Origin of the sequence: Streptomyces sp. NPDC017943, assembly GCF_044328425.1 — a bacterium.
Classification (GTDB): Bacteria; Actinomycetota; Actinomycetes; order Streptomycetales; family Streptomycetaceae; genus Streptomyces; species Streptomyces djakartensis_A.
The window spans coordinates 386,659-496,036 of the sequence record NZ_JBIRHH010000003.1; the positions used below are offsets into that span (position 1 = coordinate 386,659).

109 protein-coding genes and 1 pseudogene (1 of these 110 cut by a window edge) are annotated in these 109,378 nt (G+C 74.0%); 55 read left to right on the forward strand and 55 right to left on the reverse strand.

The features are described 5' to 3' along the window. Positions 1-105 precede the first annotated feature (105 nt). On the reverse strand, positions 106-1,089 hold the full coding sequence (locus tag ACH4C6_RS11100; protein ID WP_398108277.1) for an aldo/keto reductase: 984 nt from the start codon (positions 1,087-1,089) through the stop codon (positions 106-108). 101 nt (positions 1,090-1,190) lie between these two features. After that, complete coding sequence (locus tag ACH4C6_RS11105; RefSeq protein WP_398108278.1) at positions 1,191-2,402, reverse strand: FAD-dependent monooxygenase; 1,212 nt, start codon at positions 2,400-2,402, stop codon at positions 1,191-1,193. A gap of 339 nt (positions 2,403-2,741) precedes the next feature. Between ACH4C6_RS11105 and ACH4C6_RS11110 the strand changes: the two genes are divergently transcribed. After that, a complete protein-coding gene (locus ACH4C6_RS11110; protein ID WP_398108279.1) occupies positions 2,742-3,113 on the forward strand; it encodes a tyrosinase cofactor in 372 nt (123 codons plus the stop codon). Positions 3,114-3,145: 32 nt separating this feature from the next. Next, entirely contained in the window at positions 3,146-3,967 is an 822-nt protein-coding gene (locus ACH4C6_RS11115; protein WP_398108280.1) for a tyrosinase family protein, read from the forward strand. Here the strand turns inward: ACH4C6_RS11115 and ACH4C6_RS11120 are convergent, their stop codons facing one another. Continuing rightward, positions 3,968-4,681: a ribonuclease H gene (locus tag ACH4C6_RS11120; RefSeq protein ID WP_398108281.1), complete on the reverse strand. Its 714-nt coding sequence runs from the start codon at positions 4,679-4,681 to the stop codon at positions 3,968-3,970. Positions 4,682-4,807: 126 nt separating this feature from the next. On the opposite strand from ACH4C6_RS11120, the gene ACH4C6_RS11125 reads away from it, so the two are divergent. Further along, a complete protein-coding gene (locus ACH4C6_RS11125; protein ID WP_398108282.1) occupies positions 4,808-5,695 on the forward strand; it encodes an aminoglycoside phosphotransferase family protein in 888 nt (295 codons plus the stop codon). A gap of 52 nt (positions 5,696-5,747) precedes the next feature. Here ACH4C6_RS11125 and ACH4C6_RS11130 read toward each other — a convergent pair whose 3' ends face one another. Next, positions 5,748-6,230 (reverse strand): VOC family protein, encoded by a 483-nt coding sequence (locus ACH4C6_RS11130; protein WP_398108283.1) that lies wholly within the window; start codon positions 6,228-6,230, stop codon positions 5,748-5,750. A 205-nt stretch (positions 6,231-6,435) separates the two neighbouring features. On the opposite strand from ACH4C6_RS11130, the gene ACH4C6_RS11135 reads away from it, so the two are divergent. Then, entirely contained in the window at positions 6,436-7,077 is a 642-nt protein-coding gene (locus tag ACH4C6_RS11135; protein WP_398108284.1) for an ATP-dependent Clp protease proteolytic subunit, read from the forward strand. Next, positions 7,077-7,679 carry a ClpP family protease gene (locus ACH4C6_RS11140; protein ID WP_398108285.1) on the forward strand — a complete coding sequence of 201 codons (603 nt, stop codon included), beginning with the start codon at positions 7,077-7,079 and terminating at the stop codon, positions 7,677-7,679. Before ACH4C6_RS11135 ends, ACH4C6_RS11140 begins: the two co-directional genes overlap by 1 nt. 18 nt (positions 7,680-7,697) lie before the next feature. Here the strand turns inward: ACH4C6_RS11140 and ACH4C6_RS11145 are convergent, their stop codons facing one another. Further along, entirely contained in the window at positions 7,698-8,108 is a 411-nt protein-coding gene (locus tag ACH4C6_RS11145; RefSeq protein ID WP_398108286.1) for a helix-turn-helix domain-containing protein, read from the reverse strand. A 172-nt stretch (positions 8,109-8,280) separates the two neighbouring features. Here ACH4C6_RS11145 and ACH4C6_RS11150 point away from each other — a divergent pair, with 172 nt between their 5' ends. After that, positions 8,281-9,168, forward strand: a complete 888-nt coding sequence (locus ACH4C6_RS11150) for an RNA polymerase sigma factor SigF (protein ID WP_398108287.1) — start codon at positions 8,281-8,283, stop codon at positions 9,166-9,168. Between the two features lie 315 nt (positions 9,169-9,483). On the opposite strand, the gene ACH4C6_RS11155 is transcribed toward ACH4C6_RS11150, so the two are convergent. Next, on the reverse strand, positions 9,484-9,948 hold the full coding sequence (locus ACH4C6_RS11155; protein WP_398108288.1) for an ATP-binding protein: 465 nt from the start codon (positions 9,946-9,948) through the stop codon (positions 9,484-9,486). Between the two features lie 187 nt (positions 9,949-10,135). Here ACH4C6_RS11155 and ACH4C6_RS11160 point away from each other — a divergent pair, with 187 nt between their 5' ends. The 3 genes from ACH4C6_RS11160 to ACH4C6_RS11170 are packed head-to-tail and all read left to right on the forward strand — an operon-like array spanning position 10,136 to position 11,270. Then, positions 10,136-10,276: a hypothetical protein gene (locus ACH4C6_RS11160; RefSeq protein WP_398108289.1), complete on the forward strand. Its 141-nt coding sequence runs from the start codon at positions 10,136-10,138 to the stop codon at positions 10,274-10,276. Continuing rightward, positions 10,273-10,857: a PRC-barrel domain-containing protein gene (locus ACH4C6_RS11165; RefSeq protein ID WP_398108290.1), complete on the forward strand. Its 585-nt coding sequence runs from the start codon at positions 10,273-10,275 to the stop codon at positions 10,855-10,857. The genes ACH4C6_RS11160 and ACH4C6_RS11165 overlap by 4 nt, the downstream gene beginning before the upstream one ends. Then, entirely contained in the window at positions 10,854-11,270 is a 417-nt protein-coding gene (locus ACH4C6_RS11170) for a PRC-barrel domain-containing protein (RefSeq protein WP_398108291.1), read from the forward strand. The genes ACH4C6_RS11165 and ACH4C6_RS11170 overlap by 4 nt, the downstream gene beginning before the upstream one ends. A gap of 42 nt (positions 11,271-11,312) precedes the next feature. Here the strand turns inward: ACH4C6_RS11170 and ACH4C6_RS11175 are convergent, their stop codons facing one another. After that, positions 11,313-12,494 carry a DUF6777 domain-containing protein gene (locus tag ACH4C6_RS11175; RefSeq protein WP_398108292.1) on the reverse strand — a complete coding sequence of 394 codons (1,182 nt, stop codon included), beginning with the start codon at positions 12,492-12,494 and terminating at the stop codon, positions 11,313-11,315. Positions 12,495-12,678: 184 nt separating this feature from the next. Here ACH4C6_RS11175 and ACH4C6_RS11180 point away from each other — a divergent pair, with 184 nt between their 5' ends. Beyond that, positions 12,679-13,974 carry a streptophobe family protein gene (locus ACH4C6_RS11180; protein ID WP_398108293.1) on the forward strand — a complete coding sequence of 432 codons (1,296 nt, stop codon included), beginning with the start codon at positions 12,679-12,681 and terminating at the stop codon, positions 13,972-13,974. A gap of 10 nt (positions 13,975-13,984) precedes the next feature. Here ACH4C6_RS11180 and ACH4C6_RS11185 read toward each other — a convergent pair whose 3' ends face one another. The 4 genes from ACH4C6_RS11185 to ACH4C6_RS11200 are packed head-to-tail and all read right to left on the reverse strand — an operon-like array spanning position 13,985 to position 18,801. Next, positions 13,985-14,989 carry a serine/threonine-protein kinase gene (locus tag ACH4C6_RS11185; RefSeq protein ID WP_398108294.1) on the reverse strand — a complete coding sequence of 335 codons (1,005 nt, stop codon included), beginning with the start codon at positions 14,987-14,989 and terminating at the stop codon, positions 13,985-13,987. Beyond that, positions 14,986-15,993, reverse strand: a complete 1,008-nt coding sequence (locus ACH4C6_RS11190) for a hypothetical protein (protein WP_398108295.1) — start codon at positions 15,991-15,993, stop codon at positions 14,986-14,988. The genes ACH4C6_RS11185 and ACH4C6_RS11190 overlap by 4 nt, the downstream gene beginning before the upstream one ends. 9 nt (positions 15,994-16,002) lie before the next feature. Beyond that, a complete protein-coding gene (locus tag ACH4C6_RS11195) occupies positions 16,003-18,333 on the reverse strand; it encodes an FHA domain-containing protein (protein WP_398108296.1) in 2,331 nt (776 codons plus the stop codon). A gap of 57 nt (positions 18,334-18,390) precedes the next feature. Next, a complete protein-coding gene (locus tag ACH4C6_RS11200) occupies positions 18,391-18,801 on the reverse strand; it encodes a hypothetical protein (RefSeq protein ID WP_398108297.1) in 411 nt (136 codons plus the stop codon). A gap of 362 nt (positions 18,802-19,163) precedes the next feature. Between ACH4C6_RS11200 and ACH4C6_RS11205 the strand changes: the two genes are divergently transcribed. Then, positions 19,164-19,448 (forward strand): DUF1905 domain-containing protein, encoded by a 285-nt coding sequence (locus ACH4C6_RS11205; RefSeq protein ID WP_398108298.1) that lies wholly within the window; start codon positions 19,164-19,166, stop codon positions 19,446-19,448. 83 nt (positions 19,449-19,531) lie between these two features. On the opposite strand, the gene mgrA is transcribed toward ACH4C6_RS11205, so the two are convergent. Continuing rightward, complete coding sequence (gene mgrA / locus ACH4C6_RS11210) at positions 19,532-20,524, reverse strand: L-glyceraldehyde 3-phosphate reductase (RefSeq protein ID WP_398108299.1); 993 nt, start codon at positions 20,522-20,524, stop codon at positions 19,532-19,534. Positions 20,525-20,641: 117 nt separating this feature from the next. On the opposite strand from mgrA, the gene ACH4C6_RS11215 reads away from it, so the two are divergent. Then, a complete protein-coding gene (locus ACH4C6_RS11215; protein ID WP_398108300.1) occupies positions 20,642-21,559 on the forward strand; it encodes a LysR substrate-binding domain-containing protein in 918 nt (305 codons plus the stop codon). Positions 21,560-21,903: 344 nt separating this feature from the next. Beyond that, positions 21,904-22,419 carry a DUF664 domain-containing protein gene (locus tag ACH4C6_RS11220; RefSeq protein ID WP_398108301.1) on the forward strand — a complete coding sequence of 172 codons (516 nt, stop codon included), beginning with the start codon at positions 21,904-21,906 and terminating at the stop codon, positions 22,417-22,419. Here ACH4C6_RS11220 and ACH4C6_RS11225 read toward each other — a convergent pair. Further along, the gene (locus ACH4C6_RS11225) at positions 22,401-23,480 is read right to left on the reverse strand and encodes an adenosine deaminase (RefSeq protein WP_398108302.1); all 1,080 of its coding nucleotides are present in this window, start codon (positions 23,478-23,480) and stop codon (positions 22,401-22,403) included. The two genes, ACH4C6_RS11220 and ACH4C6_RS11225, sit on opposite strands and share 19 nt — an antisense overlap. 48 nt (positions 23,481-23,528) lie before the next feature. Beyond that, positions 23,529-23,921, reverse strand: coding sequence for a VOC family protein (locus ACH4C6_RS11230; RefSeq protein WP_398108705.1), 393 nt, complete (start codon positions 23,919-23,921; stop codon positions 23,529-23,531). A gap of 263 nt (positions 23,922-24,184) precedes the next feature. On the opposite strand from ACH4C6_RS11230, the gene ACH4C6_RS11235 reads away from it, so the two are divergent. Genes ACH4C6_RS11235 through ACH4C6_RS11245 form a run of 3 tightly spaced genes read left to right on the forward strand, consistent with a single transcriptional unit; the run spans position 24,185 to position 27,326 of the window. Next, entirely contained in the window at positions 24,185-25,849 is a 1,665-nt protein-coding gene (locus ACH4C6_RS11235) for a PP2C family protein-serine/threonine phosphatase (protein WP_398108303.1), read from the forward strand. 11 nt (positions 25,850-25,860) lie between these two features. Beyond that, the gene (locus tag ACH4C6_RS11240; RefSeq protein WP_398108304.1) at positions 25,861-26,934 is read left to right on the forward strand and encodes a B12-binding domain-containing protein; all 1,074 of its coding nucleotides are present in this window, start codon (positions 25,861-25,863) and stop codon (positions 26,932-26,934) included. Then, on the forward strand, positions 26,931-27,326 hold the full coding sequence (locus ACH4C6_RS11245) for an STAS domain-containing protein (RefSeq protein ID WP_398108305.1): 396 nt from the start codon (positions 26,931-26,933) through the stop codon (positions 27,324-27,326). The genes ACH4C6_RS11240 and ACH4C6_RS11245 overlap by 4 nt, the downstream gene beginning before the upstream one ends. 103 nt (positions 27,327-27,429) lie before the next feature. On the opposite strand, the gene ACH4C6_RS11250 is transcribed toward ACH4C6_RS11245, so the two are convergent. The 3 genes from ACH4C6_RS11250 to ACH4C6_RS11260 form a co-directional block, all read right to left on the reverse strand. Further along, positions 27,430-28,800 (reverse strand): phospholipase, encoded by a 1,371-nt coding sequence (locus ACH4C6_RS11250; protein WP_398108306.1) that lies wholly within the window; start codon positions 28,798-28,800, stop codon positions 27,430-27,432. 75 nt (positions 28,801-28,875) lie between these two features. Continuing rightward, positions 28,876-29,766, reverse strand: coding sequence for a glycoside hydrolase family 19 protein (locus tag ACH4C6_RS11255; protein WP_398108307.1), 891 nt, complete (start codon positions 29,764-29,766; stop codon positions 28,876-28,878). 167 nt (positions 29,767-29,933) lie between these two features. Next, positions 29,934-30,059: a hypothetical protein gene (locus tag ACH4C6_RS11260; protein WP_398108729.1), complete on the reverse strand. Its 126-nt coding sequence runs from the start codon at positions 30,057-30,059 to the stop codon at positions 29,934-29,936. 56 nt (positions 30,060-30,115) lie between these two features. Between ACH4C6_RS11260 and ACH4C6_RS11265 the strand changes: the two genes are divergently transcribed. Then, positions 30,116-31,165 carry an acyl-CoA dehydrogenase family protein gene (locus ACH4C6_RS11265; RefSeq protein WP_398108308.1) on the forward strand — a complete coding sequence of 350 codons (1,050 nt, stop codon included), beginning with the start codon at positions 30,116-30,118 and terminating at the stop codon, positions 31,163-31,165. Positions 31,166-31,273: 108 nt separating this feature from the next. Here ACH4C6_RS11265 and ACH4C6_RS11270 read toward each other — a convergent pair whose 3' ends face one another. After that, the gene (locus tag ACH4C6_RS11270; RefSeq protein WP_398108309.1) at positions 31,274-31,447 is read right to left on the reverse strand and encodes a hypothetical protein; all 174 of its coding nucleotides are present in this window, start codon (positions 31,445-31,447) and stop codon (positions 31,274-31,276) included. Between the two features lie 227 nt (positions 31,448-31,674). Here ACH4C6_RS11270 and ACH4C6_RS11275 point away from each other — a divergent pair, with 227 nt between their 5' ends. Next, a complete protein-coding gene (locus tag ACH4C6_RS11275; RefSeq protein ID WP_398108310.1) occupies positions 31,675-32,115 on the forward strand; it encodes an SPW repeat protein in 441 nt (146 codons plus the stop codon). Positions 32,116-32,196: 81 nt separating this feature from the next. Here ACH4C6_RS11275 and ACH4C6_RS11280 read toward each other — a convergent pair whose 3' ends face one another. After that, positions 32,197-32,988: a GNAT family N-acetyltransferase gene (locus ACH4C6_RS11280; protein WP_398108311.1), complete on the reverse strand. Its 792-nt coding sequence runs from the start codon at positions 32,986-32,988 to the stop codon at positions 32,197-32,199. Between the two features lie 158 nt (positions 32,989-33,146). On the opposite strand from ACH4C6_RS11280, the gene ACH4C6_RS11285 reads away from it, so the two are divergent. From ACH4C6_RS11285 to ACH4C6_RS11295, 3 genes are all read left to right on the forward strand, one after another. Beyond that, a complete protein-coding gene (locus ACH4C6_RS11285; protein WP_398108312.1) occupies positions 33,147-33,632 on the forward strand; it encodes a nucleoside deaminase in 486 nt (161 codons plus the stop codon). Between the two features lie 118 nt (positions 33,633-33,750). Beyond that, positions 33,751-38,055 carry an aminotransferase class I/II-fold pyridoxal phosphate-dependent enzyme gene (locus tag ACH4C6_RS11290; RefSeq protein WP_398108313.1) on the forward strand — a complete coding sequence of 1,435 codons (4,305 nt, stop codon included), beginning with the start codon at positions 33,751-33,753 and terminating at the stop codon, positions 38,053-38,055. Between the two features lie 6 nt (positions 38,056-38,061). Further along, the gene (locus tag ACH4C6_RS11295) at positions 38,062-38,796 is read left to right on the forward strand and encodes a class I SAM-dependent methyltransferase (protein ID WP_398108314.1); all 735 of its coding nucleotides are present in this window, start codon (positions 38,062-38,064) and stop codon (positions 38,794-38,796) included. Between the two features lie 70 nt (positions 38,797-38,866). On the opposite strand, the gene ACH4C6_RS11300 is transcribed toward ACH4C6_RS11295, so the two are convergent. Continuing rightward, entirely contained in the window at positions 38,867-39,529 is a 663-nt protein-coding gene (locus ACH4C6_RS11300) for a chaplin (RefSeq protein ID WP_398108315.1), read from the reverse strand. Between the two features lie 270 nt (positions 39,530-39,799). On the opposite strand from ACH4C6_RS11300, the gene ACH4C6_RS11305 reads away from it, so the two are divergent. Both ACH4C6_RS11305 and ACH4C6_RS11310 read left to right on the forward strand, forming a co-directional pair. Continuing rightward, on the forward strand, positions 39,800-41,368 hold the full coding sequence (locus ACH4C6_RS11305; protein ID WP_398108316.1) for an alpha/beta hydrolase: 1,569 nt from the start codon (positions 39,800-39,802) through the stop codon (positions 41,366-41,368). Between the two features lie 291 nt (positions 41,369-41,659). Further along, positions 41,660-43,069, forward strand: coding sequence for a PP2C family protein-serine/threonine phosphatase (locus tag ACH4C6_RS11310; protein ID WP_398108317.1), 1,410 nt, complete (start codon positions 41,660-41,662; stop codon positions 43,067-43,069). Positions 43,070-43,083: 14 nt separating this feature from the next. Here the strand turns inward: ACH4C6_RS11310 and ACH4C6_RS11315 are convergent, their stop codons facing one another. Then, positions 43,084-44,577: a hypothetical protein gene (locus ACH4C6_RS11315; RefSeq protein WP_398108318.1), complete on the reverse strand. Its 1,494-nt coding sequence runs from the start codon at positions 44,575-44,577 to the stop codon at positions 43,084-43,086. Positions 44,578-44,810: 233 nt separating this feature from the next. Between ACH4C6_RS11315 and ACH4C6_RS11320 the strand changes: the two genes are divergently transcribed. Next, positions 44,811-45,953: an aminoglycoside phosphotransferase family protein gene (locus tag ACH4C6_RS11320; RefSeq protein ID WP_398108319.1), complete on the forward strand. Its 1,143-nt coding sequence runs from the start codon at positions 44,811-44,813 to the stop codon at positions 45,951-45,953. An 86-nt stretch (positions 45,954-46,039) separates the two neighbouring features. Here the strand turns inward: ACH4C6_RS11320 and ACH4C6_RS11325 are convergent, their stop codons facing one another. The 3 genes from ACH4C6_RS11325 to ACH4C6_RS11335 all read right to left on the reverse strand — a co-directional run bounded on the left by ACH4C6_RS11325 (position 46,040) and on the right by ACH4C6_RS11335 (position 47,911). After that, positions 46,040-46,537 (reverse strand): hypothetical protein, encoded by a 498-nt coding sequence (locus ACH4C6_RS11325; RefSeq protein ID WP_333930152.1) that lies wholly within the window; start codon positions 46,535-46,537, stop codon positions 46,040-46,042. A 91-nt stretch (positions 46,538-46,628) separates the two neighbouring features. Continuing rightward, positions 46,629-47,531 (reverse strand): universal stress protein, encoded by a 903-nt coding sequence (locus ACH4C6_RS11330; protein WP_398108320.1) that lies wholly within the window; start codon positions 47,529-47,531, stop codon positions 46,629-46,631. Positions 47,532-47,668: 137 nt separating this feature from the next. Then, positions 47,669-47,911 carry a DUF397 domain-containing protein gene (locus tag ACH4C6_RS11335; RefSeq protein WP_369194108.1) on the reverse strand — a complete coding sequence of 81 codons (243 nt, stop codon included), beginning with the start codon at positions 47,909-47,911 and terminating at the stop codon, positions 47,669-47,671. A gap of 202 nt (positions 47,912-48,113) precedes the next feature. On the opposite strand from ACH4C6_RS11335, the gene ACH4C6_RS11340 reads away from it, so the two are divergent. Beyond that, positions 48,114-49,952, forward strand: coding sequence for a sulfatase (locus ACH4C6_RS11340; RefSeq protein WP_398108321.1), 1,839 nt, complete (start codon positions 48,114-48,116; stop codon positions 49,950-49,952). A 64-nt stretch (positions 49,953-50,016) separates the two neighbouring features. Here the strand turns inward: ACH4C6_RS11340 and ACH4C6_RS11345 are convergent, their stop codons facing one another. Next, complete coding sequence (locus ACH4C6_RS11345; protein WP_398108322.1) at positions 50,017-51,534, reverse strand: acyl-CoA synthetase; 1,518 nt, start codon at positions 51,532-51,534, stop codon at positions 50,017-50,019. A 194-nt stretch (positions 51,535-51,728) separates the two neighbouring features. Here ACH4C6_RS11345 and ACH4C6_RS11350 point away from each other — a divergent pair, with 194 nt between their 5' ends. Beyond that, positions 51,729-53,510 carry a serine hydrolase gene (locus tag ACH4C6_RS11350; protein ID WP_398108706.1) on the forward strand — a complete coding sequence of 594 codons (1,782 nt, stop codon included), beginning with the start codon at positions 51,729-51,731 and terminating at the stop codon, positions 53,508-53,510. A gap of 13 nt (positions 53,511-53,523) precedes the next feature. On the opposite strand, the gene ACH4C6_RS11355 is transcribed toward ACH4C6_RS11350, so the two are convergent. The 4 genes and pseudogenes from ACH4C6_RS11355 to ACH4C6_RS11370 all read right to left on the reverse strand — a co-directional run bounded on the left by ACH4C6_RS11355 (position 53,524) and on the right by ACH4C6_RS11370 (position 57,496). After that, positions 53,524-53,715, reverse strand: coding sequence for a DUF2795 domain-containing protein (locus ACH4C6_RS11355; protein WP_398108323.1), 192 nt, complete (start codon positions 53,713-53,715; stop codon positions 53,524-53,526). A gap of 93 nt (positions 53,716-53,808) precedes the next feature. Beyond that, positions 53,809-55,386 carry a phytoene desaturase family protein gene (locus ACH4C6_RS11360; protein ID WP_398108324.1) on the reverse strand — a complete coding sequence of 526 codons (1,578 nt, stop codon included), beginning with the start codon at positions 55,384-55,386 and terminating at the stop codon, positions 53,809-53,811. Positions 55,387-55,459: 73 nt separating this feature from the next. After that, positions 55,460-56,920: pseudogene (locus tag ACH4C6_RS11365) on the reverse strand (protein kinase); the annotation flags it as partial. A 201-nt stretch (positions 56,921-57,121) separates the two neighbouring features. Next, positions 57,122-57,496 (reverse strand): ferredoxin, encoded by a 375-nt coding sequence (locus ACH4C6_RS11370; RefSeq protein ID WP_398108325.1) that lies wholly within the window; start codon positions 57,494-57,496, stop codon positions 57,122-57,124. Between the two features lie 96 nt (positions 57,497-57,592). Between ACH4C6_RS11370 and ACH4C6_RS11375 the strand changes: the two genes are divergently transcribed. From ACH4C6_RS11375 to ACH4C6_RS11410, 8 genes are all read left to right on the forward strand, one after another. After that, the gene (locus tag ACH4C6_RS11375) at positions 57,593-57,958 is read left to right on the forward strand and encodes a DUF6479 family protein (RefSeq protein WP_398108326.1); all 366 of its coding nucleotides are present in this window, start codon (positions 57,593-57,595) and stop codon (positions 57,956-57,958) included. Between the two features lie 193 nt (positions 57,959-58,151). Continuing rightward, positions 58,152-58,658 carry a SigE family RNA polymerase sigma factor gene (locus ACH4C6_RS11380; protein ID WP_369194098.1) on the forward strand — a complete coding sequence of 169 codons (507 nt, stop codon included), beginning with the start codon at positions 58,152-58,154 and terminating at the stop codon, positions 58,656-58,658. Between the two features lie 11 nt (positions 58,659-58,669). Then, complete coding sequence (locus ACH4C6_RS11385; protein WP_398108327.1) at positions 58,670-59,191, forward strand: cellulase; 522 nt, start codon at positions 58,670-58,672, stop codon at positions 59,189-59,191. A 135-nt stretch (positions 59,192-59,326) separates the two neighbouring features. Next, complete coding sequence (locus tag ACH4C6_RS11390; protein WP_398108328.1) at positions 59,327-60,604, forward strand: glycosyltransferase; 1,278 nt, start codon at positions 59,327-59,329, stop codon at positions 60,602-60,604. Continuing rightward, entirely contained in the window at positions 60,601-61,863 is a 1,263-nt protein-coding gene (locus ACH4C6_RS11395; RefSeq protein ID WP_398108329.1) for a hypothetical protein, read from the forward strand. The genes ACH4C6_RS11390 and ACH4C6_RS11395 overlap by 4 nt, the downstream gene beginning before the upstream one ends. A gap of 109 nt (positions 61,864-61,972) precedes the next feature. Beyond that, positions 61,973-62,419, forward strand: a complete 447-nt coding sequence (locus ACH4C6_RS11400) for a hypothetical protein (protein WP_398108330.1) — start codon at positions 61,973-61,975, stop codon at positions 62,417-62,419. Between the two features lie 132 nt (positions 62,420-62,551). After that, complete coding sequence (locus tag ACH4C6_RS11405) at positions 62,552-63,037, forward strand: cation:proton antiporter regulatory subunit (RefSeq protein WP_398108331.1); 486 nt, start codon at positions 62,552-62,554, stop codon at positions 63,035-63,037. 6 nt (positions 63,038-63,043) lie between these two features. Further along, the gene (locus ACH4C6_RS11410; protein ID WP_398108332.1) at positions 63,044-64,291 is read left to right on the forward strand and encodes a cation:proton antiporter; all 1,248 of its coding nucleotides are present in this window, start codon (positions 63,044-63,046) and stop codon (positions 64,289-64,291) included. A 36-nt stretch (positions 64,292-64,327) separates the two neighbouring features. Here the strand turns inward: ACH4C6_RS11410 and ACH4C6_RS11415 are convergent, their stop codons facing one another. From ACH4C6_RS11415 to ACH4C6_RS11430, 4 genes are all read right to left on the reverse strand, one after another. Beyond that, positions 64,328-64,909 carry a hypothetical protein gene (locus tag ACH4C6_RS11415; RefSeq protein WP_398108333.1) on the reverse strand — a complete coding sequence of 194 codons (582 nt, stop codon included), beginning with the start codon at positions 64,907-64,909 and terminating at the stop codon, positions 64,328-64,330. Between the two features lie 81 nt (positions 64,910-64,990). Next, the gene (locus tag ACH4C6_RS11420) at positions 64,991-66,694 is read right to left on the reverse strand and encodes a RecQ family ATP-dependent DNA helicase (protein WP_398108334.1); all 1,704 of its coding nucleotides are present in this window, start codon (positions 66,692-66,694) and stop codon (positions 64,991-64,993) included. Positions 66,695-66,799: 105 nt separating this feature from the next. Next, positions 66,800-67,936 carry a winged helix DNA-binding domain-containing protein gene (locus tag ACH4C6_RS11425; protein ID WP_398108335.1) on the reverse strand — a complete coding sequence of 379 codons (1,137 nt, stop codon included), beginning with the start codon at positions 67,934-67,936 and terminating at the stop codon, positions 66,800-66,802. Positions 67,937-68,136: 200 nt separating this feature from the next. Beyond that, positions 68,137-69,387 (reverse strand): PP2C family protein-serine/threonine phosphatase, encoded by a 1,251-nt coding sequence (locus tag ACH4C6_RS11430; RefSeq protein WP_398108707.1) that lies wholly within the window; start codon positions 69,385-69,387, stop codon positions 68,137-68,139. 197 nt (positions 69,388-69,584) lie between these two features. Here ACH4C6_RS11430 and ACH4C6_RS11435 point away from each other — a divergent pair, with 197 nt between their 5' ends. Continuing rightward, complete coding sequence (locus tag ACH4C6_RS11435) at positions 69,585-69,935, forward strand: hypothetical protein (protein WP_398108708.1); 351 nt, start codon at positions 69,585-69,587, stop codon at positions 69,933-69,935. Between the two features lie 17 nt (positions 69,936-69,952). Here the strand turns inward: ACH4C6_RS11435 and ACH4C6_RS11440 are convergent, their stop codons facing one another. Then, entirely contained in the window at positions 69,953-71,047 is a 1,095-nt protein-coding gene (locus ACH4C6_RS11440; RefSeq protein WP_398108336.1) for a glutamate--cysteine ligase, read from the reverse strand. A 505-nt stretch (positions 71,048-71,552) separates the two neighbouring features. Here ACH4C6_RS11440 and ctaD point away from each other — a divergent pair. After that, positions 71,553-73,265 carry a cytochrome c oxidase subunit I gene (ctaD, locus tag ACH4C6_RS11445; protein WP_398108337.1) on the forward strand — a complete coding sequence of 571 codons (1,713 nt, stop codon included), beginning with the start codon at positions 71,553-71,555 and terminating at the stop codon, positions 73,263-73,265. After that, positions 73,262-73,642, forward strand: coding sequence for a hypothetical protein (locus tag ACH4C6_RS11450; protein ID WP_398108338.1), 381 nt, complete (start codon positions 73,262-73,264; stop codon positions 73,640-73,642). Before ctaD ends, ACH4C6_RS11450 begins: the two co-directional genes overlap by 4 nt. A 74-nt stretch (positions 73,643-73,716) precedes the next feature. Here ACH4C6_RS11450 and ACH4C6_RS11455 read toward each other — a convergent pair whose 3' ends face one another. Next, the gene (locus ACH4C6_RS11455; protein WP_398108339.1) at positions 73,717-74,250 is read right to left on the reverse strand and encodes a hypothetical protein; all 534 of its coding nucleotides are present in this window, start codon (positions 74,248-74,250) and stop codon (positions 73,717-73,719) included. A gap of 106 nt (positions 74,251-74,356) precedes the next feature. Continuing rightward, positions 74,357-75,265, reverse strand: coding sequence for a LysR family transcriptional regulator (locus ACH4C6_RS11460; protein ID WP_398108340.1), 909 nt, complete (start codon positions 75,263-75,265; stop codon positions 74,357-74,359). Between the two features lie 72 nt (positions 75,266-75,337). On the opposite strand from ACH4C6_RS11460, the gene ACH4C6_RS11465 reads away from it, so the two are divergent. Next, positions 75,338-76,600, forward strand: a complete 1,263-nt coding sequence (locus tag ACH4C6_RS11465) for a nuclear transport factor 2 family protein (protein WP_398108341.1) — start codon at positions 75,338-75,340, stop codon at positions 76,598-76,600. Between the two features lie 50 nt (positions 76,601-76,650). Here ACH4C6_RS11465 and ACH4C6_RS11470 read toward each other — a convergent pair whose 3' ends face one another. Both ACH4C6_RS11470 and ACH4C6_RS11475 read right to left on the reverse strand, forming a co-directional pair. Then, positions 76,651-77,496 (reverse strand): LLM class flavin-dependent oxidoreductase, encoded by an 846-nt coding sequence (locus tag ACH4C6_RS11470; protein ID WP_398108342.1) that lies wholly within the window; start codon positions 77,494-77,496, stop codon positions 76,651-76,653. A gap of 254 nt (positions 77,497-77,750) precedes the next feature. Further along, positions 77,751-78,674 (reverse strand): hypothetical protein, encoded by a 924-nt coding sequence (locus tag ACH4C6_RS11475; protein ID WP_398108343.1) that lies wholly within the window; start codon positions 78,672-78,674, stop codon positions 77,751-77,753. A 264-nt stretch (positions 78,675-78,938) separates the two neighbouring features. Between ACH4C6_RS11475 and dhaK the strand changes: the two genes are divergently transcribed. Genes dhaK through ACH4C6_RS11490 form a run of 3 tightly spaced genes read left to right on the forward strand, consistent with a single transcriptional unit; the run spans position 78,939 to position 80,983 of the window. Then, on the forward strand, positions 78,939-79,931 hold the full coding sequence (dhaK, locus tag ACH4C6_RS11480) for a dihydroxyacetone kinase subunit DhaK (protein WP_398108344.1): 993 nt from the start codon (positions 78,939-78,941) through the stop codon (positions 79,929-79,931). A gap of 49 nt (positions 79,932-79,980) precedes the next feature. Next, positions 79,981-80,580 carry a dihydroxyacetone kinase subunit DhaL gene (gene dhaL, locus ACH4C6_RS11485; protein WP_398108345.1) on the forward strand — a complete coding sequence of 200 codons (600 nt, stop codon included), beginning with the start codon at positions 79,981-79,983 and terminating at the stop codon, positions 80,578-80,580. Further along, positions 80,573-80,983, forward strand: coding sequence for a PTS fructose transporter subunit IIA (locus tag ACH4C6_RS11490; protein WP_398108346.1), 411 nt, complete (start codon positions 80,573-80,575; stop codon positions 80,981-80,983). Before dhaL ends, ACH4C6_RS11490 begins: the two co-directional genes overlap by 8 nt. 684 nt (positions 80,984-81,667) lie before the next feature. Here ACH4C6_RS11490 and ACH4C6_RS11495 read toward each other — a convergent pair. After that, positions 81,668-82,387: a glycoside hydrolase family 75 protein gene (locus tag ACH4C6_RS11495; RefSeq protein ID WP_398108347.1), complete on the reverse strand. Its 720-nt coding sequence runs from the start codon at positions 82,385-82,387 to the stop codon at positions 81,668-81,670. A gap of 421 nt (positions 82,388-82,808) precedes the next feature. Between ACH4C6_RS11495 and ACH4C6_RS11500 the strand changes: the two genes are divergently transcribed. Then, positions 82,809-83,795: a fibronectin type III domain-containing protein gene (locus tag ACH4C6_RS11500; protein ID WP_398108348.1), complete on the forward strand. Its 987-nt coding sequence runs from the start codon at positions 82,809-82,811 to the stop codon at positions 83,793-83,795. A 170-nt stretch (positions 83,796-83,965) separates the two neighbouring features. Continuing rightward, positions 83,966-84,508: a hypothetical protein gene (locus ACH4C6_RS11505; RefSeq protein WP_398108349.1), complete on the forward strand. Its 543-nt coding sequence runs from the start codon at positions 83,966-83,968 to the stop codon at positions 84,506-84,508. Positions 84,509-84,563: 55 nt separating this feature from the next. Here ACH4C6_RS11505 and ACH4C6_RS11510 read toward each other — a convergent pair whose 3' ends face one another. From ACH4C6_RS11510 to ACH4C6_RS11520, 3 genes are all read right to left on the reverse strand, one after another. Next, complete coding sequence (locus tag ACH4C6_RS11510) at positions 84,564-85,133, reverse strand: PadR family transcriptional regulator (RefSeq protein WP_398108350.1); 570 nt, start codon at positions 85,131-85,133, stop codon at positions 84,564-84,566. Between the two features lie 28 nt (positions 85,134-85,161). Further along, positions 85,162-87,177, reverse strand: coding sequence for an FAD-dependent oxidoreductase (locus tag ACH4C6_RS11515; RefSeq protein WP_398108351.1), 2,016 nt, complete (start codon positions 87,175-87,177; stop codon positions 85,162-85,164). Between the two features lie 212 nt (positions 87,178-87,389). Next, positions 87,390-87,758, reverse strand: a complete 369-nt coding sequence (locus ACH4C6_RS11520) for a hypothetical protein (protein ID WP_398108352.1) — start codon at positions 87,756-87,758, stop codon at positions 87,390-87,392. A gap of 227 nt (positions 87,759-87,985) precedes the next feature. On the opposite strand from ACH4C6_RS11520, the gene ACH4C6_RS11525 reads away from it, so the two are divergent. Further along, positions 87,986-90,097, forward strand: coding sequence for a SpoIIE family protein phosphatase (locus tag ACH4C6_RS11525; RefSeq protein WP_398108353.1), 2,112 nt, complete (start codon positions 87,986-87,988; stop codon positions 90,095-90,097). On the opposite strand, the gene ACH4C6_RS11530 is transcribed toward ACH4C6_RS11525, so the two are convergent. Next, positions 90,087-91,004, reverse strand: a complete 918-nt coding sequence (locus ACH4C6_RS11530; RefSeq protein ID WP_398108354.1) for a putative protein N(5)-glutamine methyltransferase — start codon at positions 91,002-91,004, stop codon at positions 90,087-90,089. The genes ACH4C6_RS11525 and ACH4C6_RS11530 overlap by 11 nt on opposite strands. 320 nt (positions 91,005-91,324) lie before the next feature. On the opposite strand from ACH4C6_RS11530, the gene ACH4C6_RS11535 reads away from it, so the two are divergent. The 7 genes from ACH4C6_RS11535 to ACH4C6_RS11565 all read left to right on the forward strand — a co-directional run bounded on the left by ACH4C6_RS11535 (position 91,325) and on the right by ACH4C6_RS11565 (position 97,455). After that, positions 91,325-91,756 (forward strand): MarR family winged helix-turn-helix transcriptional regulator, encoded by a 432-nt coding sequence (locus ACH4C6_RS11535; RefSeq protein WP_398108709.1) that lies wholly within the window; start codon positions 91,325-91,327, stop codon positions 91,754-91,756. Positions 91,757-91,875: 119 nt separating this feature from the next. Next, positions 91,876-92,481, forward strand: coding sequence for a sulfite oxidase-like oxidoreductase (locus ACH4C6_RS11540; protein WP_398108355.1), 606 nt, complete (start codon positions 91,876-91,878; stop codon positions 92,479-92,481). After that, on the forward strand, positions 92,474-93,229 hold the full coding sequence (locus ACH4C6_RS11545) for a ferredoxin reductase (RefSeq protein WP_398108356.1): 756 nt from the start codon (positions 92,474-92,476) through the stop codon (positions 93,227-93,229). Before ACH4C6_RS11540 ends, ACH4C6_RS11545 begins: the two co-directional genes overlap by 8 nt. A 178-nt stretch (positions 93,230-93,407) precedes the next feature. Then, positions 93,408-93,992, forward strand: coding sequence for a hypothetical protein (locus tag ACH4C6_RS11550; RefSeq protein ID WP_398108357.1), 585 nt, complete (start codon positions 93,408-93,410; stop codon positions 93,990-93,992). Between the two features lie 250 nt (positions 93,993-94,242). Then, positions 94,243-95,211: an acetylxylan esterase gene (locus ACH4C6_RS11555; protein ID WP_398108358.1), complete on the forward strand. Its 969-nt coding sequence runs from the start codon at positions 94,243-94,245 to the stop codon at positions 95,209-95,211. A 120-nt stretch (positions 95,212-95,331) separates the two neighbouring features. Next, a complete protein-coding gene (locus tag ACH4C6_RS11560; RefSeq protein ID WP_398108359.1) occupies positions 95,332-96,513 on the forward strand; it encodes a serine hydrolase domain-containing protein in 1,182 nt (393 codons plus the stop codon). A gap of 120 nt (positions 96,514-96,633) precedes the next feature. Continuing rightward, positions 96,634-97,455 carry an alpha/beta fold hydrolase gene (locus ACH4C6_RS11565; RefSeq protein ID WP_398108360.1) on the forward strand — a complete coding sequence of 274 codons (822 nt, stop codon included), beginning with the start codon at positions 96,634-96,636 and terminating at the stop codon, positions 97,453-97,455. On the opposite strand, the gene ACH4C6_RS11570 is transcribed toward ACH4C6_RS11565, so the two are convergent. Then, positions 97,421-98,200 (reverse strand): class I SAM-dependent methyltransferase, encoded by a 780-nt coding sequence (locus ACH4C6_RS11570; RefSeq protein WP_398108361.1) that lies wholly within the window; start codon positions 98,198-98,200, stop codon positions 97,421-97,423. The two genes, ACH4C6_RS11565 and ACH4C6_RS11570, sit on opposite strands and share 35 nt — an antisense overlap. Positions 98,201-98,204: 4 nt before the next feature. Then, positions 98,205-98,771: a PadR family transcriptional regulator gene (locus tag ACH4C6_RS11575; protein ID WP_398108362.1), complete on the reverse strand. Its 567-nt coding sequence runs from the start codon at positions 98,769-98,771 to the stop codon at positions 98,205-98,207. A gap of 70 nt (positions 98,772-98,841) precedes the next feature. Here ACH4C6_RS11575 and ACH4C6_RS11580 point away from each other — a divergent pair, with 70 nt between their 5' ends. From ACH4C6_RS11580 to ACH4C6_RS11590, 3 genes are all read left to right on the forward strand, one after another. Beyond that, complete coding sequence (locus ACH4C6_RS11580) at positions 98,842-99,240, forward strand: nuclear transport factor 2 family protein (RefSeq protein WP_398108363.1); 399 nt, start codon at positions 98,842-98,844, stop codon at positions 99,238-99,240. 71 nt (positions 99,241-99,311) lie between these two features. Next, entirely contained in the window at positions 99,312-100,139 is an 828-nt protein-coding gene (locus ACH4C6_RS11585; RefSeq protein ID WP_398108364.1) for a methyltransferase domain-containing protein, read from the forward strand. 321 nt (positions 100,140-100,460) lie between these two features. Further along, positions 100,461-101,633, forward strand: coding sequence for a D-alanyl-D-alanine carboxypeptidase family protein (locus tag ACH4C6_RS11590; protein WP_398108365.1), 1,173 nt, complete (start codon positions 100,461-100,463; stop codon positions 101,631-101,633). 63 nt (positions 101,634-101,696) lie between these two features. On the opposite strand, the gene ACH4C6_RS11595 is transcribed toward ACH4C6_RS11590, so the two are convergent. The 10 genes from ACH4C6_RS11595 to ACH4C6_RS11640 form a co-directional block, all read right to left on the reverse strand. Beyond that, positions 101,697-102,629, reverse strand: a complete 933-nt coding sequence (locus ACH4C6_RS11595; protein ID WP_398108366.1) for a glutaminase — start codon at positions 102,627-102,629, stop codon at positions 101,697-101,699. 36 nt (positions 102,630-102,665) lie between these two features. Further along, positions 102,666-104,075, reverse strand: coding sequence for an aspartate ammonia-lyase (gene aspA / locus ACH4C6_RS11600; RefSeq protein WP_398108367.1), 1,410 nt, complete (start codon positions 104,073-104,075; stop codon positions 102,666-102,668). 122 nt (positions 104,076-104,197) lie between these two features. Continuing rightward, positions 104,198-105,214 (reverse strand): asparaginase, encoded by a 1,017-nt coding sequence (locus ACH4C6_RS11605; protein WP_398108368.1) that lies wholly within the window; start codon positions 105,212-105,214, stop codon positions 104,198-104,200. Positions 105,215-105,246: 32 nt separating this feature from the next. Then, a complete protein-coding gene (locus tag ACH4C6_RS11610) occupies positions 105,247-105,414 on the reverse strand; it encodes a hypothetical protein (RefSeq protein WP_398108369.1) in 168 nt (55 codons plus the stop codon). Continuing rightward, the gene (locus ACH4C6_RS11615; RefSeq protein WP_398108710.1) at positions 105,411-106,091 is read right to left on the reverse strand and encodes a FadR/GntR family transcriptional regulator; all 681 of its coding nucleotides are present in this window, start codon (positions 106,089-106,091) and stop codon (positions 105,411-105,413) included. Before ACH4C6_RS11615 ends, ACH4C6_RS11610 begins: the two co-directional genes overlap by 4 nt. Positions 106,092-106,261: 170 nt before the next feature. Beyond that, a complete protein-coding gene (crcB, locus tag ACH4C6_RS11620) occupies positions 106,262-106,609 on the reverse strand; it encodes a fluoride efflux transporter CrcB (protein WP_398108370.1) in 348 nt (115 codons plus the stop codon). Beyond that, positions 106,606-106,986, reverse strand: coding sequence for a DUF190 domain-containing protein (locus tag ACH4C6_RS11625; RefSeq protein WP_398108371.1), 381 nt, complete (start codon positions 106,984-106,986; stop codon positions 106,606-106,608). Before ACH4C6_RS11625 ends, crcB (ACH4C6_RS11620) begins: the two co-directional genes overlap by 4 nt. Next, on the reverse strand, positions 106,983-107,465 hold the full coding sequence (crcB, locus tag ACH4C6_RS11630; protein ID WP_398108372.1) for a fluoride efflux transporter CrcB: 483 nt from the start codon (positions 107,463-107,465) through the stop codon (positions 106,983-106,985). The genes ACH4C6_RS11625 and crcB (ACH4C6_RS11630) overlap by 4 nt, the downstream gene beginning before the upstream one ends. A gap of 196 nt (positions 107,466-107,661) precedes the next feature. After that, the gene (locus tag ACH4C6_RS11635; protein WP_398108373.1) at positions 107,662-107,919 is read right to left on the reverse strand and encodes an ArsR/SmtB family transcription factor; all 258 of its coding nucleotides are present in this window, start codon (positions 107,917-107,919) and stop codon (positions 107,662-107,664) included. A 239-nt stretch (positions 107,920-108,158) separates the two neighbouring features. After that, positions 108,159-108,521 (reverse strand): hypothetical protein, encoded by a 363-nt coding sequence (locus ACH4C6_RS11640; RefSeq protein ID WP_398108374.1) that lies wholly within the window; start codon positions 108,519-108,521, stop codon positions 108,159-108,161. A 107-nt stretch (positions 108,522-108,628) separates the two neighbouring features. Here ACH4C6_RS11640 and sigJ point away from each other — a divergent pair, with 107 nt between their 5' ends. After that, positions 108,629-109,378 carry the 5' portion of an RNA polymerase sigma factor SigJ gene (gene sigJ / locus ACH4C6_RS11645; RefSeq protein ID WP_398108375.1) on the forward strand. 156 nt of this gene lie beyond the right edge of the window, so 750 of the gene's 906 nt are visible here — the first part of the coding sequence; it begins with the start codon at positions 108,629-108,631; its stop codon lies off the right edge, out of view.

A 109,378-nucleotide genomic window follows, 5' to 3' on the forward strand; every position in this document is an offset into this window, starting at 1 on the left:
CCCCGCGCCCCGCCCGGGGCGTGGCGCGCCCCGCCCCCGGGGCGGGGGCGGGGGGGGGGGGGGGGGGGGGGGCCCCCCCGGGGCCCCCCCCCCGCCCCGTCGGCGCTACCAGCGGTGTTCGACCTGGTCCTTGATGCGCCGGTCGTACAGGTCCCGGATCGCGTCCAGCGTCGCGGCGGGCAGTTCCGGCAGCCGGGCCGCGGCGGCGTTGGCACGGGCCTGCTCGGGTGAGCGGGCGCCGGGGATGACGCTCGTGACGCCGGGCTGCTCGACGATCCAGCGCAGGGCCAGCTGGGCCGGGGTGTACCCCTCGGGGGCGAGCGCGGAGAACTCGGCGGCGGCCTGGACACCGGTCGTGTAGTCGACGCCGGAGAAGGTCTCGCCCACGTCGAAGGCCTCGCCGTGCCGGTTGTAGGCGCGGTGGTCGTTCTCCGGGAAGACGGTCTCCTCGGTGTACTTGCCCGACAGCAGTCCGGAGGCCAGCGGGACCCGGGCGATGATGCCGACGCCCGCCGCACGGGCGGCGGGAAGCACCTCGCGCAGGGGTTTCATCCGGAACGGGTTGAGGATGATCTGCACGCTGGACACGTTCGGCCGCGCGATGGCGGTCAGCGCCTCGGCGCAGGTCTCCACGCTGACGCCGTAGGAGGCGATCCGCTCCTCCTCGACCAGGGTGTCGAGGGCGTCGAACACCTCGTCCGTGGAGTAGACGGGTGTCGGCGGGCAGTGCAGCTGCACCAGGTCGATCCGGTCGACGCCGAGGTTGCGGCGCGAACGGTCGTTCCAGGCGCGGAAGTTGTCGAGGACGTAGTTCTCGGGGATCTGCTCGACCCGGCGGCCCATCTTGGTGGCCACCATGACGTGCAGGTCCGGGCGTCCGCTGAGGAACGCGGCGATGGTCTGCTCGCTGCGGCCGTCGCCGTACACGTCGGCGGTGTCGAAGAAGGTCACCCCGGCCTCGGCCGCCGCCTCCAGCACGGCGAGGGCTTCCTTGTCGTCGACGTCTCCCCAGTCGGCACCCAGCTGCCATGTGCCGAGACCGATCACGGAGGCGTGCCGGCCCGACCTGTCGAATGTGCGCTCGTCCATGGGCGTCAGTCTGTCACCTGTCCCCGCCGGGCGCGGAGACGGAGTGGTCCGGACCGCCCACCCGGGCCGCCTCGCCCGGCCCGGGTCCGTGGGGCGGGGCGTCAGTCGCGGGTGGTGAGCGTCCGGGCGTGCACGGTGCGGGCCACCTTCGGCCCCAGCCAGCGCTTGAAGCGCCGCAGCGGCTCCAGCTGTCCGGCCGCCCGGTCGAGCCGGTAGTAGACCTGCGGGGGGACGTGCGGCAGCAGGGGCGAGTGGCGCTGGCCCAGCAGGGCGAACATGCGCTCCGGCGGCAGGTGGATGTAGCGCGGGAGGTTCTCGTACCACTGGGCGCTGTAGCGTGCGGCGCTCTGCACCGGGAGCAGGGCCGCCTTGCGTTCGGCTTCGTAGCGGGCCAGCGCCCGGGGCAGGGCGGTGTGCTCGCGCAGCGCGGTGGCCAGGGCGATCGCGTCCTCCAGGGCGAGGGTGGTGCCGGCGCCGATCGAGTAGTGGGTGGTGTGGGCGGCGTCGCCGAGCAGGACGAGGTTGCCGTGGTGCCAGGTGCGGTTGGTCAGGGTGCGGAAGGTCTGCCACGGGCTGCCGCCGGGCCGGCCGAGCAGGGGGTGGCCGTCCAGGACGGTGGCGAAGAGCCTCTCCAGCAGGGCCCGCCCGTCGGCCTCGCTCGCCCGGTCCAGGCCGAGGCCGGTCCAGGTCTCGGGAGCGCACTCGATGACGCAGGTGCTGCGGTCGGCGCCGTACCCGTACCCGTAGCACCAGATCCAGCCGTGCCCGGTGTCGACGAAGGCGAAGGTGAAGGCGTCGAAGACCTTGGTGGTGCCGAGCCAGACGTAGTGGTTGCGCCCGGCCGTGAGCCGGGTGCCGAAGTGCGCGGCATGCCGTTCGCGCAGCGTGCTGCGGACGCCGTCGGCCGCCACGACCAGGTCGGCGTCGGCGGGCAGGTCGGCGGCCGTGACCTCGCGGGCGTACTCCAGCCGGACGCCGAGTGCGCGGGCACGGGCCGCGAGGACCTCCAGCAGGCGGTGGCGGCCGATGCCGTGGCCCTCGTCGCCGCGGTGCCGGGTCGTCAGGTCGCCGACGTGGGCGACGCCGTCGCGCCAGCGGACGGAGCCGGCGTCCAGGGCCCGCGCCGACTCGGGGTCCTCCGCGTGGAGGCGGTCGAGCAGGCCGCGCCAGTAGGTCACGCCCCAGCCATAGGTGGAGCCCTCCGGGTCGCGTTCGTGGACGGTGATGTCGTGGGACGGGTCCTGCCGCTTGAGCAGGATCGAGAGATACAGGCCGGCGGGCCCGCCACCGACGCAGGCGACCTTCACACACACCCCTGGGATCACTGAGAGCTGTCGATTGCGGACGCAGGGTAGCAGCAGGGGGAGGCGGTGGCCGGGCGGCCGGATCGCGCCAGGTTGACGGCGTGACGCGCGCCACGCACCGCCCGGAAGGCGGGGAGAAACATCCGGCACGGCACCCGCAGCGGGTGGAATTTCCCCTTCCGCACACGGGGCCGCTCCCCTCCGCGGCAAGATCATCTTCGTCCAATCTTGCAGGACATAAGGGGAATTGCCCGGATCGCAGCCAACCGGCTCGGGGGGATTTCTCCCGCTCGCGCACCGCCCGGTAGGCATGCGGGGTCAGCAGCCGAACCGATCAAGGAGATCCGCATGCCGGAACTCAGCCGTCGCCGCGCGCTCACCGCCGCGGCCGCCCTCGCCACCGTCACGGCGGCGGCGACCCTGCCGGCCGCCGGGCCGGCGCAGGCCGCCGGGCACCACGCCGACCCCGGCGCCTTCGACGAGGTCTACAAGGGCCGCCGGATACAGGGCCGTCCGGGCGGCGGGTCCGGGCACCACCACCACGGCGCCGGCTACGCGGTGTTCGTGGACGGCGTGGAGCTGCACGTGATGCGCAACGCCGACGGCAGCTGGATCAGCGTCGTGAGCCACTACGCCCCGGTGCCGACGCCGCGCGCCGCCGCCCGGGCCGCGGTGGACGAACTGCAGGGCGCGCCGCTGCTGCCCTTCCCCGCCAACTGACCCACCCCCCACGGCACCTGGAGCACCCGCACATGGCAGTCCGCAAGAACCAGTCCGCCCTGACCCCCGACGAGAAGCGGCGTTTCGTCGCCGCGCTGATCGAGTTGAAGCGCAGCGGCCGCTACGACGAGTTCGTCACGACGCACAACGCGTTCATCGTCTCCGACACCGACAACGGCGAGCGGACGGGCCACCGTTCACCGTCGTTCCTGCCCTGGCACCGAAGATTCCTGCTGGAGTTCGAGCGGGCCCTGCAGTCGGTGGACGCGTCGGTGTCCCTGCCCTACTGGGACTGGACCGTCGACCGCACTCCGCGCGCCTCGCTGTGGGCGCCCGACTTCCTCGGGGGCACCGGCCGGGAGCGGGACGGCCGGGTGACGGACGGGCCGTTCTCCGCGTCGGGCGGCAACTGGCCGATCAACGTGCGCGTCGACGGCCGCACGTTCCTGCGGCGCACGCTCGGCGCCGGGGTGCGCGAGCTGCCGACCCGCGCCGAGGTCGAGTCGGTGCTGGCGATGCCCACCTACGACATGGCGCCCTGGAACAGCGGTTCGGACGGCTTCCGCAACCACCTGGAAGGGTGGCGCGGGGTCAACCTGCACAACCGGGTCCATGTGTGGGTCGGCGGCCACATGGCCACCGGGGCCTCCCCCAACGACCCGGTGTTCTGGCTGCACCACGCGTACATAGACAAGCTGTGGGCCGACTGGCAGCGCCGGCACCCCGGCTCCGGGTACCTGCCGGTCTCGGGTACGCCGAACGTCGTCGACCTGAACGAGACGATGCGGCCGTGGCACGACACGAGCCCGGCGGACCTGCTGGACCACACGCGGCACTACACCTTCGACGTCTGATCAGACGCCGGCGCCCGCCCGGCACTCCGGGTGGCCCCAGCCACTGTCGTTCCTGGCGATCTGCTCCCCGGCCGCGTACGGGCGGCCGCACTGGCAGCGGCCGGGGAACTTGGCCTTGAGGGTGCGCGAGGACCCGCTCTTCGCGGCGGATCCCTTCCCCGCGGAGGCCCTGCCCTGGCGGGACGAACCGCCCCGGGGGCGCGGCGCCCTGGCCGGGGTGTCCGGGGAGGGCGGCGGCTCGGGCGAGCCGAGGCCGCTGCCCGCCGGCTCCTGGACGGTGGCGGCCTGGCTGGCCGCGCGGTCGGCGAAGTCGTTGAGCCGGTCGCCGTCCACCTGGTGGGCGGGGACGTAGCGGAACTCGACCGAGCGGCCGTCGAGGAGCTCGTCGATGCGGACGACGAGTTCCTGGTTGGCGACGGGCTTGCCGGCGGCGGTCTTCCAGCCGTTGCGCTTCCAGCCGGGCAGCCAGGTCGTCACGGCCTTCATGGCGTACTGCGAGTCCATGCGGATCTCCAGCGGCACGGCCGGGTCGGTCGCCGCCAGGAGGCGTTCGAGCGCCGTCAGTTCGGCGACGTTGTTGGTCGCCCTGCCGAGCGGCCCCGCCTCCCACCGCTGCGGCGCCTCGGAGGCGTCGGCGACGACCCAGGCCCAGCCGGCGGGTCCGGGGTTTCCCTTCGAAGCGCCGTCGCACGCGGCCACCACACGTTCACGCATGGCCCGATCATGCCATGGCCGCGTGGACCGTCCCGACGGCCGGAGTTCCCGGCATCCTGCGCAGCGCCCGGGCGATCACGGAAATCCGTTCGACACGACGCGGCCCGGCCGCTGCAATGGTGCGCCATGGGCGCCCCACGCATGCACGAGGACGAACGGGACATCGACACCGCGCTCGTCGGCCGGCTGATCGCCCGGCGGTTCCCCCGGTGGGCAAAGCTGCCGCTGCGGCGCCTGTCGTCCTCCGGCACCGAGAACGCGATGTTCCGCCTCGGCACCGACAAGGTCGTGCGGCTCCCCCGGCATCCGCGGGCCGTCGGCGCGATCACGCACGAACTGCGCTGGCTGCCGCGGCTGGGCCCCGGACTGCCCGCCGCCTCGCCCGAACCCCTGGGCGAGGGGGAGCCGGACGAGGACTTCCCGTGGCCCTGGTCGGTCTACGGCTGGCTGGAGGGCCGCAACCCCGAGCCGGGGCGGCTGGAGCGGCCGGAGCTGCTCGCGGAGGACCTCGCGGCCTACGTCACGGCCCTGCGCCGCGTCGACGCCTCGGGCGGTCCGCCCGGCCGGGGTGTGCCGCTGGCGGCCCGGGACGCCGAGGTGCGCGCGGCACTGGACCGGCTGGCCGGCCGGGTCGACACCGGTGCGGTCGCGGCCCGGTGGGAGGAGGCCCTGGGCGCCCCGCCGCACACCGGGCCGCCGGTCTGGGCCCACGGCGACCTGATGGCCGGGAACCTGCTGGTCAGGGACGATCGGCTGAGCGCCGTGATCGACTTCGGCACGGTCGGGGTGGGTGATCCGGCCGTGGACCTCATCAGCGCCTGGTGCGTGCTGCCCGCCCGGGCCCGCGCCGTCTTCCGCGCGGCGGTGGGCGCCGGCGGGGCCGAGTGGGCGCGGGGCAGGGGCTGGGCCCTGTCGATCGCGGTGATCGCGCTGCCCTACTACTGGGACACCAACCCGCCGGTCGCCGCGAACTCCCGCCACGTGATCCGGGAGATCCTGGCCGAGCCGGCGTAGCGGCGCGGTGGCGGCTCCCCGTGCGGAGCCGGTCCCGCCCCGGGTCGCCGCGTCACTCGCCGGCGTACGCCCGGTCCAGCGCGGCGAGGTCGAACTTGCCCATCGCCATGAACGCCTGGGTGACCCGGGCCGCCTTCGCCGGGTCCGGGTCGGTGATCATCGCCTGGAGCCGGTCCGGGACGACCTGCCACGACACCCCGAAGCGGTCCTTGAGCCAGCCGCAGGGGCCCGGCTCGCCGCCGTCGGCGGTGAGCCTGCTCCAGTAGTGGTCGATCTCCTCCTGGTTCTCGCAGAAGATCATGAAGGAGACCGACTCGTTGAAGGTGAACTGCGGTCCGCCGTCGAGTGCGAGGAACCGCTGGCCGTTGGCCGTGAACTCGACGGTCATGACACCGCCGGCCGGCTGCGGCGCCCCCTCGGGGTAGCGGGCCACCTCGCCGATGGCGGAGTTCTTGAAGACCGACACGTAGAAGTGCGCGGCCTCCTCGGCGCGGCCGTCGAACCAGAGACACGTGGTGAAGCCGTCGGATGCCATGGGTTCCTCCCGGGGGCGTTCGTCGCTGTCACCCATGTCGACCGGTCCCGGCCGCGAAACTCATCGCCGGTTCCGGGCGGATCTGCCGGCAGCGGATCTGCCCAGGGCAGAGGAACGGCCTGCGAGCGGCCCGCGGCGCCGACAGTGGACCCGACGGCACGTCCGCGGCAGATCCGCGGCCCTCTCGCCACGACGAGGAGAACCGATGACTCCACTCACGACCCTCGCCCCGCGGGCGGAGGAGGGGGACACCCCTCCCACCCGCTTCGACGACCATCTGGCCGCCCAGTTGCTCACGCAGCGCATCGTGCTGCTCGGCACCCAGGTCGACGAGGTCTCCGCCAACCGGGTCTGCGCCCAGTTGCTGATCCTGTCCGCCGAGGACCCGCGCACCGACATCAGCCTGTACATCAACAGCCCCGGCGGTTCGGTGCACGCGGGGCTCGCCATCTACGACACGATGCGGCTCGTCCCGAACGACGTCGCCACCCTGGCGATGGGCTTCGCCGCCAGCATGGGCCAGTTCCTGCTGAGCGTCGGCACGCCGGGCAAGCGCTACGCCCTGCCCCACGCGCGGATCATGATGCACCAGCCCTCCGCGGGCATCGGGGGCACCACCGCCGACATCGAGATCCAGGCGGAGAACCTGGAGTTCACCAAGCGCACCATCGAGCGGATCACCGCCGAGCACACCGGCCAGAGCCCGGAGACCATCTCCCGGGACGGCGACCGGGACCGCTGGTTCACGGCCGAGGAGGCCAGGGAGTACGGCATGGTGGACCGGGTCGTCCACTCCCTCGCCGACGTCCGCCCGGCCACGACGCGACGCAGGATGGGGCTGCAGTGATGGGGAGCTACACCATTCCGAACGTCGTCGAGCGGACCCCGCAGGGCGAGCGGTCCTTCGACGTCTTCAGCCGGCTGCTCAACGAGCGGATCGTCTTTTTGGGGACCGAGATCGACGACGGCGTGGCCAACGTCGTCATCGCCCAGCTGCTGCACCTGGAGTCGTCGGCGCCGGAGAGCGAGATCTCGGTGTACATCAACTCCCCCGGCGGCTCGTTCACCTCGCTGATGGCCATCTACGACACCATGTCCTACGTGCGGGCGCCGATCTCCACGTGCTGTGTCGGGCAGGCGGCCTCCACCGCCGCCGTGCTGCTCGCCGGCGGCGACCCGGGCCGGCGGTTCGTGCTGGAGCACGCGCGCGTGCTGCTCGGCCAGCCGGCCTCGGGCGGGCAGCGCGGCATGGTCTCCGACCTGGCGCTCCAGGCCAAGGAGATGGTGCGGATCCGCGGCCAGGTGGAGGAGGTGCTGGCGCGCCACACCCACCACGACGTGGCCACGCTGCGGGCGGACATGGACCGCGACAAGGTGTTCACCGCTGCGGAGGCGGTGGCGTACGGGCTGGCCGACGAGGTGCTCAGCCGGCGCCTCGTGACGGTGTGAGGCACCGGCCGGCCCGGCTCAGGCGGCCAGGCACATCCCGTCGTGGGAGGCCGCCTGCGCCCCGCGGCGGCCGCCGCCCGCGTAGCGGGAAGTGACGCGCACCAGTTCGCCCTGGGCCCGGGCGAGCAGGTCCCCCAGGCCCATGCCGAGGGCCTGGGCGGCGGCCGCGAGGACCTCCGAGGAGGCCTCCTTGCGGCCGCGCTCCACCTCCGACAGGTACGGCATGGAGATGCGCGCCGCGTCGGCGACGTCCTTCAGCGTGCGCTCCTGTGCGAGCCGCTCCCGGCGCAGGACGTCCCCCACCAGGTCACGCCAGAGCGGCTCCTTCGCGGCGGGGGCCGGGGGCCCCTGGCGCGGCGGGGCCGCCGGGCGGCCGGCGGGCGGGCGCAGGGGGACGACGCGGGCGGTGTTCTGCGGTCGGTTGCTCACCGTCCCAGCCTAGGAATCCCGGCCGCCGGGGGAAGGCTCCGGCGTTCCGCCCTGAGGGGAATCAGCGGGAAACGGGATTCCGGAAAATTGGTGGGCATGGTGCACGCGTGAGCGGGTACCCGCAACCCGGGAGTACCCACGCACAGCACAGCCGCGACGTTCGGGAGAGGTAATGGAGACCGCCGTGATCCGGTCGAAGGCAGAGGTCGTCGCAGAGAACGCCGAGGTCGGCACGGGTGACGGGACACTGCCGGGTCTCGCGGACCCGCGGTCGGTCGCCCCGCGGGACGCCCGCGCGCTGTCCCGCCAGTTCTTCCGGCGCCTGACGGAGCTCGAAGAGGGCACGCACGAGTACCAGTACGCGCGCAACACCCTCATCGAGATGAACATGTCGCTCGTGCGGTTCGCTGCGGGCCGGTTCCGGGGCCGCGGCGACGACATGGAGGACATCGTCCAGACCGGCATGATCGGTCTGATCAAGGCGATCGACCGCTTCGAGCTGTCACGCGAGGTCGAGTTCACCTCCTTCGCGCTGCCGTACATCGTCGGCGAGATCAAGCGCTTCTTCCGGGACACGACGTGGGCGGTGCACGTCCCGCGGCGTCTGCAGGAGCTGCGCGTGGAGCTGGCCAAGGCGCGTGAGGAGCTGGCCAGCCGCCTGGACCGCGAGCCCACGGTCGCCGAGCTGGCCACCTTGATGAACATCTCCGAGAAGGAGGTCGTCGAGGGCCAGATCGCGGCGAACGGGTACAACTCGTCCTCGCTGGACGCCGCCCTCACCGGGGACGGCACGGAGGGCGGCGAGGCCGTCCTGGCCGACTTCCTCGGCGTCGAGGAGGAGGGCCTGCGCCTCGTCGAGGACTTCCACTCGCTCGCCCCGCTGATGGCGGAACTCAGCGAGCGCGACCGGCAGATCATCCACATGCGGTTCGTGGAGGAGGCCACGCAGGCGGAGATCGGTGAGCGGCTCGGCTGCTCGCAGATGCACGTCTCCCGGCTGATCAAGCGCATCATCACGCGGCTGCGCGAGGGGATGCTGGGCGAGCTGGGCTGCGCCTGACACGGAGACCGGACCAGCGGGTGCCGTCCCCCGAGCGGGAGGGGGCGGCACCCGCTGGTCATGTCCGCACGCCTCGGCCGCGCGAGCCCCGGATCCCGGCAACCGGCTTCGCCTGGGGGCCCGCGACCGGCGACCACCGGCACGTCCGCATTCGGCGGAGACCGGAGGGTCCGCAACCGACTGAGAGCCGCCCGGTGTCCGGGCGGCTCCGATGCATCTCCATGTTCGTGGTGTGCCGGGCCACCCGCAGTGGCTCGGTGACGTGACGTCCCCGCAGGGCCTCGCGCCGTCGGTGGATCCGCGTCCCCGCGGGGTTCACGCTCCGGTGGCGCCGGTCAGCGGCAGCACGGCACGCACCCGCTTGCCCACCGGCACCCGCTCCACGGTCACCTGCTCCGCGAGGGCGTGGACGATCTCCAAGCCGTGCCGGCCGATGCGCTCGGGGTTGCGGGGGAAGATGCGCGGCAGTGCGGAGCTGCTGTCGTAGACCGACACCGTCACCGCGTTGTCCGTGCCCGTGAGCTCCAGGATGTAGGGGCCGTTGCTGTGCCGGTCGGCGTTGGTGACCAGCTCGCTCACGACCAGCAGCACCGCCCCGTCGATCCGCTCGTCGACGCTTGCGCACCACTCGGTCCGCAGCTGCTCGAGGAAGAGCGCGGCGAAGGACCGCGCCTCGGCGATGCAGCCCTGCTCGCCTGTGTAGTGTGCGGCCCGCCGCAGCGGCTCCACGGGCACGTCGAAACCAGTCGGTATCACTGCCCCGTCCAGGTGGTCGATCATACGTTTCTTTCTGGGAAGCCGGACTGGCCGGACGCTCTGCAGAGTGCTCGTACCCCGAGTCGGCCTTCACAGTCCTCACGATTTCCGGCCCTTGTGAGACCCCGGGCATTGTCCCCCTTCGACGGGGCACCCGGAGGACACCGGGGCCGGTCGAGGGGCGACCGGACCGGATCGCCGGAGGTGCGCGGTGGCCTGGTGGACATGGCTGGTCGTGGTGATCGCGGCGCTCGCCGCCCTCGCCGTGGTGACGCTCGCGGTGCAGGCGGGCAGGCGGTCGGGCACGGTCATCGCGGTGCGCCGCCGGCCGGGCGGGAAGGGCGTGCGATGAACGAGCTGCTGGCCGCGCGGAGCCTGACGACCCTGCCCGTGGTCACCCTGGGCGGCGACGCGGTGGCCCAGATCAAGGACACCGTGTTCGACCCCGCGGCCGGCCGCATCACCGGCTTCACCCTGAGCGGACGCGGTCTGCTGTCGGGCCCGCTGAAGCAGAGCCTGCCCTGGTCGGCCGTGCACGCCCTCGGCCCGCACGCCGTCATGGTCCGCGACGCGCACGCCCTGCAGGACACGTCCGTCGTGGTGGCACGGCGCGAGGCCCAGCAGGGGCGGGTCCTGCACGCGAAGGTGCTGACCGACGAAGGGGCGGAGGTCGGCACCGTGCTCGACGTGGTGGTCGAGGGCGGTGGCAGCGGCCGGGTGGTGGGTTTCCGGATCGCCGCGGACAAGGCGCTGGTGCCGGGGTCCCGGCGCAAGAGGCAGCGGGTGTACGTGCCGCGCGGCGAGACGCTCGCCGTGTCCGGCCGGGCCCTGGTCATACCGGCGGACGCCACGCGGTACGTCGCCGACGACCTGCCGGCCTTCACCGCCCGGGTCGGCGCCTTCCGGCAGGAGCACCGGGGGGCACCGTCATGATGCTGTTCTCGCAGGCCCGGGGGCTGCCCGTGCTGACCCTGGAGGAGGCCGAGGAGATCGGCGTCCTGAAGTCGCTCACGGTCGACGCCGTGTCCGGCGTGGTGACGCACGTCCGGGTGGGCGGCAAGCACTCCCGCAAGGAGACCGTGCTGCCCTGGGGCGCCCTGCACGCGGTCGGCCCGGACGCCGTCCTGGTCCGCACGACCGCCGCCCCGGCCGCCACGCCGCCCCACCACGAACTCCAGGGCCTCAGGATCCTCACCGACACGGGCGACGCCCTCGGCACGGTGCAGGACGTCGCCTTCGAGCCGGAGACCGGCCGGGTGGAGTCGGTGGTCACCGCCCGGGGCGAGCTGCCGGCGGACCGCCTGCTCGGACTCGGCGACTACGCCCTGGTGGTCCGGGCCGGCTGACCCCTCTCCTCGAGCCCGGTGGCCCGGGCCCGAGGGCTGCCGTCAGGACGCGGGGGGCTGCTCGGTCGTACCGCCGCCGCTGTCCGAGCCGATTCCCGGGTCCGAGCCCGAGCCGCCGCTGTCCGGCGGGGACTGCTGCTCCGACGACGGGGGTGCCGGTCCGTCACTGCTGGGCGGCTCCGACGTCGTCCCGCCGTCCGAACTCGGCGGTTCGCCGGTCGACGGTCCGTCGGACGTCGTGTCGCCGGGTGACGAGGGCGTGGTCACGCCGGTGGACGGGGTGGGCTCGTCCGGCTTCTCGGTCTTGTGGTCCTTCTTGCCGGTGTCGCCCTGGTGCCGCTCGAACCACTGGCCGTCGGGTTCGCACATCACGAAGACGTCGACCGGCTTCGGTGCGGGCTTGACCACCACGAGCCTGGAGGGCGAGTAGCCCGGCCACGCCTCGCCGGTGGTCTTGGCGTTCTTCTGGGCAACCGGGAGATCGAGCGGGTTGCCGCAGGCGCAGCGCACCCGGGGCACTCCGCGGTCGTCGACGAGGACGGCCGTGCCGGCCTGCAGCACCGCCTGGTAGGTGGTGGGGGTGCCGCCGTTGTAGCCGTGGTTGGTGACGCGGGTGTCCATCCGCAGCTGCACGGGGGTGAGCGAGCGCAGGTAGGCGGGCACATCGGACGGCTCCTTGTGCACGACCGAGGCGAACGCCCGCTCCTTGTCCGGGTCCTGCTCGAAGAACGTGATCTGCTTCTCCACGTCGCAGGCGGCGACGTTGCGGGTGCCGCCGTACAGGCCGGGTGCGTCGCCCTTCACCCCCGGGAGGGTGTTCGGCCCCGCCGACTCGCTGGCCCGGGTGGGCGGTACGGGCGAGGCCGAGCTCTTCTCGTCCGCGGTGGAGTCGGTGAAGGGGTCCGGGCCGGTGTCCGCCGCGGGTTCGAGGAACACCTCGCCGCTGGAGGTGCTCGTGCCGGCGTCGGAGGCGCCCGTGCTGCCGCCGTCGGGCCGGGACAGCACGACGGCCAGGATCACGGCGGCCACGACGGCCGTGGCGACGATCGCGACACGGGGTACGGAACCCCACCACGGCCGGCGGGGCTGCGGGGGTTCGCCACCACCGCGCCCGGTGGGCGGTTCGGACGGCGGCCCGCCGCCCGGCGGAGGCTGGGAGGGGCCCGACAGGGGCCCCGAGGGAGGACCTGTGGGACGGCCGGACGACGGCGGATCGACGCTCACGATCTCTTCTTCCGCGTGATTGCCTGCGGCCTTCGCGCAGTCGGGGCACTCGGCCCGGCATGTGCTGGTGTGCCGCCTTTGCACTCTTCTTTCATTGTGTGCTCCAGTCCCACCGGTCCCGCAAGCCGACGCGGACGGACCTCTCCGGCGGGCGTCCGGGCGGGGCGCTGCTTAGCGTGACAGCGTGACTTCGCGCTCCCCCTCCGACCGGGCCGAGCCCTCCGCCGGCCGGGCGACCGCCCCCCACGGCTGGGTACACGCCCTCGTCACGGTCCTCGCCGGGCTGCTGGCGATGGCGGTGGTGGCCGCGCTCGGCCTGTGGGCCGCCGGGGCCACGGATCTGCCGGACGGCGCGTTCGTGCCGGTCGTCGCGGCGACCATGGTCACCGCCGTGGGCGGCACGGTGGAGCTCTCCGGCAGCGCCGGGGACCTCGCCGACACGCAGGCGGGCCTGACCGTGATCCCCCTGTCGGTCACGCTCGCCGGGGCGCTCGTCATCGCCTGGGGTTTCCTGCGGCCCCTGCGGCACCGCGCGGTCGCGGGCAGCGCCGAACTGGCCGGCTGGGCCGGGCGGGTGGCCGCCCTGTGGCTGCTCGCCCTGATCGGGCTGACGCTCGCCGCCCGCCACACCTTCGACATCTCCCTCGGCGACGAGCTCGGCGCACTGGGGGATCTGTTCGGCGCCTCACCCGAGGTCGGCTTCACCACGGACGTCCCCTTGTCGGTGTTCGTCGGCGTGGTGTGGCTCGCCGGTGTGCTGGTGCTGGCCCTGCTGGTCGCGCGCGGGGCCCCGCTGCCCGGCGGGCTGCTCCGCTTCCAGGCGTCGGTGCGCCCGGCCGCGTACGCGATGGTCGCCATGCTGCTGGCCTGGGTGGCCGCCGGTGTGGTGATCGCGCTGGTGGTCGCGGCCACGCGGGGGCACGCGGCCGAGACCTTCGCCGTGATCCTGCTCGGCATGCCGAACCTGATGTGGCTGGGGCTGACCATCGGCCTCGGTGCCACCTGGAACGGGCAGGTGGAGGGGCCGTTCGGGCTGCCCATGCCGCACGTGCTGGACGAGGTGCTGCGCACCCCGGACGTCGCGGAGCTGAATCTGCGCACGCTCTCCGAGCACGACGGCCGGGTGTGGTGGCTGCTGGTCGCCGACGTCGTGCTGCTGCTGGCCGCCGCGTTCGTGATGGCGGCGCGGTCGCCGGCCCGGGTCAGGGCCTGGCAGCACGCCGTGCACATGGCGGTCGCGCTCGCGCTGACGGTGTTCATGATCTGCCTCGTCGGGCGGATCTCGGCGCACTTCGGCCTGTCGGTCCTCGGCATCGGCGACCTCGGCGGCGGTCTGTCGGGACGGCTGTTCCTGCGGCCCCGGATGTGGGGGGCGGTGGGTCTGGCCGTGCTGTGGGGGTTGGTGGCCGGGTTCACCGGGGCGCTGCTGGCGCGGCACGTGCGGCGGCGGGGCGAGGCAGGGCCCGCGACCGAGGGCTGAGCCACCCCCGTTACAGCCCGCGTGTGCGCTCCACGAACACCGGCTCGGCCCAGCGCGGCGGCGGCTTGGGCAGCTCCTCCCCCGCACCCGGCACCTGCCGCTCGGCGCGGGTCGACGCCCGCACGGCTCCGACCGCGCCGCCGGTGGTGGCGGCCCGCAGCGCGGTCACGAACGCCAGGCAGGACGGGTAGCGGTCGTCCGGGCTCTTGGCGAGGGCCTTGGCGACGACGGGGTCGGCGCCCGCCGGGAGGTCCGGCCGGGCCTCGGTCAGCGGGGGCGGCTCGTCGTACTGGTGGGCCCACAGCAGCGCCATGTCGTCGTCGCGCAGGAAGGGCGGGTGGCCGGTGAGGATCTCGTAGACCACGCAGGCGAAGCCGTAGACGTCGCAGCGCGCGTCGACGGGCTTGCCGGAGATCTGCTCGGGGGCGACGTAGTCCAGGGTGCCCACGAACTGGCCGACCGTGGTGAAGCCGGTCAGGGACAGCGACTTCTTGGTCAGGCCGAAGTCCGTGAGGTAGACGTGCTCGGGGTGGTCGCTGTCGGTGCCGCGGGAGACCAGGATGTTGCCGGGCTTGACGTCCCGGTGCACCAGGCCGTGCTCGTGCGCGGCGTCCAGCGCGGAGGCGACCTGGGCGGCGACGCGGACGGCGGTGGCGGGCGGCATCGGGCCCTCGCGGTCCAGGAGGTGCCGCAGGTCGCTGCCGGCGACGTACCGCATCGCGATGTAGAGGACGCCGTCGGTCTCGCCCGCCTCGAAGACCGGGACGATGTGCGGATGGTCGATCGCGGCCGCGGCCCGGGACTCGTGCGTGAACCGGCGGCGGAAGGTGTCGTTGCGGGCGAGTTCCGGGGCGAGCAGCTTCAGGGCGACGGTGCGTTCCAGGCGCAGGTCGCGGGCCCGGTAGACGACGGCCATGCCGCCGCGCCCGATCTCCTGCTCGATCCGGTAGCCCGCGATCTGCTGTCCGAGCAGTTCGGAGGGCCGTCCCGAGAAGAGGCTGGTCTCGCGGTTCACCGCCCGTCACCTTCGGGCGGGACGACACGGGTGGGCGCGTACCCGACGGCCCGGGTGGGGGGCGCCGCGGCCGGCGGCTGCGTCTCCTCCGCCTCGTCGGTCTCCCGGTGCCCGCCCGGCGCCGCGGCCTCCTCGGCGTCCTCGGGGCGGACGACGCGGGTGGGCCCGGGCGGGCCGCCCGCCACGACCCGTGTGGGCTCGGGGGCGTCGGGGGACGCGGGCCGCTCCGGCCGCGGCGGCTCGGACCCGGCGGCCGGTTCGGGCGCGGGGTCCTGGGGGGTGACGACCCGGGTGGGGACCGGGGCCGTTGGCGGTGCGCCCCCCGGCGTCCCGGGCGCGACGACCCGGGTCGGTTCGGGGGCTTCCGGTGGCGGGTCGCTTCCACGCGGGGACGCCCCGGCAGGGCTGCGGGGCTCCTGCGGCGCCGGGGGCGGTTCGGGGGCGACCAGCCGGGTCGGCGGGTGGGCGGGCGCCGCCTGCGGCAGGGACGGGGCGGGGCCGCCCTGGGCCGGACGGTCGGCCCGGGGCGTGTCGTCCGTGGCGTAGGTGGTCAGCCGGGTGCCGTCGGCGTACACCCAGCGTCCGTGCGCGGAGTCGTACAGCCAGACGGACTCGCCGTCGACGACCACGCCGATGCGCGTGCCGCGGGTGCGGGCGCGGAAGGACTCCAGGTCGAGCCCGCCCGCGAGGTCCTCGACCGCCGACCGGTACCGCGCGAGGGCCTCCTGCGCGCGGCCCAGCAGCGGACGCGGGTCGGCGGTGCGGGTCAGTGGCCCGTCGGTGGTGGGCGGGTCCTGCGGTACGGCGACCAGGCGGCGCCCGTCGACCCAGGCCGACCAGCCGTTGGAGCACAGCACGTGCCCCCAGTCGCCCTGGCGTTCCAGCAGCTGCACCGGCAGCAGGGGGTCGAGGTCGACGGTGGGCCGGGACGGGTCGGGGGCCTCCCAGGCCGGCATCCCGTGCTGCGGGACGACGTGCGTGGGCCGGAATCCGGGGGTCGTCACGGGCGGTGCCTACTTCCGCATCACGGCGGGCTCGTGGCGGCGCAGCAGCCGGGACACCAGGAACCCGAAGACCACCGACAGCACGACGAGCATGGCCACGTCGAGCAGCCAGGTGCCGACCGCGTGCTCGAAGAGCGGGTCCTCGGTCAGCTCACCGGGCACGATCCGGGACAGCCCCACCGTGCCGGCCATCGCGGCCAGCGCCCAGCGCGCCGGCACCAGCCAGCCCAGTTGCTCGAGCCCCGGAGTGCCGGCCAGTTGCAGCAGGGCCCCGCAGAAGACGACCTGGACGATGGCGATGAGCACGAGCAGCGGCATCGTCACCTCTTCCTTGCGCACCAGCGCGGAGACCAGCAGACCGAGCATCATCGCCGTGAAGGCCAGCAGGGCGACGGCGACGGTGATCTCCACCAGGGGCGGCATCAGCACTCCCTCGCCGCCGGGCGCGTTGATGTCCACCCCGAGCAGGGCGACCAGGGTGAGCACCACCGCCTGGAGCACGGTGATGACGCCCAGGACGACGACCTTGGACATCAGGTACGCCGATCTGGACAGGCCCACCGCCCGTTCGCGCTGGTAGATCACCCGTTCCTTGACGAGTTCGCGCACAGCGTTCGCGGCCCCGGTGAGGACCGCCCCGACGCAGAGGATGAGCAGGGCGTTCATCGCCGTGTCGAGGGTCAGCTTGCCGCCGGCCAGGGCCCGTGCCATGGCGCCCATGACGAACGGCAGCGCGATCATGATGATCAGGAAGGTGCGGTCGGCCGCGAGCGCGGCCGCGTACCGGCGCACGAGGGTGCCGAGTTGGGCGCCGCGGCTGCGGGGGCGAGGTGGCGGGGCGATGACGACCGGGCCGGAGCGGTCCTGTCGCGGCTGCGCCGAGGCGTCGGTGACGTACCGGCCGTGCAGGGGCGACGCCAGGTACTCCCCCGCCCAGTCGCGTTCCCGGTCCCGCTCGAAGTGCTCGAACGCCTCCGGCCAATGCTCGAAGCCGAAGAACGGCAGGGCGTCCTCGGGCGGTCCGTAGTAGGCGATCTTCCCGCCGGGCGCGAGCACCAGGAGGCGGTCGCACACGTCGAGGCTGAGCACGCTGTGCGTGACGACGATGACGGTCCGGCCGTCGTCGGCAAGGCCGCGCAGCATGTGCATCACCGAGCGGTCCATGCCCGGGTCGAGGCCGGAGGTCGGCTCGTCGAGGAAGAGCAGCGAGGGCTTGGTCAGCAGTTCCAGGGCCACGCTGACGCGCTTGCGCTGGCCGCCGGAGAGGCTGTGCACGGGCTGGTCGGCGCGCTGCTCCAGACCGAGTTCGCGGATCACCTCGTCGACCCGGGCGCGCCGCTCGGCCTTGGCGGTGTCCTGCGGGAAGCGCAGCTCCGCGGCGTAGGACAGGGCCTTCCGTACCGTCAGTTGCGCGTGCAGGATGTCGTCCTGCGGGACGAGGCCGATGCGCTGGCGCAGTTCGGCGTAGTCGCGGTAGAGGTCGCGGCCGTCGTAGAGGACGGTGCCGTGGCCGGCGGGCCGCTGCCCGGTGAGGGCGTTGAGCAGGGTGGACTTGCCCGCGCCGCTCGGGCCGACGACGGCGAGCAGGCACTTCTCGCCCACGGGGAAGGAGACGTGGTCCAGCAGCGTCTTGCGGCCGCGGTCGACGGTGACGGCGAGGTCCTGCACGTCGAGGGAGACCTCGCCGGTGTCGACGTACTCCTGCAGTTCGTCGCCGACGAGGCAGAACGCCGAGTGGCCGATGCCGACGATGTCGCCCTGGCCGACCGGCGCCGTGGTGACGGGGCTGCCGTTGAGGTACGTGCCGTTGTGGCTGCCGAGGTCGGTGATCTCGTAGGTGCCGTCGGGCAGGGCGCGCAGCTCGGCGTGGCGGCGGGAGACCACGAGGTCGTCGATGACGAGGTCGTTGTCGCCGGCTCGGCCGATGCGGACGGTGCGGGACGGCAGGGGCCGCACCGTGGTGGGCGCCCGGTAGGTGCCGGTCATGGCCGGCATGGAGACCGCCGAGGGGCGTTCGGAGGCGGGTGCGGGGCGGCCGGTCAGCACGACGCTCGGTCCGTCGGCGGGGTTGCCGAAGCGGATGACGCTGCCGGGGCCGACGTCCCACGCGTGCACGCGGCGGCCTTCGGCGTAGGTGCCGTTGGTGCTGTCCTCGTCCTCGATGGTCCAGTGGCCGTCCTCGGGCCTGAGCACCGCGTGGTGCCAGGAGACCCGGTCGTCGTCGATGACGATGTCGCTGAGCGGATCGCGTCCCACGTGATAGTCGCGGCCCGGGATCATCACGGTGGAGCCCGTCTCCGTCCGCAGGACGAGTTCTGGTGCTACCGATGGCTGCGCCATGGTCAGATTCTACCGATGTGCCCGGGTATGCGCCTGGGCGGACGGGTGGCGGCGGGCTCAGGCCACGGGCACCCCCAGCAGGGGTGCGGCACGCTGCATCCGCAGGGCGTCGACGGACTCGGCGAGCAGTTCGTACTCGGTGGTGTCGTCACTGGTGGCGATGCGCACCAGCCGTCCGGCCGCCAACTCCTCGGCGACCCGCTCCTGCTGGGCGGGGTCGGCGCACCAGGCGCGCAGCAGCATGGGCACGTCGGGCACGGTGTCGGCGACCGGCACGAGCGCGCCCGGCGGTAAGTGCTCGGCCTCGGGCCGGGGGTCCAGGCGTTGCGCGATCCAGGAGGCGCGGTCGCGCAGCCACCACAGGGCGAGGGCGAGGGTGGGCGCCCGGTAGGTGCCCAGCGGCACACCGATGCGGCGGCCGTCGCACACCCCGTACGCGGTGACATGGCACAGGAACTCGTCGTGCACGTGACCCTCCCCCGTTGCCCGGCCCATCGGCCGTGCCTCGCGTGTCGTGCGGCTCGCGTGCGGTGCGTGAGGGCGCGGTCGCTCGATGTGAAAGCGCTCTCGCGTGTCAGTATGTTCACCGCTGAAACACTGTCACCATGACTTTTTGGCCACTCTCCTGGCATATTCACCGCCCGAGTTGGCCGAAATCCGGCAGGGCCCGCGCGGAGGGCAGGACCGCCGCGGTGATCCGGCCGCGGGACCCGGGCCCCGACCAGCGTGAAGGCCCTCCCGCGTGCCGGGGTGCGATGAGTTCCCCGGGCCCCCGCGGTCTGCACCCCCGAGAGCGCGAGACGAGAAGGCCGACCGCACCGGAGGATCCGATGGCCACCACCGCAGCCCTGGACGCCGAGTTCACCGCTGTCCTGCGCAAGAGCCCCGCCGAGGGCGGCTGGACGTACCTGGTCTGGCCCCGGTCCGTCGAGTACTTCGGCACCCGGGGCCTGGTCAAGGTCCGCGGCACGATCGACGGGCACCCGTTCCGCAGTTCCTTCATGGCGCTGGGCGACGGCACCCACAAGCTGCCCGTGCGGGCCGAGATCCGCCGGGCCCTCGGCAAGCAGGAGGGCGACACGGTGACCGTGCGCCTGGAGGAGCGCCTCGGCTGACGCCCGCGCGCCCGGACCGGCGCCCGCGCGGGTACGCGTGCGGCCCGGGGGCGGGAGACCGCCTCCGGGCCGCACGGTGGCCGCTACTGCTTGACGATCGCGTCGATCCGGGCCAGCTCGTCGGCGTCGAACTCCAGGCCGGCGATGGCGCCGACGCTGTCCTGGAGCTGCTCCGGGCTGCTCGCCCCGACCAGCGCCGAGGTGACCCGGCCACCCCGCAGCACCCAGGCCAGCGCCATCTGGGCCAGGGTCTGGCCCCGGGACTCGGCGGTGGCGTTCAGCTCGCGCAGCCGTCCGACCAGGTCCTCGGTGAGCGCGTCGGAATTCAGGAACGGGCTGTCGCTCGCCGCCCGGGAGCCCTCCGGGATGCCGTTCAGGTAGCGGCCGGTGAGCAGGCCCTGGTCCAGCGGGGAGTAGGCGATGGACCCGGCCTGCAGTTCGTCGAGGGCGTCCAGCAGCCCCTCGTCCTCGGGGCGGCGGTCGAGCATGGAGTAGCGCGGCTGGTGGATCAGCAGCGGCGTGCCCAGCTCGCCCAGGATGCGGGCGGCCTCGCGGGTCTGCTCGGCGGAGTAGTTGGAGACGCCCACGTAGAGCGCCTTGCCCTGCTGCACGGCCGAGTGCAGCGCGCCCATCGTCTCCTCGAGCGGGGTGTCGGGGTCGGGGCGGTGCGAATAGAAGATGTCGACGTGGTCCAGACCCATCCGCCGCAGGCTCTGGTCCAGCGAGGACAGCACGTACTTGCGCGAACCCCACTCGCCGTACGGGCCGGGCCACATCAGGTAGCCGGCCTTGGTGGAGATCACCAGCTCGTCGCGGTAGCGCGCGAAGTCCGACTTGAGGAAGGCGCCGAGCGCGGACTCGGCGGCACCGGGCGGCGGACCGTAGTTGTTGGCGAGGTCGAAGTGGGTGATGCCGAGGTCGAAGGCGCGGCGCAGGATGGCGCGCTGGGTCTCGGCGGGGCGGTCCGGGCCGAAGTTGTGCCACAGGCCGAGCGAGAGCGCGGGGAGCTTCAGACCGCTGCGTCCGGTGCGCCGGTAGGGCATGTCCGCGTAGCGGTCGGGGTGTGCGGTGTACAACGCGACTCCAGAGGGGTTGGCTCGGTCGGGGTGAAACCGGTGTCCACTCTGGCGTGACCTGCGCCCATGCGTCCAACAGAAGAATCCGATGGGATTCAGCGGTTACGCTTCTCAGTCATGGAACTGCGCCACTTGCAGCACTTCGTCGCGGTCGCCGAGGACCAGCACTTCACCCGGGCGGCGGAGCGCCTCCTGGTCTCCCAGTCGGGGCTGTCGGCGTCCATCCGCGCCCTGGAGCGGGAGCTGCAGACACCGCTGTTCGTGCGCACGACCCGCCGGGTGACGCTGACCCCGGCCGGGCGGGCGCTGCTCGGCGAGGCGGAGCGGATCCTGGCGCAGGTGCGCTCGGCGCACGAGGCGGTCGCGGCGGTGCAGGGCGTGCTGCGCGGGATGCTCGCCCTGGGCACGGAGCAGTGCGTCGCCGGGGTGAACGTGGCGGGCCTCCTGGCCGGCTTCCGGCGGCGTCACCCCGACGTGGAGATCTGCCTGCGGCAGGCCGGCTCGGGCGCGCTCGCGGAGGAGGTCGCGGCCGGGCGGCTGGACCTGGCGTTCGCCGTGCGCACCGCCCGGGAGGAGACCGACCAGTTGAGGGCGGTGCCGCTGTCGAGCGAGCCGATGACCGTGCTGTGCCATCCGAGCCACCGGCTCGCGGCGGCCGGGGAGCCGGTGGGCCCGGAGGATCTCGGCGGAGAGGTCTTCGTCGACTTCCACCCGGACTGGGGCCCCCGCCGCACCACGGACGCGGCCTTCGCCGCGGCGGGCGTGCGGCGCAGCGTCGCCCTGGAGGTCAACGACGTGCACAGCCTGCTGGACCTCGTGGACGAGGACCTGGGCATCGCCGTCGTGCCGCGCCACTTCCGGCACAAGCGCGCCTCGCTGACCGCCCTGCCCGTGCGGGGCTTCGGGGACGCCGGCTACGAGACGGTCGCCCTCCTGCCGCCCGCCCAGGCGACCAGCCCGGCCGCCCGGGCCCTGATGGCCCTGCTCGAGCCGGAGGGCCCGGCACCCTCCCAGGAGGGCGTCCAGCCCTCCTGACCGGCGTGCCGTGCGGGGGCGGACTCGTGCCCCCCTTCAAGAGGCGACGACGGCCAGGAGCCGGGCGGACGCCGAGCCCCACCCGACGGCCGCACCGCCGGGCGGTCGCGTCATGCCGTCCGGGCGATGTTGCGCGCGGGCGGTGGACGACGGCGGATACGTGCCCCCCCCCCGTCCATGACCCCGATCCGCGGTGCGGCGGACCTGCGAGTCCTGGCGGTCCGGGACGTCACCGGGGGACCCGTGGCGCGCATCCGCCCGCCCGCCCGGGCGGGTGGCCGCCGGCGTTCCGGGGAAGCCGGATTCCCGGCGCGGGTTTTCCGGCGATGGGCGAAGGTGGACGTATGCATGCCAAGGACATCCTCATCGAGGGCTACAGCCGCATCCGGGAAGAGGTCCACGCCACGCTCGAGGGCCTCGGGCCCGAGGAGCTGGCCGCCCGGCCCGCCCCGGGCACCAACTCCGTCGCCTGGCTGGTCTGGCACCTCACCCGCGTCCAGGACGACCACGTCGCCGACGCCTTCGGCCTGGAGCAGGTGTGGCTGTCCCAGAAGTGGGACAAGCGCTTCGGGCTGCGCCTGCCCCGCCACGACACGGGCTACGGCCACAGCCCCGAGCAGGTCGCCGAGGTGACCGTCGACTCGGCGGAACTGCTCACCGGCTACCACGACGCCGTGCACGAGCAGAGCCTCGACGCTCTGCGCGGCCTGACCGCCAAGGACCTGGAGCGCGTCGTCGACGAGCGCTGGGACCCGCCGGTCACCCTGGGCGTCCGGCTGGTCAGCGTCCTGTCCGACGACCTCCAGCACATCGGACAGGCCGCCTACCTGCGCGGACTGCTTCAGAGCGCGGCATCGTAGCCGGGCAGCACGACGTCGCGGAGCAGGGCGGTGCGCTCGTCGAACGGCAGGAAGGCGCTCTTGACGGCGTTGACGGTGACCGTCCGCAGGTCCTCGACGGTCCAGCCCGCCTCCTCCACCAGCAGGGACATCTCGCGGGTCATGGTCGTGCCCGACACCAGGCGGTTGTCGGTGTTGAGGGTGACGCGGAAGCCGAGGTCCTTCAGCGCGGTGATCGGGTGCTCCGCGATCGACGTGGCGGCACCGGTCTGCAAATTGGAGGTGGGGCACATCTCCAGGGCGATGCGCCGGTCGCGCACCCAGCCCGCGAGGCGGCCGAGCTTGCCGGACGCGAGGTCGGGGATGTCGTCGGTGATGCGCACGCCGTGGCCGATGCGCTGGGCGCCGCACACCTGGAGGGCCTGGTGGATGCTGGGCAGGCCGTGCGCCTCGCCGGCGTGGATGGTGAAGGGGACGCTCTCGCGGCGCAGGTGCTCGAAGGCCGCAAGGTGGTCGGCGGGCGGGAAGCCGTCCTCGGCGCCGGCGATGTCGAAGCCGACCACGCCCGCGTCGCGGAACGCCACGGCCAGGTCGGCGGCCTCGCGCACCCGGTCGAACATCCGCATGCCGCACAGCAGGGTGCCGACCCGTACGGGCGTGCCCGCGGCGGCGGCCTTGGCCATGCCCGCGGCCAGGCCCTCCTGGACGGTCTCCACGACCTCGGCCATGGTCAGCCCGCCCCGGGTGTTCAGCTCGGGCGCGTAGCGCACCTCGCCGTAGACCACGCCGTCGGCGGCGAGGTCCAGGACGTACTCCTCGGCGGTGCGCAGCAGGCCCTCGCGGGTCTGCATCACGGCGAGCGTGTGCTCGAAGGTGGCTATGTAGCGCACGAGGTCGCCGGAGTTGGCGGCCTCGTAGTACCAGGCGGCGAGCTCGTCCGGGTCGGTGGTGGGCAGCGTGTGGCCGACGGCGTCCGCGAGCTCCACGACGGTGGCGGGGCGCAGACCGCCGTCGAGGTGGTCGTGCAGCACGGCCTTGGGGAGACGGCGGATCACATCGGCGTCTACGCGCGTAGCAGTCATAGCGGGGTCTTTCCTTGATCGGGCGGTACGAGCGGGGAGCGGAGCGGGTCAGGCGGCGGGCTGGAGCAGGTCCCAGCGGTTGCCGTACAGGTCCTGGAAGACGGCGACCGTGCCGTACGGCTCGTGCCGGGGCTCCTCCAGGAAGGTCACACCGGCGGCGGTCATCCGGGCGTGGTCGCGGGCGAAGTCGTCGGTGTGCAGGAAGAAGCCGACCCGCCCTCCGGTCTGGTCCCCGACCCGGGCGGCCTGGGCCTGCCCCTTGGGCCGGGCCAGCAGCAGCCCGGTACCCGTCGCCGCTCCGCCGGGTTCGACGACGACCCATCGCGACCCGTCGGGCCGTGGCTCGTCCTCGGCGAGCCGGAAGCCGAGGGCGTCGGTGTAGAAGCGGATCGCCTCGTCGTAGTCGTCGACGACGAGGGTGACCAGGGCGATACGGCGCATCGGGACCTCTCGGAGCACGGGGTTGACCGGAGAGGTTATACGTAAAACCCTCTGGGTGACAACCATTGCCGCGCGGGCGCGCGGGGCGGGACGTCGCACCGTCCCCACCACGGTCGCGCACTCTGCGCAATGTGAGGGAGATCCGGTGCATATATGGCCCACTTCTGGGTGGGTTGCACTGTCGCCCCGGATGCGGGACGGTTGCGGTTGCATGTTTTCCAGACAGGAAGGTGGTGGGGTGCGCGTCATGCGTGCCTCCGCTTGTGACCGCTTCCCCCAGTTCCTCCGCCCGCTCACGCAGCGCCGACACCAGGGTCGGCAGCGCGTGGGGTGACGCCCCCTATCCCGTGCTGGTCGTCGACCGGCACGGCACCGTCGTGCAGCTGAACCAGGCCGCGCGGCTCCTCCTGCCGGACGCGGCGAGCGGTGACGACCTGCACGAGGCGGCGCCTTCCTGGCTCTTCGAGGCGCACCGGCGCCTGACCCTCGAACCGTCCGTCCCCGGCGCCGCCGCCCCCCTGAGCGGCCCGGTCAACGACCGGATCGTCCAGGCCCACCCGACCGCCGCGGTCGACGGGGACGTGGTGTGGTGGCTGGTCGACGACACCGACCGCCGGCTGGCCGAGCAGGCCGCGCACAACGCGCAGGCCCGCTCGGAGATCCTCTCCGAGGTCTCCTCGACCCTGCTGTCGACGCTGAACGTGCCGCGCTGCATGGAGGTGGCCGCGTCGATGGCCGCGGAACATCTCGCGGAGGCGGCCGTGCTCGTCGCCCCCGCACAGGGCCGCCGTCATCCGCTGACGTACGCGCCGCAGGGCGGGCCCGTGGTGCAGGTGACGCGGCAGATCGACACGCACAGCGTGCCGGGCCTGCCCGAGGCGCTGCAGGGGTTCCCGCCGGTGCCCGCGCGCTGGATCGACCCGTCGCTCCTCCCCGACTGGGTGATTCCCGACGCCTTCACCGGCCCGGTCGGCTCGGTGATAGTCACTCCCCTGCCCGGGCACGGGGTGCCCGCCGGGGCCCTGATCCTGCTGCGCTCCAGCACCGAGCAGGCGTTCACGGAGGGCGAGGAGGTCTTCGCCCGGCTGTTCGCCGCCCGGGCCGGTGCCGCCCTGTCGGCGGCGCGGCTCTACACCGAGCAGGCCACCCTCACCGCGACCCTGATGCACGAGCTGCTGCCGCCCACGCTCCAGCGGGTGCACGGCGTGCAGTACGCCGGCAGCTACCGGGCCGCCAAGGACCACGAGCGGGTCGGCGGGGACTTCTACGACGTCCACCCCGGTGCCGACCCCTCGCAGGAGACCCTGGTCGTGCTGGGTGACGTGGCGGGCAAGGGTCTGGACGCGGCGGTGCTGACCGGCAAGATCCGCAACACCCTGCACGCCCTGCTCCCGCTGGCCGGCGACCACCAGCGGGTGCTGGACCTGCTCAACGGGGCGCTGCTCAGCTCCCGGCACACCCGCTTCGCGACCATGGTGCTCGCCTCGGTGCGCCGCCGGGCGGGCCGGGCGCAGCTCCGGCTGACCAGCGCCGGCCATCTGCCCCCGCTCGTCGTGCGCACCGACGGCCGCGTGGAGGAGATCGCCTCCCGGGGCACGCTGATCGGCGCCCTGCCGACGGTCGCCGCGCACACGGTCGAGACGGTGCTGGAGCAGGGGGACGCCTGTCTGCTGTACACCGACGGCATCACCGAGGCGCGCGGCGGTCCGCTCGGCGACGAGCTGTTCGGCGAGGCCCGGCTGAAGCGCGTCCTGGGCGAGTGCGCCGGGCTGCCGGCCGAGGCCCTGGTGGAGCGCGTGCAGATGCTGGCCGCCGACTGGGTCGGTGGCGGACGCCACGACGACATGGCCGTCGTCGCGATCGGCGTCCCCAGGACCGGTGGGCTGTCGATCGTCAACGGCCGCCGGGGCGACGGGAAGGCCGGGTGAACGCTCCCGCGATGTCCGTGACACTGCAGAAACGGTTGTGGAGGGCCGTGGCCGAGGGCGACGAGTACGGCGCCGTCGACGTGCTGTCCGGTGCCCTGGCCGACGGTCTGGACGAGGAGACCCTGCTGCTGGACGTGATCGCGCCGGTGCAGGAGAAGGTCGGGGCCGAGTGGGCCGCCGACCGCATCACCGTCGCCCAGGAGCACGCCGCCACCGCCATCAACGAACGCGCGATGGCCGCGCTGGCCCACCGCGGCCAGGACGCGGTCGGACGCCCGCCGCACCGGGGCCGGGTGACCGTCGCCTGCATCGACGGGGAGTGGCACGCCTTCCCGGCCCGCCTCGTCTCCGAGACGCTGCGTCTGCGCGGCTGGCAGGTCGACTACCTCGGGGCGCAGACGCCGACCCCGCACCTGATCGCGCATCTGCACGGGACCAACCCGGACGCGGTGCTGCTGTCCAGTTCGATCCCCACGCACCTGCCGACCGCGCACGGCGCGATCACCGCGTGCCAGGCCGTCGGCGCGCCCGTCATGGCCGGCGGTCTCGCCTTCGGCCCCAAGGGGCGCTGGGCGCGGGCACTGGGCGCGGACGAGTGGGCGGCCGACGCGCGCGGCGCCGCCGCCGCCCTGGAGGCCGGACTCTCCCGGCCCCGGCCGGCGGCGCTCCGCCAGGCCGTCGACGACCTCCCGCACCTGGCCGACCAGGAGTACACGCTGGTCGTCCAGAACCGGGCCCGGCTGGTCCGGGGCACGCTGTCGGATCTGGAGGAGCGCTTCCCGGCGATGCGGTCCTACACGGACGAGCAGCGCGAGCGCACCGCCGAGGACGTCGCCCACATCGTGCAGTTCCTGGCGACGGCCCTGTACATGGACGACGCCGACCTCTTCACGGCGTTCCTGAGCTGGACCGCCGGCATCCTCGAAGCCCGGAACGTGCCCGCCCGGTCGCTGCTCGCCGGTCTGGACATCCTCGCCGGGCAGTTGCACGACTTCCCCCGGGCCCTCGCCCTGATCCGCGACGGCACCGGCGTGCTCGCCGACCGCCCCGCCCGTCCTGTCCCCGGCTCCGAGACTCCCGCATGACGAATCTGCCATCCGTTCCGTTCACCGTGGTCCCCGACCGCGTCGCCGACACGCTCACCGTGCGCGTGAGCGGCGAACTCGACTACGACACCAGCGGCGATCTCCTGGACGCCGTCGTCCCCCTGCTGTCCGCGGAGGCGGGACTGCGCGAGGTCCGCCTGGACTTCGGCGGCCTGACGTGGATCGACTCCTCCGGGTTGTCCGCCCTGCTCATGGTGCACCGGCACACCAGCGAGGCCCGGGCGGTCCTGCACCTCGACCACCGGCCCGACTTCCTGGAGCGCATGCTCCACCTCACCAACGTCCTGGACTTCCTGACGGAGCCCGTGGCCCCGGCGGGTGCGCTCGAGGACGGCCGGAGCGACGAGGTGACGGAGGCCGGGGCCACCTGACCGGCGGGCGCGGAGGTCCGCGGCCGACCGCGGCGGCCCGGCGCCCCGGCACGCGCACCGCGCCTCGGACGGGGCCCCGACGAGGGGCCCCGTCCGGCGTCCTCTACGGGTACGTGTAGGTGTTGAGGGTGTCGACGGCCGCGGCCGGGTTGCCGCGGTCGTAGTGGTCCACCGCGAGGAAGTTGGGCTTCTTGCGGGCCGCCGGGCGGCAGAAGCGCTGAGCGCGGTCGGTGAGTTTGGCGTTGTCCGTCGCCGCGGTGCCGGTGAGCGGCACGTCGCGGAAGTGGTTCATGACGAACAGCGGACGGAACGCCGCTTCGGTGCGGGTCAGCGGGATGTTGGTGTCGGCGCCGTACCAGCGGCTGTAGCAGGACCAGTCGGAGGAGCCGACGCCCGGCCCCATGGACCAGTAGTTCTCGACGGTCCATTCCTGCTGGTACATCACCCCGAAGCTGTCCCGGAACAGGCCGCCGGCCTGGTCGGCGGAGCGTGTGCGGTCGCTGAAGATGAGCAACCGGTCGTTGGCGGCGGCCAGTTGGGCCATCGTGTGCCACCCGTTCTGCCGGACGCCGGTGAGGTCGGGCCGGTACAGCACGTCGGACAGGCCGCGGACGCGGGCGAGTTCGGCGCGCAGGACGCCCGGGTCGACGCGGTCCTCCAGGAAGACGGTCACGAACTGGTCGGGATGCGCCTGGAGGAAGTCGACCATGCGCTGGAGGTCGACCCACAGGGCGACCGGCCGGCTGACGAGGGTGCAGCTGTTGTGGCAGAGGATGGCGCCGTCGCGGGTCTGGTGGATGTCCAGCATGAAGCCGCGGACCCCGTCGGCCAGTTGGCGTTCGATGCCCCGGGTCTGGTTGGGCACGAGGTTGACGAAGGGCGGGGCGAAGCCGCCGTCGACTCCGTTGGCGTAGGCGTTGTGCGCGGTGAGGAACGTGACCTGGTCCAGGGTGCGCCGGTCCTGCGGCGGCATGGGAGAGGTGGCGGGGTCGACGGGGGTCAGGTACCAGTCGGCGAGTTCGCCCGCTCCGCCGAGGGCGAGCCGGGCGGGGTGGGCGGAACCGGCGGGCTTGGGGGCGACGGTGAGGTGGCGTGCGGTGCCGGGCGCCCTGAGGGTGTACCGGTCGGCGCCTGCGGGGGTGACGTCCCAGGCCGCGTCGCCGCTCGTGCAGGCGACGGTGGCGGCGAGGTCGCCGCTGCGGCCGAGACAGCCGCCCGCCGCGTCGGTGTTCTCGAGCAGGTAGGAGGATCCGTCCGGCTTCAGCCGCCACTGCTGGCGGTCCTCGTTGCCCCGGGGTCTGTGCTGCTCGACGGCCCCGTTGCTGTCCGCCGCGTTGAGGCCGGTCGTGGCGCTCTGGACGTAGTAGGTGCCCGGCGCGGGGACGGTGGCGGCGGCAGCGGGCTGCGGGGCCGCGACCGCGGTCGCGAGCGCCGCGGTCGTGGCCAGCAGGAGGTGGGGGGTGCGTGGGCGCATGCGGGGATGCCCTTCGTCCGAGGGACTGGTCAGGAGCATGACACCCCGCATGACACCACGTCCGTGGGCCCGCCGTCAGCAGTAGAGGTTGCCTCCGGGGGTGGTCCCGAGGATCTGCGTGAAGCGCTGGTAGTTGTTCACGCGGCTCTGGACCTGCGCCGGGTTCTTGCCGTCGCACTCCAGGGAGCCGTTGATGCTGCGGATCGTCTGGCCGAAACCGGCGCCGTTCACCATGGCGTTGTGCGGGGTCATGCTGCCGGGTCCGGTCTGGGTGTTCCAGTACCACAGGGCCGTCTTCCAGGCGACGGCCGAGTCGTTCTGCACCAGCCAGGGGTTGTTGAGGAGGTCGATGCCGAGCGCGTCGCCCGCCGCCTTGTAGTTGAAGTTCCAGCTGAGCTGGATCGGGCCGCGCCCGTAGTAGGCGGCCTGCCCGGCCGGACAGCCGTAGGGCTGCCCCCAGTCGCAGTAGTGCGGGTAGTTGGCGGTGTTCTGCTCCACCACGTGCACCAGACCGCCGGTCTCGTGGCTGACGTTGGCGAGGAAGGCCGCGGCCTCCTGCTTCTTCACCGTGTCGCTGCCGGTGTTGGCGAAACCGGGGTAGGCGCTCAGGGCCGCGGTCAGGCCGCTGTAGCTGTAGAACGAGTTCCGGTTCGGGAACATCTGGTTGAACTGCGCCTCCGTCACGACGAATCGCGCGTTGGGCGTGCCGGTCCCGCCGTCGCAGGCGTACGGCTCCCAGTACCAGGTGCTGATGACCGGGTCGTAACCCGGGTTGGCGTGCTCGGCGACGTAGGCCTTGCCGTCGGTGTAGCGGACGATGTCACCGGCGTTGTACGCCTTGCCCGCCACCCAGTTGGGGTAGCTGGAGCAGGAGGCGGCTGCGGCGTTCGTGGCCGGGAGCAGCACCGGGGCGGTGCCGGCGAGGGCGAGGGCGGCCAGGACGGCGGAGACACGGCGTCTCGACACGGGATCAACTCCTTTGCGGGGCACGGCCGCACCCCGGTGGGGCAGGACGCAGCGTCGCCCGCACCGCACGCACCGGCGGACCGGACACGGCGTGGGGGCGGCCGTGGTGGGGGGCTGTGGAGCACACTCAACCGTGTTGGTCTGTACCAGTCAAGGGTCTGGACCAGTCAGGTATAGACCAGTTGGTGTGTCCGCTGGCCGGAGGGGGGAGCTCCGTCGAGGTCGAGCGCGTCCACGAGGGCGAGGGCGGCGCCCGGTCCGTCCGTCTCGGCCACGGCCCGGTTCAGCGCCACGTCCGGCACGGCCCCGGAGCGACACTCCGCGCCGCGCGGGCAGCACAATCTCCCGCATGACCACCACACCGCACCCCCTCGTCACCACCGCCCAGCGGCTCGCCCGGGACCTTCTGGTCCCGCAGGCCGAGCGGGTCGACCAGGAGGGTGTGCCCCCGGGCCACATCGAGGCGGTCAGGCGGTCGGGGCTGCTGGGGGTGGCCGCACCGGCGGAGTACGGCGGGGCGGGGGCGCCCGCCGCCGTGGCGCGCCGGACGGCCGAGGTCCTGGCCGGGGCGTGCTGCTCCACCTGGTTCGTGCAGACCCAGCACCACACGCCCGTGAAGATGCTCACCGGCCACGACGGCCCGGTCCGGGAGAGGCTGCTGCGTCCGCTGGCCACCGGCGAGCTGATGGCCGGCATCGCCTACGCGCACGTGCGCGCCTTCCCGCGGGTGCCGGTGCGGGCCGCCCCTGAGCGGGGCGGCTGGCGCTTCGACGGCAGGGTCCCCTGGTACACGGGGTGGGGGCTGAACGATGTGATGCTGCTGGCCGGGGTGACGGACTCGGCGGAGCTGGTGTTCGCCTTCGCCGACGCCCGGGAGCAGCCGGGTCTGGTCGCGTCCGCGCCGATGCGGCTCGCGGCCCTGACGGCCGCCCGTACGGTGTCCCTGGACCTGGACGGCCTGTGGGTGCCGCAGGAGTCCGTGGTCCGGCGGGTGCCGCAGGCGGAGTTCGCCGAGGAGGACCTGGCGCGGGCCGCGAACGCGGGCCCCGCCGTGTTCGGCGTGGCGGACGCGGCGCTGGAGCTGGTGGCGCGGGGCGCGGACGGCGAGGAACCGGCCCGGGCGCTGCGCGTCCGGCTCGACGAGGTCCGGCGGCAGGCGTACGCCCTGGCCGACGAGCCCGCCACCCGCGAGTGCGTCGCCCGGCGGCTGGCCGTGCGGACGCGGGCCTACGACGTGATGCGCGCGGCCACGGCCGCGGCCGTCGTGGCCGGCGGCGGGCGGGCCATGGCCCTGGACAACCGCGCGCAGCGCCTGGCCCGCGAGGGGATGTTCCTGCTGATCCAGGGACAGACGCCCGACGCACGCCGGACCCACCTGGGATCCCTGGCCACCGGCTAGAGACAGCCCGGCCTCCGGCCGGCGTGGGGCGCGGGGCTACGGCCGCGGGGGGCGCAGGGCGATGGTTGTCGCTCCGCGCCCCCCGCAGCGGGCCCGTGTCGGTCCCCGTCAGTCCTCGTCCGCGACGACCACGAGGAAGGCGTCCGACTCCAGGTCCATCACGACCGTGGCGGCCTCGCCCTCGGCGCGGCGGCGCGCCGCGTACTCCTCCGCCGGCCACGAACCACGGGGGGATCCCGCCGGGAACCGTTCCAACACCTTCGCACTGATGGCCGCAGTCACGTCCGCTGCCCTCCCCAGTCCCGCGCCGCCCACCGGGGCCGCGTCGTTCGGTCGCTGTCGTACACATCCGGTTGCCCCCGATCCGCCCGCACATGTACGGGCGTTCGAGCTTCACATCACCCGCCGCATCTACACATAAAGGAAAAATAAGAGCAGAATGACGCTTACATGGCGCTTCCCGCACTCCCCTCCAGACGCGGGCGCCCTGCACATGAAGGAGACGAGTCATGGCCAACGTCTCGCCCACCCGAGGTGACATCACCAGCCACCCCGACGCCTCCGAGATGCGGGACCGGTACGCCCGGGTCCTCGGCGGCCGCGATGTGGCGCTCGTCGACGGACCGGTGTTCCTGCTCGGTCTGTACTGCGCCGCGTCGCCGTGGATCGTCCACTACACGGCGAGCCAGCCGTCCGTCGCGGCCCACAACCTGATCATGGGGATCGCCATCGGACTGCTGGCGCTCGGCTTCACCCGTGCTCCCGAGCGCATGTACGGCCTGAGCTGGGCCATGTGCGCCCTCGGGGTGTGGATGATCGTCTCGCCCTGGATCGTCGGCAGCAGCCCGGACGCCGGTGTCGTGTGGAACAACATCATCATCGGTGCCTTGGCCGTGGTCCTGGGCCTGGTGTGCGCCGGTACGGCGGCGAAGGCCGCGCCGAGGCCGTAGCCCCCTGACGGCTGTGGCCCTCTGACGGCTGTAGCCCTCTGACGGACGACCGCGGGTGCGGCCGGGTGCCCCCGGGAGCGGTCAGCCGCGCCCCGTGTACCGGTACGGCGTCGTCGTGGTCAGCGGGACGAAGCCCAGGCGTTCCAGGATCGGCCGGCTCCCCTCGGAGGCGTCCACCTGCAGGTGGCGGTAACCGCGGGCGGCTGCGGCACGGGCGCGATGGGCCACCAGGGCCCGGTACACGCCCCGGCCGCGCCAGCCCTCGACCGTCCCACCGCCCCACAGCCCGGCGAAGTTCGTGCCGGGCACGAACTCCAGGCGGGCGGCGCTCACCGCTTCGTCACCGGCCATCGCCACGACGGCGACGACACTGCCGGGGTCCGCCGTGAGGCGGGCGAGCACCTGCCGGCGCAGCCAGGAGCCGTCCGAACCGAACGCCTTCTCGTGGACCTCCGCCATGAGGCCGACGCCCGCGGCGTCGGTGACCGGCACGATGCGCACGCCCTCGGGCGGCTCGGCGGCGCGGGCGGGACCGTCGCTCGCGCCGACCATCAACGTCTCCGCCGGGCCGGGCTCGAATCCGGCCGCGCGCAGCCGCTCCCCCAGGTCGGCGGGGCCGTCGTGCCCGTACAGCTTCCACTCGAAGTCGGCGCGCGGGCCGCCGAAGCGGTCGATCTGCGCGGCGATCGCCGCGTCCGCCGCGGCCGCGTCGAGGGCGGACCACACGACCCCGTTCCAGCTGTGCGCACCGCCGATATGGCGGACGACGTCCCCGGCCCGCTCGACGCGGGCGCCGGGGCCGTCCGGCCGCGCCCCGAGCCGTACGTCGCGGTCGAACTCGGCGAGCAGCGCCGCCCGGTGTCGGTGATCCATGGCCGAACTCCAGCACCGGCCGGCCGCCCCCGCAACGCCTTTTCCCGCGCGGCGGCCGCCCCGGCGCCGTGCGGGCTCCGCCGCGCCGTCGTTCCCCCGGCGGGGCCCACGCCGTAGGGTCCTGGCTGATCACACCCGCATGCGAGAGGGCCGCACCCATGGTCGTGAAGGACTCGGAACTGCCGTATCTGCGCCGCTGCGTGGAGCTCGCCGCCGAGGCGCTGGAGGCCGGGGACGAGCCCTTCGGCTCGGTGCTGGCCGGCGCGGACGGCACCGTGCTGGCGCAGGACCGCAACCGCGTGGCGGAGGGCGACCGCACCCGCCACCCCGAGTTCGCGCTGGCGCGCTGGTCGGCGCGGCACATGACCCCCGGGGAGCGGGCCGCGGCCACCGTCTACACGTCCGGTGAGCACTGCCCGATGTGTGCGGCCGCGCACGCCTGGGTCGGCCTGGGCCGGATCGTCTACGTCGCCTCGTCCGAACAACTTGCTTCCTGGCTCGCGGAGTTGGGCGTCCCCGCGCCACCGGTGCGGACACTCCCCGTTCACGATGTCGCACCCGGCGTAGTCGTCGACGGCCCGGTGCCGGAACTGGCGGGCGAGGTGCGGGAGTTGCACGTGCGGCTGCATCGCGGGCGCGGCTGAGCCGAGGGCCGGTCCGTCGGGCGGTGGCCGCCCGAGATGCAGGGCCACCGGGGCGAACCTACGATCGGATTCAACGAGATCAGGTGTACGCCTCGGTCTCCCCGACGGGGGGAGGCGCATGTCCTCGCTGCCGGCACACCGGCTGATGGCCGCCTACATCGGCCTGGTCACAGCCGCGACCATCCTCTACATGACCCTGCCGGTGGCGGCTCCGGCGCTGTGGGCCGTCATCGGGCTCGCGGGCGTCGCCGCCGTGGCGACCGGCACCCGCCTGCACCGCCCGGCCCACCCGTGGCCCTGGTGGGTGCTGGCCGGCGGACTGCTGACGTTCATCGCGGGCGACACCTACTACAACGTGATGGAGGAGTACTTCGACGCCTCCAACCCGTTCCCCTCCCCCTCCGACGCCCTCTACCTCCTCACCTACCTGCTCTTCGCGATCGGCCTGTCGGGGCTGGTGCGCCACCGGTGGGCCGACCGCGACCTGCCGAGCCTGCTGGACGCGCTGATCATCACCGCCGGTCTGGCGCTGCCCGTGTGGGTGTACCTGGTGCAGCCCCTGACCGTCGCGGAAGGGATGACCTGGCAGCAGCGCGCCATCAGCATCGCCTACCCCCTCGGTGACGTGCTGGTGCTGGCCCTGCTGGCCCGCCTGCTGGCCCCGAGCCCGGTGAGCGGCCCCAACCGGGCCGTGCAACTGCTGGTCGTCGGCACGGGCACGCTCCTGGTCTTCGACATCGCCTACGGCATCCTGCAACTGAAGGACGTCTGGGAGACCGGCACCCTGCTGGACCTGGGCTGGATCGCCTTCTACACCGCCTGGGGCCTGGCCGCGCTGCACCCCTCCATGGTCGAACTGACCGCTTCGATGCCGCAGCGCGAGTCCCTGCTGCCGCCACCGCGCCGGCTGGTCATGCTCGCCGTGGCGACCCTCATCCCACCGGGGATCCTGCTGCACGAGGGGCTGTCCCACGAGACACAGGACGCCGCCGTGATCGCGGCGTTCTCCGGTCTGCTCTTCCTGCTGGTGATCCTCCGCCTGGCGGGGATGGTGGTGGCCCACCGCAGATCCGTGAGCCGCGAACTCGCGCTGCGTTCGGCCGCCGCGTCCCTGGTCTCCGCGTTCCGGCCGGAGGAGGTCGACCGGACGTGCCGCACGACCGTCGACCGGCTGATGGGCGCGGACGTGGCGCACCGGACGATGCTGCTGCCCACCGAGCGGGCCGGGGACCTGGGCGCCCGCGGCGCCCGGCTGGTGAGCCCGGCCGCGCTCGACCCGCGGATCGCCGCCGGACTGGGCGGCCTGCCCTCGGTGCTGGTGTGCCCCATGATCCAGCCGGACCGGCCCGGCGCGACCGTCCCCGGCGTCCTGCTGGTGTCCGCGCCGGAACGGCAGCTGAACGAGACGTGGGGCTCGCTGGAGATCCTCGCCTCGCACGCCGGCCTGGCCCTGGAGCGCGTCACCCTGCGCCAGGAGGTGGTGCGCCGGGAGAACGAGGCGTACTTCCGCACCCTCGTGCGCAACGCCTCCGACGTCATCCTGATCGTCGAGGACGACGACACCATCCGGTACGCCAGCCCGTCGGCGCGCTCGGTGTTCGGCACCGAGGAACTGGTCGGGGTGTCGCTGCCGGGTCTCGTGGACCCGGCCGACCGGCGGCGGGCCCGGCGGGAGCTGGCAGCGCTGCGGGAGCACGGTTCGCGGGCGGGGCACGACCACTGGTGGGTGCGCCGCGGGGACGAGCGCGTCGAGGTGGAGGCCCGCTTCAGCGACTTCCGCGCCGAGCGGACCGTGTCCGGCCTGGTGGTGACCCTGCGGGACGTCACCGAGCAGCGGCGGCTGGAGCAGGAGCTGACGCAGCGGGCGTTCCACGACTCGCTGACCGGCCTGCCCAACCGGACCCTGCTGCTGGAGCGGATCGAGCGCGCCCTGCTGCGCGGCCGCCGCGAGGCGTCCCTGACCTGTCTGCTCTTCATCGACCTGGACGACTTCAAGCTGGTCAACGACACGATGGGGCACCGGGCGGGCGACCAGCTACTGATCTCGGTGGGCAACCGGCTGTCCCGGACGCTGCGGCGCACCGACACCGCGGCGCGGCTGGGCGGGGACGAGTTCGCGGTGCTCATGGAGGACGCCAAGCAGCCGCTGGACGCGGAACTGCTGGCGGCCCAGGTCATCCAGACGCTCGGCCGGCCGTTCGACCTGGCCGACGAGTCGGTGACGGTGTCGGCCAGCGTGGGCGTGGCCACCGCGCGGGACAGCACGGACGCGGAGGAGCTGCTGGGGCACGCCGATCTCGCGCTGTACGCGGCCAAGGCGGCGGGCAAGCGGCAGTGGCGCCGCTTCCGGCCGCTGCTGCGCAGCCGCATGGTCGAGCGGCACGACCTGCAGACGCAGCTGGCCAAGGCCGTGGCGGACAAGGCCTTCCACCTGCGCTACCAGCCGGTCGTGGACATCACCGCGGGCGAGGTCGTCGGATTCGAGGCACTGGTGCGCTGGCCCTACGCGCAGCGGCCCCAGATCGGCCCGGAGCAGTTCATCGGCCTCGCCGAGGAGACCGGTCACATCGCGCCGCTCGGCTCCTGGGTGCTGGAGAACGCCGTCAACGACATCATCGGCCTGCAGAAGCTGCCCGGGCCCGCCCGCCCGCCGTACGTGAGCGTGAACGTCTCCGCCCGCCAGTTCCGCGACGCGGGCTTCATCGAACAGGTCGGCCAGGCACTGAGCACGCCGGGGCTGGAACCGGGGTCGCTGCAACTGGAGCTGACGGAGACGGTGCTGCTGCAACGCGACGACCGGTTGCAGACGGTGCTGAACACCCTGAAGGAACTCGGGGTGCACATCGCCGTCGACGACTTCGGCACCGGCTTCTCCTCCCTGCGCTACCTGCGCGACTTCCCCATCGACGTGCTGAAGATCGACAAGTCGTTCATCGACGACATCGCCCGCGACGCCCAGCAGGTCGCCCTGGTCGAGGGGATCGTGCGGATCGCCGACACGCTGGGGCTCCAGGTCATCGCGGAGGGCATCGAGGACACCTCGCAGCGGGACCTGCTGGCGAGCATGGGGTGCCGCTTCGGGCAGGGCTTCCTGTTCGCCCGGCCCATGACGGTGCAGCAGAGCGCGCACGTGCTGCGCGAGCCGAGCGCCCGTCCCTTCGCACCGCCCCGGCCCCGGCGGCCGCGGATGGACGCGGCCCGCGGGCGCAGGGAGGCGCGCTGGGCGGATCTGGAGCACCTGCGGCGCACCAGCCCGATGAGCGACGCGGTCCTCGACGAGGTGCGCGGCCGGCACATCCGCAGCGGCGACCACTGGCTGATCGACTTCGCCTCCTGCAACTACCTGGGCTTCGACTGGGACCCGGAGGTCATGGGGTCCGTGGAGCCGGCGGTGCGCCGGTGGGGCACGCACCCCAGCTGGTCGCGGCTGCTGGGCAGTCCGCGCCTGTACCCGGACATCGAGGAGCGGCTCGCCGCGCTGCTGGGCGCGCCGGACACCCTGCTGCTGCCGACGCTGACCCTGGTGCACTCGTCGGTGATCCCGGCGCTGGCCGAGGACGGGCACATCTTCGTGGAGGCCACGGCGCACCGGACCGTCTACGACGGCTGCGTGGTGGCCCGGGCGCAGGGCGCCACCCTGCACCGCTTCCACGCCGAACGGCTGGACGAACTGCGCACCTCCCTGGCCGCGGTCCCGCCGGGCACGCCCCGCCTGGTGTGCCTGGACGGCGTCAACAGCATGAGCGGCAACATCCCCGACCTGCCCGCGCTGGCCGCGGTGTGCCGCGCCGAGGGGGCGACGCTGTACGTCGACGACGCCCACGGCTTCGGCGTGATCGGCGAACGGGGCCCGGGCGAGCCGTGTCCGTACGGCATGCGCGGCAACTGCGTGGTGCGGCACACCGGGGAGTCGTACGACGGGATCGTGCTGGTCGGCGGGTTCTCCAAGGCGTACTCGTCCCTGCTGGCGTTCCTCGCGCTGCCGTCGGAACTGAAGAACCGGCTCAAGACCGCGGCGGCGCCCTATCTGTACTCGGGGCCCTCCCCCACCGCGTCCCTGGCGACGGCCCTGTCGGGCCTGGACGTCAACGAGCGCCGCGGGGACGCCATCCGGGCCGACCTGTACCGCAAGACGGTGCGGGTGCTGGACCACCTCGACGGCATGGGGGTGAGCACCCTGAACGCGGACCGGCTGCCGATCGTGGAGGTGCCGCTGGCCAATCCGGCGGACCTGGACGCGGTCGCGGCGTTCCTGTGGGAGGAGGGGGTCTATGTGACGCTGGCGGCCTATCCGCTGGTGCCGCGCGACCGGGTGGGTTTCCGCGTCCAGCTCACGGCGCTCAACTCCGACGAGGACATCGATCATCTGAACGGGACCCTGACCCGGCTGTCCGAGCGTTTCCCGCTGCGGATGAAGGGCTGAACGGCCATGACGACGCACAACGACGACGTGGACTGGGACCGCTGGCCGGTCGCCGACTACCTGGCGGAGAACTACCGCGAGGTGCATCCGTCGGACGCGGCCGTCATCGCCCACCACAGCGCCTTCTACCGGCGTTTCGCGCCCGGGACGATCGGGCGTTCGGTGGAGTTCGGGGCGGGGCCCAACCTGTACCCGCTGATGCTGGCGTCGGCGGCGTGCCGGCGGATCGACGCGGTGGAGGCCGGGGCGAGCAACGTCGGCTACCTGACCAACCAGATATGCCACCGCCCGGACGCCAGCTGGCTGCCCTTCCACGCGCTGTGCCGGGAGCTCAATCCGGACGTCCCGGCGACCCTGGCGGGGGCGCTCGCCCCGGTGAACGTCGTCCACGCCGACGTCCGCACCCTGCGGCCGGGGACGTACGAGCTGGCCTCGATGCACTTCGTCGCCGAGGGCGCGACGGAGGACTTCGGCGAGTTCGCCGACTTCTGCCGCCTGTTCGTGCGGACCGTCCTGCCGGGCGGTCACCTCGTGGCCGCGTTCATGGAGAACATGCCGACGTACCGCATCGGCCCGGCCTCACGCTGGCCGGGCTGCCCGGTGAACCCGGACACCGTCACGGAGGTCTTCGCCCCGCTCACCCGCGACCTGGACGTGACCCGCATCGACGTGGACCCGACGCTGCCGGACTACGGCGACTCCGGGATGGTGCTGCTGACGGGGGTGGCGGACGCGGTGTGAGCGGGGACGCGGCCCGGCCCGGCGGAGGATCCGTGCCCGTCCGGCGCGGCCCGGTGGCGTGCGCCGGGGCTCAGCGCTCCGAGCCGGGGCGGAAGCGCCGGCGCAGCAGGACTCCGCCGGCGAGCAGCGCCGCACTCGCCGCGACGGTCTGGAGGGCGTGGTCCGTGCCCGTGTGGGCCAGGGCGGCCCGGGTGTGGGGGGCGGCGTGCGGGACCGGGGCGGGCGCGGGGAGCGTCCGGGGCCGGGTGGGCGGCTCGGGTTCCGGCTCGGGCTTCGGCGGGCGGGGGCGGTCGGGCCGCGCGGGCGGGCGGTCCGGAGTGTTCACGGACGTGTTCCCGGTGGCGGGGTTGCCGACGCCCACCACGTTCACCGAGTTGCCCGTGACGTTGACCGGCAGGTCGACGGGCAGGTGCACGCCGTTGCCGGAGATCACGCCCGGGGAGTCCTTGGCGGTGCTCCCGGCGACGGCGCCCTTCGGGCCGTGGTGTCCCTCGTCCACATTGGCGCAGGCGTTGCCCGCGGCCGGGTTGAGCAGCCCCACCACGTTCACGGTGTTGCCGCACGCGTTCACCGGGACGCGCACCGGGAGCTGGACGGTGTTGCCGGAGACCAGTCCGGGCGATCCGGCGGCGGCGCCGTCCGCCCCGGCGCCTGCGTACGCCGGTGCGGTCATGGCCATCGCGCCCGAGGCGGCGGCGACGGCGATCATGCCGTTTCGGGTGACCCGTTTCATGGGGTGCCTGCCTTCCAGACATCGTCGTGGCGGGCATTCACCCGCACCGGGTAGAACGCCCGCCGCCCGGTCCGAGTTATGGCTGATCGGTCTTTCACCCCATCGAGCGTCCTGCTTGTCGAACTAGCGGTAAAGCCCTTCGTATGCCGCTCGCCGGGCGCAGCCCCGGGCGGCCACGCGTGCGGAGGCGAGGGTTCCGGGGTGCGCTTATCGTGGGCGAGGGCGCCGTTTCCCGGTCCGCTGCGAAGCCCTGCGTCCCTGGAGGCATCCATGCTGCCCAAGCTGTCCACGCGCCCTCCGATACGGCGCTGCGCGGTCACGGCGGCGGCCGGTCTCGCCCTGCTGGGCATCGCACTGCCGGCCGTCGACGCGCCGTCGCCCGGCCTGGCCCGCTTCTACGATCAGAAGGTCGCCTGGTCGAGGTGCGCGGGCGTGGAGATGCCGAAGGATCTGCAGTGCGGCAAGGTCACCGTTCCGCTCGACTACGCGCACCCCGGCAAGGGCACCCTCGACCTCGCCGTCGCCCGCTACCGTGCCACGGGCGATTCCCGCGGCTCGGTGCTGCTGAACTTCGGCGGCCCGGGCGGTCAGGGCGTGGCCCAACTGGCCATGGGCGGCAAGGACTTCATGGGCCTGACGGACGGCTACGACGTGGTCTCCTTCGACCCCCGCGGGGTCGGCCGCTCCTCACCGGTCAGCTGCGGGAACGCCCCCGACGCCCTGGCGGCGGCGGACGAGGCCGCCGACGGGGGCGACGCCCGCGTCGTGCTCGAGGAACTGCGCTCCGCCGCGGCCGCGTGCGCCGAGCACTCCGGCCCGGTCCTGCCCCACATCGGCACGGTGAACGCGGCCCGCGACCTCGACGTCATGCGCGCCGCCCTCGGCGACGGCAAGCTGAACTACCTCGGCTTCTCCTACGGCAGCCGGCTCGGGGCCGTGTACGCGGCGGAGTTCCCCGGCAAGGTCGGCAGGATCGTGCTGGACGGCGTCGACACCCTGACCGAGCCGCTGGCCGAGCAGGGCGTGGTGAGCGCACAGGGGCAGCAGACCGCTCTGGAGAACTTCCTCACCTGGTGCACCGAGGACATCGCCTGCCCCTTCGGCCGCAACCCCAGGGAGGCCCGGGAACGGGTCGTGCAGGTGGTGAAGGCGCTGGACAGGGACCCGGTGCCGACGGACTTCGGCGAGGCGTTCTCCGGGCAGGACTTCGCCGGCGCCCTCGGGCAGGGCCTCTACAGCCGTGCGCTGTGGCCCTCGCTGCAACGGGCCCTGTCGCAGTTGCTGGAGGAGGGGGACACGCGGGGCCTGGAGGCCTTCCTGTCCGGAGGGTTCGCCACCACTCCGGGGCGGGCTCCGCACGCCGGACTGACCGACCCGCAGGACGTCCCCATGGACAACCTGCCGGCGGCGCTGATGGCGGTCAACTGCGCGGACGACCCCGACCGCCCGGCCGCCGCGCAGGTCACGCGTGATCTCGACCGGCTGCGCGCCCGCTACGAGGAGGCCTCGCCCGTCTTCGGCCGGTACCGGTTGACCCAGGTGCTGATGTGCTACGGCCGCCCCAAGGGCACCGACTACATCCGCGAGAAGGTGAAGGACGTCGACGGGCCGCGGATGCTGCTGGTCGGCACCCGGGGCGATCCGGCCACGCCGTATCGGTGGACGGTGGAGACGGCGAAGCGCCTCGGCTCCTCGGCCGTGGTGCTGGACAACCGGGGCGAGGGACACACCGGCTACGGCTCCTCCACGTGCGTGCAGCGCAAGGTCGACGCCTTCCTGCTCTACGGCACCCTGCCGCCGGACGGCAGCTCCTGCGGTTCCGACCACGACGCGGAGTGAGGGCGTCCGGGCAGCACCGAGCCGTCGAACACAGGGCCGTCGAACATGTGCCGCAGCACTGCGCGGGGGACCCGACGGATCGTCAAAACCCCTGTGTACGCTACGACTTGGGATCGCCGGGAGGACCCGGGGCGCCTACCTCCGAGTAACCCGGTGAGACGGTGGCATATGCCAGAAGCACCACCGTATCGTGTGGTGCCAAATCCCTTACAGGCCGTCCCGGGCTGTGCAACAGTCGTAACGGTCCCTCCGTCCGCCTTTGGTCGTACCGTCCCCGCATCGGAGTGCGTCATGCCGTCCCACCTCTCCGCGGACCGCCCCGCCGCCCAGCCGCCCGGCCGCGGCTCGGTCGACGCGCTGATATCGCAGACGCGGCGGCTCAAGGGCGATGTGGACGCGGTGCGCCGGGACGCGGCGGGGGACGAGCCCGACCACCCCCGGGGCCGCTGGCAGCGGGCGCTGTACGACCTGGCCCTGCACCAGCTCGACGACCTCGACGAGCACCTGGCCCAGTTGCGCGACGGCCCGCCGCCCACGGCGGCGGCGACCGAGCCGGCGCCGGAGGGCTCGCTGCTCAGCCGGGTCGGCAGCGCGGAGTGGAACCTGCTGACGGACGAGGCCAGTTGGTCGGAGGAGCTCTACCGGATCCTGGGCCGCGACCCCGCCGCCGCCCCGCTGACCCTCGACGAACTGCCGTCGGTCGTGCTCGACGAGGACCGGCCCGGACTGACGGCGATGGTCACCAACTGCCTCGTGGACGCCCGGCCCATCGACGGCGAGTTCCGCATCGCCCGCCGGGACGGGGACGTGCGCACCGTGCACATGATGGGCGAACCGGTGCTCGACACCGACGGGAGCACCGCGTCGATGTGGGCCGTGCTGCGCGACGTCAGTGAACTGCGCCGCAGTGAGCGGGCGGTGAGCGAGACCCGTGACTCGCTGCACCGCCGGCGGGAGGCCGCGCGCAGCGAGCAGCGGCTCGCGGCCGAGCTGCAGGAGGCCGCGCTGCCGCCCTGGCGTGGCTCCCTGCGGCTTCCGCACCGCGTCCCCGGCGTGCTCGACCTCGCCGCCCGCCGCCTGCCGGCGTCCACACGGACGCCGATCGGCGGCGACTGGTACGACGCGCTCGAACTGAGCGACGGGGACACGCTGCTGAGCGTCGGCGACCTCACCGGCCAGGGCGTGGCCGTCACGTCGAACATGACCATGCTGCTGGGCGCCGTGCGCGGCATGGCGATGGCCGGTGCCGGCCCCGCCCAGGTGATGGCCTGGCTGAACCAGTTACTCGACGCCACGGTGCAGCCCGCCCTCGGCAGCGCCGTCTGCTGCCGCTACCGGCCCGGCACGCGCACCCTGGTGTGGGCGCAGGCCGGGCACCCCGCCCCCCTGCTGTTCCGCGGCGGGACGGGGCGCGTGCTGGACGCCCCGGACGGCGTGCTGCTGGGCGCCACCTCCGGGCCCGTCTACGGGCAGGCCGAAGAGGTGCTGCAGGCGGGCGACCTGCTGCTCCTGCACACCGACGGGCTGGTGCCCGGCCACACCGGCGCGGCGGCCGCGCACCGACTCCTCGGCCTGGCTCCGCGCCTGACCGGCGACCGCACCGCGGAGGACTGCGTGCACACGGTCGTCGAGGAGTTCGGCACGCACGAGCGGGAGGACAACGCCTGCCTGCTCGCCGTCAGACTGACGGGCGAGGCCTAGGAACCGGCGACCGCTCAGGCCGGGGCGCGGCCGGTTCCCCTGCTCTTGGTCCTGGGCAGGGCCAGTTTGATCTCCTCCCGCAGTTCCTGGACCTTCGGGGACCCCGAGTACTGTGCGGTGAGCCGGTACATTTCGCGCAACCGGTCCCAGGTGCGGTGCGAGGAGTTGGACCCCATCGACACCAGGGCCAGCCGCGCGTAGCGGTCGGCCTGTTCCGGGTCGTCCGCGATGAAGCAGGCGGACGCCATCGACAGGTAGTCGAAGATCTTCGACCGCTGACGGCCGTCGACCCGCAGGGCCAGCGCCTTCTCGGCGTAGTGCTGGGCGTGCACGGCCGCGCCGGGCTCGAACTCGGCCAGCGTCCGGTAGGCCAGGGCCTGCATGCCGTACAGGTCCTCCTCCTTGAAGGTCTGCATCCAGTCCGGGGGCGGGGCGTCGGCCCGGTCGGAGACGAACAGGTCCTCCGCGCGGCCCAGGGTGCGGCGCATGGCCTGCCCCTTGCCGAGAGCGGCCTGCGCCCACGCCTCCACGGTGCAGAGCATCGCCCGGGTGCGCGGCAGCACCTCGTCGCCCGAGCCGGACGTGGCGAGCCTCATCAGGTGCAGGGCGTCGTCCGGCTTGCCCAGGTGCACCATCTGGCGGGCCGCGCGGGAGAGCGCCTCGCCCGCGCGGGGCCGGTCCCCGCCCTCCCGGGCGGCGTGCGCGGCGATGACGAAGTACTTCTGCGCCGTGGGCTCCAGGCCCACGTCGTGGGACATCCAGCCGGCGAGGACGGCGAGGTTGGCGGCGACGCCCCACAGGCGCCGCTGCAGATGGGGCGGGTGGCGGTAGGCGAGCATGCCGCCCACCTCGTTGAGCTGGCCCACCACCGCCTTGCGCTGGAGCCCGCCGCCACGGGCGGCGTCCCAGGCGCGGAACACCTCGACGGAGCGCTCCAGTTCCTCGATCTCCTGCGACCCGATGGGGGCGGCCTCGTAGCGGTCGAACCCGGCGGGGTCGGCGTGCAGGGAGTGGTCGGGGTGGGGGGTGTCGGCCGTCAGGGCAGGGTCGGTGTGCAGCCAGTCGTACATGGCGCTGCTGAGTGCGGATCCCGCGGCGAGCGCGGCGCCCGCGCCCACCAAGCCGCGTCGGTTGAGCATGAGGTCCATTCCCGTGAATTCGGTGAGGACCGCGGCGGTTCGCTCGGGCGCCCACGGCACACCGTCGGGAGAGTCCGCACTCCCGCCGCCCTGCCGTTTCCCCGCGCGCCCGTGCCTGACCAGACCGAGGTCCTCGATGGTCACGACACGGCCGAGACGCTCGGTGAACAGAGCCGCCAGCACCCGCGGCACCGGATCGCGCGGGATCTCCCCCGTGTCGATCCACCGCCGCACCCGGGAGGTGTCGGTCGCCAGCTGGGGATGGCCCATGGCCGCCGCCTGCCGGTTGACCAGCCTCGCGAGTTCGCCCTTGGACCAGCCGGCCAGGCCGAACAGGTCCGCGAGCCGGGTGTTGGGTTGTCCGCTCACGTCAAGCCCCCAGGTTCTCGACTGAGTTGACAGTAGCCCCGCCGGAGTTGCCGGGCGACTATTCGCCAGGGTTCGCCAGGGTGCGCCAGATGGTGTGCCACGGGCCATCCGGTGTCAGGTAGGAACGCGCCACCCCGACCCGGTCGCCCCAGGGGCATTCCCCAGGGTGATCCCGGGCTCCGGGCCGGGTGGTGCGCTGTCGTCGCAGGCACACGAAGGGATCTGTCTCGCCCATGTACGCAGCATCGTCCTCCGTGTCCGCACCGCCCCGGTCGCTCCACCCGCGTCCCGCGGACAGCGGCCCCTACCTCGCCCCCGCGCGGCCGGCGACCCCCGTGCTCGGCGCGGGCCGGGCCCGGCGCGGCGCGGTCCTCGGCACCCAACCGCTCAGCGGGAGACTCGACTTGTCCGGCTCTCAGGGGGCGCAGCTGCGCACGGCCATCGCGTCGGTGCACCGCATCTGCCCGGAGTTCAGCCCGGTGCAGGTGCTGCGCCGCAGCGGCCGGTCCGTGCTGCTGGTCGGCACGACCGGCCGCAGCTCCGCCGTCGCCAAGTGCTTACTGGACCACTCCCCCGCCTGGTCCGAGCGGATCCGCCACGAGATAGCGGCGTACCGCTCGTTCGTCCGGCACCGCCCTCCGGTGCGGGCGCCGAGGCTGGTCGCGGCGGACCCGGACAACTGCACCCTGGTGATCGAGCGGATGCCCGGGCGGGTGGCGGCCCTCCAGCGGCACCCGGTCGAGGCGCCGCCGCGCGCGGACATCAGAGCGGCTCTCGGCGCGATCTGCCGGCTGAACGCCTGGCGGCCGCCGGCGGGCACGTTCGACGCCCCGCTGGACTACGCGGCCCGTATCGCGCGCTACCACGAGCTGGGTCTGCTCACCGACCGCGACCTGGGCGATCTGCAGAAGCTGCTGCACGGTATCGCCCAGGCCTCCGGACGGCAGGGCATGGGCCAGTTCTGCCACGGCGACGCGCTGCTGTCGAACATCCTCCTGTCACCGGCCGGTCCCGTGCTGGTGGACTGGGAGCACGCGGGCTGGTACCTGCCGGGCTACGACCTGGCGACGCTGTGGTCGGTGCTCGGGGACGCACCGGTCGCCCGCCGTCAGATCAGCCAGATCGCGCAGTCGGCGGGCCCGGCGTCCCGGGACGCCTTCCTGGTGAACCTGATGCTGGTGCTGACCCGCGAGATCCGCAGCTGTGAGACGGCCGTGCAGCGCTCCCTGCACGAGACGGCCCCGGCGGCACCGGGGGCGGCGGCCCACCCGGGTGCTGCGCCGTCCGGCGAGGAGCAGAGGCTGTTGCTGCGGCGGCTGCACGACGACTGCCAGCTGGCCCGCCGGGCCGTGCGCGCGGCGGTCGGCACGCGCTGACGGGAACGGAAGGGCCGCTGTGCGCCGGTCGGCGCGGCAGCGGCCCTTCTCGTGTGTGCGGGGGCTCGTTCAGCCCTGCTGGACGTTCAGCCCTGCTGGAACAGCTCCGCCGGCAGCGGCTTGAGCAGCGCGTACAGGTCGTCCGTGATGGGGCGGTCCCAGGCGGCGATGGTCACCAGGACGTTGTCGCTGCGGTCGAACTGCACACAGGAGATCCGGCTCTCGGAGAGCTTCACGCGCCGGACGATCAGGAGGTTGTCGCCCTGCATCACCGGGACGTCCTCGGTGTCGACGACCGTGACCTCCTCGTCGTTCTCCAGCGCGAGCAGCAGCTGGGCCACCTCGAAGGGGACCTCGCCCTCGGGAACCTCGCGGGCCGGTGATCCCTCGGGCAGATTGCCGATGATCATCGCGGGGCCGCGGCCACCGAACAGGTCGTAGCGCAGGAAGACGCCCTGGCAGGTGCCGTCGGGCGCGGGGAGCAGTCCCGCGCCCAGGTTGCCGGGCCAGTCGCCCGGGTCCATGGCCAGGACGTCGAAGTCGGGCCCGGCGGGCGTGGCGCTGCGGCGGCGGAGGAACGACATGTCGCCCATGGTACGTGTCCGGGCCTGCGATGCGCCGGGCGGGCGGCGGACGGATGAGCCCCGGCCGCCGCCGCACGCGGCCGCGCCGCGCTCAGTCCTCGGCGGGGGCGGGCGGCACCACCGCGACGGGGCTCGCCGCGTGCAGCAGGACGGCCTGGGTGACCGAGCCCATCATGCGGGCCGGTGCCGTCAGCCGCCGCCGGTGCCGGCCCACGACGACGACGTCGGCGTCCGCGGAGGCGTCGACCAGGTGACCGGCCGCGTCACCGGCCGCGGCGACCGTCTCGACCTCGACCTCGGGATGCCGCTCGCGGTACGGGGCGAGGAAGCCGTCGGCCAGGACGCGGGCCTCGTCCTCGATGCGGTTCTGCTCGACGATCGGCGGGGGCAGTTCCCCGGGCATCATCCAGGGCTGCGCCGGCCACGGGTATGCGGCGACGGCCCGGAGGCGGGCGCCGCGCCGGGCGGCCTCCGTGAAGGCGAACTCAAGCGTGGCCTCGTCGGGGCCGTCCACCTTCAGTCCGACGACCACGCGCGAGTAAGGGCCGGACCCCGCGTCGCCGGGCGCCTCGCGTCCGGGCCGGGGCACCACGACGACCGGGCATGCGGCGTCACGGGCGACGGCCATGCTGGTGGAGCCGAGCAGCAGGCTGGCGAAGCCGCCGCGGCCCCGGGAGCCGAGCACCAGCAGCTGCGCCTCGGCGCCCAGTTCGGGCAGGACGACACCGATGGCGCCCTCCAGGCCGGTGTAGCGCGTGTCCGGCGGGCCGGGGCGTCCTTCGAGGTGGGCGCGGACGCGGTCGAGGACGGGGTCGTCCTGCGGATCCGCCGGGCCCGCGGTGAGGACGTCGGGCTGGGCCCAGTGCGCGTACTGGCGGACATGGGCCACGCGCAGGGGCGCCGCACGCCGGCGTGCGGCGTCGACGGCCCAGTCGAGGGCGCGCAGGCTGTCGTCCGAACCGTCGACCGCCGCGACGACCGGCAGGGTGCTCATGGGTTCCTCACCTTCCGGGATACGACCGTCCCTCCCGGTGCCGGCCCGACGTGCGCGGCGGCTCCGGGAGGATGCCTCAGGTCTCGTGTCCGCGATCGCCGCGGGAACACCCCCGGACCGGCCGCCGCCGGCGCCGGCTAGGTGAGGTCGAACTCGCCCTCCCGGGCTCCCGAGACGAACGCGCCCCATTCGTCGGGCGTGAAGATCAGGGAGGGGCTCTCGGGCCGGGCGCTGTTGCGCATGGCGATGAAGCCTTCGACGAAGGCGATCTGCACATCTCCCCGGCCGCGGCTGCTGGACTGCCAGTGTGCGTTGCTGAGGTCCAGGTCCGGCTTGTCCCAGCCCGTGAACGGGCGCTGCTGGGTGGTGGTCTCGGGCACGTCCGTGCTCCTCCCCATTTCGTCGTCCGCGGCCAGCCTAGCGACCGGGCCCCACCGCCGACAGGGCACGTGAGGGGGACCTTTCCGCGGTGGCGATTGAACTGGAGGTGACGTCCGGACGTACTGGTGGGGGCAGGCCCGCGCGAGGGCTCTGTTCGCCATGCCTTTGCACCTCTGCACGACCGCACGGAAGGACCACCGGGTGTCGCCTTTCACTCGCTCCCGCCCTCAGCCGGACCCGGCCGCGAGCGGAACGGAACCGGACGACGACGGCACCGGGCCGGCACCCGGCCGGATCCCGGCCCCGGCCCCGTCTCCGGCCCCGGGGGAGGACGCTCCCCGCGAGGAGGGGAGCGGTGGTGCGGCGGACTCCGGAGCCGCCGGGGACGGGCGGCGGCCCGGATGGCTCGGCCGGCGTCATCCCCGGGCGGCTCGGTGGACCTCGCTCGCGATCACCGTCCTGGCCGGCGTGCTCGTGCTGTTCGCGTTGCTCGTGCCCAACCGGATCGAGCGGCTGGAGTTCGCGTCGTTCGTCCGGATCCCCGCCGAGGGCGTGCTGCTGGCCGGGCTGCTGCTCGCGCTGCCGCCGAGGCCGCGGCGGATCACGGCCGTCGTGACGGGGGTGCTGCTGGGGCTGCTGACCGTCCTGAAGTTCCTGGACATGGGGTTCTACCAGGTCCTGGCACGGCCGTTCGACCTGGTCCTGGACTGGATCCTGCTCGACGACGCGACGGACTTCCTGCGGGAGTCGTTCGGCCGTACCGGCCAGGTCCTGGCGGTGACCGCCGTGCTCGTGCTGTTCGTCGCGCTGCTGGTGCTGACGACGCTGGCGGTGGTGCGGCTGACGAACCTGATGGTCCGGCACCGGCAGACCGCCGGCCGGACCGTGCTCGTCCTGGGCACGGCGTGGATGACCTGCATGACGCTGGGCCTGCAGATCGGCACCGTGCCGATCGCCACGAAGGGCAACGCGGACTTCGTCGGCAACCGTGTCGAACAGGTCCGGGCGGGGCTGCGGGACGCGCGGGTGTTCCGTCAGCAGGCCGCCGTGGACGCCTTCGCCGAGACCCCGCCGGACCGGTTGCTGACGGGACTGCGGGGCAAGGACGTCCTGTTCACCTTCATCGAGAGCTACGGCCGGGTGGCGATCGACGATCCGGCGATGGCCGCGCAGACCGGCGCCGTCCTCGAGGAGGGCACGGCCGGGCTGAAGTCCGCCGGGTTCGCCTCGCGCAGCGGCTGGCTGCGCTCGCCGGTGACCGGCGCGGGCAGCTGGCTCGCCCACTCGACGTTCCTGTCCGGACTGTGGATCAAGAACCAGCAGCGCTACCGCAGTCTGACCACCAGCGACCGCATGACGCTGACCAAGTACTTCGGCAGGACGGGCGCCTGGCGGACCGTCGGCATCGTGCCGGGCGTGCGGCGGGCCTGGCCGGAGGGGAAGTTCTTCGGCCTGGACCACATCTACGACTCCGAGCACCTCGGCTACCACGGCCCCTACTTCAGCTGGACGCCGGTGCCCGACCAGTTCAGCATGGAGGCCTTCCAGCGCCTGGAGCACGGGAAGAAGGACCGTGAGCCGATCATGGCGGAGATCATCCTGGCCTCCAGTCACAACCCCTGGTCCCCCGTGGCGCACATGATCGACTGGGAGGACCTCGGCGACGGCTCGGTGTTCCACCGGATCAAGAAGGAGGGCACCGACCCGAAGGAGGTCTGGAAGGACCCGGAGAAGGTGCGGGCCGAGTACCGCAAGGCCATCGCGTACTCGATCCGCAGCCTGACCGAGTGGATGCGGCGCTACGGCGACGAGGACACGGTCCTGGTCTTCCTCGGCGACCACCAGCCGGTGCCGACCGTCCTCGCCGGGGACACCGGCAGGGACGTGCCGATCAGCATCGTCGCCAAGGACAGCAAGGTCCTGGACCGCGTGGCCGACTGGGGGTGGACCGACGGCCTCAAGCCGGCGAAGAACGCGCCCCGCTGGGGCATGGACCGGTTCCGCGACCGCTTCATGACGGCGTACGGCCCCCAGCCTTGACCGAGCCGTCCGGCCGACGGCCCGACCGGACGGCCCGCGGTCGGCCGACGCGCGGCCGGCCGCTCTAGCGCTTGCCGAGGGTGTCCCGGAGCAGGCGTTTGAGGATCTTTCCGCTGGCGTTGCGCGGGAGTTCGTCGACGAACACCACCCGTTTCGGCGCCTTGTAGGGGGTGAGCCGCTCGCGGACGTGGTCGATGAGTTCCCCCTCGGTGACCTGTCCGTGCGGGACGACGACGGCTGTGACGGCCTCGATCCACCGCTCGTCGGGCAGGCCGACGACCGCGGCCTCGGCGACCTGCGGATGGGTGTACAGGGCGTCCTCGACCTGGCGGGACGCGATGACGACACCACCGGAGTTGATGACGTCCTTCACCCGGTCGACGATGGTGAAGTAGCCGTGGGCGTCGCGCACCGCGAGGTCGCCGGAGCGGAACCAGCCGTCGCGGAAGGCCTCGGCGGTCTCCTCGGGCTTGTCCCAGTAGCCCTCGCACAGTTGCGGGGAGCGGTAGACGATCTCACCGGGCGTGCCGTCGGGCACGTCCTTGCCGTCCTCGTCGACCACCCTGGCATCGACGAACAGCACGGGCCGCCCGCACGAGTCCATGCGGCCCTTGTGCTCGTCGGGTGCGAGGACGGTGGCCAGTGGGCCGATCTCGCTCTGCCCGAAGCAGTTGTAGAAGGCCAGGCCCGGCAGGCGCTCCCGCAGCCGTTCGAGCACCGGCACCGGCATGATCGACGCGCCGTAGTAGGCCTTGCGCAGGCCGCTCAGGTCGCGGGTGGCGAAGTCGGGGCGGCGGGACAGGGCGATCCACACGGTGGGCGGGGCGAACACGCTGTCCACCCGGTCCGTCTCGATCAGGTCGAACAGCCGGTCGCCGTCCGGTGCGTCGAGGATGATGTTCGTCGCGCCGACGGCCAGGTACGGCAGCAGGAAGACGTGCATCTGGGCCGAGTGGTACAGCGGCAGCGCGTGCGCGGGGCGGTCGCCCGCACGGAGGTCGAGCGCGGTGATGGCGCTCAGGTACTCGTGCACCAGGGCCCGGTGCGTCATCATCGCGCCCTTGGGCAGGGCCGTCGTGCCGGACGTGTACAGCAGTTGCACGAGGTCCTCGCCGCGCGGCTCGGGACCGTCGTACACGGGTGCCCCCTCCAGCCGGGCGAGCAGCGAGCCGTCGGCGTCGCGCAGGGGCAGTGCCGGTGGCCCGCCGGGGAGCCGGGCGGCCAGGTCCGGGTCGGTGAGGACGAGCGAACTGCCCGACTGGGAGACGATGTAGGCCAGATCGTCGCCGGTGAGGTTCTGGTTGACCGGGACGTGCACGAGGCCGGCGCGGGCGCAGGCCAGGAAGGCGATCAGGTAGGCGTCGGAGTTGTGCCCGTAGGCGCCGACCCGGTCGCCCGGGGACAGTCCGAGGCCGAGCAGCACGCTCGCCGCGCGGGAGACGGCGGTGTCCAGTTCCCGGTAGGTCCAGGTGCGCTCGCCGTACTCCACGGCGACGCGGGCGGGAGTGCGCCGGGCGCTGCGCCGCAGGAGTCCGTCGACCGTGCTGTCATGTCCGGGCGGGGTCGTCGCGGGCGTCGTCATGACCCGATCCTCGGTTCGGCCCGGCAGCGGGTCAAGCAGGTGCACCGGCGGCCCGCCACCTCTCCCCCGTCTGATCGCTCGTCAGCGAGCCCCGCGCCGAGGGGGCGTGCCCGGCGCCGTCCTCCGGTTCGCGGGTGGGTGCGGCGGACATACTCCGGGGGACACGCGTGACGGTCGAGGCGAAGGGATGCGCGGTGACCCACGAGGCGGCAAGCGGCGGACCGACCCGGCGTCAACTAACCCGTGCAGGGCTGGCTTTGGGCGGGGCCCTCGCCCTGGCGCCCCTGCCCGCCGGACCGGCGGCGGCCGCGCCCGCGGCGCGGGACCGGCGTCCCACCCTGCGGCACGGCTCGGCCGCCCGCGCGGGGCTGCTCCCCTCCCATCTGCGCCGGCTCGTCACCGACGCCGAGGCGTTCCTCGGCCCTTCCCCCGTGCACCCCTGGTACGCCGGCGCCGTGCTGCTCGCCGGGCGCGGCGGCACGGTCGCCCTGCACCGGCCCCTCGGCATGGCGGTGCGCTACCGGGCCTACGACGAGAAGACCGACACGGGCGTGGAGTTCCCACCCGGCGAGCAGATCCCCATGGCCGCGGACACCGTCTTCGACCTGGCGTCGGTGTCGAAGCTGTTCACCTCGATCCTGGCCGTGCAGCAGATCGAGCGGGGCGCGCTGGGGCTGGAGGCGAAGGTCGCCTCGTATCTGCCGGACTTCGGGCGGGCGGGCAAGCAGGACATCACCGTCCGGCAACTGCTGACGCACACCTCTGGGTTCCGCGCGTGGATCCCGCTGTACGGCGCGCCGACGCACGAGGCGAGACTCGAACTCGTCTGGAACGAGGCGCCGGTCGCCGCACCGGGCACGGCGTACCTCTACTCGGACCTGAACCTCATCTCGCTGCAACTGGTGCTGGAGCGGATCACGGGCCGCTCCCTGGACACCCTGCTGCGCGAGGAGGTCACCGCGCCGCTCGGACTGCGCCGCACGCGCTACAACCCGCCCGCCTCGTGGCGGCCGCGGATCGCGGCCACCGAGGACGCCCGCAAGCCCTGGTCGGGGCTGGACCGGGGTCTGGTGTGGGGCGAGGTGCACGACGAGAACGCCTACGCGCTGGGCGGGGTCGCGGGTCACGCGGGTGTGTTCTCCGACGCGTGGGACCTCGCGGTGCTCGGCCGGACCCTGCTCAACGGCGGTGTGTACGGGCGCCGCCGGATCCTGTCGCCGGAGTCGGTGGAGCTGATGTTCACCGACTTCAACACCGCGTTCCCCGGTGACGAGCACGGCCTCGGCTTCGAGCTCTACCAGCACTGGTACATGGGCGCGATGGCCACCCCGCGCACGGCCGGGCACACCGGTTTCACCGGCACCTCGCTGGTGCTCGACCCGACGACGGACTCGTTCCTGGTGGTGCTCGGCAACTCCGTGCATCCGGTGCGCAGTTGGCGTTCGGGGTCGGCTCCGCGGGTGGCCGCCGCGAACCATCTGGCACGGGCGGTGCCGGTCCGGCCGGCCCGGGGCCGGACGGCCTGGTTCTCCGGTACGGCGGTCTCCGCGACGGCGACGCTCGCCCTGCCGGCGCTCGACACCTCGCGCGGCCGGGCGCGCCTGCGCTGCGCGCTGTGGTGGGACACGGAGCCGGCCTCCGACGTGCTGGCCCTGGAGGCGTCCACCGACGGCGGTGCCGGCTGGCAGCCGGTGCCCTTCACCACCTCGCGCCCGGGCGAGGAGCCGCGACCGCACCCGGCGGGCACGGTCACGGGCTTCTCGGGCCGGGTCTGGCACCGGCTGACCGCCGAGGTGCCCGCGGCCCGCGGCCTCGTCCTGCGCTGGCGGTACACGACGGACCGGCTCTACGTGGGACGCGGCTGCTACGTGGACGGGCAGCGGGTGGAGTCGGCCGGCGGCGTCCTGTTCGACGAGGCGCGTCCGGCGGACACGGCACGCGTCGAAGCGGTGGGCTGGACGCCCTCGGCCGACTGACGCGGCCGTCCGCTCACTGGTTGAAGACGGCCTTCTGCACCTCGTTGGGGCCGTCGAAGCGGTCTTCCTTCAGGCCGTCGAGGGTGCTGACGACCTTGTCGTCGGCGTGGTTGCTGCGGGCGCGGTCCACCAGGTGCTGCTTGTCCGTGGGGTAGTCCATGCCCTTGAGGGCCTTCTGCAGGTCGGTCGGGCTGAGCTCGGCCATGAGGGGCCTCCCGGGGGTGGTGCGACCGTTCGAGACGGCCGGATGGTCCGTTTCCTTGCGTTTTGTCGGAGTGCCCCGGGACGGCGGAGCGATTCATCCCGTCCGCGTTTCGAGGACCGCCATCGCGGCGTTGTGCCCCGGCACCCCGCTGACGCCGCCGCCGCGCACCGCGCCCGCCCCGCACAGCAGCACGTTGGCGTGCCGGGTCTCCACGCCCCAGCGGCCCGTGCCGTCCTGGGCGAAGGGCCAGCTCAGCTCGCGGTGGAAGATGTTCCCGCCGGGCAGACCCAGGTCGCGTTCCAGGTCGAGGGGTGTGCGGGCCTCGATGCAGGGCCGGCCGTCGGCGTCGGTGGCCAGGCAGTCCGCGAGGGGCTCGGCGAGATGGGCGTCGAGCTGGGCGAGGGTCGACGCCAGCAGTTCCTCGCGCACCGCGTCGTTGTCCCGCGCGAACAACCGGGCCGGGGTGTGCAGGCCGAAGAGGGTGAGCGTCTGGCAGCCGCGCTCGGCCAGACCGGGGCCGAGGATGGTCGGGTCGGTCAGGGAGTGGCAGTAGATCTCGGAGGGCGGGGCGGCGGGCAGCTCGCCGGCGGCCGCCTGGGCGTGCGCGGCGGCGAGCTCCTCGTAGCCCTCGGCGATGTGGAAGGTCCCGGCGAACGCCTCGCGCGGGTCGACGGAGGTGTCGCGCAGCCGCGGCAGGCGTTCGAGGAGCATGTTGACCTTGAACTGGGCGCCTTCCGCGGGTTCCGGGGGCGTGTCGCCGGTGAGCGCGGCGAGGGCCTGCGGGGAGGCGTTGACCAGGACGTGCCGGGCTGCGACGGCGCCCTCGCCGTCAGCCGTGCGGTAGGCCACCTCGGCCGTGCGGCCGTCCGTGGCGATGCTCAGCACCTCGTGACCGGTGGCGAGGACGGCGCCGGCGGCGCGGGCGGCGTCCGCGAGGGCGTCGGTGAGCGCGCCCATGCCGCCGACGGGCACGTCCCAGTCACCGGTGCCACCGCCGATCACGTGGTAGAGGAAGCAGCGGTTCTGCTTCAGGGAGGGGTCGTGGGCGTCGGCGAAGGTGCCGATGAGGGCGTCGGTCAGGACGACTCCGCGCACCAGGTCGTCCCGGAAGTGCTGCTCGACGGCGACGCCGACGGGCTCCTCGAACAGCGTCCGCCAGGCCCGGTCGTCGTCGAGGACGCGGCGCAGCTCCTCGCGGGTGGGCAGCGGCTCGGTCAGGGTGGGGAAGATCCGCCGCGCCGCGCGGCCGGTCATGCCGTAGAACTCCTGCCAGGAACGGTACTCGCGGTCGGAGCCGGTGAGCCGGGCGAAGGCCTCCCGGGTGCGACGCTCACCGCCCCCGACCAGGAGGCCGGTGGCCCTGCCGTCGCGTTCGGCGGGGGTGTACGAGGAGACGGTGCGGGTGCGGACCCGGAAGTCCAGGCCGAGGTCCCGGACGATCTTCCGGGGCAGCAGGCTGACCAGGTAGGAGTACCGGGACAGCCGGGCGTCGACCCCGGCGAAGGGCCGGGTGGACACCGCCGCCCCGCCGGTGTGGTCCAGCCGTTCCAGAACCAGCACGGAGCGGCCCGCGCGGGCCAGGTAGGCGGCGGCGACCAGGCCGTTGTGGCCGCCGCCGACGATGACGGCGTCGTAGGTCCGGTGGGCGCGGGGTGCCTCGGGTGCGGTCATGGTTCTTCGTAACACGGGGTGATCGTCGTCGGCCAGACGGCCGCCGGACCGGTCACTGACCGGCCGGCGTCCGCCGGTCCCGCAGGGCCGCCACCCTGCGGTACAGGCCGGCCGCCTCGTCGGCGCGGCCCAGGCGTTCCAGGCAGTGCGCCTCGTCCCTGCGGGCGGCCAGGGTCTCGGGGTGGTCCGGCCCGAGCAGGCTCTCCCGGGCGGAGGCCACACGCCGGTACGCGGTGAGCGCGTCCGCCCAGCGGCCCAGCCGGCCCCGGGCCACGGCCGCCTCGCGGTGGCTGAGCAGGGTGTCCGGGTGGTCGGGGCCGAGGACGTGTTCGCGTTCGGCGGCGACGGCCCGGTGCACCTCCTCGGCCTCCGCCCAGCGGCCGAGCCGGCCGAGGCTCAGGCCCGCCTCGTGCCGGGCGGCCAGGGCGGTCAGGGCCTCCGGGGACGGGGTGGGCCGCTCCTCGGGGACCGGGTCACCGGTGCCGGTGGCGGGGCCGGGCGCGGGGCGGGCGATCCACTCGCCGGACAGCGCGGCCGCCGGGTCGGACCGCGGGGTGCGCGACACGGCGCCGGCCGCCCTGCGTCCGCCGGTCATGCCGTGGGCCCAGGACGGCATCCGGCCCGCCGGCGCCGGTCCACCGGGAGCCGGGAAGGGTACGGCGGTGCCGGACGCGGGGACCGGGGCGGCGCGGTGGGCGGTGATCCGCCACGCCAGTTCCCGTGCGTCGCCCGGTCTGTCCTCGGGGTTCTTGGCCAGGAGGTCCAGGATCACCCGCTCCAGGAACACCGGCAGCCCGGGCCGGAGTTCACGCGGCGGACGGGGCGGGGTGTCGCGGTGGCCGACGAGGATCGCCCAGGCGTCCTCGAGGTCGAACGGCGGTACACCGGTGGCGAGTTCGTACAGCACGCAGCCGAACGAGTAGAGGTCGCTGCGCTCGTCGACGTCGGTGCCGCCGATCTGCTCGGGGGACATGTAGAGCGGGGTGCCCATGGCGATGCCGGTGCCGGTCAGCCGGGAGGTGAAGCCGATGTCGTGGCCGAGGCGGGCGATGCCGAAGTCGCAGATCTTCACCGTGCCGTCGCCGAGCCGCACGATGTTGGCGGGCTTCAGATCACGGTGGACGATGGCCTGTTCGTGGCAGTACGCCAGGGCGGCGGCGACCTGTGCGGCGATCTCCACGATGTCGGCCACCGGCAGCGGGTGGTTGCGGTGGCCCGCGAGCAGCTCGCTGAGGTTGTGGCCCTCCAGCAGCTCCATCACCAGGTACAGGACGCCCTCGGACTCCCCGAAGTCGTGCACCACGGTGATGCCCCGGTGCTGCAGCGCGGCGGCCACCCGGGCCTCGCGGCGGAACCGCTCCCGCACGACGCGGGTGAAGGCGCGGTCGTGGTTGGCGCCCAGCGGCTTCAGGCACTTGACCGCGACGTGCCGGCCCAGCGACTCGTCGCGGGCCCGCCACACCTCTCCCATGGCGCCGCGCCCGATCAGCTCCAACTGCCGGTACCGGCCCTGGATGAGCCTGCTCTCCCCCATGTCGCGCGACGCTCCCCCCGGTAGCCGTTCGCCCGCCCCCTGGCTCCTTCAGTATGGCGGCCCGCCGTCCGCGTGTGTACGGGGCGGGCCGGGGGTGCGCGCCGAACCCGGCCGCGGACCGCGGGATGCGCCGGGCGCGGACTGCGGGATGTGCCGGGCGCGAGTCTGCCGGTGCGGCCGCCGCCCGCCCCTGGCGTGCGGTCAGGCGAGCGTGGCGAGGAACTCCGTGCAGGCCCGCGCGCAGGCGCGGCAGGTTGCCGCCGAGTCCTCGGCGCCCGGCTGCCGGTCGAAGACGTGCGCGGCCTCCAGGCACACCGTCCGGCACCACTCGACCTGGACCCGGATGGTGTTCTCGTCCACCTGGTTCTGCTCGGACAGCACACGGCAGGTCGCGTCGCAGACCTCCGCGCACATGATGCCCTTGCGCCGTACGAGTTCCTGGTTCTCGGTGCCGTCGGGATCCACGAGGCTCGCGCGCAGCGCGCAGGCCCGAGCGCACTCGGTGCACGCCTGAGCGCAGGCGAACCGGTCCTCCAGGAACCGGAACAGCTCCTGCTGGGATGTCGTCGAAGTCACGCAGCGCGGGTAGCCGCGCCCGGCGCCGGTCAAACCCGGTACGGAGGCACGGGGTGAGCCTGGTTCGCGGCGCGCAGCAGGGGGTACCCGCGTGCCATGGATAGCGCATGGATGGAGATGGCCGCGGGGCATGGCGCCCTGGGCATCGGGCTGGTCGTGGCGGGTGTGGTGGTCGTGGCCCTGCTGCTGGGGGCCTTCGTCCTCGGCTTCCGCGGCAAGCGCAGGGAACTGCCCACACCGCGCCCGGAGGAGCAGCCGCGTCTGCCCGAGGGCGGTCCGGTCCGGGAGACGCAGGAGCGCCGGGAGCCCGACGAGATGCCGCGCAGCGACGAGCGCCTGACGCCGCACGAACTGAAGACGAACGGCCGGCAGAGCGACCGGACGAGTGCCGCGCAGGAGCGCCCGCGCTGGAACGAGGGCGGCAGCGGAGGGTTCGGCAGCGGCGGCCCCGGAGCCCGCTGAGCCGCACCCCTTCCCGCGACCGGCGTCCGGTCGGGGAACCGACGAAGGGCCCGTGCCTGGAGCACGGGCCCTTTCGCATGCCCGGCACCCTCCGGCCGCAGTGGCGTGGATCACAGCCTCGGGGTGCAGCGCGGCGGAGGGTCCAGCGTCTTTCCACAGGTGTAGGAGGCCACACAGACGCGGGACGGTGAGGATGGAGCAGGTTCGGGCGGACGGCTTCGACGAGTTCGCGGCCGCCCGTTGGTCGGCGCTGCTCCATGTCGCGCGTCTGCTCACGGGGGGCGATCGGCAGCGGGCCGAGGACTTGGTGCAGGAGGCCCTGGTGAAGCTCTGGTTCGCCTGGCCGAAGGTCGCCGAGCAGGCTCCGGAGGCCTATGTGCGCACGGTGCTCGTGCGGCTCGCGGCGCGCTCGGCCAGGCGCCGCTGGTGGGGCGAGCGCCCGGTGGACCAACTGCCCGACCGGGCCGACCCCGGCGACATGTCGTCGGCCGTCGCGGAACGCTCGCGGCTGGAGGCGGCGCTGGCCCGGCTGTCACCGAAGCAGCGGGCCGCGGTGGTGCTGCGCTACTACGAGGACCTGCCCGAGGCACAGGTCGCCCAGGCGCTGGGCTGCCCGGTGGGCACCGCGCGGTCCCACGCCTCCCGCGGAGTCGCCCGGCTCCGCCTGCTTCTGTCCGACGCCGTCCGGCCCGTGGGGTGAGAGGAGTGGAGATGGACGACTTCGAGCGGGACCTGTCACGCCTGATGCGCGACACCCGGCAGCACGCCCCCTACGAGCCCGAGCACCGGCAGCGGCTGCACGCCGGCATCCGGGCCCGCCGCCGGTCCAGGATGCTGTGGAAGGCGGGCGGTTCGGCCGTCGCGGTGGCCGGGCTCAGCGTGGGGCTCGCCCTGCTGCCCCAGATGGGCAGCCGCGCCCAGCCCGCCGAACCCCGGCCGCAGCGCACGACCAGCCCGGCTCCCACCGTCGAGCCGTCGCCCACGACCGGCGCGCCCGGACCGAGCGTCACCCCGACCCGGCCCGAGTCCACCGCCCCCGCGACGACGGCGGGCAGCGACGCCCCGCAGGCCGGCACGACCATGCCGGTAGACCCCACCCCGACCCGTACGGTCGCCGAGAGCCACGCCGCGTCGGGCCCACCGGACACCGCCCCGCCCTCCTCGCCTTCCGGCACCGTCCCGCCGTCCGTCCCGGAGTCGCGCACCCCCTCCGCCTCGTCCTCCGTCGAGTAGCCGCCCGCGCGGCCCGTCCCGACGGGGCGCCCCGCCCCGAACCGTCATCCCGCCACCCGCCACGGGCGCCTTCGGCCTGCCCGGAAACCGGCGCGCCCGCCGCGGCCCCGCGCCAGAAAGCGACCGTGAGACCCCATGAGAACCGCACGACGGCCTGCCCCGGCCGCCCGCCCGGCCCCCGAGCCGTCCGCGCTGCCGCGCCGGGCGCCCCTGCGCGCGCACCACCCCGAGCCGGTGCTCGACGTGGTCGTACCCGTGCACAACGAGGAGCACGACCTGGAACGGTGCGTCCGGCGGCTGCACGCGCACTTGGGCGAGACGTTCCCCTACCCGTTCCGCATCACCGTCGCCGACAACGCCAGTACCGACGCCACGCCCCGCATCGCCGCGCGGCTGGCCGCCGAGCTGCCCGGCACCCGCTGGATCCGGCTGGCCGAGAAGGGGCGCGGCCGTGCGCTGCACACCGCCTGGTCGCGGTCGGGTGCGCCGGTGCTGGCTTACCTCGACGTGGATCTGTCCACCGACCTCGCCGCCCTGCTGCCACTGGTGGCGCCGCTCATCTCCGGGCACTCCGACATCGCCATCGGCACGCGGCTGGCGCGCGGCGCCCACGTGGTGCGCGGGCCGAAGCGGGAGATCATCTCCCGCTGCTACAACGGCCTGCTGCGCGGCACGCTCGCGGTGGGCTTCTCCGACGCGCAGTGCGGGTTCAAGGCGGTGCGGCGCGACGTCGCCGAGCGGCTGCTGCCGCTGGTCCGGGACCGCGAGTGGTTCTTCGACACCGAGCTGCTGGTCATCGCCGAACGCGCGGGGCTGCGGATCCACGAGGTGCCGGTGGACTGGGTGGACGATCCCGACAGCCGGGTGCACATCGTGTCCACGGCGCTGGCCGACCTGCGGGGCATGGCCCGGCTCGGCCGGGCGCTGGCCTGCGGCCGGCTGCCGCTGACCGCGCTCCGCCGCAACGGCGGCGACCTCGCCGGGAGGCTGCCGGCGGACCTGGCCCGGCAGGCCGTGCGCTTCGCCGCCGTCGGCCTGGCCAGCACCCTGTGCCACCTGCTGCTCTACACGGCCCTGCGGCCGGCGGCGGGCGCGCAGACCGCCAACTCCCTCGCCCTGCTCGTCAGTGCGGTCGCCAACACGGCCGCGAACCGGCGGCTCACGTTCGGCGTGCGGGGCCGCGGCGGCGCGCTGCGCCACCACCTCAAGGGCCTCGGGGCGTTCGTCGTCGCCCTGGTCCTCACCGGAGGCTCCCTGGCCGTCCTGCACCGTGCAGCGCCCGGGTCGGGCCACCGCGTCGAACTCCTGACGCTGATCGCCGCCAACCTGGCCGCGACCCTGCTGCGCTTCCTCCTCCTCCGGGCCTGGGTCTTCCCCACCCGGCCCGCCCGCCGTACGACAGGACCCGCATGACCACCGCCGAGCTGCACCGGCCGCCGTCCGGTGGTGGAGCGCCCGAAGTCCCGGACATCGGTGGCAGGTTCCGCTCACGGCTGCGGGCCGCAGCGGTCCGCCACGGCCCCGTGCTGCTGACGTACGGCGTGCTGAAGCTGGCCGGATTCGCCGTCTTCCTGTGTCTGCTGGACTCCACGGGGGACTTCCGCAGGAAGAATCCGCGCTTCGGCGGTGGTGAACACGCCTGGGACGTCCTGGCCAGCTGGGACGGCTGGTGGTACCAGCAGATCGCCCTGCACGGCTACGACCCTGCCCTGAAGCCCATTCCGGGCGCGACCGGCCTGATCACGCTGGAGGGGAACTCGGCGGCGTTCTTCCCGCTGTACCCGGCACTGATGCGGCTCGTCTCGGAGGTCACCGGCCTCGGTCCGTACGGCGCCGGCATGACCGTCTCCGTGGTCGCCTCCTTCGTCGCCGCGCTCGGCATCCACGCGGTCGCGTGCCGGTTGGGCGGGCACCGGGCCGGTCTGGTCGCGGCCGGGCTGTGGGCGGTCTGGCCCGGATCGGGGACCGAGTGGTCGGGCTACTCGGAGTCCCTCTACACGGCGCTGGCCGCGTGGTCCTGCCACGCCGTCATGACCCGCCGCTGGCTCACCGCCGGCCTGCTGACCTGCGCCGCCGGGCTGTGCCGGCCCACCGCCGCCGCGCTGGTCGCCGCGCTCGCCGTCGCCGTCGTGCTGTCCCTGCGGCGGCGCGAGGACGGGATCCGCCGCCCGCTGGCCGCGCTGGCCGTCGCCCCGCTGGGCCTGCTGGGCTACCTGGGCTGGGTCAATTACCGCATGGGGGACGTCAACGGCTACTCCGAACTCCAGGAAGGCGCCTGGGCCCACACGTTCGACTGGGGCGCCCATACGGTCGACGTGCTGACCTCCGTGCCCGTCGGGCGCTTCGACTACCTCTTCGCGATGCCCTTCGAGGACGTCATCGGTGTGTGCGTGGTGCTCACGGTGCCGGTGCTGACGGTCCTGCTGCTGCGTCTGCGGCCGCCCGCGGTCCTGGTGGTGTACACGGTGCTGTCGTACCTGATGGTGATGTCGACCCAGCAGTACTTCGGGAACGTCTCGCGCTACCTCCTGCCGCTCTTCCCGCTGTTCGTCCCCCCGGCGCTCGCGATGCGCCGGCTCGGACGGCCGTCCCTGGCCGCGGTCCTCGGCACCGCCGCCCTGGCCTCCGGTTCCTACGCGGGATACGTGCTGTTCGAGCTGGGCGTGCCGTGACCCGGCGCGGAAGCGGGCGCGCGGGCGGGCGCAACGGCGTGACCTGGCGGCATACTGATCCCGCGCCGTGCCACGACCGGGCAGATCGGCGCGGAGGGGATGAGGTGACGTGACCGCGGAAGGAACGGGTGGGCGGGGGACGTCCGGCGAGCCGGACGGCCTCCCGGCGCTCACCGACGAGGTATGGCTGAGCTTCCTCGGGGACAGCGAGTCGGCCATACGGGCCACCGCGCCGAGGGAGCCCTCCGCGCGGGAGCGGGCGGAGGGCGTGCGGCCCGAACCGCCGCAGTCCGTGGGCGAACTGTGGCAGCCGGACGACCCGCGGGTCCGCGTGGCCTGGCGGGACCTGGACCACCGCGCGAGGGTGCGGCGCGCCGCACGGTTCGCGGCGACCGCGGCCGCCGTGGCCCTGGCCCTCGGGGCCTGGTCGCAGCTGTCCACGGGCGCGGGCACGGACGGCCGGCGGGAGGAGGGCACCGTGCAGCAGGTGGGCGCCGAGCTCTCCACGGCCACTCCGCTGCCCTCCGGTACGCCCGCCTCGGACGCACCCCGATAGCACGCGCAGGACGGGTGCGGTCCGGCCCCGCCGCTTAGGATGACCTCACCGGCCGGATCCGGGCGTCCTCCCGGGCACGGCCCCCGCCGGCGAGCCGACCGGGACGCGCACGCCGACCCGAAGGGGACAGCCATGAGCGCGCCACGCCTCAGCAGTACGCCGTTGCCGGGCATAGGCGTGCGCTACGACCTGACGACCCGGGACAGCCGCCGCCTGTCGGTGGTCGCCCACCGCGACGGCCACCGCACCCTCAGCGCCTATCGGGAGGACGACCCGGACGCCTGCGACCTGTCGGTGCGGCTGACGGCCGACGAGGCGGCCACCCTCATCGACGCGCTGATGCCGGCCCACCACACACCCAACCTGCTCTCCACCACCGACCTCGGACTCGTCGCCGAGCGAATAGAACTGCCCGGTGCCTCGCACTGGAACGGGCGGCTGCTGGGCGAGTCCCGGATCCGCACCGACACCGGCGCGTCCGTCGTGGCGGTGCTGCGCCGGGCGGACGCCGTCCCCTCCCCCGCCCCGGACTTCCGGCTGGCCGGCGGCGACATCCTCATCGTCATCGGCACCCGCGAGGGTGTGGAGGCGGCCGCCGCGATCCTCGGGCGGGAGTGACCCGCCGTGCACGACTCCGCGGTGTTCCTGATCGAGTTCGGGTGCCTCATCCTCGGGCTCGGACTGCTCGGCCGGATCGCCGGGCGCTTCCGCTTCTCACCGATCCCGCTGTACCTGCTGGCCGGGCTGGCCTTCGGCAAGGGCGGTCTGCTGCCGCTGGGCGCGAGCGAGGACTTCGTGGCCATCGGCGCGGAGATCGGCGTCATCCTGCTGCTGCTCATGCTGGGCCTGGAGTACACGGCGGCCGACCTCGTCACCAATCTGCGCACCCACTACGCGGCCGGGCTGGCCGACGCCGTCCTCAACGCCCTGCCGGGGGCCGTGCTGGCCCTGCTGCTGGGCTGGGGCCCGGTCGCCGCCGTGGTCCTGGCCGGGGTCACCTGGGTGTCGTCCTCCGGCGTCATCGCCAAGGTCCTCGGGGACCTGGGCCGGCTCGGCAACCGCGAGACGCCGGCCATCCTGAGCATCCTCGTCCTGGAGGACCTCTCCATGGCGGTCTACCTGCCCATCGTCACGGCCCTGCTGGCCGGGGTGGGCCTGGCCGCCGGCGGTGTGACCCTCGCCATCGCCCTGGGGGTGGCGTCCCTGGTGCTCGTCCTGGCGGTGCGCTTCGGCCGCCACGTGTCCCGCTTCGTCTCCAGCGACGACCCCGAGAAACTGCTGCTGGTCGTCCTGGGGGTGACGCTGGTGGTGTCCGGGGTGGCCCAGCAGTTGCAGGTGTCGGCCGCGGTGGGCGCCTTCCTGGTGGGCATCGCGCTGTCCGGGGAGGTGGCCGAGGGGGCGACGAGCCTGCTCGCGCCGTTGCGGGACCTGTTCGCCGCGGTGTTCTTCGTCTTCTTCGGTCTGCACACCGACCCGGCCAGCATCCCGCCGGTGCTGCTGCCGGCCCTCGCCCTGGCGGCGGTCACGGCGGCGACGAAGATCGCCACCGGTTACTGGGCGGCGCGCCGGGCCGGGGTCGGCCGCAAGGGGCGCTGGCGGGCCGGCGGCACGCTCGTCGCCCGCGGGGAGTTCTCCATCGTCATCGCCGGTCTCGCCGTCACCTCGGGCATCGAGCCCTCCCTCGGCCCGCTCGCCACGGCGTACGTGCTCATCCTGGTCCTGCTCGGTCCGCTGACCGCGCGCTGGACCGAGCCTCTGGCCACCCGTCTGACCGACCGCCGGGGCCGCCGGAGGCGGACCGGGCGGACACCGCCGGCTCCCCCCGGGGACCACGAGACGATCGAGGGGCGGGACGCGGTCGGGCGGGCCTGACGCGAGCCCGGCGGCCACGGTGCGGGACGGGATCGTTCAGCCCGTCTTCCAGCCCCGGCGGGTGTCGACGCGCTCCCACTCCGCGTCCCACATCGCCGAGCGCCGCCGGTCCAGGGCCAGGCGGGTCAGCCACAGCGTGCCGAGGACCGTGCCGCCCACGAACGCCCCCGCCAGCACACCGCCCATCGACGCGTGCAGCCACGCCTCGCCGCCGGACACGGGCGGGCCGGTGAGGTCGCCGGCCCGGTTCACCCAGACGGCAACCGTGGAGCCGGCCTCGGCCCGGGGCGGCACGCGGGCCTGCTCCTGGTGGAGGGACCCGTCCGGTGCGGTCCAGCGCACCTTGCCCCACACGCGGTTGTCGTTCGCGGCACGGGCCGCGGACGGGCCCGGCGCGTCCTGCACGAGGACCGCCCGCACCTCGTGGCTCTCCGCCCGCTGCCGTTCGACGGCCCGGTCGACGGCGGCCGCCGCCGCCAGCCCCGCGAGCAGTCCGCCGAGCAGGGCCAGCAGCCACCCGGCGAGCACGACCCAGGCCTCGACGACGTCGACGCGCCGTCGGAGCGGGTTGTGTCGCCACCGCCACCACCGCACGGTCGTGCGCCCGGACGCCTCCATGGCCGACACCCCCTCGTGAGCACCGGCAGCACCCTTCCAGTGTGCTCCCGGAAGTGCCGCGAGGCCCTGTCGAGGGGGCCTTCAATCGGACCAGCGGTCCTCTCCGGGGCGGCGCAGCACCGTCAGCAGGCCCTCTTGGCCGGCCACCGCCTCCAGGGCCAGGGTGCGGTACCCGGCCTGCGCGAAGAAGACGGTGATGCGGTCCTGGTCCTCGCTGAGCACGGTGCCGTCCCCCCACTGCTCGTGCCGCACCTCGGTGCCGACGGGGTAGACGGCCGCGGCCGGGTGCTCGGGCCGCTCGCCGGGCCCCTGCCCGTCCCGGTCCCCGTCGCAGAGGTCGCAGTTGCCGCAGGGCGCCTCGTGCTCCTCCCCGAAGTAGCCGAGCAGGAACTGCCGCCGGCAGCCGGTCGTCTCGGCGTAGGCCCGGGCCATCTCGACGCGGGTGCGGTCCGTGCGGCGGTGCGCCTGCGCCGTGCGCGCAGCCTCCTCCGCCGCCTCCTCGGGGGTCACCCCGCCGGCCGGGCGGATCTCGCCGTCCTCGCCGGTGTCGACGGCCTCCGCCTCCTGGAGGAGGTTCACCGCGGCGGTGACCCGGTTCCTGGACAGTCCGGTGTCCTCGCGCAGTTCGTCGAGGCCGGCGGGGTCGTCGCCGTGCTCGTGGACGGCCCGGGCGACGTCGGACAGGGTGTCGCGGCCGGGGGTGCGGCCCGCGAACCAGGTCTGCATGCCGGTGTCCTCGGACCGGTAGTGCAGCACGGCCAGGGCCGGGTCCCCGTCCCTGCCGCAGCGGCCGATCTCCTGGTAGTACGCGTCCAGCGAGCCGGGCAGCGACGCGTGCAGGACGAACCGCACGTCCTCCTTGTCGATGCCCATGCCGAACGCCGAGGTCGCCACCACCACGTCCGCCTCGCCGGAGAGGAACGCGTCGTGGATGCGCTCGCGTTCGGCCGCGCGCATCCCGGCGTGGTAGGCCTCCGTGGTCAGTCCGAGGGAGCCGAGTTCGCGGGCGAAGTGCTCGCTGTCCTTGCGGGTGCCGGCGTAGACGATGCCGGGCTTGGGCTCCGCCGCGGCGCGTTCGACGACGGTCCGGCGCCGTTCCTCGTCGTCCAGGAAACGGCGGACCTCCAGCCGGATGTTGGGCCGGTCGAAGCCGGTGACCATCAGCCGCGGCCGGCGCATCCCGAGCCGTTCGGCTATCTCCTTGCGCACCGGTGAGGCGGCGGTGGCGGTCAGGGCCAGGACGGGCGGCCGGCCCACCCGGCGCACGGCCTGCTCCAGGCGCAGGTAGTCGGGGCGGAAGTCGTGGCCCCAGGACGACACGCACTGCGCCTCGTCCACGACGAACAGGGCCGGTTCCACCGCGGCGAGCCGTTCCAGCACGTCGTCCTTGGCCAGTTGCTCGGGCGACAGGTACAGCAGCCGGGCCTCGCCCCGCTCCACCGCCTCCCAGGCCTCCCGTGTCCCGGTGGCGCCCAGGTCGGAGTTGATCGCGACGGCGCCCGGCGCACCCTCGCCCTGCGGCAGCCCCGCGATCTGGTCGCGTTGCAGGGCGAGCAGCGGTGACACGACCACGACCGGCCCGGGCAGCAGGACCGCGGGGACCTGGTACACGGCGGACTTGCCGGATCCGGTCGGCATGACGACGAGGGTGTCCTCGCCGTCGAGCACCCATTCCATGGCGGTGGCCTGCTCGGGCAGGAGCGTGTCCCAGCCGAACACGTCGGCCGCGGCCTCCCGCAGGCTCGCGGCCCGGTCCCGTGGCGTCCCCGACCCCTTCCGTCCCATGCCGGCTCCTCGCTGTCTCCGTGCGGACGGCGCTGCGTCGCGTCCGCGGCGCAGCCCTGGGTACCCGCCGGATCGCGTGCGTATCAGGGGTGTGCGGCGGCGGCCTCAGCGCGGGGCCGCGGCGATCCGCACCCGCCCGCGCCCCTCGCCGGGGTCGCCGGAGCCGGCGCGGTCGGCGCAATCCGCGGGGCCGCCGCACAGGAAGGAGGCCAGGGCGCTTCCCTCCTCCCCCACGGCGTCGCGTTCGGCACGGGAGAGGCCGCGCAGCGGGGTGACGTGGACGGTGTCCGCCTCGACGGTCCAGGTCGCGGCGACCCGACCGTCGACGAGGACCAGGCGGGCACCGGCGACCGACAGGCCGCGGTGCGCGTCGTCGATGACGCGGCTGCGGTCGTCGTAGCCGAGGACCGCGTTGTCGAACGCGGGCAGGAACCGCACGGGGGCCGGGGTATCGGGGTCGGGACGCGGCGCGCCGGGAAGGTCGAGGAGTTCCCGGCCGCGCTCGTCTCGGAAGGAGAGCAGTTCACCGCGCAGGGCGCGCGGCAGTCCGGCCAGGCCGCACCAGGCGCGCAGGTCGGCGGAGGCGGCGGGGCCGTACGCGGCGAGGTACCTGCGCACGAGCGCCTGCCCGACGGGGTCGGAGCCGTCCGCGGCCGGTGGGTCGATCGCGCGTCCCAGCCAGGAGGACATCAGGCCGTAGCGTGCGCCGCCCTTGGTCCGCCACAGGCCGCGCGGCGGGAGCTGCACGGTCGGCAGGAGACCGGCGACCAGCATCTCGCCCAGGGGCCGCGGGCCCGCCTGCGGCCAGCGGCCGGCGACGGCCCGGGCCAGTTCGGGCATGGTGCGGGGTTCGCCGTCGGACATGACCTTCTCGCCCGCCGCGGCGAGTTCGCCGAGGTCCACGCCGTCCAGCTCGCGGCGGTAGACGCCCAGGACCCGTTGGCGCAGCATGGCGTCGTGGCGGGCGCGCCAGGCCAGGGCGTCGTCGGCGGTGACCAGGTGGACGGTGCGGCGCATCAGGTGGGTGCGCACCACCCGCCGTGCGGTGAGCAGCGCGGACAGGTCGTCCGGGTCGAACGCCCGCAGCCGCGACCAGAGTCCGGTGAACGGCTCCTGCGGTTCCTGCGCCTGGAGCCCGCCCAGGTGGGCGACGGCGTCGAGCACGGGCAGGCCGGTGCGGTCCAGGAGCAACTGGCGTGCCAGGGTGGCGCGGTTGAGCGCCCGTGCGTCGAGAACGGTCATCTCGGAACCTCGGTCTTCGCGTCGTTCGCCGGCCCGTCGTCCGACGGGCCGGCGGCTTCGCGGCCACTCTGGCAGGCGACGAGGTCAGGTCGTGACCGCAACCGCCGGGTCCACGGTCCGGCGGCACGGGTGCGGCCCGGCCTCGGTCTGCGCGCGGTGCCGGGCCCGCGCGTCCTCGCGTCTGTGCGGCGGTCCTGCCGTCACGGCCCCGGCCCGGACGGCGAGCCGCTGCTGGTCCGCGATGACAGTCCGGTCAGCCCGGCCGCCGTGCCGACCGGCTCCAGGTGCGGTCCGATCCATTCGCACAGCAGGACGGTGGCGTCGTCCTCCAGCCGGCCGTGGTGGTACTCCAGGACGGCCTGCACCAGGCGGCGCAGCGTCTCGGGGACGGGCAGGCCGTCGGCGTGGTGGCGGACGAGGAAGTCCGTGAAGCGCGCCAGTCCGAACTCCCGTCCGCCCGAGCTGCGGGCCTCGGTGATGCCGTCCGTGTACAGGACGATGCGGTCCCCCGGCTGGAGGTGCTCCTCGCACACGGTGGTGCGCAGGCCCAGTCCGGTGCCCATGGGGTGGGCCGGGGGGCAGCGCAGATGGCTGGACCAGCGGCTGTCCCGGATGATGATCGGCGGGTGGTGGCCCCTGTTCACCCACCGCAGGACGCCGGTGCGGGTGTCGAGCGTGGCCAGGATGCCGGTGACGTAGCGCCGGTGGTCGTACTGCTCCAGCAGGGCGGCTTCGACGGCCTCGGCCTTGGCGGCCAGACCGGCCCCCTGACGCCTGGCGCTGCGGCACGCGCCCAGCGCGAGGGCGCCGGAGAGCCCGGCGGCGGTGTCGTGCCCCATGGCGTCGAAGATCGTCAGGTGGACCAGGGGGCCGTCGACGGCGTACTCGAAGACGTCGCCGCTGATGTCGTAGGCCGGTTCCAGGACGGCGGAGATGGTCACCCTGCCGTCCGCGTAGGTGCGCGGCGGCAGGAGGTTCCACTGCATCTCCGCGGCCAGGCTCATGGGCCGGCTGCGCGCGGTCCGGGCCAGCGCGTCGCTGGTGCTCCGCTTGCTGACGATGATCAGTGCGACGAGGCCCGCCAGCGCCTCCATGTCCGCGTGGGCGGCCGCGTCGGCGCGCTCGGCGCTCACCCGCAGCAGTCCGATGCGCTCCGTCCCGTCCAGCAGCGGCACCCACCACTCGAAGGCGTCGCCGCCCGGGGGCGAGGCGGGCAGGACGTCGCCGTACTGGAAGGCCCGTCCGGCGACCGTGCCCTCGACGGGCAGCTCCCGTTCGGCGTCGTCGTCGACCCCACCGGCACCGGGCAGCAGGCGCAGCGTCCGGCGCTGGAGGTCGGCGAGGTAGATCAGCACCCGGCCGAAGGAGGCAGCGCGTGCGCACTCGGTGGCCTTGTCCGGCAGCAGCTCGACCGGCATGAGATGGCTCGCGGCCAGCAGATCGGCGAGCATCCGCCGTCCGCCCTCCCCGCTGTGTTCCCTCACCGTCCCGCCTCCTTCGTTCCCCGGCCGCACCGGACGGACAGGCTCCTGCCGCGCACCGGACGGGCCCCCTCAGGGCCGCGGCGCTCCGCCGCGGAGGCGTCGGTGACCGGCCCTTGGGTACTTCGAGGGTGAACCACCCCCCGCCGCACGTGGAAACGGAGGCCGTGTTGCTGTCCTACTCCCTCACCCGCGGAGTTCTCGTCGTCACTGTCCACCGCGACCCCGGCGTCGGCGGGCGGGCCGAGCTGCTCAGCCGGATCAGCGGCCTCGCCGAGGCGTACCGCCCGGCTCCCCTGGTCGTCGTCCTGGAGGAACCGGCCTCGCCCGCCGCGGTCGGGGTGCTGCTGCGGGTGCACCGCCTGTGCGGCCGGCTGGGCGTGCTGATGTCGGTGGCGTCGCACAGCGCTCCCACCCGCCGGGCCCTGGAGGCGGCAGCCGACCCGGCGGGCACGCGCCTGGTCGTCCACGCCCGTACGGACGTCGCCGTCGCCGCCGCGTACGCCGCGGCCGCCTGAGAGGGGGGTCACCGGCGTCACGGCATCGTGCTCTGGGCGCTGACCAGGTCGGTGACGGCCCGCAGGCCCCCGTGCGCGAGGGCCGCGCGCTGCCGGTCGGCCCCGGTGCCGTCCTGAAGCAGCCGGTGGACCAGGGACGTGACCTGACGGGCGTCGCCCGAGGCGTCGAGGGCGAGGCTCACGTGCCGCAGGAGCTGGTACAGCACGTCGCCCGCGCGGTGCAGGGTGCCGCCGGGGTCGACCAGGGTGTCGCCCAGGCCGTGCCGGGCGGCGTGCCACATCGCGCCCTGGAGCAGTTCCTGGTCGCAGTCGGGGGCGGGCACGCCGGCGTTCGCCTCCGCCAGAGCCGTCTCCACCAGGGCCCGGATGATCGCGGCGAGCATGACCGCCTCGTCGGCACGCAGCTGGACGTCCGGGCAGCGGACCTCGACGGTCGGGTAGCGGGAGGAGAGGCGGGCCTGCCAGTAGAGCTGGCCGACGTCGGTGATCAGGCCGGCCTCCAGCAGCCGCTCCACGCGCCGGTCGTGGTCGTCGACGTCACGGAAGGCCGGGGGCATCCCGCTGACCGGCCACCGGCTGAAGATCACCGTGCGCCAGCTGGCGAAGCCGGTGTCGTGACCGTCCCACAGCGGGGAGTTGGCGGCCATGGCCGTCAGCGTCGGCAGCCAGTGGCGGATCCGGTTGAGGACCTGCACGCCCGCTTCCCGGTCCGGCACGCCGACGTGCACGTGCGTGCCGTTGACCAGCTGCTCGGCGACCAGCTGCGGCGCCTGGGCGACCATCGCGCGGTAGCGGGCCTGGTCGGTGACCGCGATGGGGCGGCCGTGCCGCACCGGGGGTGTTCCGCACACCCCGATCCGGCAGCCGTGTTCCTCGGCCGCTCCGCCCACGGCGTGCCGCAGGCGCAGCAGATGGCCACCGACCTCCTCCAGGGTGGTGCAGACCGGGGTGGCCACCTCCACCTGAGCCTGCAGCAGCTCGTACTGCACCTCCTGGTCGGCCACCAGGCGGCCCACGCCGGCCGCGGCGCGCACCTTGTCCGCCTGGGGCACCGGCAGACCCGTGACCGGGTCGAGCAGCAGGTACTCCTCTTCCACGCCGATCGTCGTCATCGACCACCCTCTGTTCCGCCCGCCCGGCGGGCCGGGGCACCGTACGCCCGGCCTGCGCTCGGTGCGCGGCGAGGACCGCTCTCGCGGGTCACCGAGTGCCGCGGCCCGCACGCGGCAAACCAGGCCGGGGAGGGGGAAACCAGCTTCTCCCGGGAAGGGCGCGTCCGCGAGGTGTGGACGGCGGAGCACGGGTACCCGCGCGCGGCATCCGGCGCCCGCGGGGGCGGTGCCGGCGTCGCACCGGCCCGCCGAAGGGAACGGCCCATGCCGAGGACCGCTCACGCCGAGGACGGCTCATGCCGAGGACCGCCCCTGCCGAGGACCGTCGAGGGGCAGTCGGTCCCGCGCGAACGGCGTCGATCGCACCGCCCCATCGAATGGATCATTCCGCCATTCAGCCCAGGAAAGCATGATGTCGGGCAATGGCGACGAATGAGAGCGATTAGGTTCCTCGGGTCGGATGACCCGTCACCCGTCACGCATTGTTGCTGCCGATAGAGGACTGATGGCGACACACACTGAACCGGTTGCGCCCGTACCCGCGGCGGAGCGCCGCGGCAGGGGGAAGGTGATCGTCTCCTGGCTGACGACCACCGACCACAAGAAGATCGGACATCTGTACCTGATCACCTCGTTCCTGTTCTTCCTGATCGGGGGAGCACTGGCGATGGCGATCCGGGCCGAACTGGCGCGGCCGGGCCTGCAGATCCTGTCCAACGAGCAGTACAACCAGTCGTTCACGATGCACGGCACGATCATGCTGCTGCTGTTCGCGACGCCGACATTCGCCGGGTTCGCCAACGCGATCATGCCGTTGCAGATCGGGTCCCCGGACGTCGCCTTCCCCCGGCTGAACATGTTCTCGTACTGGCTGTTCGCCTTCGGCGGGATCATCGTGATCAGCAGTTTCCTCACCCCGCAGGGCGCGGCCGACTTCGGGTGGACCGCCTACACCCCGCTCAGTGGCGGCGAGCGCACCCCCTATATCGGCGGAGACCTGTGGATCATGGGCCTGGCCCTCGCCGGTTTCGGCACGATCCTCGGCTCGGTCAACTTCGTCACCACGATCATCTGCATGCGCGCCCCCGGCATGACGATGTTCCGCATGCCGATCTTCACCTGGAACGTGCTGCTCACCTCGGTGCTGGTGCTGCTGGCGTTCCCGGTGCTGGCCGCGGCGCTGTTCGCCCTGGAGGCCGACCGCCGGTTCGGGGCGCAGGTCTTCAACCCGGAGAACGGCGGGGCGGTGCTCTGGCAGCACCTGTTCTGGTTCTTCGGCCACCCCGAGGTGTACATCCTCGCCCTGCCGTTCTTCGGCGTGATCACGGAGATCATCCCCGTCTTCGCGCGCAAGCCGATCTTCGGTTACACCGGGCTGGTCGGCGCCACCATCGCCATCGCGGGCCTCTCCGTGACCGTGTGGGCCCACCACATGTTCGCCACCGGCGCGGTGCTGCTGCCGTTCTTCGCCTTCATGACGTACCTGATCGCCGTGCCGACGGGTGTGAAGTTCTTCAACTGGATCGGCACCATGTGGAAGGGCTCCCTGTCCTTCGAGCCGCCCATGCTCTGGGCGGCCGGCTTCCTGGTGACCTTCCTCTTCGGCGGCCTGACCGGCGTCATCCTGGGGTCGCCGCCGCTGGACTGGCACGTCACCGACAGCTACTTCGTCATCGCCCACTTCCACTACGTGCTCTTCGGCACCATCGTGTTCGCCATGTTCGGCGGCTTCAGCTTCTGGTGGCCGAAGATGACCGGCACGATGCTGGACGAACGCCTGGAGAAGATCCACTTCTGGACGCTGTTCGTCGGCTTCCACATGACGTTCCTGGTGCAGCACTGGCTGGGCGCCGAGGGCATGCCCCGCCGGTACGCCGACTACCTCGCCGCCGACGGGTTCACCGCCCTCAACACCATCTCCTCGATCGGCGCCTTCCTGCTCGGCATGTCGACCTTCCCCTTCCTCTACAACGTGTGGAAGACGGCCCAGAAGGGCGAGAAGGTCGAGGTCGACGACCCGTGGGGCTACGGCCGTTCCCTGGAGTGGGCGACCTCCTGCCCGCCGCCGCGGCACAACTTCGTCACCCTGCCGAAGATCCGCTCCGAGTCCCCCGCCTTCGACCTGCACCACCCCGACGTCGCCGTACTGGACCAGGCGGAGAACACCGGACGGCGCGACGCCGTGGAGGCCGAGGGCCACAAGGGCGACCGGCCGTGAGACGCGGCGGGCACGGAGCGCCGGCCGGTGCGACGGGCAGCGGCAGCGGTCTGGCGGAGGAGGCCGAGGGGTATCTCCTCGCCCATACGCACCGCGATCAGGCCCGGCGTGAGGCCGAGGAACTGTGCGCGCGGCTGCCGTGGCTGACCGCGGCCGAGGCCGAGGACCTCACCGTCCATTTCGTCCGGCAGCGGCTCGACGTCAGCCGCCGCCTGCTGCGCGGCACGGTCCGGCGGGCGGCGGAACTGCGCGAGGAGTACGAGGCCCGTTACGCCGAACTGCGGCGCGCTCTGCTCCGGCGCCATGCGGCCGGGGCGTGTGCCGTCCTGGCCTGTGCCGCCACGCTGAGCACCGTGGTCCGCGACCTCACCGGCTGACGACCGGGGACGAACGGGAGCGGGTCGCCTCGATCGCGAGGCGACCCGCTCCTGTTCGTCGCGCGCGGAACGGCTTATCGGGCGTGGGCGTCCCTGCGGGGCAGCGGCCCGACGTCGGCCCGGCGGCCCCGGCGCAGGGCGGCGTGCCGCTGCCCCGGGCCGGGGCCGTTCCGTGCGGCGAGCGCGTCGGCGACGGCGCCGGTGACGAAGGCGTAGACGGCCTTGTGCAGGACGTCCACGACGAGTTCCTTGCGGGGCCAGGTCTGGGGCGGGGCTCCGACGCCGGTCGCGTTCTCGAGGATCTGGTCGTTGGTGAGGCGCACGACCGTGAACTCGGCCGAGGCGACCGGGCCGCGCAGCCCGGCCTGGGCCATCACCGAGCGCAGCACACCGAGTAGGGCGGCCTGGCCGAAGTGCATGGCCCAGTTGACGGGCAGCGGCTGGGTGCCGGGGCGTTCGGGCAGCCCTGTCAGCCGCTGCAGGACCCGGGCGGGCACGTGGGAGTCGGGCCGGCCGGTCACCGCCTGCTCCGCCTTCTCCCCGAGGGTCATCACGACGCCGCCGACGCTACCGGCGACCAGCCCTTGCCACAGTGCGCGCCTGATCATGCGGCGCCGGGTACCCCGGTGCCGCGGGCTTCATCCCGGTTCCCCGCGGCTTCGGCCGGGTGCTGCGGCTTCGGCCGGATGCTGCGACTTCGGCCGGGGCGGCGGCTCACGACTGGGCGGTAGGTCGGGGGCCTTCGGTGAAGGTCTGTGCCAGCAGGTCGGCCAGGGCCTCGGCAGAGGGGTGCGGGGCGCGGCGGGGAGTGAGGGCGTAGATGCCGCGGGTCGGCGCGTCGACGAGGGGCACCGCGGTGACGTCCGCGCGCAGTGCGCCCGTCAGCACACCGGGGACGAGGGCCACGGCGTGGCCCGCGGCGACCAGGGCCAGTTTGCCGAACAGGTCGGCGGCGGCGAGGTCGATGCGCGCGGTGACTCCGGACCGGGCGGCGTGCCGACCGAGCAGCGCAGCCGAACCGTCGTTGTCCTCGGCCCAGACCTCGTCGGCCAGTTGCTCGATGCGCACCGGCCCCCGCCCGGCGAGCGGGTGGTCCGCGGGCAGCACGACCGTCATCTCGTCCAGGCCGAGGAACCGGTGCCCGGCCCGCGGGTCGGTGGGCAGTCCGGGGGGCGCGTCGGTGACGACCGCGAGGTCGAGCGTGCCGGCGAGCACCCGCTCGTGCAGCTCCTGGCTCAGCTCGGGCAGCAGGCTCCAGCGCAGGGTCTCCCGCGTCCGCAGCAGGCGGCGCAGCGCGACCGGCACCAGCCCCGCGGCCAGGGACGGGGTGGCCCCCACTGCGAGGGGTCGGCCGGGCGCCCCGTCCCGGCACTCCCGTACCGCGCGGACGGCCCGGTCCGCCTCGTGCAGCGTGGCCAGCGCGTGGTGGCGGAACACCTCGCCCGCGGGTGTCGGGCGCACCCCGCGCGCCTGCCGCTCCACCAGCGGCACGCTCAACTCCCGCTCCAGCCCGGCGATCTGCCGGGAGACGGCCGACTGGGTGTAGCCGAGCTCGGCCGCCGCCGCCGACAGCGACCCCAGCCGGCACACCGTCACGAACGTCCGCCACGCAGTCAGTGCCATGCCGGGAGTATGCCGGTCCGGCGGGGGCGGCGCGGTGCCGGCCACCCGCCGGGACAGCTCTGCTCTGTGCGCATGGCTGCCCTGCGGGATCTGCGCTTGTGGCAGGTCGGGCCGGGGCAGCAGGCTGTGCGCATGACAGCGCACTCGATCGCCGTACTCGGCCTGGGCCGCATGGGCTCCGCCGTCGCGGCACGACTGACCGACCGGGGCCACGACGTCATCGGCTGGACTCGCTCCGACCGCCCGGCGGGCGCCACCCGTACGGTGCGGGATCCGGGCGAGGCCGTGGCGAAGGCCGATGTCGTGGTCCTGGCCCTGTTCGACGGCCGGGCCTGCGAGGAGGTCGTCGACCGGGTGCACCGCGCGTTGCGCCCCGGCACGATCGTGGTCAACACCGCCACCGTCGCCCCCGCCGAGGCGGCCGCGCTGGCCGGGCGGCTGGGCACCGCCTACGTCCACGCGCCCGTCCTGGGCTCGGTGCCCGCGGTCGCCGCCGGGACCCTGCACCTGCTCGTCGGGGCCGACCCGGACACGCTCGCGGAGGTCCGCCCCGTCCTGGATGCGCTGGGCACCGTGCGACCGTGCGGCGACGCCCCGGCCGCCGCCGCTCTGAAGCTGATCGCCAACAGCAGCCTGGCGGGGGCCGTGCTCAGCCTGCGCGAGGCGCTGCGGCAGGCCGACGCGCTGGGTCTGCCCCGCGGGCAGGTCCTGGACGTGCTGGAACTGGGGCACCTGAGCGCGTTCGTCTCCCGCAAGCGGTCGTTCCTCACCGGTGAGCGGGGGCCGGAGCCGGGCGCGGCCCAGTTCACCGTCGGGGCGCTGGCCAAGGACATGGCGTTGCTCGCCGACGCGTCGGGCGTCCCGCTGCGCAGTGCGGCGGACCTGGCCGGCACGTCCGCCGACCCGCAGTCCGACGTCGCGGTCACCGTCACGGTCCCGGGCCCGGACGACGCCGTGCTGGAACCGCTGCGCGCCTACGTACGCGGCCATGCCACGGGCGATCCGGGGCACTTCCGCGACGCGTTCCTGCCTAACGCGCACATCTCCGGGATCCGGGAGGGCGGGTTCGTCTCGTGGGGCCTGGAGGAGTACTGCGCCCTGTTCCCCGGCACGCCGGCCCCCGACGAGCCGACGCGCCGGCGCCGCGTCGACGCCGTCGACGTCCACGGCAGCGTGGCGACGGCGTCGATGACGCTGTGGCACGGGCCGGACACCTTCACGGACGTCTTCCTGCTGGTGCGGACCGGCGAGGAGTGGCGGATCGCCGACAAGGCCTATCACCGGCACCAGCACCAGCACCAGCACCAGCACCAGCACCAGCACCAGCACGGCTGAACGGCCGGTGACAGGCCTGCCTCACGGCGTGCCGTGGACCGTCCGTCCGGTCACAGGGCGTCGGCCAGGCGGTCGACCTGGTCCGGGTCGGTGCCGTAGCAGTAGAGCATCACCTCGTCGGCACCGAGGCCGGCGAAAGCGGTGACGGCTTCCCGGACACCGCCGGGCGTGGTGAGCAGCCCGGCGACCATGTGGTCCGCCCTGCCGGTGAAGGCGTAGTAGGCGTGCATCGCGGCCCGGGCCTCGTCGACGACGTGGTCGGGACCGAGCGCGACGTTGACCTGTGCGACCAGGCGGGGCTCGCCGTCGCGGCCGTACTCCCGCCAGAAGGCGCGGGCGGTGTCGAACAGACCGCCCGCCCAGGTCGGCGGTGCGGCGGCGAGGAAGCCGTCGCCCCAGCGGGCGACGCGTTCGATCGCGGCGGGCCGGAAGCCGCCGAAGAGGATCTCGGGGCCGCCGGGCCGGGCGGGCAGCGGGCCGATCGGGCCCGCGCCGTCGCCGTGGGCCTGCCCCGACCACAGCCGCCGCATGACCTCCATCTGCCCGTCCAGACGCCGGCCCCGGGTGGTCAAGGGGACGCCGGCGACCTGGTGGTCGTCGTCCCGGCCGCCGACGCCCAGGCCCAGGACGAGGCGGCCGCCGGTCATCCGGTCCAGCGTGGCCGCCTGCTTGGCGAGCAGGGCGGTGTCGCGCAGCGGGGCGAGCAGCACCTCGGTCTGCACGCGGATGCGGGAGGTGGCACCGGCGAGGACCGCGAGCGCGACGAGGGGCTCGGGGTTGTCGTAGACGAGCCGGTCGAGCAGGCCGAGGGTGCTGAAGGGCCCGGCCTCGGCGCGCCGGGCCCAGGAGAGCAGGGCCGCGGGGTCGCCGATGGGCAGACCGATACCGACGTTCATGGAGAAGACCTCCGACAGGAAGGGTCGACAAGGACAGCTGCCGCCCCTCCGGCACCTCAGCGAGGTGGGACGCTCCCGCCCTGCGGCGTGCTTCCGGGGAACGTCTCGTCGAAGTGCCCCCACCCTAGGGGCGCTTGCGGCCGGCGCCAACCGGATTTCGCGAGGATGCGCCGCAGGGCCGTCGGCCCGGCTCGTCCCGCCGGGTGGGGGCCCGGCGGGACGAGCCCTCGCCTGCCCCGCCGGGGCGGGCCGGGTCAGAAGCCGCCGTCGACCCGGTCCTGCCGCATGAGCCGCTCCAGCTCCGCGTCCGACAGCGGGCGCAGCGTGTCCAGGAGCCGGCGCAGACCGGGTTCGCCGAGGGTCTGGCTGGAGACCTCGGCCTCCCTGCCGCGGTACCTGCGGACGAGGGTGATCTCCGGCCGGCCGCCGGGGATCGGGCGGATCCTGCGGATGCCGCCCTGCGCGTCCGCGGTGCAGGTCGAGCCCTCCTCCGGCAGTTCGGGGCACCGCGCCCGGGGCGCCCACGGGGAGCGCACGGTGAGCGTGACCAGTGACAACCCGTCCTCCCGGACACCGCGGTACTCGACACCGAACGCCGGGCCGACCCGGACGCGCTCCACCCTCATCCCGGGTGGCGCGGCACCCAGGTACTGCACGTCCTCGTACTCCCGGTAGCGGGCGACCTCCGCCTCGTGCTGCCGCTGCCGGGCCTGCGCCGGTCCGGCGAAACCGCCGTAGGCCACACCGGCCGCCAGCGCGGCCACGGCCCCGGCCCGCACCCACCGGTCCGGCACGAAGAACGCGGCGGCCACGGCGTAGGGGAGCCCCGTCAGCGCTACCCGGGTGCCGGCACCGCCCAGGTCGACCCCGGCGTGGTACGCGGCCAGCCCCGCCAGGACTCCGGGCGTGCCGAGGAGGAAGACCGCGGCCGCCCAGCCGAGGCGGCCCCGGGCCGTACGGCACAGCGGGACCACGGCCCCCGCCGGGACGGCCGCCGCGGCCAGCAGTGCCACCGCCGCGGGCACCCCCACCGCGAGGACCACGGCTGCGGCTCCGCCGCCGCCGCCCCAGGCCGCCGCCGCCAGCGCGAGGCCCAGGGCCGGTACGGCCGCCACCGCCACCCCCCAGACCAGGAGAAGGTGCAGCGCCGCCGTCGCTCCCCTGTCACCGCTCGTCATACGGCGGATGCTGTCAGCCGGCCTTCCGTTCCACATGAGTTGCCGTACTCAGTCCTGGCGGAATCGGCGGCACACGTGACCGTCGCCGCCGTACGGTCGATACTTGCCCGGAGCTGACGCCCTGTCGGTGAAGCCGGTGCCGCCCGCGCCGGCGGAATGCCTCGTCCACCCGCGGACCGGGCAGGCCGAGAACTGGCCCGCCCCACGCTGAACTGCGAAAATGTTGGCCGGAGACATGTTCACCGGTCCCACCAGGAGGTTCCCGTGAAGATGCTGATCAACGTCCCGGAGACCGTGGTCGCGGACGCGCTGCGCGGTATGGCGGCTGCTCACCCGGAGCTGACCGTGGACGTGGAGAACCGGGTGATCGTGCGGCGGGACGCCCCGGTCGCCGGGAAGGTGGGGCTGGTCTCGGGCGGAGGTTCGGGCCACGAGCCGCTGCACGGCGGGTTCGTCGGCCCCGGCATGCTGTCCGCGGCCTGTCCGGGCGAGGTCTTCACCTCCCCCGTGCCGGACCAGATGGTGCGCGCGGCGGCCGCCGTGGACAGCGGGGCCGGTGTGCTGTTCATCGTGAAGAACTACACCGGTGACGTGCTCAACTTCGACATGGCCGCCGAGATGGCCGAGGACGAGGGCATCCAGGTCGCGAAGGTGCTGGTCAACGACGATGTGGCGGTGACCGACAGTCTCTACACGGCCGGCCGGCGCGGCACGGGCGCGACCCTGTTCGTGGAGAAGATCGCGGGAGCCGCCGCCGACGAGGGCATGCCGCTGGAACGCGTCGAGGCGATCGCCCGGCAGGTCAACGAGAACTCCCGCAGCTTCGGTGTCGCGCTGAGCGCGTGCAGCACCCCGGCCAAGGGCAGTCCGACCTTCGATCTGCCGCCCGGTGAGCTGGAGTTGGGCATCGGCATCCACGGCGAGCCCGGGCGGGAGCGGCGGGCGATGATGACGTCCGGCGAGATCGCCGAGGCGGCCGTCGACGCGGTCGTGGAGGACCTGCGGCCGCGCAATCCGGTGCTGGTGCTGGTCAACGGCATGGGCGCGACGCCGTTGCTGGAGCTGTACGGCTTCAACGCCGAGGTGCAGCGGGTGCTGGCCGTGCGCGGGGTGCCGGTGGCCCGCGTCCTGGTGGGCAACTACGTCACGTCCCTGGACATGGCGGGCGCCTCGCTCACCCTGTGCCAGGTCGACGAGGAGATGCTGCGGCTGTGGGACGCGCCGGTGAAGACGCCGGGGCTGCGCTGGGGCATGTGACGCGCGAGGCGCAGCGGACCACCAGGTACCTACCAGGCAAGGAGAGCCCGTGCTCGACGCCGATTTCTTCCGCCGTTGGATGACGGCGACCGCCGCGTCCGTCGACCGTGAGGCGGAACGGCTGACCGCCCTCGACTCCCCCATCGGGGACGCCGACCACGGCAGCAACCTGCAGCGCGGCTTCGCCGCCGTGATCGCCGCGCTGCGGGAGGAGTCCCCGGACACCCCCGGCGCGGTCCTGACCCTGGCGGGCCGCCGGCTCATCTCCACGGTCGGCGGTGCCTCGGGGCCCCTGTACGGGACGCTGCTGCGCCGCACGGGGAAGGCTCTCGGCGACGCTTCCGAGGTGAGCGCGGAGCAGTTGGGGCAGGCGCTGCGGGCCGGGGTGGACGCGGTGATGACGCTCGGGGGCGCCGCACCGGGCGACAAGACCATGATCGACGCCCTGGTCCCGGCGGTGGACGCGCTCGGGGAGTCGTTCGCGGCGGCCCGCACCGCCGCCGAGGAGGGCGCCGTCGCCACGACGCCCTTGCAGGCCCGCAAGGGCCGGGCGAGCTACGTGGGCGAGCGCAGCATCGGGCACCAGGATCCGGGTGCCACCTCGGCCGCGCTGCTGATCGCGGGACTGGTGGAGGCCGGCGGTGAGTGACGAGCGGCTGGTCGGGATCGTGCTGGTGTCGCACAGTGCGGAGGTGGCCGCGTCGGTCGCCGCGCTGGCCAAGGGCCTCGCGGGCGGTGGCCCGGTGGTGCCGGTCGCCCCGGCGGGCGGCACGGAGGGCGGGGGGCTCGGCACCAGCGCCGAGCTGATCGCCGCGGCGGCGGCGTCGGTCGACCGGGGCGCGGGGGTCGCCGTGCTCACCGACCTGGGCAGCGCGGTGCTGACCGTCAAGGCGCTGCTGGCCGAGGGCGACGAACTCCCGGAGGGCACGCGCCTGGTGGACGCACCGTTCGTGGAGGGCGCCGTGGCCGCGGTCGTCACGGCGGCGACCGGGGCGGACCTGGCGGCCGTGGAGGCGGCGGCCGCCGAGGCGTACTCCTACCGGAAGGTGTAGCGGCGGGGTACTCCTGCGGAGGCCGAGCGGCGACGGGCTGCGGGCTCGCCCACGCGCGAGCCGGCAGCCCGCCGCCGAGGCGCCCGCGCGGGACCGCACGTCGGGCGCGGGTAGCGCGGCCCGGCCGCCGCACGCGCGGCCTGGCGCCGGAAGCACCCACGCGCGAGCACACCACCGGCCCACGAGGTACCGGACGCGCCGCAGCCGCCGCACGCGGGCCGCCGCCCGCCCGACGTGGGCGCCAGCCACCGGCCCCGGCCAACGCCAACAAGGCCGGACCCCGGAAGCACCACGCGAACACAGTCGCAGCCCGCCGACGAGGCACCCGCAGCCGCCGCCCGCCCGACGCGGGCGCCCACCACCGGCCCCGGCCAACGCCAACAAGGCCGGACCCCGGAAGCACCCAGGCGCGAGCTCACGGCCCGCCGACGAAGTACCCGCTCCCAACGCCCACGAGCCGACGCACGCCCGACGCGGACGCCACTCACCCGCCCGGCCGACGCCAACAAGGTCGGGCCCGCCGGAGGCCCTCCGGCGGGGTGCCCGCACTCGCCGCGGCGCGCCCTGCGGATGCGGCCGGAGCGACGCACGTCGCCCGCGGTCGCCCGGCCGCGTGCGCGACCGGCACCGACGCGGTCGGGTGCTGGGTGCCCGGTTCGGGCGGCCGGCTCAGCCGACGGCCGGTCAACCCGTCGGCGTGCTCGCGCCGGGCGTCGTGCCGACGAGCCGCCGGGCCGCCCGCTCCCCCGCCTTCACGGCCGCCGCGTGATCCTCGATCGGGGACGCCTTCGTGTTCTTGAACACGATGTACGTCACACCCGACGGCACGCCCCCGCCGTGCGGGTCGGGGCGGATGCCGAGCGCCTCGGCGGTCGCGTAGGACGCCTCGCCGATGATGTTCTGCGGGCCCGTGTCGCCGACGACCGCGTACTGCACGCGGTCGCGGTGGACGACGGCCACGACCGAGCCGCCGCCGATCCCGTGGGCGCGGTAGTCCCAGATGCGGCTCGGTGCCGGCACCACGATGAAGGGGAGGCGTTCGGCGCTCAGCGGGCGGCCGTCGGACTGTGCGAACGCCGTGCTGGCGGCGAAGTAGGGGTCGGTGGCCCGGTTGCAGCGCGGCCCGGGGCGGCCGTCGCAGTCGATGTCCATGTCGGCCTTCCAGTGCACGACGTCGCGGGTCCCGCAGACGGGGATGTCCGCCGGTCGGCCGTTGTCGCTGCGGTAGCGGCCCGTGGAGATCTGGTCGCAGTGGCGCACCGCGGCGAGCAGGTCGGCTGCCCGGACGGTGCCCTCACGCCACACCACCGGCTGGGCGCGGTGCGGGGGCGGCCCGGTGGGCACGGCCGACGGGGCGAGCAGGGCGGCACTGGCCGCGGCCAGTGTGAGGGACCGGGCACGCACGATGGGTGAGCCTCTCCTCGGGGACCTGACGGGCACTCAGCCCAATCTGTCCCCGGTCAGGTGGCCGGGCCACCGCTGGGGGGCCGGACGGTGCACATGTCCGTGAGCCGCGACGGGGGCCGGGAGGCCGGGTCCGCGGAGGACCAGGCCCTCCCGGCCGCCCACGCCGGCGCGGGATCTGCGACGACAGCGGTCCGCGCGACGGGCTCGAACTCCGGTTTGCGGGACCGCAGTTCGAGCACCTGACTCCTCAGCATACGGGCCGGCGCCGGACGACCGGCAGCGGAATGCGGTGCCCTCACGGTGCCCCCGGCACGCAGATTCGGGACCCGTCGACCGGGCCCGCCCTCTTGATGTGATCGCGTCAGCGGCGGCATATTGGTCCGGACCATTACCGAGTGCCGCCCCGGGAGGCAGCGACGTGCGAGTTCCCTCCGCTCTGCCCGCTTCCCCGCGTTGGCTCGCGTGCTGCGCGGTCCTCGCCCTGCTCACCGCGTGCGGCGGGCCCGGTGCCGGCCAGGAGGACGGCGGCTCGCCGCCCGGCGCACCGACGGGCGTCACCGCGCAGGCGGGGACCGCCACCAGCGTGCACGTCATGTGGAACACCACCGCCCGGGCCGAGCGCTACGAGGTGTATCGCGGCACCACGAAGGTCGAGGAAGTGCCTGGTGCCAAGCACATGGTGGACGTCACCAGGCTGCGGCCCTCCACGTCGTACGTCTTCACCGTGCGGGCGCGGGACGCCGAGGGGCGCCTGGGCCCGAGCAGCCGTGCCGTACGGGCACGGACACCGGCGGCCGTCGCGGACGACCGCTCGGCGCCGAGCCGCCCGGCGGCGCCCCGGGGCCGGGTGGCCGGCAGCCGTGCAGTGCAGCTGACCTGGTCCGCGGCGAAGGACGACCGGAAGGTGGTGTCGTACGACATCCATCAGAGCGGTACGAAGATCCACAGTGTGGGCGGGAACCAGACGGCCGCGGTGGTCACCGGGCTGCGTCCCGGCCGCGCCTATGTGTTCACCGTCCGGGCCCGGGACGCGGCCGGGAACGTCTCCCCCGCCAGTGCCGGCGTGCGGATCACCACCCCGGGCGGGGACGACGGGCGCGGTACGGCGCCCACCGGCTTCCGGGTGGCGAGCCATCGGGCGGACGGTGCCCACTACCTGGACCTCAGCTGGGTTCCGCCCCGGGTCGACGGGCGGATCACGGAGTACGAGATCCAGCTGGACGGCAGGACCGCCACCTCGCTGGTGTACGGGGGCCGGGCTCCCCGGGACCGGGCCGAGTACAGCTTCTACGTGGGCCGGGAGTCCGGGATCCGGCACCGGGTGCGCGTGCGGGCGATGCTGCCGGACGGCACCTGGGGGGGCTTCTCGGCGGAGCGGACGGTGACCACGGGCGCGGGGCGCTGACCCGGCCCGCGCGTCACCCGGTGGCGGCACGGCGTCACCTGCACGGGGGCGCCCGGCGTGCGGCCCGGGCCGGGGGCGTCTTGGCTGGCCACGAGGCAGCACGGGCGTTCCCCGACCCTCGGCGGCGCAAAGGGATGTACCGCCAACCGTGCCGCCGGAGGGCAGTCCACATGAGCAACTCATCGTCAGTTCTCCGCTCCGGCCTGACCGTGGCAGCCGCCGCCGCGCTGCCTCTCTTCCCGGCCGCGGCGCCCGCCTTCGCCGGCCCGGGCATCTCCGTGAGCACCACGGGGACGACCGTGTCGGTCACGACCAGCTCGTGCACCCAGATCAACGGCAGCTGGGGCACGGCCTCGCTGCTGACCAGCAGTCAGGGCAGCTTCGCGCAGGGCCGTCAGGTGACCCTGTCGGGGACGTCCACCAGCCAGTCCGCCGCCTGGTCCGGCGTCTCTCCGGGCACGTACACGGTGATCGTCGTCTGCTCCGACGGGACCACGGCCGGCACGCAGTCCGTCGTGGTGTCGACGGCGCCCTCGCCGTCGCGGTCGGCGTCCCCCTCGGCCTCGCCGTCCCGCGGCGTCATGGGCGGGGTCGGCGGGTCCTCGACGGACTACGGCACCGTCACGCTGGTGGCGGGCGGCGCGCTGGTCGGCACCGGCTTGCTCGGCACGGCGCTGTACCTGCGCCGGCGCAACAAGCCGCACCGGATCTGATCCGGTGCGTACGGCGGCCCGCCCTTCCGAAGCGCTCCGGTCGGGCGGGCCGCGGTCATGTCCGTGCGGAGGGTTCGGCCGGTGCGCCGTCCGGCAGTTCGGGGAAATCCGTCAGAGCCCGCCGCAGCCACTGGGTCCAGAAGGTCTCCAGGTCGATGCCGGCCCGTAGCACCAGGTGCCGCAGCCGGTCCTCGGTGCCGTCCCGGCCGGGCGGGAAGTCCCGCTTCTCGATCTCCCGGTACTCCGCCAACTGCTGCTCGTGCAGTTCCAGATGGCGCCGCATGTCGGCCTCGAGTCCGGCCGTGCCGACGACGGCCGCGGCCCTGAGCCGCAGCAGCAGGGTGTCGCGGTGCGGCTTGGGGTCCTGTGCGGCGGCGGTCCAGCGGGCCAGTTCGGCGCGGCCCGCGGGCAGGACCTCGTAGCTCTTCTTCTGCCCCCGGGCGGGCTGCTCGGACGGCAGGGCCCGGATGAGGCCGTCGGACTCCAGCTTTCCCAGCTCGCGGTAGATCTGCTGGTGCGTCGCCGACCAGAAGTAGCCGATCGACCGGTCGAAGCGGCGCGTCAGCTCCAGCCCGGACGACGGCTTCTCGAGCAGGGCGGTGAGGATCGCGTGCGGGAGTGACATGGCCTCATCCTAGGATCGCGGTCGCGCCCTACAGGGCGGCCGCCAGCTCGGTGCCCTGCTTGATGGCGCGCTTGGCGTCCAGCTCCGCGGCCACGTCGGCGCCGCCGATGAGGTGGGCGCTGCGTCCGGCCGCGATCAGCTCCTCGTACAGGCCGCGGCGCGGGTCCTGGCCGGTGCACAGCACGATCGTGTCGACCTCCAGCACGGTGCTCTCCTCCCCGACGGTGACGTGCAGCCCGGCGTCGTCGATCCGGTCGTAGCGCACGCCGGGGACCATGGTCACGCCGCGGTGCTTGAGCTCGGTGCGGTGGATCCAGCCGGTGGTCTTGCCGAGGCCGGCGCCGACCTTGGAGGTCTTGCGCTGGAGCAGGTGGACGGTGCGCGGCGGGGCGGGCCGCTCCGGCGCGGCGAGGCCGCCGGGGCCCTGGTAGTCCATGTCGACGCCCCACTGGCGGAAGTACGTCGCCGGGTCCTCGTGGGCCTTGTCGCCGCCGTCGGTGAGGAACTCGGCGACGTCGAAGCCGATGCCGCCCGCGCCGAGGATGGCGACCCGGTCGCCGACGGGTGCGCCGTCGCGCAGGACGTCGAGGTAGCCGAGGACGCTCGGGTGGTCGACGCCGGGGATCTCCGGGGTGCGGGGGGTGACGCCGGTGGCGACGACGACCTCGTCGTAGCCGTCGACGTCGGCGCTCGTGACGAGGGTGTCCAGCCGGACGTCGACGCCGTGCCAGTCGAGCTGGGTGCGGAAGTAGCGCAGCGTCTCGTCGAACTCCTGCTTGCCCGGCACCTTGCGGGCGACGTTGAGCTGGCCGCCGATCTCGCTCGCCGCGTCGAACAGCGTGACCTCGTGCCCGCGCTCGGCGGCGGAGACGGCGCACGCCAGACCGGCCGGTCCGGCGCCGACGACCGCGACGCGCTTGCGCAGCCGGGTCGGGGAGAGCACCAGCTCGGTCTCGTGGCAGGCCCGCGGGTTGACCAGGCAGGAGGTGATCAGGCCGCTGAAGGTGTGGTCGAGACAGGCCTGGTTGCAGCCGATGCAGGTGTTGATGGCCTCGGGACGGCCGGCCTCGGCCTTGGTGACGAAGTCCGGGTCGGCGAGCATCGGGCGGGCCATGGACACCATGTCGGCCGCGCCGTCGGCGAGCAGTTCCTCGGCCAGCTCCGGGGTGTTGATGCGGTTGGTCGTGACGAGCGGGACGGACACCTCGCCCATGAGCCGCTTGGTCACCCAGCTGTAGGCGCCGCGCGGCACGGAGGTCGCGATGGTGGGGATGCGGGCCTCGTGCCAGCCGATGCCGGTGTTGATGAGGGTCGCCCCGGCGGCCTCGACGGCCTTGGCGAGGGTGATCACCTCGTCCAGGGTGGAGCCGCCGGGGACGAGGTCGAGCATGGACAGCCGGTAGATGACGATGAAGTCCTCGCCGACCGCCTCGCGTACGCGGCGCACGATCTCCAGCGGGAAGCGCATGCGGTTCTCGTACGAGCCGCCCCAGCGGTCGGTGCGCCGGTTGGTCTGCGTGGCGATGAACTCGTTGATGAGGTAGCCCTCGGAGCCCATGATCTCCACGCCGTCGTAGCCCGCCTGCCGGGCGAGGCGCGCGGTGCGGACGTAGTCCTCGATGGTCCGCTCGACGTCGGCGTCGGTCATCTCCCGCGGGGGGAAGGGGCTGATGGGCGCCTGGAGGGGGCTGGGCGCGACGAGGTCGCGGTGGTAGGCGTAGCGGCCGAAGTGCAGGATCTGCAGGGCGATCCGGCCGCCCTCGCCGTGCACGGCGTCCGTGACGACCCGGTGCTGCTCGGCCTCCTCCTCGGTGGTGAGCTTGGCGCCGCCCTCGTAGGGGCGCCCCTCGTCGTTGGGCGCGATGCCGCCGGTGACGATCAGGCCCACGCCGCCGCGGGCGCGGGCGGCGTAGAACGCGGCCATGCGCGCGAACCCGCCCTCGGCCTCCTCCAGGCCGACGTGCATCGAGCCCATGAGGACCCGGTTGGGCAGGGTGGTGAAGCCCAGGTCGAGGGGGCTCAGCAGGTGCGGGTAACGGCTCATCGGGCCCTCCGTGCGCGGTGTCGTGCCAGTAGTTGTAGAGGACTACCGCGGGTTTGTGCAACTAGTTGCACAAGGCGTGACGGAGGGCACAGCCGGGCCGTGACCAGCGGTTCCGGTCCGCGGCCGGGCACACGCACGGCCGGCCGCCGCGCCCGGGGGTACGGCGGCCGGGTGCGGCGGCCGGGGTACGGCGGCCGGGTGCGGCGAAGGGCTCACCTGCTCTGCAGGCGCACGTGCAGCTCCTTCTCCTGGTCACCGGAGACGGTGCTCAGGTCGTGGACGTCGAACAGCGAGTCCAGGGTCGTGCGGAACCGCTCGATCGCCCAGTAGCCGCCGTGCAGGTCGGCCTCGACGGAGGACGACAGCGTGACCGGGGCGCCGCCCTCGTGCTCGTCGGCCACGTCGAAGGTGCCGAGCCAGACGGTCGGCCTGGTCTCGTGCAGGTCCTCCGGCACGTCGTCGGCGCACCGGTCGGACTCGTAACAGGAGCACAGCGCGTCGAACACGGTCCGGGCGTCGTGCTTGCTGCACCCGCTGATCTCCACCGAGACGGAGTGGGGGTGCGGTCGCTCAAGGTCCATCGTGATCGCTCCTTCCACGGCCACGCTGCCGGTCCGCCCCTCCCCCAGCAAAGCACCACCCGCCCGTGAGCACTACCGGCGGCGCCCCGCCGCCCGCGCGGCGGTCCGGGCCGCGGTGGGAGATGGTGGAAGGTGACGCAAGGAGCCGGTCGGAAGCGGCCGCACGCGGTAGAACATGGGGTGTCGGTGCACGACGGCGTGCGCCGGGACGGCGAACGGGGCGTGGGATGAGTGCAGCCGGGGCTCCCGAGAACGAGGGACGGCCACGCGGCTCCGCGCGGCCCAGCGGACTGCTCGACGTCCTGCGGGTGGCCTCCATCGTCCTGGACTCCGAGGGCCGCATCGTGCTGTGGAGCCCGCAGGCCGAGGAGCTGTTCGGCTACGACGCCGTGGAGGCGCTCGGGCAGTACGCCGCCCGGATCATGGTCCACGAGAAGCACCTGGACCTCGTGGTCAAGCTGTTCGCCGACGTCATGGGCACCGGCCAGAGCTGGGCCGGGGCGTTTCCCGTCCGCCGCAAGGGCGGCACCACGCGGGTGGTGGAGTTCCGCAACATGCGGCTGCTGGACGACCAGGGCGACGTGTACGCGCTGGGCCTGTGCGCCGACCAGCGCACCGTGCACCGGCTGGAGCGCGAGGTGGCGCTGTCCACCCGGATGATCGCCCAGTCTCCGACCGGGCTGGCCGTGCTGGACACCGGACTGCGGTACGTGTCGGTCAACCCGGCGCTGGAGGAGATCAACGGCGTCCCCGCCGAGGAGCACCTGGGCCGCACGGCCCGCGAGATCCTGCCGCAGATGGACGTCGACGCGCTGGAGTCCGCCGCGCGCCGCGTGCTGGAGACCGGCCGGCCGGTCGTCGACCAGTCCACCGTCGGCCGCACCCCGGCCGACCCGCACCGGGACCACGCCTGGTCGGTCTCGCTGTACCGGCTGGAGAACGCCTTCGGGACGGTGCTGGGCGTGGCCGTCTCGATCGTCGACGTGACCGAGCAGTACCAGGCGGGCATCGAGGCGGAGGCCGCGCGGCGGCGGCTGGCCCTGATCGCCGACGCCTCGGGGCGGATCGGCACCACGCTCGACCTGGACCGCACGGCCAGTGAGCTCGCCGAGGTCGCCGTGCCCGAGCTCGCCGACGTCGCGGCCGTCGATCTGCTGGACGCGGTGGTGCAGGGCCGGCGCACCAGCCTCGGGCCAGCCGAGTCCGCGGTGATCCGCGCGCTGGCGGTACGGGGTTACGACTCCGCGGAGGCCCTGGAGGCGGCCGACACCCCGGGGCAGGTGGCCCGGTACGCCTCCGACCGGCTGGTCACCGAGTGCGTGCGCACGGCGAGCCCGGTGGTGCTGCCGGAGGTCGGGGACGAGGACCTGGTGCGCATCGCGCGCTCCCCCGAGGCGGCCGAGCTGCTGCGCCGGGCGGGGGTGCACTCGTACCTGGCGGTGCCGCTGATCGCGCGGGGCGAGGTGCTGGGCGCGCTGGACCTCAAGCGCACCCGAAATCCGCTGCCGTTCAGCGAGGACGACCTGCTGCTCGCTCGGGAGCTGGCCGCGCGGGCCGCCGTGCAGATCGACAACGCGCGCTGGTACCAGAGCGCCCGCGAGACCGCCCTCACCCTCCAGCGGAGCCTGCTGCCCAGCCACCCGCCCGTGACGGGCGGCCTGGAGGTCGCCTCCCGCTACCAGCCGGCCGGGGCCACCAGCGAGGTCGGCGGCGACTGGTTCGACGTGATCGAACTGGACGGGGGCAAGACCGCGCTCGTGGTGGGCGACGTGATGGGCAGCGGCATCCCGGCGGCGGCCGCGATGGGACGGCTGCGCACCGCCACCAACACCCTCGCCTCCCTCGACCTCGAACCGCACGTGCTGCTGGAGCACCTCGACCGGATCACCGCCGGCCTGGAGCAGTCCATCGCGACCTGCGTGTACGCCGTCCACGACCCATATCTGCGCCAGTGCCGGATCGCCAACGCCGGGCATCTGCCGCCGGTGCGGGTGCGGCTGGGCCGCTCCCCGGAACTGCTCGACCTGCCGACCGGCGTGCCGCTGGGCGTGGGCGGGGTGGCCTTCGCCACCACCACCGTGGACCTCGACCCGGGCGACCGGCTGGTGTTCTACACCGATGGCCTCGTCGAGACCCGCCGCGACCCGCTCGACGACCGGCTCGGCACGCTGCTGTCCCTGCTGGAGGGCCCGGACCGCCCGCTGGAGGAGGTGTGCGAGCTGCTGCTGCGCACCCTGCACGAGCCGGACAACTTCGACGACGTCGCCCTGCTCGTCGCCCGGGCCACGGCGCCGGGCCGGGGCTCCGGTGCCGTGGCCGGGCGGGACCTCAGGTCCTGACGCCGATCACCACGTGCGCGTGCAGCTCCTCCGAGACGGCCGGGCGGGCCGCCAGGCCGTGGCTCTCGAAGACGGTGACGGCGGCCGGGGTCTGGTCCCGGCTCGTCTCCACCAGGACGCAGCCGCCCGGGGCGAGCCAGTCCGGCGCCCCGGCCGCCACCCGGCGCAGGACGTCCAGGCCGTCGCCACCGCCGTCGAGAGCGACGCGCGGTTCGTGGTCGCGCGCCTCCTGCGGCAGCAGCGCGATCTCGCCGCTCGGCACATAGGGCACGTTGGCCGCGAGGATGCCGACCCGGCCGCGCAGCGCGCCGGGCAGCGCCTCGAACAGGTCGCCCTGGTGGACGTGCCCGCCGAGGGGACCGATGGTGCCGCGGGCGCAGCGCACGGCGGCCGGGTCCACGTCCGCCGCGTGCAGTTCCACGGGGCCGAGTCCGGCGGCCAGCGCGGCGGCGACCGCACCCGCGCCGCAGCACAGGTCGACGACGACGCGTGCGTCGGGTGCCTGGAGCAGCGCCTGCTCCACGAGGAACTCGGTACGGCGGCGCGGTACGAAGACGCCCGGGGCGACGGCGATCCGCAGCCCCCGGAACGCGGCCCAGCCGACGACGAGTTCCAGCGGCAGCCCCGCGGCGCGGCGTTCGGCCATGGCGGCGGCCTCGGCCGGGGTGCGGGCGGCGTCGAGGATCAGCTCGGCCTCCTCCTCGGCGAAGACACAGCCCGCGGCACGCAGGACGGCGAGGAGGGACGTACGGGAGGAGGCCGTGGAAGGGGAGGAGGGCGAGGGCGCAGGCGCGGGTGTGGGTGCGTCGGGGGACGCGGGCGATGCGGAGAACCCGGACGCCGCGGACGACGGGGACGACGCGGAGAACGGGGACGACGCTGGGAACGGGGATGATGCGGGCGACATGGAAGCCAGGAGCCTTTCGAGAGCCGAAGGGCGCTCAGCGGTCGCCTACGGCCGGCGATCCGCGGGAGGTCGGAAGGGGAGCACCCGAGCTGACACAGCGGTAATGGGTCTCACCTCCTCGGCTTTCCGGCGGCCGGGTTCGTTCCCGGCCGGACGGCAACCCTACCCGACCTGCCGACGGCCCCGGGGGCCCGGCGCCCGCGCGGGAACTGGTTGGCTCATGCAACCATGGAGGTGAGCCACAGCGTCCGAGGGAGGTTCCCGTGCACACCGCGCACACCCGGCGTACCGCCGACGCCGTGGAGACCATCCAGCGGGAGATGACGGTCTTCGCCCGCCGGGCGCGGGCCGCCGCGGGGCGGATGCATCCGGAGCTGTCGCTGGTGTCGTACACGCTGCTCGGGCACCTGGAGGAGAGCGGCGGATGCCGGGCCACCGACCTGGCCGCCCACTACGCCCTGGACAAGTCGACGGTGAGCCGCCAGGTCACCGCGCTGGAACGGGCGGGACTGGTCGCACGCCGTCCGGACGCGGACGACCAGCGCGTACAACTGCTGCATCTGACGGAGGCCGGGCGGCGGATCCTGGCGCAGGTCACCCACAGGCGCAGGGCGGTCTTCCGGGAGCGGCTGGCGCACTGGCCGGCCCCGGACCTGGAGCGCTTCGCCGACTACCTGGTGCGCTACAACACCTCGCCGGGCCCGGACCCGGAGGACCAGGACGCGCACCCGGCCCCGACGGCCACCGCCTAGGGCCGCCGCAGGACGGCCGCCCGGCACCCGTGTCCGCGCACCACGTACGGTTGAGCAGGCAATCACCGAGCACACCGGCCCGGCGGGGCACCGCGGGACCGGCCCGGAGGCACCACCGCATGCACATCACCCGAGGCTTCACCGGCCGCCCGCGCGCCGCCGGCCCCGCCCTGCCGCCCGGGCAGTACGACGCCCGCGACGACTGGCCGGTCCTGTCCGCCGAGGTCACTCCCGAGCTGGCACCCGCCGACTGGACCTTCCGCGTCGACGGGTTGGTGGAGGAGCCGCGCACCTGGGACTGGGAGGAGGCGCACCGGCTGCCCGCCTCGGCGTACGAGGGGGACATCCACTGCGTGACCGGCTGGTCGAAGTTCGGGGTGCGGTTCTCGGGTGTGTCCGTGGACGCCTTCCTGGACATCGTCCGGCCCCATGGGTCCGCCACCCATGCCGTCGCCTACGCCCACACCGGCTACACCACGAACCTCCCGCTCGCCGACCTGACCGGCGGGCGCGCCTGGATCGTCTGGGAGTACGACGGCCGGCCCCTCGCCCCCGAGCACGGCGGCCCGGCCCGGCTGGTGGTGCCCCACCTGTACTTCTGGAAGAGCGCGAAGTGGATCGCCGGCCTGCGCGTCCTCGACCACGACGAGCCCGGGTTCTGGGAGTCGAACGGTTACCACGAGCGCGGCAACCCCTGGGAGGAGCAGAGGTACTCCGGTGACTGAGACGTTCGTGCCGCCCACGCCCTTCGCGGTGCCCGGCCGGATCGCCGTGGACGAGCAGGCCGCCTCCGTGTGGCAGACCGCCACTTTGACGGAGATCCGCCGTGAGACCCCGCGTGCCGCCACCTTCCGGTTCGCCGTGCCGGACTGGCCGGGGCATCTGCCCGGCCAGCACCTGATGGTCCGGCTCACCGCGGAGGACGGCTATGTGGCGCAGCGCCACTATTCGATCGCGTCGGCTCCGGACGACTCCGGTCATGTGGAGCTGACCCTCGACCGCGTCGAGGGCGGCGAGGTCTCGGGGTGGTTCCACGAGGTCGCCCGACCCGGTGACCGGGTCGAGCTGCGGGGTCCCGTGAGCGGCTTCTTCGCCTGGCCGGGCGACCGGCCCGCGCTGCTCGTCGGCGCCGGCTCCGGGGTCGTCCCGCTGATGTCCATGGTGCGTCACCACCGGGCGCGCCACCTCGACCTGCCGCTGCGCATGCTGGTCTCCGCGCGCAGCCCGGAGGAGCTCATCTACGCCCGGGAGTTGGGCGCCGAGAGCACCGTGGTGTTCACCCGGAGCGCACCGGAGGGTGCAGCGGTGGGTCGTATGGCGGCCACACATGTGGCGCCGCTCCTGGCCGCGCAGCCTCCGGGTGGGTGGGAAGCCTATGTGTGCGGCTCCAACTCGTTCGCCGAGCACGCCTCCCGGCTGCTCGTGGCGGCGGGCCAGCCGGTGGACCGCATCCGGATCGAGCGCTTCGGCTGAGGACGGGTGCGCGGGGTGGGAACGGCCCCCGCGCCCGGCCGTCCCGGACGGCGCGCCCACCTCAAGTCGGCCTCGCCCTGGCGGGTTTCGCTGCGGCCCCGCCGGGCACCCCCCTCTCGGGCCGAACCCGGGTCGCCGGTCCCGGCCCTCCCCCGCGGGTGACGGTGAGGTGGTCGACATGCGAACCCGGATGCCCGGCCTGTACCGGGGGCACAGTCCGCTGCGCCGCAGGTGCGATGTCGTCGAGGCGTGGACGGTCCTGGCGTTCGCCCTCCTGCTCCTCGTGGTTGCGCCCCTGGCGGGGACGGCGACCGGGCGCTGGGCGTACGGCGAGGCGAAGTCGATGTCGGTGGCGCAGCACGCCGAACGCCATCGTGTCCGCGCCGAGGTCCTGGGCAGGAGCGAGGGTGCCCTGCCGTCGGCGCAGGCGGGTGGTCAGCACGCCTACCGGGCGACGGTGCGCTGGACGGAGGACGGCGGCGGTGCGCGCACCGCGCGCGTCCGGGTCCGCGCGGGGACGGCCCCGGGCGAGGTCGTGGACGTCTGGCTGGACTCCCGGGGACGCCCCGTCGGGCGGCCGATGGACGACACGACGGTGTGGCAGCACGCCCTCACCATGGGCGTGGGCGCCGCGGGCGGTGCGGTGCTGCTGGTGCTGCTCGGCCACTTCGCGGTGCGCCGCGTCGCCCTGCGCCGCAGACTGGCCGAATGGGACCGGGCGTGGGCGTGGACCGAACCGCTGTGGACGCACCGCAACGTGTGACGGCGGCACCGTCGCGTATGTATGACACGGCACCGTCGCGTACGTGTCACGGCGGCAGGGACGTGCACGTGTGACGGCCGCACCGGCACGCACAGGTGACGGCTGCACCGGCGCGCACAGGTGACGGTGCCACCGGCTCGGACGTGTGACGGCGGCACCGGGCAGAAGCACCTGGCCACCTCTCCGGCCGCCCCCGTACTGTGCTCCTGCGCACCACTCCGGCAGCCGTACTCCCCCAAGGTGGTCCTGCATGGCCCTGTTCGACCTGTCCGACGACGAACTGCGCGCCCACCGGAGCGCGTCCGTCGAACCGGAGGACTTCGACGCGTTCTGGTCCGCGACCCTCCAGGAGGCACGCGCGCACGACCTGGACGCCCGCTTCGAGCCGGTGGACACCGGCCTGTCCACGGTGCGCGTCCTGGACGTGACGTACGCCGGCTTCGGCGGTCATCCCGTCAAGGGCTGGCTGACGCTGCCCGCCGCGGCGCAGGAACCGCTGCCCCTCGTCGTGGAGTTCGTCGGCTACGGCGGCGGGCGCGGCCTGCCGCACCAGCACCTGCTGTGGGCGTCCACGGGCCGGGCGCACTTCGTGATGGACACCCGCGGCCAGGGCAGCGCCTGGGGCGGGGGCGGCGGCACGGACGACCCGGTGGGCGGCGGGCCCGCCTTCCCCGGGTTCATGACGCGGGGTGTGGACGCACCCGGGAACTACTACTACCGCCGGGTGTTCACGGACGCGGTACGGGCCGTGGAGGCGGCCCGTGCGCATCCGCTGACCGACCCCGCGCGCACCGTGGCCGTCGGATCCAGTCAGGGCGGCGGCATCACCCTCGCGGTCGGCGGCCTGGTGCCGGACCTGGCGGGCATCGCGCCGGACGTGCCGTTCCTGTGCGACTTCCCGCGCGCGGTGACCCTGACGGATCGTCACCCGTACCGCGAGATCGGGCTGTTCCTCAAGACGCACCGCGGCCGCAGCGAGCAGGTGCTGCGCACGCTGTCCTACTTCGACGGCGTCCACTTCGCCTCCCGCGGCCGGGCCCCGGCGCTCTTCTCGGCCGCGCTGGAGGACCAGACCTGCCCGCCCTCGACCGTCTTCGCGGCGTTCAACGCCTGGGCGCACCAGGACAAGGCGATCGAGGTCTACGACTTCAACGACCACGAGGGCGGCGGCCCGTTCCAGGAGGCGGCGAAGCTGCGCTGGATGCGGTCGTACATCTGATCCGGCCGTTCCCCGCACGCACCCTTCCCTGCCGGTCCGACCGGTCGGTACGTTCATCGGGTCCCGGGCCCGGCCGACCGGCCCGGGGCCGAGTGACGGGCCGCTGGAGGGGTGGGGTTCATGTCCGGGAACGGGCGCCATGGGGACGGGACGCGGGTGCACGGCCACTGCGAGCCGCAATTCGCCGCCGTGCGCCGGGCCTTCGAGGAGAACTTCGGCACGCGGGGGGAACTGGGTGCCGCCGTGGCCGTCGTGCGAGGCGGCCGGACGGTGGTGGACCTGTGGGGCGGCTGGGCCGACGCGGCGCGCACCCGGCCCTGGGAGCGGGACACGCTGGTCAACGTGTGGTCCACCACCAAGGGCCCGGTGGCCCTGTGCGCCCACGTCCTGGCCGACCGCGGCCTGCTGGACCTGGACGCGCCGGTGGCGGCGTACTGGCCCGAGTTCGCCGCGGCGGGCAAGGACAGGGTCCTGGTGCGGCACCTGCTGTCCCACCGCGCCGGGCTGGCCGGGCTGCGCGAGCCGCACTCGCTGGAGCAGCTGTGCGACTGGGAGCTGACCACGCAGCGGCTCGCGGCGACCGCGCCCTGGTGGGAGCCCGGCACCCGGAGCGGCTACCACGCGCTGACCTACGGCCATCTGGTCGGCGAGGTCGTGCGGCGCGTGTCGGGGTTGTCGCCCGGCGCCTTCCTGCGGCGGGAGGTGACCGGGCCGCTGGGGGCCGACTTCGGCATCGGCGTCGTGGAGAAGGACTTCGGGCGGGTGGCGGAGCTGGTCCAGCCGCCCGTCGTGCCGGACGGTGGGCAGGCGACCGCCTCCGCGCGGCCCGCGCCGGTGGTGATCGCCGCTCTGGCCAATCCGCCCGCGTCGGCCGCCGCGGCCAACTCGCCGGCCTGGCGGACCGCCGAGATCCCCGCGGCGAACGGGCACGGCACCGCCCTCGGGGTCGCCGAGGTGTACGCCGTCCTCGCGGGGCGGGGCACCCACCGGGGCGTGCGCCTGCTGTCGCCGCAGGCCGCCGAGCGGGTGCGCGAGGGGCAGGGCCGGTGCCTCGACCTGGTCCTGGGGGCCGGGCTGGGCGGTGAGACGGAGGCCGGGCTGGGGTTGTGGCTCAGCGGCCCGCAGGGCTCCTACGGGCCGAACCCGCGCGCCCTCGGTCACGACGGCTACGGCGGCTCGTGCGGCCTCGCCGACCCGGAGGCCGGCGTCGCCCTCGGGTACGTGATGAACCGCATGGGTCCGCACATCGCGGACGACCCCCGGAAGACGGCGCTGGTGGAGGCCCTCTACGGCGCCTTGTGACGGTGGCGCGGGCGGTGCCCGCGCGCACGATGAGCGGATCGCGGCGACCCTGGGGAGGACGGCCTTCCGACCGATCCGGCACCGTCCCGTGCCGGCCGCCACCGAGAGGAACCCTGTGCGATGAGCACGTTCACCACCTCCGACGGAACCGAGATCTACTACAAGGACTGGGGCTCGGGCCGGCCCGTGGTGTTCAGCCACGGCTGGCCGCTGAACGCCGACGCCTGGGACGGGCAGGCGCGGCTCGTCGCCGAGCACGGCTTCCGCGCGGTGGCGCACGACCGCCGCGGGCACGGCCGCTCGGGCCAGCCGTGGCAGGGTAACCACATGGACCGGTACGCCGACGACCTGGCCGAGCTGATCGAGTCGCTGGATCTGCGGGACGCGGTCCTGGTGGGCCACTCGACCGGCGGCGGCGAGGTGACCCGCTACATCGGACGGCACGGCACGGAGCGGGTCTCCAAGGTCGTGCTGCTGGGCGCGGTCCCGCCGCTGATGCTGCGCACGGAGGCCAACCCCGAGGGCACGCCGAAGGAGGTCTTCGACGGCATCCGCGCGGGCGTGGAGTCCGACCGGTCGCAGTTCTACTGGGACCTGAGCGAGAGTTTCTACGGCTTCAACCGGCCCGGTGCCGCCGTGTCGGAGGGCATGCGCCGGCAGTTCTGGCTGTGGAGCATGCAGGTGGGCCTGAAGGGCGCCTACGACTGTGTCGCGCAGTTCTCGGAGACCGACTTCACCGAGGACCTGGCGCGGATCGACGTCCCGACGCTCGTGGCGCACGGTGACGACGACCAGATCGTGCCGATCGGCGCCTCCGCGCACCGGACGGCCAAGCTGGTGGAGAACGCGACGCTGAAGGTGTACCCGGGCGCCCCGCACGGTCTGGTGGGCGACTACGAGAAGTCCTTCAACGACGATCTGCTGAACTTTCTCCGGAGCTGACTGGCCCTGCGGGGCTGACCGTCCCCGCGGCCCGGGCCACGACCAGACGCGCCCTCGGGCTGCCGTCCGGTCGTCGCCCGAGGCCGGGCAGCGCCCGCAGTTCCACCGCGAAACCGGCGCGCAGCAGCTCGCGCCGGACGTCGCCGAGGCGGAAGGCGCGGTAGTACATGACGAACGGGGGCCGCCACAGCGCGTTGCGCACCCGCATCGCGGTGTCAAAGCCGAGCAGGGCCCAGTAGCCCGGGGAGGCCGGCCGGGGCGGGGCGAGGACGGGGAAGGCGAAGCTGCCGCCCGGCCGCAGGACGGCGCGCACCTGGGCGAACAGGCCGGGCAGTTCGCGTGGCAGGAAGTGCCCGAAGGCGCCGAAGCTCACGACCAGGTCGAAGGCGGACGCGAAGGGCAGGGCACGGGCGTCGGCGCGGACCCAGGAGACCGGCGGACGCGCCGGGCGGGTGCGCTCGCGCGCGATCGTCAGCATGCCCGCACTGAAGTCGACCCCGGTGACCCGCTCCCGGCACACCTCGGCCAGTACGCCGACGCCTGCTCCGGTGCCGCAGCACAGGTCGAGTCCGGCTTCGTAGGGCCCCGTGCCCCGCAGGGCGTCGGCGACGGCGTCGAGGATCACGTCGGGCGTCCGGAACGGGGTGTGGTCGAACTTCGGTGCGAGCAGGTCGTAGCCGCGCTCCACCGACGACAGCGCCTGGACGGCGAGCTCGCGCAGGGTGGGACCCTCGGGGCTGAACATCGGCTCAGCCTAGGGGACTGCGCTGCCGCAGGACGGTCAGCACGCGTTCGCACCAGCGGAGGTTGTCCTCCTCGAAGGAGATGCCTCCCATGAGGGTGAGGTAGGGGCCGATGCGGTCGGTCTCGCGGAGGTAGTCCTCCTCGCTGCGGCCGGCCAGGAGGCGTTCGCGGACGCGCAGGTAGCGGGCGAGCTTGCCGCGGGCCCACTCCCGTCGCTCCTCGACCAGCGCACGGGTCGCCGCGGGATCGACGCCGTCGTCCATGGCCTGGATCTTGATGAGCAGTTCGTCGCGGATGGCGGTGGGCCGCCTGGGCGGCGTGGCGGCGAAGGCCCGCAGGTCCCGGCGGCCCTCCTCGGTGAGGGTGAACATCCGCTTGTCCGGACGCCGTTCCTGGCGCACGACCCGCGCCTGGATCAGGCCGTCCTGGGCGAGCCGCTCCAGTTCCCGGTAGAGCTGCTGGGGGGTGGCGGCCCAGAAGTTGGCCAGCGACACGTCGAACAGCTTGGACAGTTCGTAGCCGGACGCCTCGCCCTCCAGGAGGGCGGCCAGGACGGCGTACTTGAGGGACATGTGGACACCGTACCAAGGCTTGATTAATCTACTGCGCACCTACTCAACTAATTGACTAAGGCGGCCCGAGATGCATGCATTCCGTGAGGCGATCGAAGCCCTCGACCTCGACGCCGCCGAGGCGCTGCTGGCGCCGGACGTGGTGTTCACCAGCCCGGTGGTGTTCAAGCCGTACGCCGGGAAGGCGATCACGGCCGCCATCCTGCGCGCGGTCTCGGAGGTCTTCGAGGACTTCCGCTACGTGCGCGAGATCAACGACGCGCAGGGCCGGGACCACGCCCTGGTCTTCACGGCGCGCGTGGGCGACCGGGAGATCCAGGGCTGCGACTTCATCCACGTCGACGACAACGGCCTCATCGACGAATTCACCGTGATGGTGCGCCCGTTGTCCGGGGCCCAGGCACTCGCGGCCGCCATGGGCGCCCGGTTCGAGCGCATCGCCGAGGACGCCCGGGCCCGCTCCGTGTGAACGAGCGTGCGCGGGCGCCGGATTCGCGCGTCGGGCCGCCGTCCGGGGCCCGTCCGCGGTTGGATGTCCTCATGACGTCCGCCGAGCACGACCGGCTGATGCGGGCCAACCAGGCGAACTGGGACGCCCGCACACCCGTCCATCTCGCCAGCCGCTTCTACGGTCTCGACCAGGACCTCGATCCGGAGCGCTGGTTCGCCCCGTTCGAGTGGGAGGACCTCGGCGACCTCGCCGGACGGGACGTACTGCACCTCCAGTGCCATCTGGGCACGGAGACCCTGGCCTTCGCCCGGCGCGGGGCCCGGGCCGTCGGCCTCGACTTCTCGGCGGCGTCCGTCGCGGCCGCGTCCGGCATCGCGCGCCGGGCCGGCGCCGACGTGCGGTACGTGTGCGCGAACGTCTACGACGCCGTCGAGGCCCTGGACGGGCGGCAGTTCGACGTCGTCTACACCGGCAAGGGCGCCCTGTGCTACCTGCCCGACCTCGACCGGTGGGCGCGGACCGTGGCCCGCCTGCTGCGCCCGGGCGGCCTGCTGTACGTGGTCGAGTTCCATCCCCTGCTCCACGCCCTCGGCCCCAAACCCGCACCCGGCGAGGGCCCGGAACTGCTCCTGCGCCACGACTACCTGGGCGGCGGCGGGCCCGTGCACCGCGACGGGACCCACACCTACACGGACGGCCCCCCGGTCCGCGGCGCCACCGACAGCTACGAGTGGATGCACGGGATCGGCGAGGTCGTCACGGCCTCGGTGAGGGCGGGACTGACCGTGCGACAGCTGCGCGAGACCGGTGAACTCCCCTGGCCGCGCTGGCCGCAGGCGGTGCGCACGGAGTCCGGTTGGTGGCGGCTGCCCGAGCCGCGGATCCCCCTGCTGTACGGGCTGTCGGCCGTCCGCTGACCCCCGGCCTCTCGCCCGGCGCACCGTCCGGGTGGTAGCCCGCGACCGCGACGGCAGGAGCGGTCTGGAGACGCTCCTGGCGCGGGTGCGCGAGACGCCGGACAACGCCGCGTTCCTGCGGCGGGTCCGGCCCACCCTGCCCGCGTGAGGCCCCGGCGACGCCGACGACGGCGAAGCGGCCGACCCCTCATCGGTCCCCTTCGTGCCGGGCCGCCTCCCGCCGGGCTGCCCCCGTCCGGCTGCCTCCATCCGGGTGCCGGCGGCGGGTGTACGGCCCCGTCGGCTGCGTCGGAGAGCCCGTTGGTTTCTACGTTGATTCGTATGATCATCGGATTCTCCTCGAGGCTGGCCGTATCCGCGGGCGCGCTGTGTGCGGCGGGCCTGATGGTCCTGATGCCCGCCGCGGCGGCCGACACCGGGCAGGCGCAGCCCACGGCCCCGCCGGCCGGGCCCAGGGCGGCCGCCCCGCTCCCCTCGCTGCTGCACCGCCCCGGCGTCCAGGTGCGCCCGCGCGCCGGGGCCCCCCGCGTGCCGAAGGTCTCCGCCCTGTCCTGGCTGGTGGCCGACGCCCGGACCGGCGAGGTGCTCGCCGCCCACAACGCGCACCGCAGGCTGCCCCCGGCGAGCACGCTCAAGACGCTCTTCGCGCTCACGGTGCTGCCCTCGCTCCCGGCGGGTGTCCGGCACACCGTCCGCGCGGAGGAGCTGCGGGGCATCGGCGCCGGCAGCAGCCTGGTCGGGGTCGCCGAGGGGCGTACGTACCGCGTCGACGACCTGTGGCGCGGTGTCTTCCTCAACTCGGGCAACGACGCCGTGCACGTCCTGGCCGAGCTCAACGGCGGCTGGCGGACCACGGCCCAGCGGATGCAGGCCAAGGCGCGGTCGCTCGGGGCCCTCGACACCCATGTGGTGTCCCCCGACGGCTACGACGCCCCGGGCCAGGTGTCGTCCGCGTACGACCTGGCGCTCTTCGGCCGGACGGGGCTGCGCAACCCCGACTTCGCCCGCTACTGCGCCACGGTCGAGGCGCAGTTCCCGGGCGCGGGCGGGTCGTACGCGATCCGCAACACCAACCGGCTGCTGAGCGGCACCCACGGTGTGAAGCCTTACCGGGGGATGATCGGCATCAAGAACGGCTACACCAGCAAGGCCGGCAACACCCTGGTGGCGGCGGCGCGCCGGGACGGCCGCACCCTGGTCGTGACGGTGATGAACCCGCAGGACGACGGCGGGTCCACGGTGTACGACGAGGCCCGCGCTCTCCTGGACTGGGGCTTCGGCTCGGCCGGCCGGGTCGAGGCCGTCGGCTCGCTCGGCGCGCCGCGGCCCGCGGCGCGGGCGGCGACGACCCCACCCGCGGTCGCGGCGGCCGTGTCCGGGCAGCCGGAACCCGCCTGGACCTCGGCGGTCCTGATCGCGGGGGCCGCCGGAACGGGAGCCGCGGTCGTCGTCCTGGTGCTGCGCATCCCGGTCCGCAGGAAGAGCCGGCCCTGACGGGTCTCCCGCCGGCCTCACGCGGGCGGCGTGGGCACCCGCGAGGGGCCGGTCCCGGCGGGGTCAGAACACCGACAGACCGGTCAGGGTCGTGAAGCGGTCGAGGGCCGCCACCCCGGCCACCGAGTTGCCCCGCTCGTCCAGGCCGGGGCTCCAGACGCACAGGGTGCAGCGCCCCGGGACGACCGCGACGACGCCGCCGCCCACGCCGCTCTTGCCGGGCAGGCCCACCCGGTAGGCGAAGTCGCCGGCCGCGTCGTAGGTCCCGCAGGTCAGCATGATCGCGTTGATCTGCTTGGCCTGGCTGCGGGTCAGCAGGCGCGTGCCGTCGGCGCGGACGCCGTGCCGGGCGAGGAAGCCCGCGGCGAGGGCCAGGTCGGCGCAGGACGCGGCGATCGAGCACTGGCGGAAGTACTGGTCCAGCAGCGTGGGCACCGGGTTGTCGATGTTGCCGTAGGACGCCATGAAGTGGCCGAGGGCCGCGTTGCGGTCGCCGTGGGTGGACTCGGAGGCCTCGACGGTCCGGTCGAAGGTCAGGTCGGGGTTGCCGCTCTCCGCGCGCAGGAACGCCAGCAGCTCGCCCGAGGCGTCACCGGTGCGGGTGTGCAGCCGGTCGGTGACCACCAGCGCGCCCGCGTTGATGAAGGGGTTGCGCGGGATGCCGTTCTCGTACTCCAGCTGCACCAGCGAGTTGAACGGGTTGCCGGAGGGTTCGCGGCCCACGTGCTCCCACAGGGCGTCGCCCTCGCGGGCCAGGTCCAGGGCGAGGGTGAAGACCTTGGTGATCGACTGCGCGGAGAACGGCTCGCGCCAGTCGCCGACGCCGTACACCGTGCCGTCCGGCTCGGCCACGGCCATGCCGAAGCGGCGCGGGTCGCGGGCGGCGAGCGCCGGGATGTAGTCGGCGGGCCGGCCCCGGCCGGGGGTCCGCTCGATCTCCTCGGCGATGCGCTCCAGGACCGGCTGGAAGGTGGTCGGCGACGTCATGATCGGCATTGTCCCTCCCGGCCGGTCCGCTCGCGCGTCCCCGGGTCAGCCCCGCGAGGGGCCGCTGCCGGCCAGCACCTCGGGCCGCAGCAGGTCCGCGAGCCGGTCGGCCGGCAGCAGGCCCTTGTCGAGGACGAGTTCGGCCACGCCCCGGCCGGTGGCGAGGGCTTCCTTGGCGATCTCGGTGGCCGCCGTGTAGCCGATGTGCGGGTTGAGGGCGGTCACCAGGCCGATGGAGTTCTCCACGCTCGCCCGCAGCGCCTCGGTGTTGGCGGTGATGCCGGACACGCACCGCTCGGCGAGCGTCACGCAGGCGTTGCGCAGATGCGTGACGGACTCCGACAGGGAGTGCAGGATGATCGGCTCGAACGCGTTGAGCTGGAGCTGTCCCGCCTCGGCGGCCATGGTGATGGCGACGTCGTTGCCGATCACCTCGAAGGCGACCTGGTTGACGACCTCCGGGATCACCGGGTTGACCTTGCCCGGCATGATCGACGAACCGGCCTGCACCGGGGGCAGGTTGATCTCGCCCAGCCCGGCACGCGGCCCGGAGGACAGCAGCCGCAGGTCATTGCAGCTCTTGGACAGCTTCACGGCGACGCGCTTGAGCACGCCGGACATCTGCACGAACGCGCCGCAGTCCTGCGTCGCCTCCACCAGGTCGGCCGCGGTCACCAGGGGCAGGCCGGTGAGGGCGGAGAGGTGGCGGCGGGCCGACTCGGCGTACCCGGCGGGGGCGTTGAGGCCGGTGCCGATGGCGGTGGCGCCCAGGTTGATCTCGTGGATCAGCTCCACGGCCTCGGCGAGCCGGGCCCGGTCCTCGTCCAGCATGACGGCGTAGGCCGTGAACTCCTGCCCCAGCGTCATGGGGACCGCGTCCTGCAACTGGGTGCGGCCCATCTTGAGCACGTCGCGGAACTCGACGGCCTTGGCGGCGAACGCGTCCTGGAGGACCGCCATCGCGTCGAGCAGCCCGCGCACGGCGAACACCGTGGCGATCTTCACGGCGGTCGGGTAGACGTCGTTGGTCGACTGGCCGAGGTTGACGTCCTCGTTGGGGTGCAGGTGGCGGTAGTCGCCCTTGGCGTGGCCGAGCAGTTCCAGCGCCCGGTTGGCCACGACCTCGTTGGCGTTCATGTTGGTCGAGGTGCCCGCGCCGCCCTGGATGACGTCGACGACGAACTGGTCGTGCAGCTTGCCGGCGCGGATCTCCCGGCACGCCTCGACGATCGCGGCGGCCTTGCGGGGCTCCAGCAGGCCGAGTTCCTCGTTGGCGAGGGCGGCGGCGGCCTTGACCGCGGCCAGCGCGTCGACCAGGTGCGGGTAGGCCGAGATGGGCGTGCCCGTGATGGGGAAGTTCTCCGTGGCCCGCAGGGTGTGGACACCCCAGTAGGCCTCGGCGGGAACGTCACGGTCGCCGAGCAGATCGTGCTCGGAACGGGTGGCGGCGGTCATGAGGGTGAGAGATCCCTTGTCTGAGAAACGGGGGTGGACGTGCGCCCTTCGGGGGCGCGGGGAACTGCGTGAGCGACCACGGCGGCCCCGCGGCCGCCGGACGGGAGCGGCTCGGCACGAGCTCAGGCGCAGGCAGCACCGGCAGGAGACCCCAGCAGGGGAACGGGCCGCACCCGCCCGACCTCCCGCCCACCTCCGAGCAGCGGCTCACCCTCGAACTCCTTGAGCAGCCCGGGGTCGACGCCGGCCCGGACCAGTGCCGCGGCGGTCACCGGCACCCGCGCCCGGTTCGCCCCGTCGGCGATCTTCACCGCGACGGCCCGGCCGTCGGCCAGTGCGGCGACCTGGACGCCCTCGAAGCCGTCCTTGGACAGCAGCCCCGGCACGGCCCGCATCAGCGCGGCGACGTCCCGGCCGGAGCCGGAGGCCATCTCGGCGTGCTCGCGCATGGCGTCGGCGACGCGGGCCTCGGGCGTGCCCGGGGCGGCCGCGACGATCCGGGCGGTGGCCCGGGCCAGTCCGTGCAGGGAGAGGGAGAACAGGGGCGCGCCGCAGCCGTCGACGCTCACCCGGGCGATGCGCTGCCCGGTGAGGTCCTCGACGATCTCGGCGACGGCCTGCTGGAGCGGGTGGGCCGGGTCGAGGTAGTTCTCCAGCGGCCAGCCGTTGAGGGCGCAGGTGTAGAGCATGGCCGCGTGCTTGCCGGAGCAGTTCTGGGCGAGCCGTGAGGGCAGCCGGCCCGCGCGCACCCAGGCGTCCCGGACGGCCGGGTCGTACGGCATGTCGGGGACGTTGCGCAGGTGGTCCTCGCCGAGCCCGGCGAGTTCGAGGATGCGCCGGGCCCCGGCGAGGTGGCGTTCCTCGCCGGAGTGGCTGGCCGCGGCCAGCGACAGCAGTTCGCCGTCCAGCGGGAGTCCGGCCCGGACCATGGCGACGGCCTGGACGGGTTTGATCGCGGAGCGCGGGTAGAAGGCGGCCTCGACGTCTCCGAGCCGGAACGTGACCTCTCCGTCGGCGTCGAGGACGACGACGGAGCCGTGGTGGACGCCCTCGACGACGCCGTCGCGGACGAGGTGGGCGACGGGGGCGTGTGCGGGTTCGCGGACAAGGGGTGCGTCCGCGGGGGAGCTGCTGAACATCACTGCCTGCTTCCTCTGGAACGGCGCGTCGGTCACGTGCCGGATCCGGTGGTGGACGTGCGGGCGACACGGCCGCGGACGGCGAGCCGTCCGGCGACCGGGGCCGCGGCGATCAGCGGCAGGTACAGCACGGTGGTGCGTCCGGCGCCGCCGCCAACGGAACGTTTCTGCACCTCGTCGTGCAGGGACTGCCCGCTCAACGCCCGGCTCCGCCGTCCGGGGGCCCGTCCGCCGTGCGCGGCGAGCGCACGATGTCGGTGAGGGTCGTCTCGACACGGTCGAGGTGGTGGGTCATGGCCGCCACGGCGTCGTCCTCGCTGCCGTCGGTCAGCGCCTCGACGATCGCGCGGTGCTCGCGGTTGGACTGCTCGCGGCGGCCGCCGAGTTCGTTGAGGAAGGCGGACTGGCGGGCCAGGGCGTCCCGGATCTCCTCGATGACCCGCCGGAAGACCGGGTTCTGGGCCGCCTCGGCGACGGCGAGGTGGAACAGCGTGTCCATCGCGACCCACGCGGTGGTGTCCGTCTCCCGCTCCATCCGGTCCATCAGATGGGCCAGGTGATCGAGGTTCTCCGGGGTGCGGCGCAGGGCGGCGTACCCCGCGACGGGGATCTCGACGTGGCGGCGCACCTCCATCAGGTCGCTGGCCGCGTAGTCGCCGAAGGTCGGGTCCTCGACGGCGGCGGCGACGACGAAGGTGCCCTTGCCGGTGCGGGACACGGTCAGGCCCATGGTCTGGAGCGCCCGCAGCGCCTCACGCAGCACGGGCCGGGAGACCTCGAGGGTGCGGCACAGCTCCGCTTCGGACGGGAGCTTGTCGCCGATGGCGTACTCGCCCCGCTCGATGGCGCCGCGCAGGTGTGCCAGGACCGCTTCCATGGCGCTCACGCGCCGCACGGGCTGTCCGGCTGTCCGGCTGTCTGACAGGTTCACGGGGGCGATACTCCGTCCCGACCGCTCGTCCTGTCAAGCCGGTCGTGCCGCCCGCGCCGGCCCTTCCTGCCGGTTTCCGCGCCCCGACGCCCTCCGGCACCTCCCGGACGCGCCCCTCACAGGCGCACCAGCGCGGCCCCGGCGAAGGCCGCGGCGACGCCCACCGACACACTCGCGGCGACGTTCAGGGCCGCCCGCAGTCCCGCCCCGGTCTCCGCCAGGCGCAGGGTCTCGTAGGAGAACGTCGAGTACGTCGTCAGCGCCCCGCACAGGCCGGTGCCGAGCAGGAGCTGCAGCTGGGCGCCGGCGCCGGTGAGCAGACCGAGGACCAGGCAGCCGGTGACGTTCACTGTGAAGGTGCCCCACGGGAAGACCGAGTCGTGCCGGGCCTGGACCGCCCGGTCGGTGAGGTAGCGCAGCGGGGCGCCCACCATCGCGCCGCAGACGACCAGCAGCCAGTTCACGGCGACTTCTTACCCTCCGTGTCCGGGTTGCCGGGATCGTCCCCGCTTCCGGCGCAGCGGATCACCTCGCACGCGTCGACGGTGACGAGCCCGCCGGTGACGAGGTCCTGAAGCTGCGGCAGGAAGGCGCGCACCCGCGGGGCGCTGTCGACGACCACGACCGCCACGGGCAGGTCCTCGCCGAGCGAGAGCAGCCGTGCGGTGTGGATGAGGGAGGAGGCGCCGAAGCCCTCGATGCCGCGGAAGACGGAGGCGCCCGCGAGTCCCGCCGCGTGGGCCCGGTGGACGATCTCCGTGTAGAGGGGCCTGTGGCGCCAGGTGTCGTTCTCGCCGACGATGACGGTGAGCCGCAGGGCCGTACCCGTCGATGCGGTCATGACTGCCTCCTTGCGAGGGCGGCGCGGATCGCCGCGCTGCGGGCGGAGCGGGTCGCCGCCGCGGCGAGCCACACCGCCGCGAGGGCGGCGAGCGGGGTCGCCGCGAGGTAGGCGAGTCCGGTCGCCACTCTGCCGTCGTCGATCAGCTGCCGGACATCCACCGCGTAGGTCGAGAAGGTGGTGAACCCGCCGAGGACGCCGGTGCCGAAGAAGGGGCGGACCAGCGGGTGGGCCGTCCGGACCTCGGTGATCAGCACCATGAACACGCCGATCACGGCGCAACCGGCGATGTTCACCCAGAGCGTCGTCCAGGGGAAGGCGCCGTGCGGCGACGGCCACGCGAGGCCCGCCGCGTACCGGGCGGTGGCGCCCGCCGCCCCGCCCAGCGCCACCACGGCGACCACGGGCGCCTGGGCACGCCGGGAGGACGCCCGGCGGGAGCCGGCCGGGCGGCTGAAGGGCTCCTGAGGGGCTGTCACGGTGGTGCGTCTCCTACTCGCCGGGGCCCGGGGTGCGGGCGTGTGCCGTCGCAAGTAGGGACCGTTGGCGGCGTCCTGCCGCGGTTCGGGTACGGCGGGCCCCACCGCCGCGCCGCGGTGGACCCCCGCGGCCGCGTTCAGGTTAACCCCGGCCGCGCGACGGGGTCACGTCGAGGGCTCGCCCCTCGGGGCCCGCCTACCAGCCCTTCTCGAACATGCGGGCCACCTCGGCGATCCGCATGTCGTCCCGGTGGTAGCGCACCACGCCGGCGGACCGGGTCGAGCGCAGCAGGCCGGCCGCCTCCAGCAGGCGCAGATGGGTGAGGGCGACCGGCGCCGCCAGCGCGAACCGCTCGGCCACGTCGTCCACGGTGACCCCGTCGGCGGCGGGTCCGGGCTCCTTGAGCCAGGCCAGGATGCGCAGCCGCGTCTCGTCGGTGGGAGTCCTCAGCATGTCGTGCCCCTGCCCCGCGGCTGTGCCCTCACCGCGCCCTCCCACTGTCTCGCAGCTCCGGCGGCCCTGTCCGGCACTCGCACGCGTTGACCGATACCGAACTGCCGTGGCGCTGAGCGGAGTTCATGATCGGCGAGTGTGCGGGGAGAACGGCCCCTGCTGCCGGTCCCGGACGGGCCGGACGGGTGCCGGACGAGCCGGACGGGGCCTGACCAACGGGGGCCGCCCACGCGCGACTTTCAGCGCCGCACCAGGGCGAGCACACTCAGCCCGAACATCGCGACGCCCAGGGGGAGATGGACGGACGGCACGTGCGCGATGCCGAGCACGACCTGGACCGACGCGAGGAGGAGGAAACCCGCCGCGTGCCCGACGGGCCGCGCCGAGCCGCCGCCCGGCTTCCAGGCCAGGACCGCCGCGAGCAGGTACAGCATCGACGCCCCGTACATCACCCGCGCCCCGACGCCGTGCAGCGACTCCCCGTAGGACGAGGTCAGCAGCAGCCCGGCGGAGACCGCCTGGAGGAAGATGGTCAGTGTCTGCAGGGCGATCGCGAACTGCAGGAAGGAGATGCCGCGCGGTGCCGTCGCCTGTGTGGCCATGTCAGTCCCCTGTTCCGCCCGGCCGGGCAGCAGATCGGTAAGGTCTCACCGGTCCGACGAAGCGGGCGCGCGAAAGGTAAGGCGAGCCGGTGGCCGGGGGGCATCCGATGACGGGGACGGACACGGACGGGACGGCCGGTGAACGGCGCCGGCTCATCAACGTCGCCTACCGCCTGCTGGGCTCGCTGGCCGAGGCGGAGGACGCCGTGCAGGAGGCGTACGCCCGGTGGTACGCGCTGCCCGTGGGCCGGCGGCGGGAGATCTGCTCCCCCGGCGCCTGGCTGACGACCGTGACCGGCCGCATCTGCCTGGACGTGCTCGGCTCGGCGCGGGCCCGGCGCGAACGGTATGTCGGCGCATGGCTCCCCGAGCCGCTGCCCGACCGGGCCGAGTGGGGCCGCGGCCGGGCCACCGACCCGGCCGACCTGATGGTCCTGGACGAGTCGGTGACCATGGCCTTCCTCGTCGTGCTGGAGTCGATGACACCCGCCGAGCGGGTGGCGTTCGTCCTGCACGACGTCTTCCGCTACCCGTTCGCCGAGATCGCCGGCGTCCTCGGCCGGACCCCGGCCGCCTGCAAGCAGCTCGCGGCCTCCGCCCGGCGCCGGGTGGGCGCCGCTCCCGCTCCCGCCGCGGCCGGTCAGGCGGACGTGGTCCGGCGGGTGCGGCGGGCCTGGGAGGACAAGGACATCGCGGCCCTCGTGGACGTCCTCGACCCGGCCGCCGTGATGACCGCCGACGGCGGTGGCGTGGCCGGTGCGGCACTGCGTCCGGTGGAGGGCGCCGCCGGCATCGCCCGGTACATGGCGGGGATCGCCGACCGGTCGCCGGGACTCGAACTCCTGGAGCGGTCGGTC

Coding starts and splice junctions, on each gene's coding strand:
- ACH4C6_RS11310 (WP_398108317.1), top strand. CDS start 41,660: ATGCCGTCCCACCTCTCCGCGGACCGCCCCGCCGCCCAGCCGCCCGGC.
- ACH4C6_RS11320 (WP_398108319.1), top strand. CDS start 44,811: ATGTACGCAGCATCGTCCTCCGTGTCCGCACCGCCCCGGTCGCTCCAC.
- ACH4C6_RS11125 (WP_398108282.1), top strand. CDS start 4,808: ATGGGCGCCCCACGCATGCACGAGGACGAACGGGACATCGACACCGCG.
- ACH4C6_RS11635 (WP_398108373.1), bottom strand. CDS start 107,919: ATGCTGAGGACTCCCACCGACGAGACGCGGCTGCGCATCCTGGCCTGG.
- ACH4C6_RS11570 (WP_398108361.1), bottom strand. CDS start 98,200: ATGTTCAGCCCCGAGGGTCCCACCCTGCGCGAGCTCGCCGTCCAGGCG.
- ACH4C6_RS11170 (WP_398108291.1), top strand. CDS start 10,854: ATGATGCTGTTCTCGCAGGCCCGGGGGCTGCCCGTGCTGACCCTGGAG.
- ACH4C6_RS11605 (WP_398108368.1), bottom strand. CDS start 105,214: ATGTTCAGCAGCTCCCCCGCGGACGCACCCCTTGTCCGCGAACCCGCA.
- ACH4C6_RS11420 (WP_398108334.1), bottom strand. CDS start 66,694: ATGGGACGGAAGGGGTCGGGGACGCCACGGGACCGGGCCGCGAGCCTG.
- ctaD (WP_398108337.1), top strand. CDS start 71,553: ATGGCGACACACACTGAACCGGTTGCGCCCGTACCCGCGGCGGAGCGC.
- ACH4C6_RS11590 (WP_398108365.1), top strand. CDS start 100,461: ATGATCATCGGATTCTCCTCGAGGCTGGCCGTATCCGCGGGCGCGCTG.
- ACH4C6_RS11460 (WP_398108340.1), bottom strand. CDS start 75,265: ATGGCACTGACTGCGTGGCGGACGTTCGTGACGGTGTGCCGGCTGGGG.
- ACH4C6_RS11475 (WP_398108343.1), bottom strand. CDS start 78,674: ATGACGAGCGGTGACAGGGGAGCGACGGCGGCGCTGCACCTTCTCCTG.
- ACH4C6_RS11565 (WP_398108360.1), top strand. CDS start 96,634: ATGAGCACGTTCACCACCTCCGACGGAACCGAGATCTACTACAAGGAC.
- ACH4C6_RS11345 (WP_398108322.1), bottom strand. CDS start 51,534: ATGACGACGCCCGCGACGACCCCGCCCGGACATGACAGCACGGTCGAC.
- ACH4C6_RS11115 (WP_398108280.1), top strand. CDS start 3,146: ATGGCAGTCCGCAAGAACCAGTCCGCCCTGACCCCCGACGAGAAGCGG.
- ACH4C6_RS11275 (WP_398108310.1), top strand. CDS start 31,675: ATGGCCAACGTCTCGCCCACCCGAGGTGACATCACCAGCCACCCCGAC.
- ACH4C6_RS11580 (WP_398108363.1), top strand. CDS start 98,842: ATGCATGCATTCCGTGAGGCGATCGAAGCCCTCGACCTCGACGCCGCC.
- ACH4C6_RS11135 (WP_398108284.1), top strand. CDS start 6,436: ATGACTCCACTCACGACCCTCGCCCCGCGGGCGGAGGAGGGGGACACC.
- ACH4C6_RS11395 (WP_398108329.1), top strand. CDS start 60,601: ATGACCACCGCCGAGCTGCACCGGCCGCCGTCCGGTGGTGGAGCGCCC.
- ACH4C6_RS11300 (WP_398108315.1), bottom strand. CDS start 39,529: ATGAAACGGGTCACCCGAAACGGCATGATCGCCGTCGCCGCCGCCTCG.
- ACH4C6_RS11150 (WP_398108287.1), top strand. CDS start 8,281: ATGGAGACCGCCGTGATCCGGTCGAAGGCAGAGGTCGTCGCAGAGAAC.
- ACH4C6_RS11615 (WP_398108710.1), bottom strand. CDS start 106,091: ATGGAAGCGGTCCTGGCACACCTGCGCGGCGCCATCGAGCGGGGCGAG.
- ACH4C6_RS11220 (WP_398108301.1), top strand. CDS start 21,904: ATGCATGCCAAGGACATCCTCATCGAGGGCTACAGCCGCATCCGGGAA.
- ACH4C6_RS11330 (WP_398108320.1), bottom strand. CDS start 47,531: ATGAGCACCCTGCCGGTCGTCGCGGCGGTCGACGGTTCGGACGACAGC.
- ACH4C6_RS11165 (WP_398108290.1), top strand. CDS start 10,273: ATGAACGAGCTGCTGGCCGCGCGGAGCCTGACGACCCTGCCCGTGGTC.
- ACH4C6_RS11195 (WP_398108296.1), bottom strand. CDS start 18,333: ATGGCGCAGCCATCGGTAGCACCAGAACTCGTCCTGCGGACGGAGACG.
- ACH4C6_RS11405 (WP_398108331.1), top strand. CDS start 62,552: ATGAGCGCGCCACGCCTCAGCAGTACGCCGTTGCCGGGCATAGGCGTG.
- ACH4C6_RS11510 (WP_398108350.1), bottom strand. CDS start 85,133: ATGTCACTCCCGCACGCGATCCTCACCGCCCTGCTCGAGAAGCCGTCG.
- ACH4C6_RS11305 (WP_398108316.1), top strand. CDS start 39,800: ATGCTGCCCAAGCTGTCCACGCGCCCTCCGATACGGCGCTGCGCGGTC.
- ACH4C6_RS11325 (WP_333930152.1), bottom strand. CDS start 46,537: ATGTCGTTCCTCCGCCGCCGCAGCGCCACGCCCGCCGGGCCCGACTTC.
- ACH4C6_RS11390 (WP_398108328.1), top strand. CDS start 59,327: ATGAGAACCGCACGACGGCCTGCCCCGGCCGCCCGCCCGGCCCCCGAG.
- ACH4C6_RS11530 (WP_398108354.1), bottom strand. CDS start 91,004: ATGTCGCCCGCATCATCCCCGTTCCCAGCGTCGTCCCCGTTCTCCGCG.
- ACH4C6_RS11225 (WP_398108302.1), bottom strand. CDS start 23,480: ATGACTGCTACGCGCGTAGACGCCGATGTGATCCGCCGTCTCCCCAAG.
- ACH4C6_RS11505 (WP_398108349.1), top strand. CDS start 83,966: ATGAGCAACTCATCGTCAGTTCTCCGCTCCGGCCTGACCGTGGCAGCC.
- ACH4C6_RS11540 (WP_398108355.1), top strand. CDS start 91,876: ATGCACATCACCCGAGGCTTCACCGGCCGCCCGCGCGCCGCCGGCCCC.
- ACH4C6_RS11380 (WP_369194098.1), top strand. CDS start 58,152: ATGGAGCAGGTTCGGGCGGACGGCTTCGACGAGTTCGCGGCCGCCCGT.
- ACH4C6_RS11245 (WP_398108305.1), top strand. CDS start 26,931: ATGACGAATCTGCCATCCGTTCCGTTCACCGTGGTCCCCGACCGCGTC.
- ACH4C6_RS11595 (WP_398108366.1), bottom strand. CDS start 102,629: ATGCCGATCATGACGTCGCCGACCACCTTCCAGCCGGTCCTGGAGCGC.
- aspA (WP_398108367.1), bottom strand. CDS start 104,075: ATGACCGCCGCCACCCGTTCCGAGCACGATCTGCTCGGCGACCGTGAC.
- ACH4C6_RS11140 (WP_398108285.1), top strand. CDS start 7,077: ATGGGGAGCTACACCATTCCGAACGTCGTCGAGCGGACCCCGCAGGGC.
- ACH4C6_RS11355 (WP_398108323.1), bottom strand. CDS start 53,715: ATGGCCGAGCTCAGCCCGACCGACCTGCAGAAGGCCCTCAAGGGCATG.
- ACH4C6_RS11230 (WP_398108705.1), bottom strand. CDS start 23,921: ATGCGCCGTATCGCCCTGGTCACCCTCGTCGTCGACGACTACGACGAG.
- ACH4C6_RS11525 (WP_398108353.1), top strand. CDS start 87,986: ATGAGTGCAGCCGGGGCTCCCGAGAACGAGGGACGGCCACGCGGCTCC.
- ACH4C6_RS11440 (WP_398108336.1), bottom strand. CDS start 71,047: ATGACGACGATCGGCGTGGAAGAGGAGTACCTGCTGCTCGACCCGGTC.
- ACH4C6_RS11520 (WP_398108352.1), bottom strand. CDS start 87,758: ATGGACCTTGAGCGACCGCACCCCCACTCCGTCTCGGTGGAGATCAGC.
- ACH4C6_RS11560 (WP_398108359.1), top strand. CDS start 95,332: ATGTCCGGGAACGGGCGCCATGGGGACGGGACGCGGGTGCACGGCCAC.
- ACH4C6_RS11215 (WP_398108300.1), top strand. CDS start 20,642: ATGGAACTGCGCCACTTGCAGCACTTCGTCGCGGTCGCCGAGGACCAG.
- ACH4C6_RS11110 (WP_398108279.1), top strand. CDS start 2,742: ATGCCGGAACTCAGCCGTCGCCGCGCGCTCACCGCCGCGGCCGCCCTC.
- ACH4C6_RS11625 (WP_398108371.1), bottom strand. CDS start 106,986: ATGACCGCATCGACGGGTACGGCCCTGCGGCTCACCGTCATCGTCGGC.
- ACH4C6_RS11240 (WP_398108304.1), top strand. CDS start 25,861: ATGTCCGTGACACTGCAGAAACGGTTGTGGAGGGCCGTGGCCGAGGGC.
- ACH4C6_RS11360 (WP_398108324.1), bottom strand. CDS start 55,386: ATGACCGCACCCGAGGCACCCCGCGCCCACCGGACCTACGACGCCGTC.
- ACH4C6_RS11640 (WP_398108374.1), bottom strand. CDS start 108,521: ATGGCCACACAGGCGACGGCACCGCGCGGCATCTCCTTCCTGCAGTTC.
- ACH4C6_RS11470 (WP_398108342.1), bottom strand. CDS start 77,496: ATGAACGTCGGTATCGGTCTGCCCATCGGCGACCCCGCGGCCCTGCTC.
- ACH4C6_RS11375 (WP_398108326.1), top strand. CDS start 57,593: ATGGATAGCGCATGGATGGAGATGGCCGCGGGGCATGGCGCCCTGGGC.
- ACH4C6_RS11155 (WP_398108288.1), bottom strand. CDS start 9,948: ATGATCGACCACCTGGACGGGGCAGTGATACCGACTGGTTTCGACGTG.
- ACH4C6_RS11250 (WP_398108306.1), bottom strand. CDS start 28,800: ATGCGCCCACGCACCCCCCACCTCCTGCTGGCCACGACCGCGGCGCTC.
- ACH4C6_RS11130 (WP_398108283.1), bottom strand. CDS start 6,230: ATGGCATCCGACGGCTTCACCACGTGTCTCTGGTTCGACGGCCGCGCC.
- ACH4C6_RS11535 (WP_398108709.1), top strand. CDS start 91,325: ATGACGGTCTTCGCCCGCCGGGCGCGGGCCGCCGCGGGGCGGATGCAT.
- ACH4C6_RS11290 (WP_398108313.1), top strand. CDS start 33,751: ATGTCCTCGCTGCCGGCACACCGGCTGATGGCCGCCTACATCGGCCTG.
- ACH4C6_RS11575 (WP_398108362.1), bottom strand. CDS start 98,771: ATGTCCCTCAAGTACGCCGTCCTGGCCGCCCTCCTGGAGGGCGAGGCG.
- ACH4C6_RS11455 (WP_398108339.1), bottom strand. CDS start 74,250: ATGATCAGGCGCGCACTGTGGCAAGGGCTGGTCGCCGGTAGCGTCGGC.
- ACH4C6_RS11555 (WP_398108358.1), top strand. CDS start 94,243: ATGGCCCTGTTCGACCTGTCCGACGACGAACTGCGCGCCCACCGGAGC.
- ACH4C6_RS11100 (WP_398108277.1), bottom strand. CDS start 1,089: ATGGACGAGCGCACATTCGACAGGTCGGGCCGGCACGCCTCCGTGATC.
- ACH4C6_RS11205 (WP_398108298.1), top strand. CDS start 19,164: ATGGCCACCACCGCAGCCCTGGACGCCGAGTTCACCGCTGTCCTGCGC.
- ACH4C6_RS11425 (WP_398108335.1), bottom strand. CDS start 67,936: ATGACCGTTCTCGACGCACGGGCGCTCAACCGCGCCACCCTGGCACGC.
- ACH4C6_RS11120 (WP_398108281.1), bottom strand. CDS start 4,681: ATGCGTGAACGTGTGGTGGCCGCGTGCGACGGCGCTTCGAAGGGAAAC.
- ACH4C6_RS11465 (WP_398108341.1), top strand. CDS start 75,338: ATGGCTGCCCTGCGGGATCTGCGCTTGTGGCAGGTCGGGCCGGGGCAG.
- ACH4C6_RS11430 (WP_398108707.1), bottom strand. CDS start 69,387: ATGCTCGCCGATCTGCTGGCCGCGAGCCATCTCATGCCGGTCGAGCTG.
- ACH4C6_RS11285 (WP_398108312.1), top strand. CDS start 33,147: ATGGTCGTGAAGGACTCGGAACTGCCGTATCTGCGCCGCTGCGTGGAG.
- ACH4C6_RS11295 (WP_398108314.1), top strand. CDS start 38,062: ATGACGACGCACAACGACGACGTGGACTGGGACCGCTGGCCGGTCGCC.
- ACH4C6_RS11265 (WP_398108308.1), top strand. CDS start 30,116: ATGACCACCACACCGCACCCCCTCGTCACCACCGCCCAGCGGCTCGCC.
- ACH4C6_RS11585 (WP_398108364.1), top strand. CDS start 99,312: ATGACGTCCGCCGAGCACGACCGGCTGATGCGGGCCAACCAGGCGAAC.
- ACH4C6_RS11280 (WP_398108311.1), bottom strand. CDS start 32,988: ATGGATCACCGACACCGGGCGGCGCTGCTCGCCGAGTTCGACCGCGAC.
- ACH4C6_RS11515 (WP_398108351.1), bottom strand. CDS start 87,177: ATGAGCCGTTACCCGCACCTGCTGAGCCCCCTCGACCTGGGCTTCACC.
- ACH4C6_RS11415 (WP_398108333.1), bottom strand. CDS start 64,909: ATGGAGGCGTCCGGGCGCACGACCGTGCGGTGGTGGCGGTGGCGACAC.
- ACH4C6_RS11385 (WP_398108327.1), top strand. CDS start 58,670: ATGGACGACTTCGAGCGGGACCTGTCACGCCTGATGCGCGACACCCGG.
- ACH4C6_RS11550 (WP_398108357.1), top strand. CDS start 93,408: ATGCGAACCCGGATGCCCGGCCTGTACCGGGGGCACAGTCCGCTGCGC.